This is a genomic window from Pseudomonas sp. GD04019, from assembly GCF_029837695.1.
GTDB lineage: Bacteria > Pseudomonadota > Gammaproteobacteria > Pseudomonadales > Pseudomonadaceae > Aquipseudomonas.
Window position 1 is genome coordinate 55,729 of sequence record NZ_JAOEEA010000010.1, and the last position, 113,443, is coordinate 169,171.

Genomic DNA, 113,443 nt, shown 5'->3' on the forward strand with positions numbered 1-113,443 from the left:
TGGTGCGCTGGCAGGAGTACCGGGTGCGCTCGGGCGACAACCTGCACAGCATCGCCAACCGCTACCACCTGACGGTGAACACCCTGAAGGACGTCAACCAACTGCGCAGCAACAGCCTGCGCGTCGGCCAGGTCCTCAACATTCCTGCCCAGGGCGGCGGCCGCGAGCCGGTCGAGGGCCTGCAGCAGGTGGCCAAGGCACCGGCCAGCCAGCCGCAGCGCTATAAGGTGAAGAGCGGCGACAACCTCTGGCAGATCGCCAATGCCCACGGCGTTTCGCTCAAGGACCTGCAGCGCTGGAACGGCCTGAATGCCCGCAGCAAGCTGAGCCTGGGCCAGGTGCTGGATATCCGTGGCGGCAGCGGCGGCACCGGCAACTCGGTGGCCGCGGCGAAGAACAACGATGCCCGGCAGAACGTGACCTACTACCGGGTCAAGAATGGCGACTCGATGTATCTGATCGCCCAGCGCTTCAAGGTCAACGTCAAGCATTTGCAGAGCTGGAATCCGCGCAGCAACAGCCGCGCGCTGAAGCCGGGGCAGACCCTGACCCTGTACCTCGACTGACAGAAGTCCCACCGCATGAAAAGGCCGCCCCAGGGCGGCCTTTTCGTCAGCGCTTGCTCAACACCTCCAGGCAGCGCCCGGTAAGCTGAGTGAAGCGCTGGAAGGCGACGAACTGCTCGTGCTTGAGCGCTCGCCCGGAAAGCCGGCTGTCGGCATACAGCACCCCGATCTCGCGGGTGCCGGCCAGCAGCGGGGCGATGAAGAACATGCCCTGGCCGAGCATCTGACGCATTGGCAGGGTCACCAGCTCGGCCAGGTTGTAGCTGGCCGGCACCCCCATCCACAGGGCCTCGCGGTTGCGCAGCGCGTAGCTGAAGATATGCGGCTGCTCGGCCTGCTTGGCCGGCAGCTGGAAGTTCGTCAGCCACTGCTCGGTACCCTCGCCCACCGCACGCTTGGCGCGGAAGGCGGTCTGCCCGTCGGCCAGCACCGCCAGCATCGCCCGCTCCAGCCCCGCGCCCTGGTGCAGGCCCTTGAGCAGGGTGTCGAGGATCAGGCCGACGTCGGCCTTCTGGTTGACCATCATGCCCAGGTCCTGCAACGCCTGCTGCATCACCAGCAGGTTCGGCTGCAACAGACGCGCCTTGCGCTCCTGCTGCTGCAGTTTGATCTGCTCCGGATCGGTGTTGGGAATCAACTTGCACAACTGGCTGGCGCCGAAGGTGGCCGCCACCTCGACCGCTTCCTGGGCGCTCTCCAGCACCTGCGTGAGCGCATCTTCGGCGCTGACGCCGGTGAACTCCGCCAGTTGCTCCACCAGCTTCTCCATCTCCGGCGAGTCCCAGCCTTCCAGCGCCGCCTCGCTGATCTTCACACCGAGGCTGATGGCGCGCACCGCCGGGTCGTGCTGGTTGCCGCTGCCATGGGCGAAGGTCGCCAGTTCGCCCAGGTTCCAACTCTTCACCAGGCCCTGGGTGAGCTGGCGGAAAGTGATCCCGAGCACCTGGCGCGCCGCGTCGTCCAGCTCAACTCCGGGCTGCTCCAGGGCGTCGGCCAACTCGTCAGCCTGCTCGCCGCCACAGGCCCAGAAGGCCAGCTCGCCGACCGTGTGCAGCAGCGCGGCGATGAACACCTCTTCCTGATTCTTGGTCAGCACGTAGCCGGCGATGTTGCGCGCCTGCACGGCGGCGTGGAACGAACGCGCCAGAAGCATCTGTAACTGCTCGCGCGGCACCCGGGTGAGCAGGCTGTCGATCAGGCTGACCGACATGCCGATCAGGCGCACGTTGTCGAAACCGATCAGCACGATGGCTCGCGAGATGGTGCGGATGCTTTCCTGTGAGGGGTTGTAGTAGACGCTGTTACCGACCCGCAGCACCTTGGAGGTGAGCGAGGCGTCACGCAGCAGCACGTCGGCCAGCTGCTGTACCGAGGCCTTGTCGGCCTGCGACAGGCGATGCAGGTCCTGCACCACGGCGGCGAGAGCAGGCAATTCGGCCTGATTCAAACGGTCTATCCATGCCTGTAACCCGATACTGCGTTCCGCCAAGGCAGCGACCTCTTTGCAATTTGTTTCAGTGTAATCAAATTGATGGCACACGCCCTGAAAAAGGCACTCTTTTTCCAGCGGATACAAGCTGTTACTGTACCCAGCAGACAAACAAACGATGGCCAGGCGCGGGTTTCAACTCGTTCCTGAACCCATGGTCAGAAAGCCCCATGGACCGGACCCCCGCCCGATGCGACCCTTGCTCTCGCTGATTCTCGGCCTGGCCATGAGCTTTCCCGCCTTCGCAACCCTCAGCGAAAGCCATGGTTACGCCCAGTTCGGCATGCTCAAGTACCCCGCCAGCTTCACCCACTTCGACTGGGTCAACCCCGACGCGCCCAAGGGCGGCACGCTGCGGGTCATGGCCTATGGCACGTTCGACACCCTCAACCCTTATAGTTTCAAGGGCAGTAGCCCGTCGGCGGCGCCCAACTTCCTGCAGTACGGGGTCAGCGAGTTCAACGAACCGCTGATGGTCGGCACCGGTCCCTACGACCCCTCGGGCGACGAGCCAGCCTCCAGCTACGGGCTGATCGCCAAGAGTGTCGAGTACAGCGAGGACCGCAGCTGGGTGGTGTTCAACCTGCGCAAGGAAGCCCGCTTCCATGACGGCCAGCCGATCACTGCCTTCGACGTCGCCTTCACCTACCGCACCCTGGTCAAGGACGGGCACCCGCAGTACCGCACCACGCTGCAGGAAGTGCAGCGGGTCGACATCCTCAACCGCCACCGCATCCGCTTCGTGTTCAAGCGCGCCGGCAACCCGCTGCTGATCCTGCGCCTGGGCGAGCTGCCGGTAATGGCCCAGCACTACTGGAAGAAACGCGACTTCAAGGCCACCAGTTTCGATGTGCCAATGGGCAGCGGCCCCTACCGCATCACCCGGGTGGAGCCAGGGCGGCGCCTGGTGTTCGAGCGGGTCAAGGACTGGTGGGGCGAGAAACTGGCGGTCAACCGCGGCAAGTACAACTTCGACCGGGTCGAGGTAGAGTTCTACCGCGACAGCAGCGTGGCCTTCGAGGCGTTCAAGGCCGGCGAGTTCGACTTCTACATCGAGCACCAGGCGAAGAACTGGGCCAACGCCTACCGCTTCCCCGCCATCGCCCGTGGCGAGGTGATCCGCGCCGAGATCCCGCACCAGATTCCCACCCAGACCCAGGCGCTGTTCATGAACAGTCGCCGCGACATCTTCGCCGCGCGCAAGGTGCGTGAGGCCCTGGGCCTGATGTTCGACTTCGAGTGGACCAACCGCGCCCTGTTCAACAGCGCCTACAAGCGCAGCCCGAGCTACTACCCCAACAGCGAGTTCGCCGCCAGCGGCAAGCCGGAAGGCCAGGAATGGCTGCTACTGTCGCCCTATCGCAAGCAGCTGCAGGCCAAGCTGTTCACCCAATCGTTCGCCCTGTCCGCCACCGATGGCCGCGGCATTCCTCGCGAGACCCTGCGCAAGGCGCTGGGTCTGCTCGCCGAAGCCGGCTGGAAACCTTCCGGCCAGCATCTGGTCAACGCCAAGGGCGAGCGCTTGCGCTTCGAGATCCTGCTGGTCAACCCCAACCTGGAACGCATTCTCCAGCCCTACACCGAGAACCTTGCCAGCATCGGCATTCAGGCCGACCTGCGCACCGTGGACCGTGCCCAGTACAAACAGCGCCTCGACCAGTTCGACTACGACATGATCCTCATGACCCTGCCGCAGAGCCTCAGTCCCGGCCTGGAACAATGGCTGTACTTCCACTCCAGCCAGGCCGGCGTGAAAGGCGGCAAGAACTACGCAGGCGTGCGCCACCCGGTGGTCGACGCCCTGCTCGACAAACTGCTCGCCGCGCAGACCCGCGAGGAGCAGGTGGCCGCCACCAAGGCCCTGGACCGGGTTCTGCTCTGGCAGCACTACAGCATTCCCAACTGGTACATCAATCACCATCGCCTGGCGTACCGTAACCGGTTCGCCTTCGTCACCACCCCGCCCTACACCCTGGGGCTGCGGGCCTGGTGGCTGAAGCCCACGGAGACCGTTCGATGAGCCCTACCCTGCGCACCCTCGGCGCCGCCCTGCTGATGCTGGCCGGCGCGGCCCAGGCCGAACCGCGACACGCCATCACCCTCTACGACGAGCCCCCCAAGTACCCGGCGGACTTCAAGCACTTCGACTACGTCAATCCGGATGCGCCCAAGGGCGGCATCCTGCGTCAACCGGGTACAGGCGGCTTCGACAGCTTCAATCCCTTTATCCCCAAAGGCAACGCGGCGGGCATCGGCCTGATCTATGACAGCCTGACCTACCACTCGCCTGACGAACCCTTCACCGAATACGGCCTGCTCGCCGAGAAGATCGACAAGGCGCCGGACAACAGCTACGTACGCTTCATCCTCAACCCCAAGGCCCGCTTCCACGACGGCACCCCGGTAACCGCGGACGACGTGATCTTTACCTTCAACATCCTGCTGGAGAAGGGCGATCCCATGTACCGCCACTATTACGCCGACGTGGCGCAGGTGGTAGCCGAGGACAAGCTGAAGGTACGCTTCGACTTCAAGCACAAGGACAACCGCGAGCTGCCGTTGATCCTCGGCCAGATCCAGGTGCTGCCCAAGCACTGGTGGGCCACCCGCGACTTTGGCAAGGGCGGCCTGGAGCCGCCGCTGGGTAGCGGCCCCTATCAGATAGGCAAGGTCTCGCCGGGCAGCTCGGTGCGCTTCGAGCGGGTCAAGGACTGGTGGGCCAAGGATCTGCCGGTGAGCCGCGGCCTATACAACTTCGATACTATCCAAGTCGACTACTACCGTGACACCCAGGTGGCGCTGGAGGCCTTCAAGGCCGGCCAGTTCGACGTCAACCTGGAGTACTCGGCCAAGGACTGGAACACCGGCTACGACTGCCCGGCCTTGCGCGACGGCAAGTTCACTATGCAGGCCATCCCCAACCATAACCCGGCCGGCATGCAGGGCTATGTGTTCAATCTGCGCCGGCCCATGTTCCAGGACCGCCGGGTGCGCGAGGCGATCGCCCAGCTGTTCGACTTCGAATGGGCCAGCAAGCAGCTGTTCTACGGCGCCTACAAGCGCACGCACAGCTACTTCGAAAATTCCGAGATGGCCGCCACCGGCCTGCCTTCCGAGGCCGAGCTGAAGCTGCTGGAGCCGCTGCGCGACAAGCTGCCACCGGAGGTCTTCACCCAGGAGTTCAAGCCGCCGGTCAGCGATGGCAGCGGCATCATCCGCGAGCAGAGCCGCCGCGCCTTCCAACTGCTCACCGAGGCGGGCTACCGCATCGAGAACGACAAGATGATCGGCCCGGACGGCAAGCAGTTGGTTTTCGAGTTCCTCAACTTCCAGCCCAACCTGGAGCGGGTGATCCTGCCCTTCAAGCGCAACCTGGCCGAGTTGGGCATCGACCTGCAGATCCGTCGGGTCGATACCTCGCAGTACATCAACCGCCTGCGCTCGCGCGACTTCGACATGACCTCGGCGATCTGGCCGCAGTCCAGCTCCCCCGGCAACGAGCAGCGCGAGTTCTGGCACTCCGCCAGCGCCGACAACCCCGGCAGTCGCAACCTGATGGGCCTGCGTGATCCGGCCATCGACCAACTGGTGGAGGGACTGATCCGCTCCGACTCGCGCGAATCACTGATCACTCATGCCCGCGCCCTGGACCGCGCCCTGCTCTGGGGGCATTACGTGGTACCCAACTACTACGTGGACACCTGGCGCGTGGCCTACTGGCAGCGCTTCGGCCGCCCCAAGGTCGTCCCGCTGTATGACTACGGCCTGATGAGCTGGTGGGAAGAGAAACCGCTGCACGTCGCCCAGCCCAAACCCGCCGTCGAGCAGGAAGCCCAGTAATGCTGGCCTATATCCTTCGCCGCCTGCTGCTGATCATCCCCACCCTGCTCGGTATCCTGCTGATCAACTTCATCATCGTCCAGGCCGCTCCCGGCGGCCCGGTGGAGCAGATGATCGCCAAGCTGGAAGGCTTCGATGCTGCCTCCGGCGGTGCCACCGCACGGGTTTCCGGCGGCGGCGGCGAAGTCGCCGTGGCCGGCTCCAACTATCGCGGCGGCCAGGGCCTGGACCCGGAGCTGGTGGCCGAGATCGAGAAGATGTACGGCTTCGACAAGTCCGCCCCCGAACGCTTCTGGCTGATGATCAGCAATTACGCCCAGTTGAACTTCGGCGAGAGCTTCTTCCGCGATGCCACGGTGATCGAGCTGATCCTGGAGAAGATGCCGGTCTCCATCTCCCTGGGGCTGTGGGGCACGCTGATCACCTACCTGATCTCCATACCCTTAGGGATAGCCAAGGCCACCCGTCACGGCAGCGCCTTCGATATCTGGACCAGCTCGGCGATCATCATCGGCTACGCCATCCCCGCCTTCCTCTTCGCCATCCTCCTGATCGTGCTGTTCGCCGGTGGCAGCTACTGGGACTGGTTCCCCTTGCGTGGGCTGACCTCGGGCAACTTCGACGAACTCAGCCTGGGCGGCAAGATCCTCGACTACTTCTGGCACCTGGCCCTGCCAGTGACGGCCCTGGTGATCGGCAACTTCGCCACCCTCACCCTGTTGACCAAGAACAGCTTCCTCGACGAGATCGGCAAGCAGTACGTGACCACCGCCCGCGCCAAGGGCCTGACCGACAGCCGCGTGCTCTACGGTCACGTATTCCGAAACGCCATGCTGATCGTGGTGGCCGGCTTCCCGGCGGCGGTGCTGGGCATCTTCTTCGCCGGCTCCATGCTGATCGAGGTGATCTTCTCCCTCGACGGCCTCGGACTGCTGGGCTTCGAATCCATCGTCAACCGTGACTATCCGGTAGTGTTCGGCACCCTGTTCATCTTTTCCCTGTTCGGCCTGGTGGCCAAGCTGGTGAGCGACCTGATGTACACCCTGATCGACCCACGCATCGACTTCGAAAGCCGGGAGAACTAAGCATGGCGCTCTCCCCCCTCAATCAACGCCGCCTCGCCCTGTTCAAGTCGCACAAGCGTGGCTGGTGGTCGCTGTGGCTGTTCCTCATCCTGTTCGTGCTCAGCCTGGGCGCCGAGCTGATCGCCAACGACAAACCGCTGGCAGTGCGCTACGACGGCGAATGGTACTTCCCGGTGGTCAAGCGCTACCCGGAGACCACCTTCGGCGGCGAGTTCCCGCTGCAGGCCAACTACAAGAGCCCCTACATCCAGGAGCTGATCACGGCGAAGGATGGCTGGATGCTCTGGCCGCCGATCCCCTTCAGCTACTCCAGCATCAACTACGAACTGCAGGTGCCGGCGCCCGCGCCGCCCTCGGCGCAGAACTGGCTGGGCACCGACGATCAGGGCCGCGATGTACTGGCCCGGGTGATCTACGGCTTCCGCGTATCGGTGCTGTTCGCCCTGGCGCTGACCCTGGCCAGCTCGGTGATCGGCGTATTCGCCGGCGCCCTGCAGGGCTACTACGGCGGCTGGGTCGACCTGGCCGGCCAGCGCTTCCTGGAAGTCTGGTCCGGCCTGCCGGTGCTCTACCTGCTGATCATCCTGGCCAGCTTCGTCCAGCCCAACTTCTGGTGGCTGCTGGGCATCATGCTGCTGTTCTCCTGGATGAGCCTGGTCGACGTGGTACGCGCCGAATTCCTCCGCGGCCGCAACCTGGAATACGTGCGTGCGGCCCGCGCGTTGGGCATGGGCAACGGCGGCATCATGTTCCACCACATCCTGCCCAACGCCATGGTCTCGACCATGACCTATATGCCCTTCATTCTCACGGGCGCCATCGGCACCCTGACCTCGCTGGACTTCCTCGGCTTCGGCCTTCCGGCCGGTGAGCCCTCGCTGGGCGAGCTGGTGGCCCAGGGCAAGGCCAACCTGCAGGCGCCCTGGCTGGGCATCAGCGCCTTCGCCGTGCTGGCCGTGATGCTCAGCCTGCTGGTGTTCATCGGCGAAGCCGCCCGCGATGCCTTCGACCCGAGGAAATGAGATGACCGATTCGAACAACCTCATCGAAGTGCGCGACCTGGCCGTCGAGTTCGTCACCGGCAACCAGGCCGTGCGGGTGATCGAAAGCATCAGCTTCGACATCCGCAAGGGCGAGACCCTGGCCCTGGTCGGCGAGAGTGGCTCGGGCAAGTCGGTCACCGCCCATTCGATCCTGCGCCTGCTGCCCTACCCGCTGGCCCGCCACCCGGCCGGCAGCATCCAGTACGGCGGCCAGGACCTGCTCAAGCTGGCCCCGGACAAGCTGCGCGGCATTCGCGGCAACCGCATCGCCATGGTGTTCCAGGAGCCGATGACCTCGCTCAACCCGCTGCACAGCATCGGCAAGCAGATCGGCGAGGTGCTGGCCTGGCACAAGGGCCTGACCGGCGACGCCGCCCAGGCGCGGATCATCGAGCTGCTGGAGCTGGTCGGCATCCCCGAGCCGGCCAAGCGCCTCAAGGCCTATCCGCACGAATTGTCCGGCGGCCAGCGTCAGCGGGTGATGATCGCCATGGCCCTGGCCAACGAGCCGGAGCTGCTGATCGCCGACGAGCCGACCACCGCGCTGGACGTCACCGTGCAGCTGAAGATCCTCGACCTGCTCAAGGATCTGCAGGCGCGCCTGGGCATGGCCATGCTGCTGATCACCCACGATCTCAACCTGGTGCGGCGAATTGCCCATCGTGTATGTGTCATGCAGCGCGGTTGCATCGTCGAACAGGCGTCGTGTGACGAATTGTTCCGCGCTCCGCAGCATCCCTATACCCGGGAACTGCTCGGCGCCGAGCCCAGCGGCATGCCTGCGGCCAACCCCGCCGGCGCGCCGCTGCTGGAAGTGGACGACCTGCGCGTGTGGTTCCCGATCAAGAAAGGGTTGCTGCGGCGCACGGTGGACCATGTGAAGGCGGTGGACGGTATCGATTTCAGCCTGCTGCAGGGCCAGACCCTGGGCATAGTCGGCGAGAGCGGTTCCGGCAAGTCCACCCTCGGCATGGCGATCCTGCGGCTGCTGAGCAGCCAGGGCGCCATCCGCTTCCAGGGCCAGGCGCTGGATGGGTTGTCGCAACAGGCCGTAAGGCCGCTGCGGCGGCAGATGCAGGTGGTCTTCCAGGACCCCTTCGGCAGTCTCAGCCCACGCATGTGCGTGAGCCAGATCGTCGGCGAGGGCCTGCGTATCCACGGTATCGGCAGCGAAGAGGAGCAGGAACAGGCCGTCATCGACGCGCTCAAGGAGGTAGGGCTGGATCCGGAGACCCGGTTCCGCTATCCCCATGAGTTTTCCGGCGGGCAACGGCAGCGGATTGCCATTGCCCGGGCACTGGTGCTGAAACCGGCGCTGATACTGCTGGACGAGCCCACTTCGGCGCTCGACCGCACGGTACAGCGCCAGGTGGTGGAACTGCTGCGCTCGTTGCAGGCCAAGTACAACCTGACGTACCTGTTCATCAGCCACGACCTGGCGGTGGTCAGGGCCCTGAGCCACCAGCTGATGGTGGTGAAACAGGGCAAGGTGGTTGAACAGGGGCCGGCCGAGCAGGTATTCGCCGCGCCACAGCACCCTTATACCCAGCAGTTGCTGGAGGCCGCGTTCATGGCTCCTGCAACCGCCGACTAACTGAAAGAGGAATGACGCACATGGGTTTTCTCGCCGGTAAGCGCGTACTGATCGTTGGCGTGGCCAGCAAACTGTCGATCGCCTCGGGCATCGCCGCCGCCATGCACCGCGAGGGCGCCGAGCTCGCCTTCACCTACCAGAACGACAAGCTCAAGGGCCGCGTCGAAGAGTTCGCCGCTGGCTGGGGCTCCAACCCCGAGCTGTGCTTCCCCTGCGACGTGGCCAATGACGAGGAGATCGCCAAGGTCTTCGAGGAACTGAGCAAAAAGTGGGATGGCCTGGACTGCATCGTTCACTCCGTCGGCTTCGCCCCTGGCGACCAGTTGGATGGTGACTTCACCGCCGTCACCACCCGCGAAGGCTTCAAGATCGCCCATGACATCAGCGCCTACAGCCTGGTGGCCCTGGCCAAGGCCGGTCGCGAGCTGATGCAGGGCCGCAACGGCAGCATCCTCACCCTCTCCTACCTGGGCGCCGAGCGCACCATGCCCAACTACAACGTGATGGGCATGGCCAAGGCCAGCCTGGAGGCCGGCGTACGTTACCTGGCCGGCAGCCTTGGCCCGGAAGGCACTCGCGTCAACGCCATCTCCGCCGGCCCGATCCGCACCCTGGCCGCCAGCGGTATCAAGAGCTTCCGCAAGATGCTCGCCGCCAACGAGAAGCAGACCCCGCTGCGCCGCAACGTGACCATCGAGGAAGTCGGCAATGCTGGCGCCTTCCTCTGCTCCGACCTGGCCTCGGGCATCAGTGGCGAAATCCTCTATGTCGACGGCGGCTTCAACACCACCGCGATGGGCGCCATCGAAGACTGATGCGATAGCCGGAAACGAAAAAGGCCGCTTTTTCAGCGGCCTTTTTTCTTGGGCGTCTCCCACCACGAGGGCGGGAGATCCTGTAACTCAGAAGCGCTCGATATCGGCCTCTGCCTGCAACTGCTGGCGATAGGCGGCGAAGTCCTGCTGGCCGGTACGCGAGGCCAGGAAGCGACGGTAGCTGACCTTTTCTTCCTCGCTCAGCTCGGCCTTGGCCTGGCCAACGCCGTCGAGACGCAGCACCACGTAGTCACCATTGCTCAGGCTGACACCGGCATAGGTCGGCTTGCCGTCTTCACCCGGCTTGGCCATGCGGAACAGCGCCTGCAGCACAACCGGCTCGACGCCTTCCTGGCTGCGGGTAGCGGCCTGCACCACTTTCCAGTCCTTGCCAGCGTCGCCCTTGCGCAGATCGGCCATCAGCGCCTCGCCGTTAGCCTTGGCCGCTTCACCGGCCTTCTTGCGCGCCAGGGTGTCACGAATACCGGCGGTGACTTCCTCCAGCGGCAGCTGCGCCGGCTTCTTGTGTTCCTTCACGCGCACCACGACCACGGTGTCCGGATCCAACTCGATGGCGCTACTGCTGCGCCCGTCTTCCAACACTTCCGGGCTGAAGGCAGCCTGCACCACCTGCCGGTTGGCGGCGATACCCTCGCCACCCTCACGACCGAAGGCACCGCTGGTCTGCACCTGCAGCTGCAGCTCTTCGGCCGGCTGCGACAGATCGGACGCCTCGTAGCTAGCCTCTTCCAGTTCCTTGGCCACCTCGACGAAGCGCTGCTCGACCTGCTGCGCCTTGACGTCGCGCTCCAGCTTGTCCTTGAGGCTGGCGAAGCTCGGCACCTCAGGCGCCTGCACGTCCAGCAGCTTGACCAGATGCCAGCCGAATGCGCTGCGCACGGGCGCGGATACTTCGTCCTTCTTCAGCGCGTACAGCGCCTTCTCGAACTCGGGGTCGTACACGCCCGGACCGGCGAAGCCCAGATCGCCACCGTTGCTGGCGGAGCCCGGGTCTTGGGAGACTTCCTTGGCCAGCTTGGCGAAGTCCTCGCCCTGCTTCAGGCGTGCGGTCACTTCGTCGAGCTTGGCCTTGGCCTGCTCGTCGCTCAGCTTGTCGTTCACTTCCAGCAAGATGTGCGCGCCACGACGCTGCTCGGCCAGGTTGGCGATTTCTTTCTTGTAGAGCTCCTGCAGTTCTTCGTCGCTGGCCTTGGCCTCGGCGAAGAAGCGCTCCTTCTTCAGCTCGACATACTCGACCACGACCTGCTCGGTGCTCATGAACTGATCGGCGTGCTCGTCGTAGTAAGCCTTGATCTCTTCATCCTTCAGCTCGACGGCCTTGGCATCGGCGGCGATGGTCCGGGTGGCGAAGTCGCGGGTCTGCTTGTCCAGACGCACGAAGGCCTGCAGCTCGGCGTCGGTGACGAAGTTGCTGGCGGCCAGAGTGGCCTGCAGCTGGCTGACCAGCACGTCCTGGCGCAGGCGCTCGCGGAACTGCATGCGACTCATGCCCTGCTGCTGCAGGATCTGGTCGAAGCGTGCCGAATCGAACTTGCCCTCGACCTGGAAGGCCGGGGTCTGCAGGATCAACTGATCCAGCGAGGTCTCGGAGAAGCCCATGCCGGCTTCCTTGGCGCCTTGCAGCAGCAGGGTGCGGTCGATCAGATTATCGAGGGCAGCCTTGCGCAGCAGGTTGTCGTCCAGCAGCGAGGCGTCGAAATCCTTGCCGAATTGCTGGATCAGCTGGCGACGCTGCATTTCCACCGCCGCGTTGAGGCTGTCCAGGCTGATCTCTTCGCCATTGACCTCGGCGGCATTGCGGCTGTTGCTGGTGGACTGGAGGATGGCCTCGAAGCCGGTGAACGCCATCAACATGACGATCAGACCGACGATGGTCTTGGCGATCCAGCCCTGGGAATTGTCCCTGATGTTCTGCAGCATGCTTCCCCCGAAACGGCTGCACTGAACGAACAGCGAATGCAGCGCGGGTATTGAATCCGGATAAAAGAAAGGCGCATCCGAGGATGCGCCTTCTCATAACTGATGGAGCGGATGGGATTCCGCTCCGCACCGAACCGGGCTGACCCGGTACGGCGGGGCAAAGCCCAGAGAGACGCTTAGTTGACGGCGTCTTTCAGAGCTTTACCAGCTTTGAAGCCAGGGATCTTGGCAGCGGCGATCTTGATCGGCTTGCCAGTCTGCGGGTTGCGGCCGGTACGGGCAGCGCGTTCTTTGACAGCGAAAGTACCGAAGCCAACCAGCACCACGGAATCACCAGCCTTCAGAGCGCCAGTGACGGATTCGATCACTGCGTCCAGCGCGCGGCCAGCAACAGCTTTCGGGATATCAGCGGATGCGGCGATGGCATCAATCAGTTCCGACTTGTTCACTCTTAAGTCCCCTTATTTCTGTTGAGTTGTTTCTTAGTTGTTTGGTGTAAGCAAAGCGGGTGCTGAAGGGCCTGCCGACACATAGGAGCCGCTTTATAACAAGGGCTCGAAAATAGTGTCAAGGAAGCCTTCGGCCTAATGCGTGCTGATTCGCTCCTTGGAATCAGTCTCGCGCGTATCATCCTTTGCAACCATCTCGGGAGCCGCATCGGGCAAGGGCTCCGGGGCGTATTGCAGCGCAATTTGCAGGACCTCGTCAATCCATTTAACCGGCTTAATGGTCAGGTCTTGCTTAATATTTTCGGGAATTTCCTTGAGATCGCGAACATTCTCTTCCGGAATGATCACAGTCTTGATTCCACCCCGATGGGCAGCCAGTAATTTCTCCTTGAGACCGCCAATGGCCAGTACCTGACCACGCAGGGTGATCTCCCCAGTCATGGCCACATCGGCGCGCACGGGAATCTGCGTCAAGGCCGAAACCAAGGCCGTGCACAGACCGATACCGGCACTGGGACCGTCCTTGGGCGTGGCACCCTCCGGCATGTGGATATGCACGTCGCGCTTCTCATGGAAATCCAGGGGAATGCCCAGGCTCTTGGCCCGGCTGCGCACCACGGTCAGCGCAGCGGTCATGGACTCGGCCATCACGTCACCCAGCGAGCCGGTCTTGATCAGCTGGCCCTTGCCCGGCACCACGGCAGTTTCGATGGTCAGCAATTCACCACCGACCTGGGTCCAGGCCAGGCCCGTGACCTGGCCGATCTGGTCCTGCTGCTCGGCCAGGCCGTGGCGATAGCGGCGCACGCCGAGGAAGTGCTCCAGCGAGTCCGACGTCACCAAGACCTTGATGCGTTTCTCCTTGGCGTGCTCCTTGACCGCCTTGCGGCAGACCTTGGAAATCTGCCGCTCCAGGCTACGCACGCCCGCCTCGCGAGTGTAGTAGCGAATGATGTCGCGAATCGCGGCATCCTCGAACTCCAGCTCGCCCTTCTTCAGGCCGTTGGCCAGCACCTGCTTGGGTGTCAGGTACTTGATGGCGATATTGACCTTCTCGTCCTCGGTGTAACCCGGCAGACGGATGACTTCCATGCGGTCCAGCAGCGGACCGGGAATATTCATGGAGTTGGCGGTGCAGATGAACATCACGTCCGAGAGGTCGTAATCGACCTCCAGGTAATGGTCGTTGAAGCTGTGGTTCTGCTCCGGATCCAGCACCTCGAGCAGCGCCGAGGCGGGATCGCCACGCATGTCGCTGCCCATCTTGTCGATCTCGTCGAGCAGGAATAGCGGGTTGCGCACGCCGACCTTGGTCAGCTTCTGGATCAGACGACCAGGCATGGAGCCGATGTAGGTACGGCGGTGGCCGCGGATCTCGGCTTCGTCACGCACGCCACCCAGGGCCATGCGCACGAACTTACGATTGGTGGCACGCGCAATGGACTCGGCCAGCGAGGTCTTGCCCACGCCGGGCGGACCGACCAGGCAGAGCACCGGCCCCTTGAGCTTCTTCACCCGCTTCTGCACGGCGAGATACTCAAGGATGCGCTCCTTCACCTCCTCCAGACCGAAGTGATCGGCTTCGAGGATATCCTCGGCCTTGGTCAGATCGAGGCGCACCTTGCTCTCGGCCTTCCACGGCACGTTGGTCAGCCAGTCGATGTAGGAGCGCACCACGGTGGCTTCCGCCGACATCGGCGACATCTGCTTGAGCTTGTTCAGCTCGGCATTGGCCTTGGTCAGCGCCTCTTTGGTAAGGCCGGCGTTATCGATGCGCTTCTTCAGCTCGTCGATCTCGTTGTGGCCTTCGTCGATGTCGCCCAGCTCCTTCTGAATGGCCTTCATCTGCTCATTCAGGTAGTACTCACGCTGGCTGCGCTCCATCTGTTTCTTGACCCGGCCACGGATGCGCTTCTCGACCTGGAGCAGGTCGATCTCGGCATCCAGCAACGCCAACACGTGCTCGACGCGCTCGGCCAGGCTGGTGATCTCGAGGATTTCCTGCTTCTGCTCGATCTTCAGCACCATGTGCGCGGCCATGGTATCGACCAGGCGCGCCGGATCATCGATGCTGTTCAGCGATGACAGCACCTCGGCCGGCACCTTCTTGCCCAGCTGCACGTACTGTTCGAACTGGCTGAGCAGGCTGCGGGTAAAGACTTCCGACTCGCGCTCGGCTGCTTCGCTCTCGTCGAGCAACTGCACCTCGGCGCGGCAATGGCCATCCACCTCGATGAACTTCTGCACGCAGCCGCGCTGCTCACCCTCGACCAGCACCTTGACCGTACCATCCGGCAACTTGAGCAGCTGCAGCACGGTGGCCACGGTGCCCATGCGATACAGCGCCTCTTCGCCTGGATCATCGTCTGCCGGGTTGCGCTGCGCCAGCAGGAGGATCTGCTTGTCGCCGGCCATGGCGGCCTCCAGGGCCTCGATGGACTTCTCGCGACCGACGAACAGCGGGATGACCATGTGCGGATAGACCACGACATCACGCAGCGGCAGGAGAGGCAATTCGATGGTTGTCTTCATGATTTCAGCTCTACGGCGGCCATTCGGCCGTAAACGGACGGGAGTACCCTTGGCCCTAAGATGGGGCCGCCCCTGGGAAAAAACAAGCGAGAAAGGCGGAAAAGCAAAGGGCCCCGTAGGGCCCCTTGTTTCAACGGTTTACAGACGTCAGGCGTCCGGCGCGGCCTTGGCCGGCGGCTCGCTATTCTCGTAGATCAGCAGCGGCTTGGAACTGCCTTCGATCACGCTCTCGTCGATCACCACCTTGCTGACATCGCTCTGCGAGGGGATCTCGTACATGGTGTCGAGCAACACGCCTTCAAGAATCGAACGCAGACCACGGGCACCGGTCTTGCGCTCCAGCGCACGGTGGGCCACAGCCTTCAGCGCGTCGGCACGGAACTCCAAGTCCACGCCCTCCATCTCGAACAGCTTGGCGTACTGCTTGGTCAGTGCGTTCTTCGGCTCGGTGAGAATCTGCATCAGCGCAGCCTCGTCGAGTTCGTCGAGAGTAGCGATAACCGGCAGGCGACCGACGAATTCCGGAATAAGACCGAACTTCACCAGATCATCCGGCTCGACCTCACGCAGCGCCTCGCCGACTTTCTTGCCCAGGTCCGGGCTGCGTACTTCGGCGTTGAAACCGATGCCGCCCTTGGTGGAGCGGGCCTGAATGACCTTCTCCAGACCGGCGAATGCACCACCGCAGATGAACAGGATGTTGCGCGTATCGACCTGCAGGAATTCCTGCTGCGGATGCTTGCGACCACCCTGGGGCGGAACCGAAGCGACGGTACCTTCGATCAGCTTCAGCAGTGCCTGCTGCACGCCCTCGCCCGAGACGTCACGGGTGATGGACGGGTTGTCCGACTTGCGCGAGATCTTGTCGATTTCGTCGATGTAGACAATGCCCATCTGGGCCTTTTCCACATCGTAATCGCACTTCTGCAGCAGCTTCTGGATAATGTTCTCGACGTCCTCACCCACGTAACCGGCTTCGGTCAGGGTGGTAGCGTCGGCAATGGTGAACGGCACGTTGAGCAGACGAGCCAGCGTCTCGGCCAGCAGAGTCTTGCCCGAACCGGTCGGACCGATCAGCAGGATGTTGCTCTTGCCCAGTTCGACATCATCTTTCTTGTCGCGCTGGTTCAGACGCTTGTAATGGTTGTATACGGCAACGGAAAGCACCTTCTTGGCGCGCTCCTGACCGATCACGTACTGATCGAGGATGCCGCTGATTTCCTTGGGCGCGGGCAACTTGTGCGCGCTGCTCTCGGCCTGGGCTTCCTGCACCTCCTCGCGGATGATGTCATTGCACAGGTCGACGCACTCGTCGCAGATAAAGACGGAGGGACCGGCGATCAGCTTGCGCACTTCGTGCTGGCTTTTGCCGCAGAAGGAGCAGTAGAGCAGCTTGCCGTTGTCCTCGCCGTTGCGGGTGTCAGTCATTCGATCGATCCAATACGGTAGGCATGAAACACAAGATGAAGGCAATTGCAGGCATTTTCAACCCTGCAGGACGGCCGGATACCCCGGCCGTTGCGCTGAAACACCGAATCAGACAGCCAGCTGACGCTTGTTCAGAACCTGATCGATAAGGCCATATTTGACCGCTTCGTCGCCGCTCATGAAGTTGTCGCGGTCGGTGTCCTTGGCGATCACGTCGATCGGCTGCTTGCAGTGGTCGGCCAAGATTTTGTTCAGGCGTTCGCGGATAGTGAGGATTTCACGGGCGTGAATCTCGATATCCGAAGCCTGGCCCTGGAAGCCACCCAGCGGCTGGTGAATCATCATGCGCGAGTGCGGTAGGCAGTAACGCTTGCCGGCGGCACCGCCAGCCAGCAGCAGCGCGCCCATGCTGCAGGCCTGACCGATGCAGATGGTGGACACGTCGGGCTTGATGAACTGCATGGTGTCGTAGATCGACATGCCGGCAGTCACCGAACCGCCCGGCGAGTTGATGTACAGGTGGATGTCCTTGTCCGGATTCTCGGCTTCGAGGAACAGCAGCTGGGCCACGACCAGGTTGGCCATGTAGTCCTCGACCTGGCCGACCATGAAGATCACTCGCTCCTTAAGCAGGCGGGAGTAGATGTCATAGGCGCGTTCGCCACGGGCGGACTGCTCGATCACCATCGGCACGAGGCCGCCGGCGGCTTGGATGTCAGGCATGGTGTTCATGAAAGAGTTGTGCGACATGTCTAGCGATCTCTCCCTAATAGTCATGTCTCTAAAGACGCATAAGCCAGCGCGAAGGCTGGCTTATGGTTGTGCTCGAACGAGGCGAGGGATCAGGCTGCTTGCGGGGCTTCCGCCGGCTTGACCGCTTCTTCGTAGGAGACCGCTTTATCGGTCACGCTGGCCTTCTGCAGGACAGTATCTACAACTTGTTCTTCCAGTACAACCGAACGCACTTCGTTCAGCTGCTGGTCGTTCTTGTAGTACCAGGCCACAACCTGCTGCGGCTCCTGATAAGCCGAGGCCATTTCCTCGATCAGCTCGCGAACGCGGGCTTCGTCGGCCTTCAGCTCGCCCTGCTTGACCACTTCGGCGACGATCAGGCCCAGCACCACGCGGCGCTTGGCTTGTTCTTCAAACAGCTCGGCCGGCAGCTGGTCAGGCTTGATGTTGCCACCGAACTGCTGAACGGCCTGCACGCGCAGACGGTTCACTTCGTTGCCGATCAGGGATTTCGGCACTTCGACCGGGTTGGCGGCCAGCAGGCCTTCCATGACCTGGTTCTTCACCTTGGACTTGATGGCCTGACGCAGTTCGCGGTCCATGTTCTTGCGCACTTCGGCGCGGAAGCCTTCCAGGCCGCTTTCCTTGACGCCGAACAGGGCGAAGAAGTCGTCGTTCAGTTCCGGCAGCTGCGGAGCGGAAACGCTGTTGACGGTCACGGTGAACTCGGCGGTCTTACCGGCCAGGTCCAGGTTCTGGTAGTCAGCCGGGAAGGTCGGATTGATTACGCGCTCTTCGCCAGCCTTGACGCCGACCAGGGCATCTTCGAAGCCCGGGATCATGCGGCCGGAGCCCAGCACCAGCGGAGTGCCCTTGGCGCTGCCGCCAGCGAAGGCTTCGCCGTCGATCTTGCCAACGAAGTCGATGTTCAGCTGGTCGCCATTCTCGGCGGCACGCTCGACGGCTTCGAAGCGGGTGTTCTGCTTGCGCAGGATTTCCAGCATGTTGTCGACGTCGGCGTCGGTCACGTCAGCCTGGAGGCGCTCGACGGCGATGCCATCGAACCCAGCCAGCTTGATTTCCGGGAACACTTCGAAAGTGGCGACGTACTCGAGGTCCTTGCCCTTCTCGAAGATCTTCGGCTCGACGGACGGAGCACCAGCCGGATTCAGCTTCTGCTCGACGATGGCTTCGTAGAAGGTGGCCTGGATCAGGTCGCCCAGGGCTTCCTGGCGGGCGCTGTCTTCATAGCGCTGACGGATGACGTTCATCGGCACTTTGCCGGGACGGAAACCAGCCACCTTGGCACGACGGGCAGTCTGTTGCAGACGCTTGGTCACTTCGGTCTCGATGCGCTCGGCAGGCACGCCGATGGTCATGCGGCGCTCAAGAGCGGAGGTGCTTTCAACAGAAACTTGCATGGATATTCCTCGTTGCACAGACATAAGCCGGCGTTCCGGCCCCAGAATCGAAAGGCAAGCATTCTAGTGGCTCGAATAGCAGAAGTCACCTGCACAAAACGAGCAAGAAACGGCGGGGTATATAAGGAGGGATTACAAAGAAAAGATGGTGCGGACGGAGAGACTCGAACTCTCACACCTTTCGGCGCCAGAACCTAAATCTGGTGTGTCTACCAATTTCACCACGTCCGCGTGGTAACACTTGAAACGAAAACGCCAGGCTTTTGGCCTGGCGTTTTCTCGAATATGGGGTGGACGATGGGAATCGAACCCACGACACCAGGAGCCACAATCCTGTGCTCTACCAACTGAGCTACGCCCACCATATTGCGTTGCTTGTGCCTGATTCGCCAATGGCGCACCCGGCAGGACTCGAACCTGCGACCATCCGCTTAGAAGGCGGATGCTCTATCCAGCTGAGCTACGGGCGCTTAATCATCTGCGGAACAGACTTCTAAGCTACAGCTCCAACCGCTTCCGGTCGTTGCCATCTTACCCAGCGGCTGGCTGTGCTCGACAAGCGGGGCGAATCTTATAGAGGCGATCCGGGGGCGTCAACACGAAAATGAAAAAATTCCTGTTGGATAAAGGAGTTACAGGAAAGCACGACGCATGTGCCTTTGCCCCACCGGCCGCCCATGCGAGAATGCGCGACCTTTTTTCCACCCTCCCCTATGGTTAAGCAAGCGTCATGACCGCAAAACTGATCGACGGCAAAACCATCGCCGCCAACCTCCGCAAGGACATCGCCAAACGCGTCGCCGAGCGCCGCCAGCAGGGCCTTCGCGCCCCCGGCCTGGCCGTGATCCTGGTCGGCAGCGACCCTGCCTCCCAGGTCTATGTGTCGCACAAGCGCAAGGACTGCGAGGAAGTCGGCTTCGTTTCCGTGGCCCATGACCTGCCTGCCACCACCACTCAGGGCGAGCTGCTGAGCCTGATCGATCAGCTCAACCGCGACAGCGCTATCGACGGCATTCTGGTACAGCTGCCCCTGCCCGCCCATCTGGACGCCTCGCAGCTGCTCGAACGCATCAACCCGGACAAGGACGTCGACGGCTTCCACCCGTTCAACGTCGGCCGCCTGTCCCAGCGCATGCCGCTGCTGCGCTCCTGCACGCCGAAAGGGATCATGACCCTGCTGGAAAGCACCGGTGTCGACCTGCACGGCCAACACGCCGTGGTCGTGGGCGCCTCCAACATCGTCGGCCGCCCGATGGCCCTCGAACTGCTGCTGGCCGGCTGCACCGTCACCGTTACCCACCGCTTCACCAAGGATCTGGCAGGCCATGTGGCCCAGGCTGACATCGTGGTCGCAGCCGCCGGCAAGACGGGCCTGGTCAAGGGTGACTGGATCAAACCGGGCGCCATCGTCATCGACGTGGGCATCAACCGTCAGGACGACGGCAAGCTGGTCGGCGACGTGGAGTACGACGTGGCCGCCGAGCGCGCCGGCTGGATCACCCCGGTACCGGGCGGTGTCGGCCCGATGACCCGCGCCTGCCTGCTGGAGAACACCCTCTACGCTGCCGATCATCTGCACGCGTAAGCCGTTCCGGCAATGAAAAACGGCGCCCTAAGGCGCCGTTTTCGTTTCCACCTCAGTTCTTACTGAGCTTTCTGCCAGGACTTCACCAGCTCGTCGTAGCTCACGGTCTCGCCTTTCGGCTTCTCGTTCTCCAGCTTCGGCTTGGGTGCGCCCGGCTGGTCCAGCCAGTATTGCGGGTCCTTCTCTTCGTTGAGTTTCGGACCGCAATCACCCTGCACGCCGGAACGCTCGATGCGCGCCATCATGCTGTCCTGGGCCGCCGCCAGACCATCCAGAGCCTCCTGTGGAGTCTTGTCGCCACTCGCCGCCTCGGCGATGAACTGCCACCACAGCTGAGCCAGGCGCGGGTAGTCCGGCACGTTGGTGCCGGTGGGGGTCCACTGCACCCGGGCCGGACTGCGGTAGAACTCGACCAGACCGCCGAGCTTGGGCGCGGCATCGGTCATTGCCTGGGAGTTGATGTCCGACTCGCGAATCGGCGTCAGGCCGACCAGGGTCTTCTTCAGCGAAACGGTCTTGGCGGTGACGAATTGCGCGTACAGCCAAGCCGCCAGGCGCTGTTTCTCCGGAGTCGACTTGAGGAAGGTCCAGGAGCCTGCGTCCTGGTAGCCGAGCTTCATGCCCTCCTCCCAGTACGGGCCCTTGGGCGACGGCGCCATGCGCCACTTCGGCGTGCCATCCTCGTTGACCACGGCCAGCCCCGGCTTGGTCATGTCCGCAGTGAACGCGGTGTACCAGAAGATCTGCTGGGCGATATTGCCCTGGGCAGGCACCGGGCCGGCCTCGGAGAAGGTCATGCCCTGGGCTTCCGGCGGCGCATACTGGCGCATCCAGTCGACGTACTTGGTGGTGGCGTAGACCGCCGCCGGGCCGTTGGTGTCGCCACCGCGAGCGACGCTGGAGCCCACCGGGCGACAGCCCTCGACGCGGATGCCCCACTCGTCCACCGGCACGCCATTGGGCAGGCCCTTGTCGCCGCCGCCGGCCATGGAGAACCAGGCGTCGGTGAAGCGCCAGCCCAGCGACGGGTCCTTCTTGCCGTAGTCCATGTGGCCATAGACACGCTTGCCGTCGATTTCCTTGACATGCTCGGTGAAGAACTGGGCGATGTCCTCGTAGGCCGACCAGTTGACCGGCACACCCAGCTCGTAGCCGTAGATTTCCTTGAACTTGGCCTTCAGCTCGGGCTTCTCGAACCAGTCGGCGCGGAACCAGTAGAGGTTGGCGAACTGCTGGTCGGGCAGCTGGTAGAGCTTCTTGTCCGGCCCGGTGGTGAAGGAAATGCCGATGAAGTCGTTCAGGTCGAGGGTCGGCGAAGTGAAGTCCTTGCCCTCGTTGGCGATCATGTCGCTGATCGCCACTGCCTTGCCATAACGGAAGTGGGTGCCGATCAGGTCCGAGTCGTTGACCCAGCCGTCATAGATGTTCTTGCCGGACTGCATCTGGGTCTGCAGCTTCTCCACCACGTCGCCTTCCTGCATCAGGTCGTGGGTGAGCTTGATCCCGGTGATCTCGCTGAAGGCCTTGGCCAGGACCTTGGCCTCGTATTCATGGGTGGCGATGGTCTCGGAGGCGACATTGATCTCCATGCCGCGGAACGGCTCGGCCGCCTTGATGAACCACTTCAGCTCGGCGAGCTGCTGCTCCTTGGTCAGGGTGGACGGCGAGAACTCGCTGTCGATCCATTTCTTCGCCGCCTCTTCATAGGCATCCGCCCAGGCCGCGCCGCTCAATCCGGACAACGTCAGCAGGGCTGCCAGCGCCATGCTATGTCGGGTCTTGTAGTTGTTGTCGAACATAGACTCCTCCTTGCTTGAATAGAAAAGCGACCGTCCAGCCAGGCAGCCGGTCAGCCCCAACGCATCACCACGAGTAACCACACGACGGACAGCGCCGAGGCTATCCAGGTGCTCCAGTCGGTCACGCCCACTACCAGCAGGTGCAGGTAGGCGCTGCCGAGCAAACCGATGAACAGCCGGTCGCCACGGGTGTTGACGATCGGCAGAAAGCCTCTGCGCTCGACGCAGGGCGAGCGGATTTCCCATACCGTCATGCCCACCAGCAGCAGCGCGATGCCGCCGAAGAAGGCCGCCGTGACCGGAGTCCAGGCCATCCATTCCATAGTCGTTTCTCCTCAGACCCGGCCCAGGGCGAAGCCCTTGGCCACGTGGTTACGGACGAACCAGATCACCAGCATGCCCGGCAGGATGGTCAGCACCCCCGCCGCCGCCAGCACGCCCCAGTCGATGCCGGAGGCCGACACGGTGCGGGTCATCACCGCCACGATCGGCTTGGCGTTCACCGAGGTGAGGGTGCGCGCCAGCAGTAGCTCGACCCAGGAGAACATGAAGCAGAAGAACGCCGTGACACCGATGCCGGGGCCGATCAGCGGGATGAAGATCTTCACGAAGAACTTGGGGAAGCTGTAGCCGTCGATGTAGGCCGTCTCGTCGATCTCCTTCGGCACCCCCGACATGAAGCCCTCGAGGATCCACACCGCCAGCGGCACGTTGAACAGGCAGTGGGCCAGCGCCACGGCGATGTGGGTGTCGAACAGGCCGATGGACGAGTACAGCTGGAAGAACGGCAGGAGGAACACCGCCGGCGGCGCCATGCGGTTGGTCAGCAGCCAGAAGAACAGGTGCTTGTCGCCGAGGAAGCGGTAGCGCGAGAACGCATAGGCCGCCGGCAGCGCCACCAGCAGCGAGATGAGGGTGTTCAGACACACGTAGTACAGCGAGTTGAGGTAGCCGGTGTACCAGCTCGGGTCGGTGAAGATCACCTTGTAGTTGGCCAGGGTGAAGTCCTGCGGCCACAGGGTCAGGCCGCCGAGGATCTCGGTGTTGCTCTTGAACGACATGTTCAGCAGCCAGTAGATCGGCACCAGCAGGAACAGGATGTAGAGCAGCAGCGCCAGGGCTTTGCGAATGGTCATGGGGCGCTCCTCAGCTCTTCTGGTCGTTGTGGGTCATGGCCGTGTAGAACGCCCAGGACACCAGCAGGATGATCAGGAAGTACACCAGCGAGAACGCCGCCGCCGGCCCCAGGTCGAACTGCCCCACCGCCATCTTGGTCAGCGTCTGGCTGAGGAAGGTGGTGGCGTTGCCCGGCCCGCCGCCGGTGAGCACGAACGGCTCGGTGTAGATCATGAAGCTGTCCATGAAGCGCAGCATCACGGCGATCAGCAGCACGCTCTTCATCTTCGGCAGCTGGATGTGGCGGAACACCGCCCAGCTCGAAGCACGGTCGATGCGCGCGGCCTGGTAGTACACGTCGGGGATGGCGCGCAGGCCCGAGTAGCACAGCAGCGCCACCAGCGAGGTCCAGTGCCACACGTCCATCACCAGCACCGTGCCCCAGGCGTCCATGGTGTTGGCCGCGTAGTTGTAGCTGATGCCCAGCTTGCTCAGGGTCCAGCCCAGCAGGCCGATGTCGGCGCGGCCGAAAATCTGCCAGATGGTGCCGATCACGTTCCACGGGATCAGCAGCGGAATGGCCATCACGATCAGGCAGGCCGAAGCCCAGCGGCCCTTGGTCGGCATGCACAGGGCGATGGCGATGCCCAGCGGGATCTCGATCAGCAGCACGCAGGCGGAGAAGATGAACTGGCGCAGCAGCGAGTCGTGCAGGCGCTCGTCCTGCAGCACCTGCTGGTACCACTCGACGCCGACGAAGGTGCGCGTGCTGGCATCGAAGATGTCCTGCACCGAGTAATTGACCACCGTCATCATCGGCAGGATGGCGCTGAACGCCACCAGCAGGAACACCGGCAGCACCAGCCACCAGGCCTTGTTGTTGATCACCTTGTTCATGCCCGCACCTCCACCAGCACGTCGTCGGCGTAGAGCATCAGCCACTGGGACGGGAAGCCGATGTAGGCCACCTTCTGCGGCACCGGCAGGTCCTCCTGCAAGCGTGCCTTGAGCGTCACGCCGTCCAGCTCCAGAGTGAGGATCTTGTAAGTACCCAGGTCCTCGACATGGCGCACTTCGCCGCGCAGGGCATCGACGAAGGGCTCGTCGCTGACATGCACGAACTCCGGGCGGATACCCAGCTTCAGCGGCCGCCCGCCCAGCCCGGCCAGGTGCTGGCTCAGGGCCGGCGCCAGCGGCACACGGGTCTGGCCGAAGCACACGCCGCCGGCGTAGGGCGTGACCTCAATCAGGTTCATTCCCGGGCTACCGATGAAGAAGCCCACAAAGGTATGTTTCGGGCGTTCGAACAGCTCGCGCGGGGTGCCGAACTGGACGATCTGCCCGCCGTACATCACCGCGATCTTGTCAGCGAAGGTCGAGGCCTCCAGCTGATCGTGGGTGACGTAGACCATGGTGATGTTGAACTGCTCGTGGATCTGCTTGAGCTTGCGCCGCAGCTTCCACTTCAGGTGCGGGTCGATCACCGTCAGCGGCTCGTCGAAGAGGATCGCCGACACATCGTCGCGTACCAGGCCGCGGCCCATGGAGACCTTCTGCTTCTCGTCGGCCGTCAGGTTGCGCGCCTTCTTGTGCAGCAGCGGGTGCAGGTCCAGCACCTCGGCGATCTCGTGCACCTTGCTGGTCACGCGGGATTCGGCCAGGCCCTGGTTGCGCAGCGGAAAGGCCAGGTTGTCGAACACCGTCATGGTGTCGTACACCACCGGGAACTGGAAAACCTGGGCGATGTTGCGCTCCTGCGGCGGCAGGTCGTTGACCTCGCGCATGTCGAACAGCACCTTGCCCTCGGACGGGCTGAGCAGCCCGGAAATGATGTTGAGCAGGGTCGACTTGCCGCAGCCGGACGGGCCGAGCAGCGCATAGGCGCCGCCCTGCTCCCAGACATGGGTCATCTCGCGGATGGCGTAGTCGTCCGGCCCGCTCGGTTGGGCGCTGTAACTGTGAGCCAGGTTCTGCAGGCGTATCTCGGCCATGGTGCGCTCCTCAGGACCTGCGAATCGGCGCCAGGACCAGTTGGTCCCGGGTATCGAAAACGAACAGCTTGTGGGTCGGGATGTAGATGCGGATCGGCGCGTCGACGTCGTACTCGTGCACGCCCTGCAGGTGCAGGACCAGGGCGAAGTGCTCGCTGCGCACGTGCAGGAAGGTCTCCGAGCCGCTGATCTCGGCCAGCTCGACGGTCACCGCCAGCTCCAGATCGTCGTCGTTGGAGGGCACCAGGCCGATATGCCCGGGACGCACGCCGAAGCGGTACTGCCCTTCCGCCAGGCCGCGCAGCTCGGCGGTCAGCGGGAAATGCACGAAGTCCTCGAAGCTCACCTCGCCATCGCTGATGCGCCCGTGCATCAGGTTGATCGGCGGCTCGGAGAACAGCTCGGCGGCCAGCACCTGTTGCGGCCGGTGGTAGACCTCGGTGGTCTTGCCGCTCTGGATCACCCGCCCCTCGTGGAGGATGGTGGTGGTGCCGCCCAGGGCTAGCGCCTCGTTGGGCTCGGTGGTGGCGTAGATGGCGATGCTGCGACGGGCGCGAAACAGCTCGCGCATCTCCTGGCGCAGCTCCTCGCGCAGCTTGTAGTCGAGGTTGACCAGCGGCTCGTCGAACAGCACCAGGTCGGCGTCCTTGACCAGCGCGCGGGCCATGGCCGTGCGCTGCTGCTGGCCGCCGGACAGCTCCAGCGGGTAGCGCTTGAGGAACTTGTCGATGCGCAGCATCTGCGCGGTTTCCTGCACCTTGCGCTCGATCTCGGCCTTGGCCACGCCAGCCTGGCGCAGCGGCGAGGCGATGTTCTCGTACACCGTCAGGTTCGGGTAGTTGATGAACTGCTGGTAGACCATCGACACGTTGCGCTGGCGCACCGGCACGCCGGTGACATCGGCTCCATGCATCAGGATGCGACCGCTGCTGGGCTTGTCCAGCCCGGCCATCAGGCGCATCAGCGAGGTCTTGCCGGCGAGCGTGCGGCCCACCAGCACATTGAAGGAGCCCGGCTCGAAGCTCAGGCAGGCATCATCGATGTACACCTGCTGGTCGACCACGCGGCAGACATGTTCCAGCGTTAACGACATGGCGTGTCCTTATGGTTATTTCGCCCGTCGCCGCGAAGCTGCTGTTCGGCGGCGGCACTGCCATAAGGCGACATTCGTGCCAGGGCCGATGTGCGCAAACGAAAATTCGCCATGCCGCTGATTGCAAAGGAATATCCGCAAAACCGTGGAAACTGCTGTGGCAAGTGCTGAACAGTTTTGAACAGCGAAACTTGAACAACTGAACACTTCGCCCTTTGACTTTGAACAGCAATGAACAACACTGGGCGAACGCTCAATCCCTCTCCCGCCCGCGGGAGAAGGTCGGAGCCAGGAGGCGCCCAGCGCCCTCCTGCGCAGGCCCGTCTATTGCAGTAACGGCGACGCCAGCACGGAAGCTGTGACGATAAATACAAGAATCAGGCGAACCCTCATGACTGCTACTGCCCCGGCGCCGAGCCACGACGCCATCGTTCATGACTCCTGGAGCCGCTGCCGCGACTTCGGCCTCTCCCACCAGAGCCAGCCGGCCTTCGGCCAGGCCGCGCCCGGCGAGGTCTCGGCCCTGCTGGAGAGCCAGCATTTCCTGGTGCAGACCACCCACCAGGAGGTACTGCCCTACTACGAGAACATCCTGGCCAACTCCAACTGCCTGATCATGCTGGCCGACAACCAGGGCCAGCTGCTGCAGTCCTGGGGTGACCGCCGCTTCGTCGAGCCGGCCCAGGCCGCTGGCTTCGTCCCCGGCGCGCTGTGGCAGGAACGCTACAGCGGCACCAACGCCATTGGCACGGCACTGGCCTGTGGCCAGGCGGTGCATATCCAGCGCGACGAGCACTACCTCAAGGCCAACCGCTTCATGACCGGCTCGGCCTCGCCGATCTTCGATGCTGCCCGGCAGATGATCGGCGTACTCGACGTATCCAGCGACAGCTACCTGCCACCCGCCCACACCCTGGGCATGGTCAAGATGATGAGCCAGTCGGTGGAAAACCGGCTGATCCTCAACCTGTTCAAGGACGACTACTTCCAGCTCAGCTTCAACACCAGCCTGGACAACCTGGACAGCCAGTGGGCCGGCCTGCTGGTGTTCGACGAGGCCGGGCAGATCGTCTCGGCCAACCGCCGCGCCGACAGCCTGCTCGGCGTCGGCCTGTCACGGGTGAATATCGAGAGCCTGTTCGACGTGCCGCTGCAGCAGCTGCTCAACCAGCCGGAGAACCTGCCCTTCGCTCTGCGCGCCGCCGGCCGTTACCGTTTCCACGGTCTGCTCAAGCGCCCGCGCAAGCCACGCATCCAGCCCCGCGACTTCCGCCCGCAAGCGCCCCAGGTCCAACCACAGACAGGCTTCACCCTGGCCAATATCAACCTCGGCGACCCACGGGTGGACAAGGCCGTACGCCAGGCCGAGAGACTGGTGGAGAAGGACATCCCGATCCTGATCCAGGGCGAGACCGGCGCCGGCAAGGAGGTGTTCGTCAAGGCCCTGCACAACGCCAGCTCGCGCGCCGGCCAGCCGCTAATCGCGGTCAACTGCGCGGCGATTCCCGCCGAGCTGGTGGAGTCGGAACTTTTCGGCTACGAGAAAGGCGCCTTCACCGGCGCCAGCCAGAAAGGCAGCATCGGTCTGATCCGCAAGGCGCACAGAGGCACCCTGTTCCTCGACGAAGTCGGCGACATGCCGCTGGCCGTGCAGGCCCGTCTGCTACGCGTGCTGCAGGAACGCAGCGTGCAGCCGCTGGGCGGCGGCGAGCCCTACCCGGTGGACATCCGCCTGGTCTCGGCGACCAACCGCCCGCTGCGCCAGGACGTGGACGCCGGCCTGTTCCGCGCCGACCTCTACTACCGCATCAGCGGCCTCAACCTGGAGCTGCCGCCGCTGCGCGAGCGCACCGACAAGGCCGCGCTGTTCCAGCGGGTGTGGGAGCACCACCGCGAACCCAGCCAGTGGGCCGGCCTCAGTCGTGAAGTGCTGGCGCTGTTCCAGCGCCACCCCTGGCCCGGCAACCTGCGCCAACTGAGCAGCGTGATGCAGATCGCCCTGGCCATGGCCGACGACCAGCCGATCCGCGTCGAGCACCTGCCGGACGACTTCTTCGCCGACCTGGAGACCGAGGCCGACGCCCCGCCAGCCCGCGAAGCGCTGCCCGAAATCCTCGACCTGGCCAGCCAGTACCAGGCCTGCGGCGGCAACATCTCGCACCTGGCCCGCAGCCTGGGCCTGAGCCGCAATACCCTGTACAAGCGCCTGCGCGAGCAGGGCGTGAAGGTCTGAGTTAGACCGCCACCTGCTGGCGACGCGCGAAAGCACCGAGCTCCGCCGCCGCCAGCGGTCGGGCAAACAGATAGCCCTGGCCCTGGTCGCAGCCCAGCTCGGCCAGCAGCGCGCGGGTCGCCTCGTCCTCGATGCCCTCGGCGGTGGTGTGCAGGCCCAGACTGCGGGCCATCTGCACGATGGCGGTGACGATGGCCTGGTCCTGGGCATTGCCGGTCAGGCCACGGACGAAGGACTGGTCGATCTTCAGCTTGTCGACCTGGAAGCGCTGCAGGTACGACAGGCTGGAATAGCCGGTGCCGAAGTCGTCGATCGACAGCTTCACCCCCAGCTCCTTGAGGCGTCGCAGCTGCGCGGAATCCTGCAGCAGAATCGATTCGGTCAGCTCCAGCTCCAGGCAGGCAGGCGCCAGGCCGAAGCGGTCCAGCGCCGCGCGCACCATGACCTCCAGATTGCCGCGGCGGAACTGCACCGCCGACAGGTTCACCGACACGGCGAAGCGCGGCAGCCCGGCCGCTTGCCAGAGCATGGCCTGGCGACAGGCCTCGCCCAGTACCCACTCGCCGATCTCGACGATCAGCCCGGACTGCTCGGCCACCCGAATGAAACGGTCCGGACCGAGGGTGCCACGCTGCGGGTGCTGCCAGCGCAACAGCGCCTCGGCCGCCAACAGGCGGCCGCCGTGCAGGTCGACGATCGGCTGGTAGTGCAGCACGAACTCGTCGCGGCGTAGCGCCTGGCGCAGGTCGAGCTCCAGGGCCAAGCGCTCGTGGGTATCGGCGTTCATCTGCTCGTCGAAGAAACAGAAGCCGTTACGCCCCGCCGACTTGGCCTGGTACATGGCCAGGTCGGCGTGCTTGAGCAGGGTGTCGAAGTCGTCACCATCGCCGGGGAACAGCGAGATGCCGATGGAGATGGAGGTGACGATCTGCATGCCCTTGAGGGCGAACGGCTGGGCCAGTTTCTGCTGCACCAGCGCGGCCACCGAAGACACCGCCGCCAGGTCCGCCACGTCGGCCAGCACCATGAGGAACTCGTCGCCGCCCTGTCGGCTCACGGTGTCGATATCGCGCACCGTGTCCTTCAGGCGGCGTGCCACCTCCTGCAGCAGCTCGTCGCCGGCGGCGTGGCCAAGGGAGTCGTTGATGGTCTTGAAGTTGTCCAGGTCGAGGAACAGCAGCGCCACCTGCTCGTCGTCACGCCGCGCGCGGCCGATGGCCTGCTCCATGCGGTCGCGAATCAGCAGGCGGTTGGGCAGGTTGGTCAGGGCGTCGTGCTGGGCCAGGTGGGTGAAGCTGGCCTCGGAATCCTTCACCCGCAGGATCTCCTGCTGCAGGCGCAGCAGGGTCTTGCGCAGGTCGTTGGCCAGCAGCCACACCGCCGCCGCACAGGTGAGCAGGATGCAACTGACGTTGACCATGCGCCCGATGCCCAGCGGCAACGGCTCGAAGCTTTGCAGGCCGCTCAGCGCCGCGTAGGTGAGGAAGGCCACCACCGCCAGAATGCTCAGCAGCAGGCCAACGAACAGGCGCAGCGAGGCCACCATGCCGGCCACGATCAGGATCGCCGGAAAGCCCAGCACCGCCGCGCTGTACAGGCCCTGGCTGAACCACAGCGAGGCGCTGACCAGCACGGTCAGCGAACAGAGCACCAGCGCCACCGACAGCTCCACCCTGCCGCGCCGGTTGAGCCTGCGCCCGACCAGCACCAGTGCCAGCGCCGCGGCAACCAGGCCGGTATTCAGCCAGCTGCCCGCGATCATGGTCTGGGCGCCGATCAGCAGCAGAACCACGCACAGTACGTTGGCGATCTGCACCAGGCGCTGCGCCTGCAGACGGCGCTCCAGCGGGTCGCTGCCGGCGTCCGGCTGGCGAGAGGGTTGCGCACGCGTCATAACAACTTCACTTCCATGAGGCGACTGCTGCGTCAATAACGGCGAAGGCAACGCTAGCGAAAGCCAACGCCGCCCGGCAAGCGCGGATAGTATCGCGCCCGGTCGACTTGCGTAGTCTTGTCGGGCGACATGATCTTCTGGTAACCGGCCTCTCGACGCGAACGCCTAGCACGTACACGCCAACCGAGGAGCACAGTACTGGCTCGGTCGGTTCGCGACATTTGACCCGGAGCAAGACCTCATCGCCTCTGCAGAAGCGATTGGGCCTAGAGATGTCATCGCCTGCCCCTGGCTAGCCGTTAGAATGCGGCCACGCGCTCCCCAAGGCGGAGGAGCCTGTTCCGAAATCCGGGACTACCCCGAAGCAGCACTGCGAGCCCCCTTATGAGCGAACTGAAGATCGAAGACCTGCAACTCGGCAGCGGCAAGGCCGCCGTCAAGGGAGCCCTGATCACCACCCAGTACCGCGGCTGGCTGGAGGATGGCAGCGAATTCGACTCATCCTACTCGCGCGGCAAGCCGTTCCAGTGCGTGATCGGCACGCGCCGGGTGATCCAGGGCTGGGACCAGGGCCTGATGGGCATGCAGGTCGGCGGCAAGCGCAAGCTGTGGGTGCCGGCACACCTGGGCTATGGCGAGCGCCAGGTCGGCTCGATCCCGCCGAACTCCAACCTGGTGTTCGAGATCGAGCTTCTGGAAGTGCTAACCCGCGACGACTGATCCTCAGGCCGTGGCCAGACGCCGCCGACGCAGGCTCCAGCCCTGCTGCATGCCGGCCGCCGCCAGCAGGATCGCCGCCACACCCAGCCACTGCAGCGGGCTGAGGCGATGCCCGAAGGCCAGCCAGTCGACGAAGATCGCCGCGATCGGATAGATGAACGACAGCGCCCCGGTCAGCGCCGTCGGCAGCTTCTGGATGGCGCTGTACAGCAGCATGTACATCACCCCGGTATGCAGGATGCCCAGCGCCGCCAAGCTGGCCCAGGCCTGCGGCTGCTCGGGCAGCTGATAACTGGCCAGCGGCGCCAGCATGAGGATGCCGGTGAGCAGCTGAATCAGCGCGATCAGGTGCGGCGGCGTGGCGGAGAGGCGTTTGACGATCAGCGCCGCCACTGCATAGAGCAGTGCCGCGCCCAGGGCCAGGGCGATGCCCAGCAGGTAGTTCTCGCCCGAGGTACCGGTGTCGCCGTGGGCACTGACGATGGCCAGCATGCCGAGGAAGGCCACGCCCAACCAGGCCAGCTTGGCCAGGGTGATGCGCTCGCCGAGGAACAGCGCGGCCAGCCCCACCAGCATGAACGGCTGCACGTTGTACACCGCCGTGCTGATGGCGATGGACGCCTTGGAGTAGGAGGCGAACAGCAGCAGCCAGTTGCCGACGATGGCCACCCCGCTGACCAGCGCCAGGACCAGCACCCGGCGACTCAGCAGCTCGCGGCGCAGCAGGCCGAGCGCGGCGCACACCAGCAGCAACATCGCGCCGCCGATCACGCAGCGCCAGAACACCACGTCGATCACGGCCTGGCCGGAGACCAGAACGAACCAGCCGATGGTGCCGGAAATCAGCATCGCCGCGATCATTTCCAGCGAGCCGCGCTTGAGGGTCTTGTCCATGGTCGGGGTCTCCGGTTGGGGTGCAACTATTATTCGGCTACCCCTACCGACCAATACAGGTCTAATCTAAGGCGAAACTGGAGCACTGCCTTTATTACGAAGGTATTTTTCAGAAATAACCTTATGAGCACGTCATGACCGACGAAATCGACCAGCTTCTGCTGAACGCTCTGATGGAAGACTCGCGCCGCTCGCTCAAGGCGCTGGCGCAGATCAGCGGCCTGTCCTCGCCCAGCGTGGCCGAGCGCCTGCGCCGTCTCGAGGAACGCGGGGTGATCAAGGGCTACACGGTGGAAGTGGACCCACGCCACTTCGGCTACCAGCTGCAGGCCATCGTCCGCGTGCGCCCGCTGCCCGGCAAGCTGCAGGAGGTGGAGCGGCAGATCCAGTCGATCCCCGAGTTCACCGAGTGCGACAAGATCACCGGCGAGGACTGCTTCGTCGCCCGCCTGCACGTGCGCTCCATGGAGCAGCTCGACGAGCTGCTGGACCGCATCAACGCCTATGCCGAAACCAACACCGCCATCGTCAAGAAGACCTCGGTGCCGCGCCGGCTACCACCGATGACCTGAAGGATTTACCCATGCGATTCACAATCACCGCACTGGCCCTGCTGCTGGTTGGCCAGACGGCCATGGCGCAGCCGACCGAGCTGCGCGCCGCCGTCGATGCCGCCGTGCAGCCGGCCATCGAGCAGTACCGGATTCCCGGCCTGGCCGTGGCCATCGTGCACAAGGGCGAGCGGCACTTCTTCAACTACGGCGTCGCCTCCCGCGACAGCGGCCAGGCGGTGAACGAGCACACCCTGTTCGAGCTGGGCTCGGTGAGCAAGCTGTTCAGCGCCACCCTCGGCGCCTACGCCCAGGCCGAGGGCAAGCTGCGCCTGGACGACCAGGCCAGCCAGCATCTGCCGGCGCTGCGCGGCACTGCGTTCGACCAGATCAGCCTGCTCGACCTGGCCACCTACACCCCCGGCGGCCTGCCGCTGCAGTTCCCGGATGCCGTGCACAACGAGCGGCAGATGCTCGACTACTACCGCGCCTGGCAACCCGCCTACCCCGCCGGTAGCCAGCGCCAGTATTCCAACCCCAGCATCGGCCTGTTCGGTCACCTGGCCGCCGCCAGCCTGGGCAAGCCCTTCGACCAGTTGCTGGAGCGCCAACTGTTCCCGCAGCTGGGCATGACGGAGAGTCATGTGCACGTGCCGCAGGGCCAGATGGCGCGCTACGCCTGGGGCTACCGCGACGACCAGGCGATTCGCGTGCAGCCGGGCCCGCTGGATGCCGAGGCCTACGGGGTGAAATCCAGCGCCGCCGATATGCTGCGCTTCGTCGAGGCCAGCCTCGATCCGTCGCAGCTACCGGCACCGCTGCGCCAGGCCATCGCCACCACCCATCAGGGCTACTACCGGGTCGGCGACATGAGCCAGGGCCTGGGCTGGGAGCGCTATGCCTATCCCATCACCCTGCAGCGTCTGCAGGCCGGCAATTCCTCGCAGATGGCGCTGCAGCCACATGCGGTCGAGCGCTTCGCCACGCCACAGCCGGCTGAGGGCGACCTGCTGCTGAACAAGACCGGCTCGACCAATGGCTTCGGCGCCTATGTAGTGCTGTTGCCGGCCCGCGACACCGGCCTGGTGATCCTGGCCAACCGCAACTACCCGAATGCCGAGCGGGTGCGCCTCGCCCTGCAGATCCTCAACACACTGGAGCCCTGAGTCGCTGGCCCATTGCCAGGCTCCAGCCGGGGGCGGAAAGCCCGTATGATGGCCGGCCGCATCTGCTTCCGAGTTGCCATGCTGTCCGCCGTCAAACGCTACCAGGCGCTGTTCTCCGCTGCCCTGGCGCGCTACTTCCCCCGCACCACCGAGTACCTGCGCGCCGAGCGTGAGGCCGCCGCCAGGCTGCGCCAGCCGCAACCGCGCGCCAAGCGCGCCGCCAGCGGCGGCAAGGCCAAGGCCGGTGGGCGCAAGAAGAAGGCCAGCGATGGCCCTGCCCCCGCACCCACCGGCATCTATTCCAGCGCCCGCCTGAAGATCGACGAGAGCCAGATCGCCGCCATGCGCGAACGCGTCGCCGAGGCGGTGGCGGCGGGACTGATCGGTGCGCCGTCCGATGAACAGTGGGCGATGATCCTCTGCCGCGCCCCGCTGGCGCGCATCTTCGCCGGCGCCGGCTCGGGCAAGTCCACCACCCTGCTGCTGCGCGTGGTGTTCATGCTCTGCCACCTGCAGATTCCCGCCGCTAGCCTCACGGTGATCTCCTTCACCAACGCCTCCTGCGCCGAGCTGCGCGGTCAGCTGCTGCGCCTGCTGGCCTTCTGGCAGTTCCCCTTCGACGAGGCGCAGACGCGCCAGTGCGTGCGCACCTTCCACTCGGCCATGGCGCAGCAGGCCAAGGCGCTGCTGGGTGCGCCGAGCTGGTTCGAACAGCTCGGTAGCGGCGCCAGCGAGGAGCCAGACGCTCCTGCCGGTGGCCGCCTGCCACCCGCGCAACAGCGCCTGCTGCGCCAGGCTTACGACGAGCTCTACGCCAGCGATGCCGCCTTCCGCCAGCAAGTGCATGAGCTGCTCGGCGTGGCCATGCCCGAAGCCGTCGGCAAGCCGCCGCAGGAGGGCCTGCGCCTGGCCGGCGAGCTGCGCGCCACGCCCCTGTTCGAGGCGTTCTACCAGCAGGGCTGCTTCGCCGAGAGCCTCGGCCTGCGCCCGGACCGTATCGACGCCGCCACGCTGGACTACGCGCCGCGCGAACGCCTGTTCCTGCAGGCACTCGCCAGCTTCTGGGCGCGCTTCCAGGCGCTGTTGCAGGCGCAGGGCGTCACCACCTTCGATGCCGCCTTCCGCCAGCTCGGCGAGCGCCTGGCCAACGCCGAAGAGCTGCCGACGGAAGCCATCGAACCGCTGCGCCATCTGCTGATCGACGAGTTCCAGGACATCTCGCCGCAGATCGTCCAGTGGCTGCAGGCCGTGCATCGCGCCCTGGCCGGCCGCGGCAAGGCGGTCAGCCTGATGGCCATCGGCGACGACTGGCAGTCGATCTACGGCTGGCGCGGCAGCTCGCCGGAGCTGTTTCTCGACTTCGACCGTCACTTTCCTTGCCGCGGCAAGGCCAAGAGCCAGGTGCTGATGCTGACCAGCAACTTCCGCAGCATCGAGCCGATCCTGCGCGATGCCGAGGCGCTGTTGGCGGGCGTCGCCTGCAAACAGGCCAAGAGCAGCCAGGCGATCAAGACCGCGCAACCGGGCGACCACGGCGTGCGCCGCATCGAGGGCTTCGACCTCAAGCGCCAGCTGCCCGAGCTGCTGCAGGAAATCGCCGCGCAGTGCGCGCATGTCGCCCAGCGCGGCAGCCGCGAGCGCCACCCGGTGCTGCTGCTGGGCCGGCGCAACGATGCGCTGAAGCAGGTGCAGGCCCAGTTGGACCCGAGCCTGCCGGTGCGCGCCTACAGCATCCACCGCGCCAAAGGCCTGCAGGGCGAGGTGGCGATCATCCTCGACGACGGCGGCAGCCCCGAGTCGCATCCACTGCGCAATGCGCTGTATGCCCACTGCGGCCTGTTCCGCAACAGTTACGACCAGGCCATGCGCGACGAGAGCCTGCGCCTGGCCTATGTGGCCGCCACTCGGGGCGTCAGCCGGGTGATCTGGTATTCGGGCAAGCGCTGAACACGCAGGCATGAAAAAGGCCGCCAGAAGGCGGCCTTTTTAGTGGAGCGGAACAGCTTACTCGGCCAGACGCCAGGTGGTGCCGCCCTTGCCGTCTTCCAGCACCACGCCCATGGCGGTGATCTGGTCGCGGATGCGGTCGGACTCGGCCCAGTTCTTGTCGGCACGGGCCTGCAGGCGCGCGGCGATCAGGGCGTCCACCGCGGCGGCGTCGACCTTGCCGGCGGCACCAGCCTGGAGGAAGGCATCCGGCTCCAGCTGCAGCACGCCGAGCACGCCGGCCAGCTGCTTGAGCTGGGCGGCCAGGCCGGCGGCGGCCTGTACGTCCGACTCACGCAGGCGGTTGACCTCGCGGATCATCTCGAACAGCACGGCGCAGGCTTCCGGCGAGTTGAAGTCGTCGTCCATCGCCGCGCCGAAGCGCTCGACGAAGGCTTCGCCACCGGCAGGTGCCGCTTCCGGCAGGCCTTTGAGGCCGTTGTAGAAGCGCTCCAGGGCGCCCTTGGCTTCCTTGAGGCTGTCTTCCGAGTAGTTGATCGGGCTGCGGTAATGGCTGGACACCAGCAGGTAGCGCACCACTTCCGGGTGGTACTTCTCCAGCACCTCGCGGATGGTGAAGAAGTTGCCCAGGCTCTTGGACATCTTCTCGCCGTCCACGCGCACCGCGCCGGCGTGCATCCAGGCCTTGGCGTAGAGCTTGCCGGTGGCCGCCTCGCTCTGCGCGATCTCGTTCTCGTGGTGCGGGAACACCAGGTCCGGGCCGCCGCCGTGGATGTCGAAAGTCTCGCCCAGGCAGCAGGTGGACATCACCGAGCACTCGATGTGCCAGCCCGGACGACCGGCGCCCCAGGGCGAATCCCAGCTCGGCTCGCCCGGCTTGGCGCCTTTCCACAGGACGAAGTCCAGCGGGTCCTGCTTGATTTCGTCGACCTCAATGCGGGCACCGATCTTCAGGTCTTCGATCTTCTTGCGCGACAGCTTGCCGTAGCCGACGAACTTGCCGACGCGGTAGTACACGTCGCCATTGCCCGGAGCGTAGGCGTAACCCTTGTCGATCAGGGTCTGGATCATCTGGTGCATGCCGGCGATATGACCGGTGGCGCGCGGCTCGATGTCCGGGCGCAGCACGGACAGGCGCGCCTCGTCCTCATGCATGGCGGCGATCATGCGCTCCACCAGCGCTTCGAACGGCTCGCCGTTCTCCTGGGCACGCTTGATGATCTTGTCGTCGATGTCGGTGATGTTGCGCACGTAGGTCACGTCATAGCCGCGCTGACGCAGCCAGCGGGTGACCATGTCGAAGGCGACCATCACGCGGGCATGGCCGATATGGCAGAAGTCGTACACGGTCATGCCGCACACGTACATGCGCACCTGGTTGCCTTCCAGCGGCTGGAACGGCTCCTTGACCTTGCTCAGGGTGTTGTAGATGGACAACGCCATGGATCAGGCTCCCCAGGTGTCGCGCAGGGTGACGGTACGGTTGAACACCGGCTTGCCGGGCTGCGAGTCCTTCAGGTCGGCAACGAAGTAGCCTTCGCGTTCGAACTGGAAGCGTTCCTCGGCGCCGGCATTGGCCAGCGACGGCTCGGCGCGGCAGCCGGTGAGCACCACCAGCGAATCCGGGTTGATGTTGTCGAGGAAGCTGCCGCCCTCTTCGTCCTTCTCCGGGTTGGCGGAGCGGAACAGGCGGTCGTACAGCCGCACTTCGCATTCCACGCTCTCGGCGGCCGGCACCCAGTGGATCACGCCCTTGACCTTGCGGCCTTCGGGGTTCTTGCCCAGGGTGTTCTCGTCGTAGGAGCAGCGCAGCTCGACGATGTTGCCGGCGGCGTCTTTGATCGCTTCGTCAGCGCGGATCACGTAGCTGCCGCGCAGGCGCACTTCGCCACCCGGGATCAGGCGCTTGAAGCCGTCCGGCGGGGTTTCCTCGAAGTCGCTGGCGTCGATGAAGATCTCGCGGCTGAACGGCAGCACGCGCACACCCATGTCCTGCTTGGGATGGCGCGGCAGTTCGAGATTCTCGATCTGGCCTTGCGGATAGTTGGTGATCACCACCTTGAGCGGCTTGAGCACGCACATGGCGCGGGCGGCGTTGGCGTCCAGGTCCTCGCGGATGGCGAACTCCAGCATGCCGATATCGACCACGCCGCCGGCGCGGTTGACGCCGATCATGTCGCAGAAGGTACGGATCGAGGCCGGGGTGTAGCCGCGGCGACGATAGCCGGACAGGGTCGACATGCGCGGGTCGTCCCAACCATTGACGTGTTTCTCGTCAACCAGCTGCTTGAGCTTGCGCTTGCTGGTGATGGTGTAGTTCAGGTTGAGGCGAGCGAACTCGTACTGGCGCGGTTGCGCCGGCACCGGCAGTTGCTCGAGGAACCACTCGTACAGCGGGCGATGGTCTTCGAACTCCAGGGTGCAGATGGAGTGGGTGATGCCCTCGATGGCGTCCGACTGGCCATGGGTGAAGTCGTAGCTCGGGTAGATGCACCACTTGTCGCCGGTCTGGTGGTGATGGGCGTGGCGGATGCGGTAGAGGATCGGGTCGCGCAGGTTCATGTTGCGCGAAGTCATGTCGATCTTGGCGCGCAGCGAACGGGCGCCGTCCGGGAACTCGCCGGCCTTCATGCGGGCGAACAGGTCCAGGCTCTCTTCTACCGAGCGCTCGCGGAACGGGCTGTCCTTGCCGGGACTGGTCAGGGTGCCGCGGTACTCGCGCATTTCCTCGGCGTTGAGGTCGCAGACGAAGGCCTTGCCGGCCTTGATCAGCTCGATGGCCCAGGCGTGCAGCTGGTCGAAGTAGTCGGAGGCGTAGCGCTCCTTGCCGGCCCATTGGAAGCCCAGCCACTCGACGTCGCTCTTGATCGCGTCGATGTATTCCTGGTCTTCCTTGGCCGGGTTGGTGTCGTCGAAACGCAGGTTGCACTCGCCGCCGAATTCCTGGGCCAGGCCGAAGTTCAGGCAGATGCTCTTGGCGTGGCCGATGTGCAGGTAGCCGTTGGGCTCCGGCGGGAAGCGGGTGATGATCTTGGCGTGCTTGCCGCTGTCCAGATCGGCCTGAACGACGGGGCGCAGGAAGTTGGCGGCTTTTTCGACGGTGGGCTTGCTCATGATGTCCTTAGCTTCGAGGTGCGCGGCTCGCGGCCCGTGGCGGTTTCGCCCCAGGGTAGGCCGGTCAAGACAAAGCCCGTATGATACCCAACCCGTCAACCCCCTGACAGCCGCAAAGCGACCAGGAGTGGCCTTTTAGAACCTGTTTACGATCTAGCGAGCTAGAGCAAAACGCGGGCGAAACGACCGAAGAAGCGCAGTTTACAAGTGGTAAATGAGCATTCTGAGGGAGTTTCAACCTCGTTTGGCCGACGCGCAGCAGATCGTAAACAGGTTCTTAGCGCGAACGCGCCGCCGCCCTGCCCGCCTAGCCCGAATTCGAGAGCGTATCGCCATGATCAAACTGCACACCAACCACGGCGTCATCACCCTGGAACTGTTCGAAGACAAGGCCCCGGAAACCGCGGCCAACTTCAAGGAATACGTGAAGAGCGGTCACTACGACGGCACCGTGTTCCACCGCGTGATCGGCAACTTCATGATCCAGGGCGGCGGTTTCGAGCCGGGCATGAAGCAGAAGTCCACCCGCGCCCCGATCAAGAACGAGGCCAACAACGGCCTGTCCAACAAGGTCGGCACCGTCGCCATGGCCCGCACCATGGACCCGCACTCCGCCTCCGCGCAGTTCTTCATCAACGTCGCCGACAACGGCTTCCTCGACCACACCGCGCCGACCATGCAGGGCTGGGGCTACGCGGTATTCGCCCAGGTGACCGAGGGCATGGACGTGGTCAACGCCATCAAGGGCGTGGACACCACCATGAAGTCCGGCCACCAGGACGTCCCGGTGGAAGACGTGATCATCGAGAAGGCCGAAATCGTCGAGTGAGTCGATGATCCTGCTGATCTCCGATCTACACCTGGAAGAGGAACGCCCGGACATCACCCGGGCGTTTCTGCATTTCCTGCAGACCCGCGCCCGCCAGGCCGAGGCGCTGTACATCCTCGGCGACTTCTTCGAGGTATGGATCGGCGACGACGGCATGTCGCCCTTCCAGCAAGGCATCGCCCGCGCCCTGCGCGAACTCAGCGATGCCGGTACGCGCATCTTCCTGATGCACGGCAACCGCGATTTCCTGATCGGCCGCGCCTTCTGCCGCGCCGCCGGCTGCACCCTGCTGAAGGACCCGAGCATCGTACGCTTCAACGACGAGCCGGTGCTGCTGATGCACGGCGACAGCCTGTGCACCCTGGACGTGGGCTACATGAAGCTGCGCCGCCTGCTGCGCAACCCGCTCAGCCTGTTCATCCTGCGCAACCTGCCGCTGTCCACCCGCCACAAGCTGGCGCGCAAGCTGCGCAACGAGAGCCGCGCGCAGACCAGCATGAAAGCCCGCGAGATCATCGACGTGACCCCGGACGAAGTGCCGCGACTCATGGCCGAACACGGCGTGCGCACCTTGATCCACGGCCACACCCACCGCCCCGCCGTGCATGAACTGGAAGTGAACGGCCAGCCGGCCCGACGCATCGTTCTCGGCGACTGGGACAAGCAGGGCTGGGCCCTGCAGGTGGACGCCAACGGCCTGCACCAGGCGCCGTTCGCCCTCGACTGAGCGACCGGCGAGAGCCAGCCCACATACCGGCACAGTGCCACTTGACGCACCGGCGGGCGCTACGCAGCATTCGCGCACCGTTCCCGCAGTCAAGGACAGATCATGGATATCTCCAGCGGCCCCAGCTCCAAACTCTCCCTCATCAAGTACGTCGGCATTCCGGTGCTGGTCGCCGCCGTCGGCTTCGTCGGCTTCAACGGCGTGTTCTTCTACAACGAAGCCGGTTTCGCCACCCATGTGCGGACCATCTTCGGCGAAGAGAAGATCGTCGACGACGTGGGCTACGCCACCAAGTGGTTCGGCCGCGCCACCCCGTGGAAGAAGGCCCTCAGCGTGCAGTCGGTGCTCACCGAGGCCCTGGAGATCGACGACAGCAGCGACAACGACTCCCTCGGCGCCACCATCGAGGCCTTCCCCATCGTGTTCCTCGGCAACGTCGACGCCAAGGTCGAGTCCTCGGCGCGCTTCCGCCTGCCCAGTGGCGACCAGTTCCTGAAGATCGCCCAGGAATATCGCAACCCGGAAAACTTCATCAAGACCGCCCTGGTCCCGGCCATCAAGGAAACCCTGCAGGCCACCGCCTCGCTGATGAGCGCCGACGACTTCTACGCCGGCGCGCGCAGCGAGTTCGCCGCCGAGTTCGAGAACCAGCTCAACGACGGCCTGTACCTGATCAAGCGCAAGGAAGTGCGCGGCCCGCGCGGCCACCAGCCGAGCCAGACCGCGATCCTCCAGGCCGGCACCGAGCAGGGCACCTTCGGCGACAACAGCGCCAGCCAGTTCGTCACCGAGAAGGTCATGGACAGCAAGGGCATCCCGGTGCGCAAGCAGCAGCAGTTCCGCAAATACGGCGTGGAAGTGGTCGAGGCGCGCATCACCAACGTCGACCCCAACCCGCAGTACAAGCAGCGCATGGTCAAGGTCCAGCAGGCCCTGGCCGAGCTGGCCGTGGCCCGGCAGAACCGCCTGAAGGAAGAGGAAGAGAAGCTGCTGGTCACCGCCCGCGGCGAGAAGGAAGTGGAAGCCCGCCGCCAGGAAACCCTGCGCGACCAGATCGAGCGCACCACCCAGGCCGAGACCGAGAAGCAGCTGGCGCGCATTAACGCCGAGCGCGAGAAAGGCCGTGCCGAGATCGAGAAGCAGACCGCTGAGCTGCTGCGCGACAAGGCCGCCATCACCGCCGACGCCACCAAGATCACCGCCGACGCCGAAGCCTATGCGCGCAAGGCCGTGATCGAGGCCGACGGCGCCCTGCAGCCCAAGCTCGATGCCCTGGTGGAGATCAACAAGGTGTGGGCCGAGGCCGCCTCCCAGGCACCGGTACCCGGCGTGATGATGGGTGGTGGCGCCAACGGCGCCAGCGCCAGCCGCCAGGACGAGATCGGCCAGCTGATGGGCATTCTCGCCACCAAGGCCGCCCGTGACCTATCGCTGGACATGAAGGTCAAGGAATAAGCCGCACCGCGTCACCCGAACGCCCCGCTCCGCGGGGCGTTTTCGTTTGGCGACACGCTTCGTTGATGCGGGTCAAGGCTCGCCCCGGTACGCCGCGTAGGCTGGTGTGCAACCGGGCAATTGCCCGGACCGTGCGATGGAGGTCGCCATGAACGACATTCTTCTGGTGTGCTACTCGCGTACCGGGAACACCCGGCTGGTCGCCGACGAGCTGGCCCAGCTCACCGGCTGGCCGCTGGGACTGATCCACGACACCAAACCGCGCGCCGGCACCAGCGGCGACTGGCGCTGCATGCTCGACGCCTGGCTGCGCAACCGCCCCGACTACCGCTACGAGGGCCCTGCGCTGGAACGCTTCGAGCACATCGTGCTGCTCACCCCGGTGTGGATGAAGGGCCTGGCCGCGCCGCTGCGCACCTTCCTCGCCGACCACGACCTGTCGCGCCAGCGCATCTCGGTGGTCTGCACCCAGGGCGGCCGCGGCGGCTTCAATGCGGTGGAAGAGATCGCCACCCTGACCCGCCAGGTGCCGTCGCCGGTGCAGATCCTGCTGCAGAGCGAAGTGCTCGGCGGTCTGTCGCCACAACGCCTGGAAGATTTCGTGGTGCAGGTGCTGGCCTCCTCCACCTACCAGCGCGATCGCCAGCGCCCCGTCTGGCTGTCGCCCGTGGCCTCCTGAGAACCAGCATCTCCCGGCTCGCGACCATGCGGCGTAAAGGCGCCCAGGGTCGCCAGCCCGGTCGGCATGCTCGTTGACCGGCCATAAACTCGCGTGCGAGCCCAGCGCGCTTTCCCGGGCGTTTCGCGGGCAACCGGAACCTTGCCTGGCCTAATCCAGAAGACCGTGAACAGGTTCTGCACCAGCGCCTCGCCCTTGGGGCGTTTTCTTTTGCGCACGCCGGTACAAAACCGGCACGACCATGCAAGAGCGCAACGGCGCCCGGCGTGACACTCCATGCTCCTTTCATTCCTCTCTGGAGCATCGCCATGGCCACCGCCTCTGCCGCCGCCGGCAAGACCCTGCTGAATCCGCTCGATCACACCCTGATCATGATCGATCACCAGTCGCAGATGTCCTTCGCCACCAAATCGATCGACGCCGTCACCCTGCGCAACAACGCCGCCCTGGTGTCCAAGGCCGCCAAGGAGTTCGGCGTCGCCACCATCCTCACCACCGTGGCCGAGAAGAGCTTCTCCGGGCCGATCTTCGACGAGATCAAGTCGGTGTTCCCCGAGCACCAGGTGATCGACCGCACCACCATGAACACCTGGGAAGACCCGCGCATCGCCGTGGAGGTGAACAAGTTCGGCAAGAACAAGATCGTTCTCGCCGGCCTGTGGACCTCGGTATGCATCGTCGGCCCGGCCCTGTCGGCGATCGACCAGGGCTTCGAGGTCTACGTCATCGCCGACGCCTGCGGCGACGTCTCCGACGAGGCCCACGAGATGGCCCTGCAGCGCATGATCCAGCTCGGCGCGCGACCCATGACTTCCCTGCAGTACCTGCTCGAACTGCAGCGCGACTGGGCCCGTGGCGAAACCTACGACCAGACCGTGAAGACCTCCATCGAACATGGCGGCGCCTACGGCCTCGGCCTGATCTACGCCAAGACCATGTTCAACGCCTCCGAAGGCCACTGACAGCGGCGCGCCGGGCCTGGAACGGCCCGGTCTCGTCCAGGAGCATCACCATGTCCATCGAAAAAATCCTCTACCGCGCCTATGCCGAGGCCTACGGCGGCCGTGACGGCCGCGCCGTGTCTTCCGACGGCATCCTCGACGTGGCCCTGACCACGCCCAAGGAACTGGGCGGCGCCGGCGGCGAAGGTACCAATCCGGAGCAGCTGTTCGCCGCCGGTTACTCCGCCTGCTTCCTCGGCGCCCTCAAGTTCGTCGGCATGCGCGACAAGCTCAGCGTGCCGGCCGACGCCTCCATCGAAGGTGTGGTCGGCATCGGCGCGGTACCCACCGGCTTCGCCATCGAGGTGGAGCTGCGCATCAGCCTGCCGGGCCTGGCCCGCGAGGCGGCGCAGGAGCTGATCCAGCGCGCGCACATCGTCTGCCCCTACTCCAACGCCACGCGCAACAACATCGACGTCACCCTCACCCTGGTCGACTAAACAGGATTACCACCATGCCTCGTATCGCCTTGCTCAGTGCCCTGATCACCCTGGCCGCCGGCCAAGCCTTCGCCGCCGGCAGCCCCGGCGTGGAACACCAGACCCAGGCCTTCCTCCAGGCCCTGGAAGCCGGCGGTGGCAAGCCGCTGGAAACCCTCAGCCCGCAAGAAGCACATGCTGTACTGGTCGGTGCCCAGGCCTCCGTGAAAGTCGACCTGTCCGGCGTGAGCGTGTCCGAGAAGACCATCCAGGCCGGCGGCCAGTCGATTCCGCTGACCATCGTCCGCCCCGAAGGCGGGAAGGGCGAGCTGCCGGTGTTCATGTTCTTCCACGGCGGCGGCTGGGTGCTCGGCGACTACCCGACCCATGCCCGCCTGATCCGCGACCTGGTGGTGAACTCCGGCGCCGTGGCCGTCTACGTCGGCTACACCCCGTCGCCGGAAGCCAAGTACCCGACCGCCATCGACCAGGCCTACGCCGCCACCCAATGGGTTGGCGAGCATGGCAAGGAGATCCAGGTCGACAGCTCGCGCCTAGCCGTGGCCGGCAACAGCGTCGGCGGCAATATGGCCGCCGTGGTTGCCCTGAAAGCCAAAGAGGCCGGCACACCGAAACTGCGCTTCCAGCTGCTGCTGTGGCCGGTGACCGACGCCAGCTTCGAGACGGCGTCCTACAACCAGTTCGCCCAGGGCCATTTCCTAACCAAGCCGATGATGCAGTGGTTCTGGGACAGCTACACCACCGACCCGAAGCAGCGCGCCGAACGCTTCGCCTCGCCGCTGCGCGCTACTCCGGAGCAGCTGAAAGGCCTGCCACCGACGCTGATCCAGACCGCCGAGTTCGACGTGCTGCGTGACGAGGGCGAGGCCTATGCGCGCAAGCTGGACGCCGCCGGCGTCACCGTCACCGCGGTGCGCTACAACGGCATGATCCATGACTACGGCCTGCTCAACCCGCTGGCCCATGTGCCGGCCGTGCACGCCGCCATGCGCCAGGCCGGCGCCGAACTGAAACAGCACCTGCAATAGTCCAGGGAAGGGCCGACGATGGAAGCGCACAACGCCGAGGAAGTGGTCACCCTGCTCATCCGTCACCGGGTTCGCCAGGGGCAGGATGAGGCTTACGAACACTGGCTGCGCCGCATCGTCAAGGCGGCGCACGGTTATCCCGGCCACCTGGGGGTCGACGTGATCCGCAGCCAGGAAGGTGGGCTACAGCTGTTCACCAGCGTGTTGCGCTTTGCCGGCGCCGCCCAGCTCCAGCACTGGCTGGGCTCGGACGAGCGTCGGCAGCTGCTCGAGGAAGTCAGCCCGCTGCTCGACAGCGACGAGGACCTGGAGCTGCACCCCAGCCGCGAGTTCTGGTTCACCCCCACACCGGTGGGCAACCGGCCGCCGCCGCGCTGGAAGCAGGCCTGCGTCACCTTCGCCGTGATCCTGCCGCTCAGCCTGCTGGTACCGCTGCTGTGGCAGCCGCTGTTCGCCGCCCTGCCCTGGCTGGGCGGCCACCTCGCCAGCAATGTGCTGATCACCCTGACTATCGTCCTGCTGGTGGTCTACCTGTTCATGCCGCGCGTCACCCGCTGGTGCGCCGGCTGGCTCAACCGCTCCTGATCGAGGCCGCCCGCATGTCCGACGATCCCGCCAACAACAGCCGACGCCGCTTCCTGGCGGCGTCCTCGGTCCTCGGCGCCGCCGGCGCGCTGTGGCCCGCCCTGCCGATCTTCGGCGCCGACAAAGGAGGCTCCATGCACCCCGACCTGATCCTGCACAACGGCCGCATCCACACCGTGGACCGTGAGAAACCCAACGCCAGCGCCGTGGCCATTCACCAGGGCCGCTTCGTCGCCGTTGGCAGCGACGCCGAGGTAATGTCGCTACGCGGCAGCGCCACCCAGGTCATCGACCTGCACAAGCGCACGGTGATCCCCGGCCTCAACGACTCACACCTGCACCTGATCCGCGGCGGCCTCAACTACAACCTGGAGCTGCGCTGGGAGGGCGTACCCTCGCTGGCCGACGCCCTGCGCATGCTCAAGGACCAGGCCGACCGCACCCCGACGCCGCAGTGGGTACGGGTGGTCGGCGGCTGGAACGAATTCCAGTTCGCCGAGCGCCGTCTGCCGACCCTCGACGAGATCAACAAGGCCGCGCCGGACACCCCGGTGTTCCTCCTCCATCTGTACGACCGCGCCCTGCTCAACCGCGCGGCGCTGCGCGTGGTCGGCTACGACAAGAACACGCCCAACCCGCCGGGCGGCGAGATCGTCCGCGATGCCAACGGCGAGCCCACCGGCATGCTCATCGCCCGGCCCAACGCGATGATCCTCTACGCCACCCTGGCCAAGGGGCCGAAGCTGCCGCTGGAGTACCAGGTCAACTCCACCCGCCAGTTCATGCGTGAGCTCAACCGCCTGGGCGTGACCAGCGCCATCGACGCCGGCGGCGGCTACCAGAACTACCCGGACGACTACCAGGTGATCGAGCAGCTGGCCAAGGACAAGCAGCTGACCGTACGCATCGCCTACAACCTGTTCACCCAGAAGCCCAAGGAAGAACTCGCCGACTTCCAGAACTGGAGCAAGATCGTCAAACCCGGCCAGGGCGACGACTTCCTGCGCCACAACGGCGCCGGCGAGATGCTGGTGTTCTCCGCCGCCGACTTCGAGGACTTCCTCGAACCGCGCCCGGACCTGCCCGGCACCATGGAAGCCGAACTGGAACCGGTAGTGCGCCACCTGGTGGAACAACGCTGGCCGTTCCGCCTGCACGCCACCTACGACGAATCCATCTCGCGCATGCTCGACGTGTTCGAGAAGGTCGACCGCGACATCCCGTTCAACGGCCTGCCCTGGTTCTTCGACCACGCCGAGACCATCAGCCCGCGCAACATCGAACGCGTGCGGGCGCTGGGTGGCGGCATCGCCATCCAGCACCGCATGGCCTTCCAGGGCGAGTACTTCGTCGACCGCTACGGCGCCAAGGCCGCCGAGGCCACGCCGCCGATCCAGCGCATGCTGGCCGAAGGCGTGTCGGTGGGCGCCGGCACCGACGCCACCCGCGTGGCCAGCTACAACCCCTGGACCTCGCTGTACTGGATGGTCAGCGGCAAGACCGTCGGCGGCCTGGAGCTATACCCCCAGGGCCTGCCACGCGAGACCGCGCTGCAGCTGTTCACCCACGGCAGCGCCTGGTTCTCCAGCGAACAGGGCAAGAAGGGGCAGATCAGGGTCGGCCAGCTGGCGGACCTGACCGCACTGTCGGCGGACTTCTTCAGCGTCGAGGAAGAAGCCATCAAGTGGATCGAATCGGTACTGACCGTGGTTGGCGGCGAGGTGGTGTACTCAGCCGCCGAGTTCGACAAACTCGGCCCGCCACAACTGCCAGTGCTGCCCGACTGGTCGCCGGTGGCCAAGGTGCCCGGCCACTGGAAGCCGGCCGCACCGCTGGTGGCTGCCGTGCACCAGTGCATCGGCAGCTGCGCCGTGCATGCCCACAGCCATGAGCGGGCACGGCAGTCGTCAGTGCCGATCAGCGACTTCCAAGGTTTTTGGGGGGCGTTCGGCTGTTCGTGCTTCAGTTTCTGAGCCGCTAGCGGCGTTGCTACCTAGGTCGACTTCTCAGGGTGCGCAGGGCTGCTAAGCTTGCGGCTCTAACCCTGATGCCAGAGCGGCGCGACCGATGAAAAGCGTGGCGATACTTCTATTTCCCGATGTCCTGCTGCTCGACGTGGCGGGGCCTATCGAGGTGTTTTCCATCGCCAACCGCTACCTGCCGCCAGACGCGCAATACCGCATCAGCACCGTCAGCAGCAGCGATGACCTGCACATACGCGCCTCCAATGGCATTCAACTGCTGGCCGACTACCGCCTGAGCGAGGCGCCCCAGGCGTTCGACCTGCTGCTGGTGCCAGGCGGCCCAGGCGCCTACAACGGCGAACACGGCAAGCTGCTGCCCTGGTTGCGCGACGCCGCCGGCGCCTCCTGTCGCCACGGCTCGATCTGCACCGGGGCATTCATTCTCGGCGAGGCCGGCCTGCTCGATGGCCGCCAGGCCACTACCCACTGGAACTACACCGAGCGCCTGGCGCGCCGCCACCCTTCGGCCTGCATCGGTACCGACCAGATCTTCATCCGCGACGACCGCCTGTTCACCTCTGGCGGCGTGACCGCCGGCATCGACATGGCGCTGGCTATCCTCGCCGAGGATCACGAGCGGCATATCGCGGTGAGCGTGGCCAAAGTGCTGCTGGTGGCGATGAAGCGCCAGGGTGGCCAGGCGCAGTTCAGCCCCATGCTGGCGGAAGTGGCGCGCGAAGCCTCGCCAATCAGCCATGTGCAACAGCACGTGCTGGAGCATCTGGACGGCGAACTCAGCGTGGAAAGCCTGGCCGCCATCGCCGGCATGAGCGCACGAAACTTCGCTCGTGTGTTCGTCCGCGAGACCGGAGTCACACCCATGGAGTTCGTGCAGAACGCGCGCATCGACCGCGCCCGACAGCTGCTGGAAACCAGCGAGCTGCCGCTGAAAACCGTGGCCTTCCGCAGCGGTTTTCGCAGTGTGCGCTGCATGCGCCTGCTGTTTAGCGAACGCCTGGGGCTGACGCCGGCGCAATACCGCCACCAGTTCGGCTAGTCCTGTCCGTTCATAGCCCTCCCTTGGCAGTCGATGTCCCCATAAGCGGGTTTCTGCCGCGCGCCCTCGGCGCGATGATGTTTCCCTGCCATAACGTTGCGCGCCATAGGCGGCCGCGGTCTGCACAGGCTTCGCAGAAGGCCGATGACCACCCGCCAGGAGGAGAAAGGCGCGCCCCACCGGTTACAAGGAGCACGTCGTATGGGCAACGACGGAACACGGGACGAGCGCGGGGCTGAGCGACGGCACGCGAAACAGGGCACAGTCGATGATGGCGATTTCACCGTCACCATCGAGCTCAAGGAGTTCATTTCCCACCGCTCCTGGCGCGGCGGCAGGCTGGTCTATTCGGGAGGCCGCCTCAAGGGCAACATCGGCATCAACTATTCGGGCAACGGGTCGAATTGCCTACCGCCCTCGGCGATCGAGAAGCTGCTGATCGACACCAGCGGCAACTCCACCGAGCGCAATCGCCAATCGCGCACTGAAAGCTTTGACTGCGCCTTTGGCAGTCTGGCAACCACCACCCACGCCGAACAGGTGCCGACAGAAGGCAAACTGATCGACGAGGTGATGCTTGCCCTGTACGCGCAGATCAGCCAACGGCGGCGTCAGCAGTCGGCGAGCCTGGCACCCTGGCAGGAGCGCCGCGCCAAGGAGCTGATCGCCAGCAATCTCGGCGGCGAGCTGTCGATTGCCCGCCTTGCGGCCGAATGCGGCCTGTCGCGCAGCCACTTTTCCCGCGCCTTCCACGGCAGCACCGGTTATTCGCCACAGCAGTGGCGTACGCACTTGCGCATCGAACGAGCCAAGGCCCTGCTGGGCGGCGAAGGTCGTTCCATCGCCGAAGTGGCACTGGACTGTGGCTTCGCCGACCAGGCCCACCTGGCACGGGTGTTCTCGCGCCTGGTCGGCCTGCCGCCGAGCCAATGGCGCCGCGTGCAGCGCAGCTAGGCGTTGCCGAACAGCAGCACCTTGAGTCCGGCGTCCGGGTCGCTGTCGGCGAACTCCGGCGGGTTGGCCAGGCGCTCGACGAAGCGCAGCTGCGGCGCCTCGCGGGCCATCTCGTCGATGAGGAAGGTGGGCGCGATGGCCGGGTCGTTGACGCAGGCCAGCACCCGCCCGCCCGGCGCCAGCAGGTCCGGCAGGCGACGCATGATCTTGGCGTAGTCGCGAGTCAGCACGAAGCTGCCCTTCTGGAAGCTCGGCGGGTCGACGATGATCAGATCAAAGGGGCCGTCCTTGCGCAGCTTGCCCCAGGAATTGAACAAGTCGTGGCCGAGGAAGCTGACCCGCGACAGTTCATGACCATTCAGCCGATGGTTGTCGCGGCCGCGGCTCAGGGCCGGGCGCGACATGTCCAGATTGACCACCTTCTGCGCGCCGCCGGCGATGGCCGCCACCGAGAAGCCGCAGGTGTAGGCGAACAGGTTGAGCACCCGCTGCCCGGCCGCCTGCTCGCGCACCCACTGGCGGCCCAGGCGCATGTCGAGGAACAGGCCGTTGTTCTGCTTGCGGCCGAAATCGAGCAGATAGCGCAGGCTACCCTCTTCGATCTCGCCGCCGTCGATGGCCTCGCCCACCAGGTACTCGGTGGCGCTGTCGGCCGTGTAGCGGTGCTGCAGCAGCAGGTGGCACGCGCCGCTGCGCGCCCAGGCCGGCGTGGCGGCGAACTGCAGCAGCATGTCTTTCAGCCCGGCCAGCGGCTGCGCCTCGGGCTCACGAAACAGCGCCACCAGCAGCACGCCCTGCAGCCAGTCGGCGGTGACATGCTCCAGCCCCGGCCATTGCCGGCAGCGGCCATGGAACAGCCGGCGCGCCTCATCGGGCAGGCAGGCGAAGGCCTGGTCGAGATGCTGTTGCAGGAGGGCGATGGCGGAAGAATTCATGGCAGATGTGCGAAAACGGCTAGGCCGCGCATTCTAAGCCAGGCGGGGTGTTTCTCGCGGGCAAAAAAACGGCCCATCGCCGGGAGACGTGGGCCGTAAAGCACTAAAGGTCGTACGTGGTGCCCCGTCGCCAGCCGATGAGGGATGGCTGCCGACGGAGCGGAACGCGTGGACGGACGACCGGCCGCCTACGCGTGGGGTATTACAGGTGGGCGTCCTGGTATTCCTGCTCGGCTTCGTCGAAGCGCTTGTTCATGGCGGCGGACGGCGCGTTGCCGATGCGGCTGAACAGCACGATGGCCAGAGTGGCGAGGATGAAGCCCGGGATGATTTCGTACAGACCCAGACCGATCCAGTTCTTCCACACCACCACGGTCACCGCACCGACGATCATGCCGGCCAGGGCGCCATTGCGGGTCATGCCCTTCCACAGCACGGAGAGGATCACCACCGGACCGAAGGCCGCACCGAAGCCGGCCCAGGCGTAGGACACCAGGCCCAGTACGCGGTTATCCGGGTTGGAGGCCAGGAGGATGGCGATGATGGCGACCAGCAGCACCATGGCGCGGCCGACCCAGACCAGCTCTTTCTGGCTGGCGCCCTTGCGCAGGAAGGCCTTATAGAAGTCCTCGGTCAGGGCGCTGGAGCACACCAGCAGCTGGCAGCTGAGGGTGGACATCACCGCGGCGAGGATGGCGGACAGCAGGATGCCGGCGATCCACGGGTTGAACAGGATCTTCGCCAGTTCGATGAACACACGCTCCGGGTTCTCGCTGACCGGGCCAGCCAGTTCCGGATGGGCGGAGAAGTAGGCGATGCCGAAGAAGCCCACAGCCACGGCGCCGCCGAGGCAGAGGATCATCCAGGTCATGGAGATGCGGCGGGCGGCCGGGATCGACTTGACCGAATCGGCGGCCATGAAGCGCGCCAGGATGTGCGGCTGACCGAAGTAGCCCAGGCCCCAGGCCATCAGCGAGATCACGCCGATGAAGGTGGCGCCCTTGAGCATGTCGAAGTTGGTGGCGTCTTCCAGCTGGATGGCAGCGAAGGTGCTGTCCATGCCGCCGGTGGCGACCATCACCATCACCGGAGTGAGGATCAGGGCGAAGATCATCAGGGTGGCCTGCACGGTGTCGGTCCAGCTCACTGCCAGGAAACCACCGATGAAGGTGTAGGCGATGGTGGCGGCGGCACCGGCCCACAGGGCGGTCTCGTAGCTCATGCCGAAGGTGCTTTCGAACAGACGGGCACCGGCGACCACGCCCGAGGCGCAGTAAATGGTGAAGAACACCAGGATCACCAGGGCAGAGAAGATGCGCAGGATGCGGCTGTTGTCTTCGAAGCGGTTGGTGAAGTAGTCGGGCAGGGTCAGGGCGTTGCCATTGTGCTCGGTCTGCACGCGCAGACGGCCGGCGACGAACAGCCAGTTGAGGTAGGCGCCGACGACCAGGCCGATGGCGATCCAGCTCTCGGAGATGCCGGCGACGAAGATCGCGCCCGGCAGGCCCATCAGCAGCCAGCCGCTCATGTCGGAGGCGCCGGCAGACAGGGCGGTGACGAAGCTGCCGATGCTGCGGCCACCGAGGATGTAGTCGGACAGGTTCTTGGTACGCAGGTAGGCGACGAGGCCGATCAGGACCATCGCGGCGATGTACACCACGAAGGTGATCAGCATGGGGGTGCTAGCTGTCATGGGACGATGCCCTCTCGCTTGTTGTTATGGCCGCGGGGTTGGCCGCGACTGGGTTGGCAAACGCGCCCGCTCGTGACGGACACTCGATTCCCCGGCCGTTGGGCCGGGGCTGTACAGGTAGACGCCCACCGGCGGCGCCCCATCACGCCACTCCCCTCCCGGAAACGACGACAGGGCCCATTGACCGGGCCCCATGAGGATGCCGACCGACGGCAATAGCGCGGCCTCTACCTTGGGTTTAGTCCATGGCTCCGGCGGCACAAGCGCAACGCGAACGCGCGCATCCGGAGCGGGATGCAGGACTCTAGTGACAGCGGCATGACGGCTTCTTGCGAAAAACTCCGGAGTTTTTGCGAAAAACTCCGGAGCTGACTCAGATCTGGAAGCGCGCGAGCATGCCCTTCATCTTCTGCCCCAGCTGGTGCAAGCCCTGGGCGGCCGCCTCGGCCTGCTTGGAGCTGGACATGTTCTGGCTGCTGGCCTCGCGGATGCTCTCCATGGCCAGCACCAGCTGGTCCATGCCGGCCAGTTGCTGCTGGGCCGACACGGCTATCTCGGCCACCGCCTGGGCGCCCTCGTCGATGTTCAGCGACAGCAGGCGGATCGCCTCGCCGGCCTGGCCGGACTGCTTGACCCCCTCGCTCACCGCGCGGCTGCCCTGCTCCGCCGCCAGCACCGTGCTGCTGGTGGCGCGCTGGATCTCACCGAGAATGCCGCGCACCTGCACCGTGGCCTGCTTGGACTGCTCGGCCAGGCTCTTCACTTCCTGCGCCACCACCGAGAAGCCCTTGCCCTGCTCGCCGGCCTTGGCCGCCTCGATGGAGGCGTTGACCGCGAGCAGGTTGGATTGCTCGGCCAGGTCGTTGACCGTGGCGATGATCTCGCCAATGGTCTGCACCTGCTCGGCCAGGTGGGTGATGTTCTCGCCGACCTGCTCCATCTGCTGCTGGATGCGGCGCATGCCCTCCACCACCTCGTCCACCGCGCGACGGCCGTCCTGCGACACCTGCAACGAGCGCTGCGCCGCCTGCGACACCGACAGCGCACGCTGGCTGGAGAGCAGCGCGGTCTGCTTGATCTCCTCCATGGTGGCGCTGGTTTCGCTGATGGCGGTGGCGGTTTCCGCCGTGCCGCTGGCGATCTGGTAGGCACCGGCGGCGATCTCGCTGGCCGAATCGGTGAGCACACCGATGCCGCTGCGGATATCGCCATTGATCTGGCGCAGGTCCACCAGCATCTGGGCAAAGGCGTTGCCCAGCAGGTCGCCAGGCGACTGTGGCTGCACCTCGATGGTCAGGTTGCCGGCGGCGATCTGCCGCGCCGATTCGGCCATCTGCCGCAGGGCCTGGAGCATGCGCGCGAAGGCCTGGCCGAACTGGTCGCTGGCGGATTGCGGCCGCACCTCCACGGCCAGGTTGCCGGCGGCGATCTGCCGCGCCGACTCGGCCACATGGCGCAGGGCCTGGAGCATGTCGGCAAAGGCATGGCCGAACTGGTCGTCGCGCGACTGCGGCTGCACCTCCACGGCCAGGTTGCCGGCGGCGATTTGCCGCGCCGATTCGGCGGTCTGCCGCAGCGACTGCAGCATGCGCACGATGGCCACCTGCAATGCACCTATCTCGTCCGAGCGCCGGCTGATGGGCAGTTCGACGGCCAGGTTGCCCACGCTAACCCGGTCAGCCACCTCGCTGACCGCACGCAGCGGACGCGCGATGTGCTGGGTAAGAAACAGTGCGGCGGCCACCACCAACAGCACAGAGAGAATGAGGCCGATGAGGATGGCGCTCTGCGAAGTGCTGGCGCTCTCGGCAGCGGCGGTATCCCGCAGCCCCTGCAGGCGCTGTTCCTCCGCGATCAGTTCGGCGACCAGCGCGCGAATGTCGCCCATCAGCTGCTTGCCCTGGTCGGTCAACACGCGCTCGCGAGCCGCCTCGAAGCCTTGCTGGCGGCTCAGTTCGATGGTCTCGCGCAGGGACTGCAGGCGCTGTTCGATCAGCGGCTCGAGCCGGTCCAGACGCTGTTGCTGCTGCAGGTTGTCGGCCGTCAGCTGGCGCAGGTTGCGCTGTTCCCGGTCCAGGCGTGGCAACGCGTCCGCATAGGGCCGCAGGTAGCGGTCGGCGCCGGTGATGAGGAAGCCGCGCTGGCCGGTCTCGGCGTCCTGCACCAGAGACAGCACGGTGTTCAGCTGTGCCACCACCTCATGGGTATGGGCGACCCAGCGCGAGGTCTCCAGCATGTTGAGGGTGTTGCGGTAGGAAATGCCGCCGATGACGACAATGACCAGCAGAATCGCGCAGAAGCTGATCCACAGCTTCGCCCCGATCGAGAACCTCATGTCCCTGCCTCCCCGGCCATCCGCCGGCTCCGTGATGGTGCTCCGCCTTCAGTGATAGCTCAGATTCGCCGACTTGGCCCAGGCAAAGGGTCTATCTCGCGCCACGCACGCAGGCTGGGAAGCGATCAGCGCTCGATGATCTGCCCGCGCATCGGCGCCAGACGCGCCAGCAGGCGGTTCTGCACCGGCACCGCGACACCCTCTGCCTCCATCGCGTCGATCAGGTCCTCGACCAGCGCATTGAAGTCGCCGCGGTCGATGTTCAGGCCCTTGTGGCTCTCCTCCATGCTGTCGCCGGTGTACACGCAGGGGCCGCCGGCCTCGACGCAGATCTGCTCGATCAGCTTGTCGCGCAGGCGCTCGATATCGATGTCGGCGAAGTGATGGGTGATGCGCGGGTTGCGCGCCGCGTTGAGCAGCATGCCCTCGACGATACGGGTGATGCCCTGGTGCTCGCCCAGGCCGCGATACAGGCTGTCGTCCTTGGGTGGCGGCGGGCTGGCGGCGCAGGCGCCGAGCAGCAAGGCCAGGATGATCGACAATCCGCGCATGATCAGAAGCTCCCCTGCAGGGACAGGTAGACCCCGTCCTGATGATCGAGGCCGGCGATCTCACCGAGCCGGGCGTAGGCCAGCACCACGGCCAGGTGCTTGTTGGGGAAATAGCCGACGAACAGGTCGGACCAGTCGCTCTCGCCGGCGAAGCTCAGGTTGTCCGGCTTCTCGCGGTACTCCACGCCCACGGCCCAACGCGGGTTGAGCAGCACGGCGATGGAGCCTTCCTTGAGCAGCGAATGCTCGTCGCGGCGGTCGCCACCGAAGCCCAGCAGGCCCTGCTCGTTGGCCCGGCTGTAGCGCAGGTTGCCGTTGAGCAGCAGGTTATAGCCAAAGGCGGCGCCGAGCAGCAGGCGACTGGCGGCCACGTAGGCCTCGGTGTCCTCGTCGCGCTGGGCGCCGACCAGGCTGGGTACCAGGAAGTCCTTCTGGCGTTTGTGCTCGATGCCCAGGGACACCTGCGGCAAGCGGTCATAGATCAGGTCGCCGAACAGACGCACCTTGAGGCCGAGGATGTCCTGGCTGAGGCTGTTGTCTGGCAGGCTCAGGTCGCGCGCCAGGGTGCCCAGGTCGAAGCGCTGGCGGGCGTAGGACAGCTCGACCCGGTTGCCGTAGGACACGGCCAGGCCGCCGACGTCCAGGCGGTAGTCGCCGGTCTCCACCCGGGTCAGGAAGCCGGTGGCACCCCACTCGCCCTCCTCACCGTAACCGGCCAGCACCGCCCAGGGCACGATGCCGCCGCCGGCCGCGCCGTCGATGCTGGTCGCGCCGCCGGTAGCCAGCAGGCGCCCCTGCTCGGCGCCGGCCAGCGTCGGCAACAGGCCGCAGAGAAAGACGATCAGGCGTGTGCGCATGCTCAGAAGACCTTTGCCAGTGGGGAGCCCTGCCATTGCCGCAACCACTGCTCGAAAGCGGCGGCCGGCATCGGCTTGCCGATCAGATAACCCTGGGCGGTATCGCAGCCCCAGCGCGCCAGGAGTTCCAGCATGGGGGCGAGTTCCACACCCTCGGCCACCACCTTGAGGCCCAGGCTGTGGCTCATCTCGATGGTCGAACGGACGATCACCGCATCCTCGCTGTGTTCGTCCAGCTCGCGGATGAACGACTGGTCGATCTTCAGCTCCTGCACCGGCATGCGCTTGAGCTGGGCCAGGGACGAATAGCCGGTGCCGAAGTCGTCCACCGACAGCTGGATGCCGCAGGCGCGCAGGCGCAGCAGTACATCCAGGGCGCGCTGCTGGTCGCGCATCATGGCGCTCTCGGTGATCTCGAACACCAGTTGCTCGGCTGCCACGCCCTGCTCCACCAGCTGTCGCCGGACCCGTTCGGCCAGCTGCAGATCGCCCAGGTCCTCGGCGGAGATATTCAGCGACACCTGCATGACCAGGCCATGGCCGTTCCATGCGTGGAGCTGGCGCAGCGCCTCGCCGATCACCCAGGTGGTGAGCAGCTGGATGCTGCCGGTGCGCTCGGCCAGCGGGATGAACTCGCCGGGAGACACCATGCCGTAATGCGGGTGGTTCCAGCGCAGCAGGCACTCGGCCCCATGCACCCGGCGCGCGGAAATATCCAGCTTGGGCTGGTAGTAGAGGATCAGCTCGCCGCGCTCGGCGGCGTGGCGCAGATCGCGCACCAGGTTGATCTGCCGCTGGTGGGCGTCGTCGCGGCCTTCCTGGTACAGCTCCAGACGCCCGGACTGCTGGGCGGCGTCCTGCATGGCGATGGCGGCACGGCGCAGCAGGTCGTCCGGGCTGTCGCCATGGGCGGGATAGGCGGCGATGCCGATGCTGCAGTCCAGGGCGACGTCCAGGGTACCGACGCGCATTGGCTTGAGCAGCAACTGGTGCAGACGGTCCGCCGCGGCGATGGCGTTATCGCTGTCGCTGTTCTCCAGCATCAGCAGCATCTCGTCGTTGACCAGCCGCGCCAGGCTGTCGCCGGGGCGCAGGATGGCCTGCAGGCGCCGGCTCAGTTGCTGCAGGGCCAGGTCGGCACCGTCGGCGCCACAGCTGTCGAGGATGGTGCGGAAGTTGCCCACGCCGATATGCAGCAGCGCGGTGGGCCGCACCGCGCTGATCGCGCTGCCCAGCCGCTCCAGGGCCAGGGTGCGGTTGGGCAGGCCGGTCAGGGCATCGTGCAGGGCGTTGTGGGCCAGCTGCCGCTCCCGCTCGGCGATGCCCTCCTGCATGCTGGTGAAGGCCTGGGCCAGGCTGCCCAGCTCGTCGCGGCGCTGCAGGGCGATGGGGCTGAAGTAATCGCCCCGGCCGATGCGCCGCGCCACGCGCGCCAGCTCCTGCACCGGCTGCGCCAGGCTGCGTGCCAGCAGCAACGCGCCGAGCAGGGAACCGAAGAAGGCGGCCAGGGCGATCAGCAGGATGTCGTGATCCAGCGGGGCAAAGGCCTGCTCGGCCTGGTCCAGGGATTTGTGCAGCAGCGCCAGCACCTGATAGTCGCCCGCGCTGGCCAAGTTGCGCCATTCGCCCAGGTAGCGCTGGTCGCCGGCCTGCAGCAGGCGGCTGCCGCTGTCCTGCTTCTGCTGCAGGATCTCCTCGCGCAGGCGGCCGTGCACGCTGGGCGGCAGGGTGCTGATCCAGCCGGTGGCCGCGCCCCGCTCGATGGACACCAGGGTCAGCTCCAGGTGGGTCAGTTCACGCAGCTCCTGGGCGAAGCTTTCGTCGATGTGGAAACCCATCACCACCCGCGCGATCGGCAGCGGCGCGCTGACGGCGGAAGCCACCAGCAGGTAGACCTCGCCTTCCACCGGCAGAAGGAACACCTGGGCGCCCTGCCCGGCCTGCTCGACTACCCGGCCGGCCAGGCGCTCGGCCGCCGCGGCGCCGATGCGCGGGTCGCTGCTGACCTGCAGGCTGCCGTCCAGCGCCAGCAGCAACACGGCGTCGGCATTGATCCGCGCGCCATGGTTGGCCAGCGCCGAGCGAATGGTGTCGCCGTCGCCGCTGGCCACCGCGTCCTTGAAACCGAAGTCGGCCGCCAGCACCTGCACGGCATCGCGCAACTGGCTGCCGCGCAGTTCGATCAGTTGCTCCAGCACCCGGCCGCCGACCTCGAGGTCCTCGCGCAACTGGCTCTGCACCGCCGCGCCGGTGGCGGCCTTGACCGAGAAGTACAGCGCGCCGACCACCACCGAGAGGAGGATGATCAGGACCCCGGCGATGCGCGCCTGAAAGCTATGGCTGAACTTCACTCGCCGCCTTCCTGAAGGCCTCGCCAAAGGCACTGGGCTTGGGCGCAGCGGGTGCCACCGCACCACCAGCCAGCTGCAGCGGGAAGCGCTGGCTCAGCCCGGCCGCCGGCACGTCGAGGCTGCCGGCATTCAGCGGCAGCATGTTCTGCAGCTGCGGGTGCCACAGGGTGACCTGGTAGCTGCCCGCGGGCAGGCCGTCGAGGATCAGCCGGCCTTGGGCATCGCTGACGGCGAACCAGGGATCGTCGGTGACGTAGACGTAGCCGACCATCCAGTCGTGGATATTGCAGCCGAGCACCACCACGCCGGGCTTGTCGAACAGCACCGGCTCGCTGGGCGTGCCCTTGTACAGGCGCAGCTCGAAGCGCTTGGTCGGCGAGAAGGAATAGACGTGGTGGCGGATGTCGTCGCTGTTGGGGAATTTCACCGCGGTGCCGCTGCGCACGGCCAGCACGCTGGGCACGAATTGCTTGTCGCGCTGGTCCATGATCGCCGGCTCGTTGTGCGTCGAGGCGCCCACGCCCTTGAGGCTGAGTACGGCGTTGACCAGCGGCTGGCCCTGGCCGTCCACCAGCTCGGCGGCGAGCCCGGCGGCGCCGACCGGCAAGGCGTTACAGCTGAGGAGCAGGGCCAGGACGGAAAGAGGGCGCTTCATGGGGATGACTTCCACTGCCCGCCGGGACGGACGACTGTGCTTAGGGAGTTCTCGCAGCGTAGCCGACAGCCCGGCCAAGTTCACATCAGGACAGCACGCTGCGGTCGAAGATGAACCCTCCGGCGGCCTGCGGCCGGTGCTCCAGCAGGTTCTGCGGGCGGCCCATCTTCGGCTGGTTCTTCTCGCCGGTATCCGCGATCCAGCCATGCTGCTTCATCTTCTCCAGCCGGCCGCGTAGCGTGGTGTGCTGCACCGCCTGGCCGAGGCTGGCCTGGAATGCGGCCAGCGCCTCGGTCACGGTGAAACGCGGCGCCAACAGGTACAGCGGCAGCGAGGTGTACACCGCCTTGCCGGCCAGGCGCTCGGCGGCCTGGACCACCAGTTGGACGTGGTCGAACGGCAACGGCAGTTCTTCGCCCAGCACCTGGTCCAGGGGGACGAAACGCAGGTCATCGCCCTGCAGCTCGGTGTCCGGCGCCAGCAGCGCCAGGTAGAAGGTCGACAGCGACCAGCCCCGCGGATCACGCACCGCGTTGCCCACGGTGGCCACCTGTTCCAGGTGATGCGGGGCGATGCGCGCCTTGTCCTGCAACGCGCGCTCGGCGGCGGCATCCAGGCTGGCGTCGGCGCAACGGCCGTTGACGAGCACGCCGGGCAGTGCCCATTGCCCCTCGAACGGCGCCTGGCCACGGCGAATCAGCAGCAGCTGCAGCGCGCCCTCTTCCCCCAGGCGCAGCGCCACGATGTCCACCCCGGCCAGCACTTCGGCGGCAGCCATGTTCCTCTCCTTCGAATTCCAGCGACTTATTTCATCTTGACGAATAACTCACAGAATTTCATCCGTCCCGGTAAAAAGCGCTTGCCAACTTATTTCATCAGATGGAATATGTAACCACCTTCACGGCAACAAGGAATGCCAAGATGAAAATCGCCAGCTTCGACGTCGATGCGCAAAAGGGCTTCACTCCCCTGTGCCCGAACGAGCTGCCGGTTCCCGGCGGCGATGCCATAGCCCCTGCCCTCAACCAACTGGCCGAACGCGCTGTCATGCGCCTGGGTAGCAAGGACGCGCACAGCCCGCAGGCCGCCTGGGTCGCGCCGAGCCACGCGGAGATGCTCAAGCCGCTGCCGCTGGCCAATGCCGACCTGTCCTGGGTCAGCCACTGCGTGCCGGGCACGCCGGGCTTCGAGCTGCTCGACGAGTTGCCCGCCCCGCTGGACTACGACTACTTCGTGTGGAAAGGCGTGGAGCCGGACCTGCACCCCTACGGCGCCTGCTACCACGACCTGGCCGAGAAACGCAGCACGGGCGTCATCGAGTTTCTCCGGCACAATGGCGTGAACCGCGTGCTGGTCGGCGGCCTGGCCCTGGACTACTGCGTGAAGACCACCGCCCTGCAATTGCGCCGCGCCGGCTTCCTGGTCGATGTGTACCTGCCGGCCTGCCGGGCGATCGCCGAGGACACCGCCAACAGCGCCTGCGCCGCGATGCGCGCCGCCGGCATCGCCCTGCACGCCAGCCTGGATGAGCTGGATGCGGCACTGAACATGGATGGAGACAACTGAGATGACCGAGAGCGTATTCGCCGAGCGCATCGTGCAGAACCTGCTGGACACCGACTTCTATAAGCTGACGATGATGCAGGCGGTGCTGCACAACTACCCCAACGCCGAGGTGGAGTGGGAGTTCCGCTGCCGCAACGCCGAGGACCTGACGCCCTACCTGGCCGAGATCCGCTACCAGATCGAGCGCCTGGCCGAGCTGGAAGTCACCGCCGACCAGTTGGCCTTCCTCGAACGCATCCCGTTCATGAAGCCGGACTTCATCCGTTTCCTCGGCCTGTTCCGCTTCAACCCGCGCCACGTGCAAACCGCCATCGAGGACGGCCAGCTGTGCATCCGCCTGCGCGGGCCCTGGCTGCACGTGATCCTCTACGAGATCCCGCTCCTTGCCATCATCAGCGAGGTGCGCAACCGCTATCGCTACCGCGAGGTGCTGCTGGAGCAGGCCAGCGAGCGCCTGTACGACAAGTTCGACTGGCTCAAGCGCGAGGCCTCGGCCGATGAGCTGGACGGCTTCCAGGTCGCCGACTTCGGCACCCGCCGGCGCTTCTCCTACCGGGTGCAGGAGCAGATGGTGAAGATCATGAAGCGCGACTTCCCCGGGCGCTTCGTCGGCACCAGCAACGTGCACCTGGCCCGCGAGCTGGACCTCAAGCCCCTCGGCACCATGGCCCACGAGTGGCTGATGGCCCACCAGCAGCTCGGCCCGCGTTTGATCGACAGCCAGAGCGCCGCCCTGGACTGCTGGGTGCGCGAATACCGCGGCCTGCTCGGCATCGCACTGACCGACTGCATCACCATGGATGCCTTCCTGCGCGACTTCGATCTGTACTTCGCCAAGCTGTTCGACGGCCTGCGCCACGACTCCGGCGACCCGCTGCAGTGGGCGGAAAAAGCCATCGCCCACTACGAGAAGCTGGGCATTGACCCCATGAGCAAGACGCTGGTGTTCTCCGACGGCCTCGACTTCGAAAAGTCGCTGCAGCTCTACCGTGCACTTCACGGTCGTATCCACGTAAGCTTCGGCGTCGGCACCAAACTGACCTGCGATATCCCCGGCGTCGAGCCGATGAACATCGTGATCAAAATGACCGCCTGCAACGGCCAGCCCGTCGCCAAGATTTCCGACACACCGGGCAAGACCCAGTGCCGCGACGAGAACTTCGTCAGCTACCTGAAACATGTTTTCCGCGTATGAGGACCCAGCCATGAGCAACCGCCAAGCCGAAATCGCCGCCGCCCTGGACGTGGTACCGCCCTTCGCCGACGAGGCCGCCCTGGTGGCGGAGATCGAGCGGCGCAAGAACTTCATCAAGAACACGCTCAAGAGTTCGGGCCTGAAGGTACTGGTGCTGGGCATCAGCGGTGGCGTCGACTCCACCACCGCCGGGCGCCTGGCCCAGCTGTCGGTCGAGGAGCTACGGGCCGAGACCGGCGATGGCGGTTACCGCTTCATCGCCGTGCGCCTGCCGCACAAGACCCAGCATGACGAGCACGATGCCCAGGACTCGCTGAAATTCGTCGGTGCCGACATCAACGACACGGTCAACATCGCCCCCAGCGTGCTCGGCCTGGGCGAACAGGTCGCAGATCTGCAGAAGCTCGCCGAGCCGCGCCGCGACTTCGTCAACGGCAATATCAAGGCGCGCATCCGCATGGTCGCCCAGTTCGCCATCGCCAACGCCAACAATGGCCTGGTGATCGGCACCGACCACGCCGCCGAGGCGGTGATGGGCTTCTTCACCAAGTTCGGCGACGGTGCGTGCGACCTGGCCCCGCTCTCCGGCCTGGTGAAAGGCCAGGTACGCGCCATCGCCGCGTACCTGGGCGCACCGCAACACCTGGTGCAGAAGACGCCGACCGCCGACCTGGAAGAGCTACGCCCGGGCAAGCCGGACGAAGAAGCCCACGGCGTGAGCTACGCCGAGATCGACGCATTCCTGCACGGTCAGAAGGTCAGTGAAGAGGCCTACGCCACCATCGTGCGCACCTACGACAACACGCGCCACAAGCGCGAATTGCCGCTGGTGCCATAACCCGCGTCCAGCCCGCCTCAGTAGCGGGCTATCGGCGCCGGTGGCGGCTGGTCGGGAATGGTCGGCTCACCCGGGGGCTGCGGCAGGTCGGGCTTGCCGGGCTGATCAGGGATATCCGGATCAGGCTGGCCGGGAATGGCGCCGTTCAGCTGCCAGCCACGCGGGCCTGGCGGGAAGAAGTGAGTCAGTGTCGCGTACATGAGATGCCCTCCTCGGCTAACTCTGAGCGGTAGAGTTCGCCGAGGCGGGAGAAATTCACTGCATTTTCGTGCGTCAGGGTTGCTCGAACAGCACGCTGATCGACACCAGCACCGACTGGTCGGGGTTGTCGCCCAGGTGGTAGTCCGGCGCCGGACCGTAGCCCAGCCAGATCTGCCGGCCGTTCTTCTGCACCAGATCGGAACGCTCGTCCCCCGCCCCCTCCAGTCCCGCCAGGACATCGCTCACCTGCTGCCGCGGCATGCCCAGGCGCAGCCGATCGTCGACCACGAAGCCCTCGGGCTGGCCTTTACTCTCCACGTCCTGCAGCCAGCCGACGAAAAGTTCGTCGGTGAACTGCGCCACCTTCCAGCAACGCACTTCGCGCAGGCGCTCGCCTTCGAACACCAGCAGCAGCGCATTGCCATACAACAGGCCACGTCGCCCCTGCTGCAGCGGCAGTTCGGCAGTCGGCGCGCCGAGGTGTTTGACGAAGGCGGCCGGCGGCGCGCGGGGCGCCAGGCCGAACACCTCGCCATCGGTGCGCAGGCTCAGCTCGGCCTGGGCCAGGGTGGCGGCGCAGTTGAGCAGCAGGCAACCGGCCCATTTCCCTAAATTCATGGTGAATCCCTCCCATTGCAGACGGGCCGCGGTCCGCTGGCCGGCTATGCTGACGCATGCCATCCGCCGCCGCCAAGGACCGCCCCATGTCGCCCATCGACTCGGACAGACACCTGCCTCGCACTCTACTCGACACCTTGATCCGCGCCGGACTCATCGCCGCGCTGGTGGTGTCCTGCTATGAAGTGTTCCACCCCTTCCTCAGCCTGATGCTGTGGTCGGTGATCCTCGCCATCACCCTTTACCCGCTGCACCGCCTGCTCAGGCCGCATCTGGGCAACAGCGACAGCCGAGCCGCCACATTGATCGTGCTGATCGCCATGGCCTTGCTGATGCTGCCGATCTACCTGCTCGGCGCCTCGCTGAGCGACTCGGTGGAGGTGGCGATCGACACAGTGAAAAGCGGCTCGCTGCGCATCCCCTCGCCGCCCGATTCCGTCGCCGGCTGGCCGCTGATCGGCGAGTCGCTGCACGGTTTCTGGGAGCAGGCCTCGTCCGATCTGACCAGCCTGCTGCAACGCCTGGCGCCCTATATCAAGGATGTGACCCTGGTCCTGCTCGGCAAGATCGCCGGGGCCGGCGCCGGCTTCCTGATCTTCATCGCCGCCCTGGTCATCGGCGCCATCATCATGGCCTACGGCGACAACGGCCACCGCAGCGCCCAGCGCATCGCGGCGCGCATCATCGCACCCGAGCGCAGCGGACATTTCGTATCGCTGTGCACCTCGACCATCCGCGCCGTGGCCCAGGGCGTGATCGGCATCGCCTTCGTGCAGATGCTGTTGCTCGGCATCGGTTTCGTGGTCATGGGCGTCCCCGGCGCGGGGCTGCTGGCGATGGGCGTCCTGCTGCTGGGCATCATGCAGCTGCCACTGCCGCTGATCACCCTGCCGGTGATCGCCTTCGTCTTCTACAGCGAAGGGCCGACCCTGGCGACCATCGTCTTCACCATCTACACCATGCTCGCCGGCCTGGTCGACAACGTGCTCAAGCCCCTGCTGCTGGGGCGCGGCGTCGACGTGCCGATGCCGGTGGTACTGATCGGCGCCCTGGGCGGCATGCTCAGCGGCGGCATCATCGGCCTGTTCATCGGCCCGGTGGTGTTGGCGGTGGGCTACAAGTTGTTCTGGCAATGGGTCGATACGCCACCCGTGCAGATCCAGGAGTCGCGGTCGGAAGGCACCTGAGCCAAACCGCGGGCACAAAAAAGCCGGGCGAGCCCGGCTTTTTTCATGGCGGCGCCGATCAGGTCTTCGGCAGGGTCACGCCGGTCTGGCCCTGGTACTTGCCACCACGGTCGGCGTAGGACACTTCGCAAGCCTCGTCGGACTGCAGGAACAGCATCTGCGCCACGCCCTCGTTGGCGTAGATCTTCGCCGGCAGGGTGGTGGTGTTGGAGAACTCCAGGGTCACGTGGCCTTCCCACTCGGGTTCCAGCGGGGTGACGTTGACGATGATGCCGCAGCGCGCGTAGGTGCTCTTGCCCAGGCAGATGGTCAGCACGTCACGCGGGATGCGGAAGTACTCGACGGTGCGGGCGAGGGCGAAGGAGTTCGGCGGAATGATGCACACCGGCCCTTTCACATCGACGAAGCTCTTCTCGTCGAAGTTCTTCGGATCGACGGTGGCCGAGTGGATGTTGGTGAACACCTTGAATTCGTCGGCGCAGCGTACGTCGTAGCCGTAGCTGGAAACGCCGTAGGAGATCAGGCGCTCGTTGCCCTCGGTGCGCACCTGGCGCTCGACGAAAGGCTCGATCATCCCGTGATCCTGGGCCATGCGGCGAATCCACTTGTCCGATTTGATGCTCATGGCGGGAGTCCTGAAAGCAGTGGTTGAAAAATGATCGCGCATCTTACCGGGAGGCAGGGCGCGGTTCAAAGGCCTCCGTCGGAAGCCCGGTAGGAACGGGCTCTGCTCGCGAAGGCTCTACGTGAAAGCTTCGCGAGCAAAGCTCGCACCTATCAGCGACGGTCAGTCGTCGCTGATCTCGATGGTCGGCATGGCCTGCGCGCCAAGCCCGGACTGGGCGATGCGCGCGCCGACGCTGCGAGCCATCTCCTGGTAGATCATGGCGATCTGACTCTCGGTGTCTGCCACCACGGTGGGCTTGCCACCGTCGGCCTGCATGCGGATGGCCATCGACAGCGGCAGCGAGGCCAGCAGGTCGACACCGTACTGACCGGCCAGCTTCTCGCCGCCGCCTTCGCCGAACAGGTGCTCGGCATGGCCACAGTTGGAGCAGATGTGCACGGCCATGTTCTCCACCACGCCGAGCACCGGGATGTTGACCTTGCGGAACATCTCTACCCCCTTCTTGGCGTCCAGCAGGGCCAGGTCCTGCGGGGTGGTGACGATCACGCTGCCTGCCACCGGTACCTTCTGCGCCAGGGTCAGCTGGATATCGCCGGTGCCCGGCGGCATGTCGACGATCAGGTAGTCCAGGTCGTCCCAGGCGGTCTGGGTCACCAGCTGTAGTAGCGCGCCGGAGACCATCGGCCCGCGCCACACCACCGGAGTGTTGTCGTCGGTGAGGAAGGCCATGGACATCACCTGCACCCCGTGGGCTTCCAGCGGCACGAAGAACTTCTGGTCGCGCACCTTGGGACGGGTACCTTCGGCGATGCCGAACATGATGCCCTGGCTGGGGCCGTAGATATCGGCGTCGAGAATGCCGACGCGGGCGCCTTCACGGGCCAGGGCCAGGGCCAGGTTGGCGGCGGTGGTGGACTTGCCCACGCCGCCCTTGCCGGAGGCCACGGCGATGATGTTCTTCACCCCAGCCAGGGCCGGCACCTGCTCCTGGGCCTTGTGCGCGGCAATCGCTACATCGACCTGCACCCGCGCCGACTCCACGCCGTCCAGGCCTTCCAGGGCCATCTGCAGCATCTGCGCCCAGCCGCTCTTGAACAGCCCGGCGGCATAGCCCAGCTCCAGGCGCACGGCGACCTTGCCACCCTGGATGTCGACTTCGCGCAGGCAGCCGGCGCTGACCGGGTCCTGATTCAGATGGGGATCGGTGAACTGACGCAGGCGGGCTTCGACCGCTTCGCGGGTGACGGCGCTCATGGGGCAACTCCGAAAGGCAGAGCAAAACAGGCGGGCATATTACCCCAGGGCCGCGCCCGGTACGGATGAAAAAAAACCGCCGCGCCTATATAGTGGCCGACTTCCCTCGATTCACCTGTACGGCCTGCTCATCATGTCCGAAGCCCGCAAGATTCTCGTCACCAGCGCCCTGCCCTACGCCAACGGCTCGATCCACCTCGGCCACATGCTCGAGTATCTGCAGACCGACATGTGGGTGCGCTTCCAGAAGCTGCGCGGCAACCAGGCCATCTACGTCTGCGCCGACGACGCCCACGGCTCGGCCATCATGCTGCGCGCCGAGAAGGAAGGCATCACCCCGGAACAGCTGATCGACAACGTCCGCGCCGAGCACATGGCCGACTTCGCCGACTTCGGCGTGGACTTCGACAACTACCACTCGACCCACTCGGAAGAGAACCGCGAGCTGTCCGCCGCCATCTACCTGGCGCTGCGCGACAACGGGCACATCGCCACCCGCTCGGTAACCCAGTACTTCGACCCCGAGAAGGGCATGTTCCTCGCCGACCGCTTCATCAAGGGCACCTGCCCGAAATGCGCGGCCGAGGACCAGTACGGCGACAACTGCGAGAAATGCGGCGCCACCTACGAGCCGACCGAGCTGAAGAACCCGCGCTCGGCCATCTCCGGCGCCGTGCCGGTGCTCAAGGACTCCAAGCACTTCTTCTTCAAGCTGCCCGACTTCGAGGCCATGCTGAAGACCTGGACCCGCTCCGGCACCCTGCAGGACGCCGTGGCCAACAAGATCGCCGAATGGCTGGATGGAGGCCTGCAGGAGTGGGACATCTCCCGCGACGCGCCGTACTTCGGCTTCGAGATCCCCGACGAGCCGGGCAAGTACTTCTACGTCTGGCTGGACGCGCCAATCGGCTACATGGCCAGCTTCAAGAACCTGTGCAGCAAGCGCCCGGAGCTGGACTTCGACGCCTTCTGGAACAAGGACTCGACGGCCGAGCTGTACCACTTCATCGGCAAGGACATCGTCAACTTCCACGCCCTGTTCTGGCCGGCGATGCTGGAAGGCGCCGGCTACCGCAAGCCGACCGGCGTCAACGTGCACGGCTACCTGACCGTCAACGGCCAGAAGATGTCCAAGTCGCGCGGCACCTTTATCAAGGCCAGGACCTATCTGGACCACCTGAACCCGGAATACCTGCGCTACTACTACGCCTCCAAGCTCAGCCGCGGCGTGGACGACCTCGACCTGAACCTCGAGGACTTCGTGCAGAAGGTCAACTCCGACCTGGTCGGCAAGGTGGTCAACATCGCCAGCCGCTGCGCCGGCTTCATCCACAAGGGCAACGCGGGCGTGCTGGTCAACGCCAACCCCGAGCCGGAGCTGTGGGCCGCCTTCCAGGCAGCAGCGCCGAGCATCGCCGAAGCCTACGAGGCCCGTGACTTCTCCCGCGCCATGCGCGAGATCATGGCCCTGGCCGACCGCGCCAACGCCTGGATCGCCGACAAGGCGCCGTGGGCTCTGAACAAGGTCGAAGGCAAGCAGGCCGAGGTGCAGGACATCTGCGCCCTGGGCGTCAACCTGTTCCGCCAGCTGGTGATCCTGCTCAAGCCGGTGCTGCCGAAGCTGGCGGCCGACGCCGAGGCCTTCCTCAACGTCGCCCCGCTGACCTGGGACGATCTGGCCACCCCGCTGGCCGACCACCAGCTGAACCCGTTCAACCCGCTGCTGACCCGTATCGAACCCGCGAAGATCGAAGCCATGACCGAAGCCTCCAAGGAAGACCTCGCCGCCGAAGCCACCAAGCCAGCCGGCAATGGCGAGCTGACCAAGGACCCGCTGGCCGCCGAGATCAACTTCGACGCCTTCGCCGCCGTCGACCTGCGTATCGCCCTGATCGAGAAGTGCGAGTTCGTCGAGGGTGCCGACAAGCTGCTGCGCCTGTCGCTGGATATCGGCGACGAGAAGCGCAACGTGTTCTCCGGCATCAAGTCCGCCTACCCGGACCCGAGCAAGCTGGAAGGCCGCCTGACCCTGTACGTGGCCAACCTGGCCCCGCGCAAGATGAAGTTCGGCGTCAGCGAAGGCATGGTGCTGGCCGCCGGCCCCGGCGGCGAGGAAATCTACCTGCTCAGCCCGGACAGCGGCGCCAAGCCAGGCCAGCGCGTCAAGTAAGGCTAGCCTTGTAACAGGCCCGCCACGCCAGTCGCGGGCCTGGAGCAAACACGCATGACCGACTTCCTCTTCGCCCTGATCGGCGCCGCGCTGGTCAGCAACCTGATCCTCGGCCTGCCGCTCGCCGCCGATGCTCTGCGTCATGCCCGCGGGCAGGCCCTGGGGCTCGCCGGAGCACTGCTGATCCTACTGGCCGCGCCCAGCGCCTGGCTGCTGCAACAGGCCCTGCAGGTTGTCGAGCTTAGCTATCTCTACCTGCTGATCGGCCTGCCGCTGCTAGCCGCCCTGAGCTGGCTCAGCCTGGCTCTGCTGTCGCGTCTGCGCCCCTCCCTACTCCTGGACGGCTTGTGGCCACTGCTGCTCGGCAATGGCCTCGGCGCCATGCTGCTGGCGCGTTCGCTGGAGAACTTCTCCGCCGCGCTGGCCCTGGGTATCGGTGGCGGCCTTGGCTTCTGGCTGGTACTGCAACTGATGAGCGACCTGATCGAGCGCATCGAGCAATGCGATGTGCCGGCCGCCTTTCGCGGCACGCCGATCCTGCTGATCGCCGCCGGGCTGATGGGCCTGGCCTTCCTCGGCTTCAACGGCATGGGGGCGGCATGAGCACCGCCAGTGCACGCATCCAGGCCATCGACGCCCTGCTGCCGCAGACCCAGTGCGGCAAGTGTGGCCACCCTGGCTGCAAGCCCTACGCCGCAGGCATCGCCAACGGCGAAGCGATCAACAAGTGCCCGCCGGGCGGCAGCGCCACCATCCACGCCATCGCTCAGCTGCTGCAAGTACCGGAGCTGCCGCTGGAGCTGCCGGAAGTACCGCCGCAGATCGCGCTGATCCGCGAGGCCGAGTGCATCGGCTGCACCAAGTGCATCCAGGCCTGCCCGGTGGATGCCATCGTCGGCGCGGCCAAGCTGATGCACACGGTGATCACCGCCGAGTGCACCGGCTGCGAGCTGTGCGTGGCGCCCTGTCCGGTCGACTGCATCGACATCCTGCCGCTGACCGGCGCGCAAGCGCAGCAACAGCGCGAGCGTGCCGACCAGTTCCGCAGCCGCCACGAGGCCCACCTCGCCCGCCTGGCGCGCAACGACGCCAAGCGCCAGGCCGAGCGCGCGGCGCGGGCGCCTGCAGCCCAGCCCGCGACTCCAGCGCAGCCAGTCGCCAGCAACGACGACCAGTACAAGCGCCTGAAGATCGAAGCCGCCATGGCCAAAGTGGTGCTGGCCAAGGCCGAGAAGCAACTGGCCCAGCGCGGCAACGACGAGCTGCAGCGCCAGGTGGACGAACTGCGCCAGGCCGCCGAGCGCGCCCAGCAGGCGCTGGAGCACGCAACGCCAGCGGCGCCGACCGCCCCCACCGAGGGTATCGCCGCGCTCAAGCAGGCCAAGATCCAGTTCGCCCTGCGTCGCGCCGAACTGGACAAGGCCACGCGCCAGGGCGCGGATGACGCAGCCTTGCAGGCGCTGCGCACCAATCTGGAGGCAGCCGCCCAGGCCCTGCATGCCGCCGAAGAGGCCAGCGGCAAGCCACTGCCCGACCTGGTGCGTACCGACAAGCGACCGGTCGACCTCAAGCTACGCGAGCTAAAGACCGAGCACGCCTACGCCCGCGCCGAGCTACAGCGCCTGGAGCGGCGCCTGACGGCCAACCCCGAAGCGGCATCAGCCGACACCCTGCAGCAGGCCCGCCAGCGCCTGGCGAACGCCGAGCAACAGCTGCATGACTACCAGCAGCCCTGAAATCGCCTTCGACCCACGCCCGAGCATGCAGCGGGTGCTGCTCGCCTGCCTGCCCGGCGCCCTGGCATTGCTCTGGTTCAACGGCTGGGGGCTGCTGATCCAGCTGCTGCTGGCCGCCCTCACCTGCTGTGCCTGCGACCTGCTGGCTCGCAACCTGCGCGGCCAACCCCGCGCCGCCGGGGAGCGCAGCCTGTTCGAGCAGCCGCTGCTGGCCGAAGGCAGTGGCCTGGTCAGCGCCCTGCTGCTGGCTCTGGCCCTGCCCAGCTACGCGCCCTGGTGGCTGACCGTGGCCAGCGCCGCCTTCGCCAGCCTGTTCGGCAAGGCCCTGTTCGGTGGCTTCGGCAACAATCCGTTCAACCCGGCCATGCTCGGCTACGCCTTCGCCCTGGTCGCCTTCCCGGCACAGATGGTGCACTGGCCGGCGCCCGGCGCGGAGCATGGGCTGCTGGGCGCCCTGCAGCAGATCTTCGGCTTCGGCCCCGGCCTGCCGGATGGCTGGAGCCAGGCCACGGTGCTGGACAGCCTGCGCCACAACGACCGCCTGACCATCGACGAGCTGTTCGCCAGCCACCCGGCCTTCGGCGGAGTCGGCGGGCGTGGCGTGGAGTGGGTCAACCTGGCCTTCCTCGCCGGCGGCCTGTTCCTGCTGCAGCAGAAGGTGATCCGCTGGCAGGCGCCGGCCGGACTGCTCGGCGCCCTATTCGTCGCCAGTCTGCTGTGCTGGAACGGCTCGGGCTCGGACTCCAACGGCTCGCCGCTGCTGCACCTGTTCAGCGGCGCCACCATGCTCGGCGCCTTCTTCATCGTCACCGAGCCGGTCAGCGGCCCGGATAGCCCGCGCGGGCGCCTGTACTTCGGCATCGGCGTCGGCCTGCTGACCTATGCCATTCGTACCTGGGGCGGCTACCCGGACGGCCTGGCCTTCGCCGTGCTGCTGATGAACCTGTGCGTGACCCGCCTGGATCGCCTGGGGGCCGCGCGATGAAGCGCATGGCCGCAGTCCTGCTGGTGATCGGCCTGTGTGGCGCCGCCCTGCTCGCCACGCTGCAGCATTTCGCCGCGCCGCGCATCGAACAGCAGCGCCAGGTCGCCGCCGAGCGCGCCCTGCTCGATCTGCTGCCAAGCGGCAGCTACGACAACCGTCCACTGCAACAGCCCATCGCGCTGCCGGCTGGCGGCCTACTGGGCAACGCCCGTAACGAGCAAGGCTACCTGGCCAGCCTCAATGGCCAGCCCAGCGCGGTGCTGTTGCCGGTGACGGGAAAAGGCTACGAGGGGCCGATCCGCCTGTTGGTGGCGATCACTCCGGATGGCCAGCTACTCGCCAGCAAGGTTCTGCAACAGCAGGAAACGCCAGGCCTGGCCGACCTGCCGGCCCCTGAGCGCACCAGCTGGCTGAACGGTTTTACCGGCAAGACAGTGCATGACGACGCTGCAACCTGGACGTTGCGCGCGGACCAGGGCCAGGTCGACCAGATCGCCGGCGCCACCATCACCTCACGCGCCGTCAGCGACGCCCTGCAACGCGCCCTGCGCTTCTTCGACGCCGAACGACAGCGACTGCTGGAGGCGCAACCATGAAACCCGCCCTGCGCCTGCTCGCCTTCGCCCCGCTGCTGGGCTGCACCGATCTGCTGATCAAGGGCATCGCCATCGGCCTGGGCGGCCTGCTGCTGATAGCACTGTGCAACCTGCTGCAGGCGCCGTTGCGCAGGCACTTGCGGGAGCATGGCCGGCTGCTCGCCACGCTGCTGATCGGCGCCGTGCTGGTCGGCGGCCTCGAGCTGCTCCTGCAAACGCTCAGTGCCGAGCTGGCTGCGGCGCTTGCGCTCCATCTGCCGCTGTTGCTGCTGCCCTGCCTGACGCTGGCCCTGGACGAACAGCCGCAGGCAAGAAACGGCCTGCAGCTGGGGCTAGGGTTTGCCCTGTTCGCCGTGCTGCTCGGCAGCCTGCGTGAGGCCCTCGGCCATGGCAGCCTGCTGGCCCACGCCGACTGGCTGCTGGGCCCCGGCTTCTCCGGCTGGCACTGGAGCCCGGTGCTGCCGCTGCTGACGCAGGCCGCCGGCGGCTTTATCCTGCTCGGCCTGCTATTCGCCCTCTTTCGCCATTTCGACCAAGACGACGCCCGATGAACGCCGCCAAGCGCCACGAGATCTTCCGCCGCCTGCACGAAGACAACCCCGAACCCAAGACCGAGCTGGCCTACACCACGCCCTTCGAGCTGCTGATCGCGGTGATCCTCTCCGCCCAGGCCACCGACGTCGGCGTGAACAAGGCCACGGCCAAGCTATACCCGGTGGCCAACACCCCGGAAGCCATCCATGCCCTGGGAATCGAGGGCCTCTCCGAGTACATCAAGACCATCGGCCTGTTCAACAGCAAGGCGAAGAACGTCATCGAGACCTGCCGCATCCTGGTCGAGAAACACGGCAGCCAGGTGCCGGACAACCGCGAGGACCTGGAGGCGCTGCCCGGGGTCGGCCGCAAGACCGCTAACGTGGTGCTCAACACCGCCTTCCGCCAGCCCGCCATGGCCGTGGACACGCATATCTTCCGGGTCAGTAACCGCACCGGCATCGCTCCGGGCAAGAACGTGCTGGAGGTGGAGAAGAAGCTGGTCAAGTTCGTGCCTAAGGAGTTTCTGCTGGACGCGCACCACTGGCTGATCCTGCACGGCCGCTACGTCTGCCAGGCACGCAAGCCGCGTTGCGGCGCCTGCCGCATCGAGGATCTGTGCGAGTATAAAGCCAAGACTTCCGACGATTGAAAAGCCATTGAATCGGGCCTAGTGCCGATTGAAAAAATCTTTTTTACCGGCTCTGGCTTTATCGCTATAAGGTGCGCCATCAGCATTCCGAAAGCTGGAGTGATACATGAGCACTGGCAAAGAAGAACTCGAAGATGACTTCGTCGCCGAAGAGGTGGAAGACAGCCCCGAGCGCACGGTAGAGGTGGCCAAGACCAACCTGACCAAGCGCCGCATCATCGACAACCTGCTCGATGAGCGACGCCTGCAGCGACAGTTGAACGACTATGACTACGACCTTTGAGGTCAGACCCGAAAAGCCCCGCAGTGCGGGGCTTTTTCGTTACTGATTGACTGCCTGCGGCCGGCGGCGCGCGCACTTGTTGGCGTACATGGCCGTGTCTGCCTGCTGCAGCAGGGCGTCCAGGTCACTACCACCGCGCAGGGAAGACTCGGCGAGCCCCACGCTCAGCGACAGCGGCCGTCCGGTATTGCGGCGGAACGCCTCCAGCGCGTGATGCATGCGCAACAGCACCTCCTCGCCGCTGGTGTAGTCGCTGGCCAGCACCACGAACTCGTCCCCGCCCAAACGGGCGACCACATCCGTGCTGCGGAACAACGAACGCAGCAGCTGTGCGGCATCGACGATCATCGCGTCGCCGGCGGCATGACCGAAGCGGTCATTGGCCTGTTTCAGATAATCCAGGTCGGCATACAGCAACAGGCAGCGCCCGCCGCGGCGCCGCGCTGACTCCAGTTCGCGCTCGGCAAGCAGCAGAAAACCTCGGCGGTTACGCAGCCCGGTCAGCTCGTCGGTCAGCGACAGCTGGCGCACCTCGGCGGCCATCCGCTCGCGTTCGCGCACCTCGGCCTGCAGGCGATGGTTGACCTCGACCAGCTGCCCGGTGCGCTCCTCTACCCTGCGCTCCAGCTCGGCGTAGACCTGCACGTTTTCCAGGGCGATCGAGGTGGAATCGGCCAACGCCTGCAGCAGCTCGACCTGCTCGGCCGTGGCGGTATGCGGGCTGGCCCAGTAGTTGCCGATGGCGCCGATCGGATCCAGGGTGCGGATAGGCACCATGACCAGGCTTTTGACGAAGGTTGGACGGTAGGCCTCGTGGGGAATGCGCGGGTCCAGGTAGATATCCGGGATCACCGTGGCCTGGCGATTGAGCATGGCCCAACCGCTGATGCACAGGCTCATCGGAAAGCGCTGCCCCTTCCACAGGGGCGAAATGGCGTCCTCGTCGCGATAGAAACATTGCTGCCCATCGCGCAGAACGAAGGTGGCGCCGTCGGCACCGGTCAGCTCGCGGGCCGCGCGACGGACAATCTCCGCCACCCGATCCACATCCCTCGCCATCGACAGCTCCTGCACAACCCGGATCAGGCGCAGCGCCTGGGGATCAGCCGTCATGGAACACCTCGATGGCCAGGCAAATGGCCACTGCCTTTGTAAGCTTTCACTTACAAAGAATAGCAGCAGTCAATCGTTTCGCTTGGGCGACAGCAGCTCGATCTTGTAGCCATCCGGGTCCTCGACGAAGGCCAGGATGCTGGTGCCGTGTTTCATCGGGCCCGGCTCGCGGGTGATCTTGCCGCCACGCGAGCGGATGTCCTCGCAGGCTTTGTAGACGTCTTCCACTTCCAGAGCGATATGGCCGTAGGCAGTACCCAGCTCGTACTGGTCGACACCCCAGTTGTAGGTCAGCTCGATCACGCTGTTCTCGGCCTCGTTGCCGTAGCCGACGAACGCCAGGGTGAACTGGCCGTCCGAGTAGTCCTTGCGGCGCAGCAGGGTCATGCCCAGCACTTCGATATAGAAGGCGATGGAGCGGTCCATGTCGCCGACACGCAGCATGGTGTGCAGCAGTCTCATCAGGTTTTCCTCATCGTTGCCCTGGTGCGGGCCTATAAAAACAGAACCCCGGCTCATGGCCGGGGTTCGTTTGGCGCAGGGTTTTCAGCTTATCAGAACAGCTTGCGGCCCTTGCCGGCGGCGATACGCATGCGCAGCGCGTTGAGCTTGATGAAGCCCGCTGCGTCCGCCTGGTTGTAGGCGCCGCCATCCTCCTCGAAGGTCGCGATGTTGGCGTCGAACAGCGAGTCGTCGGACTTGCGCCCAACCACGATGACGTTGCCCTTGTACAGCTTCAGGCGCACCACACCGCTCACGCTGGCCTGCGAGGCGTCGATCATCTGCTGCAGCATCAGACGCTCCGGGCTCCACCAGTAGCCGGTGTAGATCAGGCTGGCGTACTTGGGCATCAGCTCGTCTTTCAGGTGGGCCACTTCGCGGTCCAGGGTGATCGACTCGATGGCGCGGTGGGCGCGCAGCATGATGGTGCCGCCGGGGGTCTCGTAGCAGCCGCGGGACTTCATACCGACGTAGCGATTCTCGACGATGTCGAGGCGGCCGATGCCATTCTCGCCGCCGATGCGGTTCAGCTCGGCCAGCACGGTGGCCGGAGACATTTCCTTGCCGTCGATGGCGACGATGTCGCCCTTGCGGTAGGTCAGCTCGATATAGGTCGGGGTGTTCGGCGCCGCTTCCGGAGAAACGGTCCACTTCCACATGTCTTCTTCGTGCTCGGTCCAGGTGTCTTCCAGCACGCCGCCCTCATAGGAGATGTGCAGCAGGTTGGCGTCCATGGAGTACGGCGACTTTTTCTTGCCGTGGCGCTCGATCGGGATGGCGTGCTTCTCGGCGTAGTCCATCAGCTTCTCGCGCGACAGCAGGTCCCACTCGCGCCAGGGGGCGATCACCTTCACGCCCGGCTTCAGCGCGTAGGCGCCCAGCTCGAAGCGCACCTGGTCGTTGCCCTTGCCGGTGGCGCCGTGGGAGATGGCGTCGGCGCCGGTCTCGTTGGCGATCTCGATCAGGCGCTTGGCGATCAGCGGACGGGCGATGGAGGTACCCAGCAGGTACTCGCCTTCGTAGATAGTGTTGGCGCGGAACATCGGGTAGACGAAGTCGCGAACGAATTCTTCGCGCAGGTCGTCGATGTAGATTTCCTTGACGCCCATGGCCTGGGCCTTGGCGCGGGCCGGCTCGACCTCTTCGCCCTGACCGAGGTCGGCGGTGAAGGTCACCACTTCGCAGTTATAGGTGTCTTGCAGCCACTTGAGGATCACCGAGGTGTCCAGGCCACCGGAATAGGCCAGAACTACCTTCTTAACGTCCGCCATGCCAATCAACTCCACGGGGTTGTACGGAAAACCCGCGATTCTACCGGCCGTGCCGGCCGATTTACAGGGGCGCGACAGACACTAACGACAAAGCGACAGTTTTATTTGTGGGCGCGCCGTCAGGATTTCGCCGCGGGTGCCGCCGGAGCCTCTGCGGCGGGCGCCGGCTCGCTGGCCGCAGGCGGGGCGCTCGGCGCGGGCTCGGCTGGGGTTTCCGCTACCGGCTCGCGGGACAAGGTCATGGTCACCCGGCGGTTCTTCGCCCGATTGGCCTCGCCGCTGTTCTTCACCAGCGGATAGCGCTCGCCGTGGAAGCGCACGATGATCTGCTCGGCCGGTATGCCGCGCGACTTGAGGTACTCCTCCACCGCCACGGCACGACGGCGCGAAGTATCGCGATTGGTCAGGCGGTTGCCGGAATTGTCGGAGTGGCCGTCGAGCTGGATGCGGTTGACGGTGGGATCGGCCTTGATGAAGTCGAGGATGATGTCGATCTTGGCCTGGGCCAGCGGCTCCAGCGTGGTGCCGCCGCCGGGGAAGCCCAGCTGGGTCTGGCGGATCTGGTCGAAGTTGACCGGCAGCAGGCCGACCGTGCACTTCAGGTAGTCGTTGTAGGCCTGGTTGAACTTGATCGGCAACAGGCGCACTTCCAGGCTGTCGCCGCCCTGCAGGGTGCGATGGCGCACCAGCGGGCTGCGTCCTTCCATCAGGCCGGTGAGCAGGCGCCCGGCCTGCTCCTGATTGCTGTTGAACGGCACCTCACCGCTGCCGATGCTCAGTGCCCCGAGATTGATGTCGCCGCGGCCGGGCTGCCAGGGCGCGGCGGCCGCCAGCAGGGTGGCGGAACCCGCGCCCAGCCAGCGCTCGCGGGCCCTGAGACGGAACGTGGCCTGCTCGCCGGCACGGCGGACGAACTCGCCTGCACCAAAGTCGGCAATGGGCTGGCTCAGGCGGCATTCGAACTGGTCGCCCTCGACCTTCCACTCCACTTTCTCCATGCGTGTCTGGAAAGTGATGGCCGCCGCCGGCATGCACCAAGGCAGGCTGGCAAGCAGGCTGAGCAGGAAGAAGCTGGGCTGGCGCAAGATCGGCTCCGTGGGGAGATACGGCTTTCAAAGCCCGTATCGGCCACGACAGCGGAAACTTGATAGGCCGTCTGGCCGGCAAAACTGGTAGCATTCGCCCACGTTTTACCTGCCGGGAATCCCCATGTCCGACCGCATTACCCTGCTGCGCCCAGACGACTGGCACATCCATCTGCGCGATGGTGCCGTCCTGCAGCACACCGTCCGCGATGTCGCGCGGACTTTCGCCCGCGCCATCATCATGCCCAACCTGGTACCGCCGGTGCGCAACGCCGACGAGGCCGACGCCTATCGCCAGCGCATCCTGGCCGCCCGCCCGGCCGGCAGCCGCTTCGAGCCGCTGATGGTGCTGTACCTCACCGACAAGACCAGCGCGGAAGACGTGCGCGCCGCCAAGGCCAGCGGCTTCGTGCATGCCGCAAAGCTGTACCCGGCCGGCGCCACCACCAACTCCGACTCTGGCGTGACCAGCATCGACAACATCTTCCACGTGCTGGAAGCCATGGCCGAAGCTGGCCTACCGCTGCTGGTACACGGCGAAGTGACTCGCGCCGAAGTCGACGTGTTTGATCGAGAGAAGCGCTTTATCGACGAGCACCTGACCCGCGTGGTCGAGCGCTTCCCGACGCTTAAGGTGGTGTTCGAGCACATCACCACCGGCGATGCCGCCGCCTTCGTCAAGGCCGCGCCGGCCAATGTCGGCGCCACCATTACCGCGCATCACCTGCTGTACAACCGCAACCACATGCTGGTCGGCGGTATTCGCCCGCACTTCTATTGCCTGCCGATCCTCAAGCGCAACACCCACCAGGAAGCCCTGCTGGATGCCGCCACCAGCGGCAATCCGAAGTTCTTCCTCGGCACCGACTCGGCACCGCACGCCAAGCATGCCAAGGAAGCGGCCTGCGGCTGCGCGGGCTGCTACACCGCGCACGCGGCCATCGAGCTCTATGCCGAGGCATTCGAACAGCGTAATGCGCTGGACAAGCTGGAAGGCTTTGCCAGCCTGCACGGCCCGGACTTCTACGGCCTGCCGCGCAACACCGACCGCATCACCCTGGTGCGCGAGGAATGGACCGGTCCGAGCGAACTGCCGCTGGGTGACAACCTGGTGATCCCGCTGCGCGCCGGCGAGAAACTGCAATGGCGCCTGCTGGAGGATCAAGCGTGAGCGAAGACAACTTCGACGACGAACTCGACGGCAGCCTGCCCTCCGGCCCGCGCCACCCGATGGCCGCGCGCTTTCGTGGCTACCTGCCGGTAGTGGTGGACGTGGAAACTGGCGGTTTCAACTCAGCCACCGACGCCCTGCTGGAGATCGCCGCGACCACCATCGCCATGGACGAGGACGGCTTCCTTTATCCGGACCACACCCACTTCTTCCGCATCGAGCCCTTCGAGGGCGCCAATATCGAGGCGGCAGCACTGGAGTTCACCGGTATCAAGCTGGATCACCCGCTGCGTCAGGCGGTGAGCGAGGAGCACGCACTGGGCGAAATCTTCAAGGGCCTGCGCAAGTCGATCAAGGCCAATGGTTGCAAGCGCGCCATCCTGGTCGGCCATAACAGCAGCTTCGACCTCGGCTTCCTCAACGCCGCCGTGGCCCGCTGCGACCTCAAGCGCAACCCGTTCCACCCCTTCTCCAGCTTCGATACCGCCACCCTGGCCGGCCTCGCCTACGGCCAGACCGTGCTGGCCAAGGCCTGCCAGGCCGCAGGTATCGACTTTGACGGCAAGGAAGCGCACTCCGCGCGCTACGACACCGAAAAAACCGCCGAGCTGTTCTGCGGCATCGTCAACCGCTGGAAGGAAATGGGCGGCTGGGACGACTTCGACCAGTAAATCCCCGCTACAACGAAACCCGGCCCAGGCCGGGTTTTTTTTGGAATGCGAAAGCCAGCCATACGGGAGGAACTGTCGCCAAGTTTTGACAAGCATTCTCATTAACATTAGTATCCGACCCCAAGAGCAACCCCACACCACTTCGAGTCTGTCCATGTACGTTTGCCTCTGCCAGGGTGTTACCGACGGTCAAATCCGCGAAGCCATCTACGAAGGCTGCTGCAGCTATCGTGACGTGCGCGAGAGCCTCGGCGTGGGTACGCAGTGCGGCAAGTGCGCCTGCCTGGCCAAGGAAGTGGTGCGCGACACCCTGAGCGAAGTACAGAGCAGCCAGGCCGCCCTCGCCTGCCAAGCCAGCTTCGTCGCCGCCTGATCCTGCAAATACGAAAAAGCCGGACCTCGAGTCCGGCTTTTTTATGCCCGCAAGATGACGATCAGGCCTGCGGCACACCGCTATGAAAGCGGAACTCCTGGTCCGGCGACTCGATCAGCTCGCGCTCGGCCTCGCGCACCCGCTCGATCACCCGCACCACGTCGGCCTCCTCGCCGTACTGGTAGGCCAGCTTGAGATAGCCCTGGAAGTGCCGCGCCTCGGATTTCAGCAGGCCGCCGTAGAACTTGCCCAGTTCCTCGTCCAGATGCGGCACCAGCGCCTCGAAGCGCTCGCAACTGCGCGCCTCGATAAACGCGCCCACCACGAGGGTGTCGACCAGCTTCTGCGGCTCGTGGTTGCGCACCAGCTTGCGCAGGCCAGAGGCATAGCGCGACGCCGACACCGGGCGCAGCTCGATGCGCCGCTTCTTCATGATGCGCAGCACCTGCTCGTGATGCACCAGTTCCTCGCGGGCCAGGCGCGACATGAAGTTGATCAGGTCCAGTTCCTGGCCATATTTGGCCATCAGCGCCATGGCCGTGGAGGCCGCCTTGTACTCGTTGTTCTTATGGTCGATCAGCAGCGTCTCCTGATCGGCCAGGGCCGCCTGCACCCAGGCAGCGGGGGTGGGACAGGCAAGAAACTGATGGATTTCAGGCAGATTCACGGCGAACGATCCAGAGGTAACGGCAACGGCCAGTTGGCACCGGCAGCAAGGGCGGGCCATTATACGGATGAAGGCGCGCGGGGCCAGCCGGGCCGTGATGCAGGTCAAGACCGCCGCCAGCGGCCGCCTCTATAGTGGGCTGCATCAAAGCACTTCAAGCACAGGGAGACGCTCATGCAAGCCATACGCAGCATTCTGGTGGTGATGGACCCGCAGCAATCCGAGGGCCTGGCACTCAAGCGCGCCAAGCTGATCGCCGGCGTGACCCAGTCGCACCTGCACCTGCTGGTCTGCGACAAGAAGGGCGAGCACGGCGCCTACCTCGCCGAGCAGCAGGCCAGCCTGCAACAGGAAGGCTACAGCGCCACCATTCAGCAGGCCTGGCACGACGGCCTCTACCAGACCATCGTCGCCGTGCAGCAGGCCGAAGGCTGCGGCCTGGTGATCAAGCAGCACGTGCCGGACAACCCGCTGAAGAAGGCCCTGCTCACCCCCGAGGACTGGAAGCTGCTGCGCTACTGCCCGAGTCCGGTGCTGATGGTCAAGACCAGCACGCCCTGGACCGGCGGCATCATTCTCGCCGCGGTCGACGTTGGCAACGGCGACTCCGAGCATCGCACCCTGCACTCCGGCATTGTCAGCAACGGCTATGACATCGCGCACCTGGCCAATGGCAGCCTGCATGTGATCAGCGCCCACCCCTCGCCGATGCTCTCCGCGGCCGACCCGACCTTCCAGCTCAAGGAAACCATCGAGGCGCGCTACCGCGAGCAGTGCAAGGCCTTCCAGGCCGAGTACGACGTCAGCAACGAGCGCCTGCATGTGGAGGAAGGCCCGGCCGACGTGCTTATCCCCTATACCGCTCAGAAGCTCGGCGCGGTGGTCACCGTGATCGGCACCGTGGCCCGCACCGGCCTCTCCGGTGCTCTGATCGGCAATACCGCGGAAGTGGTGCTGGACGCCCTGGAGAGCGATGTACTGGTGCTCAAGCCGGACGACATCATCGCCCACCTGGAAGAGCTGGTCGCCCAGCGCTGATCCACAGCCAGCGGTTAGCCTGGAGGCAATCCAGGGGCGGAATCGCCTACTTCCCGGATTGCATCCGGGCTACGACGCTCAGCGCTGATCCGGCGCACCAACGAAAAAGCCGCCCAAGGGCGGCTTTTTTTATTGATCGGCAATTGTCAGACGCGGCTTTCCACGCCCTCGCGCAGGAAGCGCGGTGCGATGTAACGCTCGTAGTGCGCCTCGGAGAGCAGGAAGAACTCGCGGTCGATAGCCTCACGCAACACCGGCAGCTCCCAGTCGCGGAACTCCGGCAACAGGGCCAGGCCGTAGGCGTCCAGGCGACTGATCAGGCGCGAGGCGCGGGCGATCAGCTGGTAGGCCCAGCAATACTCCGACTGCTCGGGCACGAAGCGCACCTGGTGCTGTTCCAGCTGCGCGCGCAGGCGCCCGGAATCGAACACCTCCACCTTGCCCTGCATCACCTGCACCAGCAGCACTTCGAGGCGCTTCCACACCGCACGCTTCTCGTCGTCGCCGTAGGCGTTCCAGTTCACCACCTCGTGATGGAAGCGCTTGCAGCCGCGGCACACCAGGTCGCCGTAGACGGTGGAGCAGAGGCCGACGCAGGGCGTCTTGATGCGTTGATTGGACATATGAGGCAGGTGCGGCACGGCAAAAACAGGCCGGTCATGATAGCGGCTCACCCTGGCAGGGTCATCATGACCAACCAGACCTTTTTCGACTTTCCAGACAAACGACGGACAGTAACCCAAGAGGCCGATTGGATCGGGGTTTGCGCTTAACTTTGGCGTCCCGTTCCAGTAGAATCGGACCGCCTTTTTAGGCGCCGATGTCCGTCAGAAGCTGTTTTCAAAGCGTCACGAGCACAGTTGATCCGCCAGGAACGTCGTTGGCGCCGGGTTCAGTGAACCCTGCGCCAGCCCTCATCATTCCCGCTCCTGCGGCGTAAAACTTTGAAAGCAGCTTCTAGTATGAGGCTATCGACACACCGGCCAGTGCACTCACAAAGTGCAGCGGCGCGGCGTGCGATGGCTTTAGGATGAGCGTTGCGGGCCGCCGCGACTACTGATGAGGGTAATAACTGTGCTTGAAGCCTATCGCAAACACGTAGAAGAGCGTGCCGCCCAAGGGATCGTTCCCCAGCCGCTGAACGCCGAGCAAACCGCAGGCCTGGTCGAGCTGCTGAAGAATCCCCCGGCTGGCGAAGAAGCCTTCCTCGTCGACCTGATCACCAACCGTGTTCCGCCAGGCGTGGACGAAGCCGCCTACGTCAAGGCCGGTTTCCTCTCCGCCGTGGCCAAGGGCGAAGCCAGCTCCCCGCTGATCAGCAAGCAACGCGCCGTTGAGCTGCTGGGCACCATGCAGGGCGGCTACAACATCGCCACCATGGTCGAGCTGCTGGACAACGCCGAGCTGGCCGAAGTCGCCGCCGAGCAACTCAAGCACACCCTGCTGATGTTCGACGCCTTCCACGACGTCGCCGAGCGTGCCAAGAAAGGCAATGCCAACGCCAAGGCCGTAATGCAGTCCTGGGCCGACGGCGAGTGGTTCGTCAACCGCCCTGCCGTTCCGGAAAAAGTCACCCTGACCGTGTTCAAGGTCACCGGCGAAACCAACACCGACGACCTGTCGCCGGCCCCGGACGCCTGGTCCCGCCCGGATATCCCGCTGCACGCCCTGGCCATGCTGAAAATGGCTCGCGACGGCATCAACCCGGACGCCCCCGGCTCCGTGGGCCCGATCAAGCAGATGGAAGCCCTGAAAGCCAAAGGCTTCCCGGTTGCCTACGTCGGTGACGTAGTCGGTACCGGCTCCTCCCGTAAGTCCGCCACCAACTCGGTGCTGTGGTTCTTCGGCGATGACATCCCGAACGTGCCGAACAAGCGCGCCGGTGGTTTCTGCTTCGGCACCAAGATCGCCCCGATCTTCTACAACACCATGGAAGACGCCGGCGCCCTGCCGATCGAATTCGACTGCACCAACCTGGCCATGGGCGACGTCATCGACGTGTATCCGTACAAAGGCGAAGTGCGCCGTAACGGCAGCGATGAGCTGGTCACCAGCTTCCAGCTGAAGACCGACGTGCTGCTGGACGAAGTCCGCGCCGGCGGCCGTATCCCGCTGATCGTTGGCCGCGGCCTGACCGAGAAGGCCCGCGCCGAGCTGGGTCTGACTCCGTCCACCCTGTTCAAGAAGCCGGTCGCTCCGGCCGACAGCGGCAAGGGCTTCACCCTGGCCCAGAAGATGGTCGGTCGCGCCTGCGGCCTGCAGGAAGGCCAAGGCGTACGCCCGGGCACCTACTGCGAGCCGAAGATGACCACCGTCGGCTCCCAGGACACCACCGGCCCGATGACCCGCGACGAGCTGAAGGACCTGGCTTGCCTGGGCTTCTCCGCCGACCTGGTGATGCAGTCCTTCTGCCACACCGCAGCCTATCCGAAGCCGATCGACGTCAACACCCACCACACCCTGCCGGACTTCATCATGACCCGCGGCGGCGTATCCCTGCGTCCGGGTGACGGCATCATCCACAGCTGGCTGAACCGCATGCTGCTGCCGGACACCGTCGGTACCGGTGGTGACTCGCACACCCGCTTCCCGATGGGCATCTCCTTCCCGGCCGGTTCCGGCCTGGTGGCCTTCGCCGCCGCCACCGGCGTCATGCCGCTGGACATGCCGGAGTCCGTACTGGTGCGCTTCAAGGGCAAGCTGCAGCCGGGCATCACTCTGCGTGACCTGGTCCATGCCATCCCCTACTACGCCATCCAGCAGGGCCTGCTGACCGTCGAGAAGAAGGGCAAGATCAACGCCTTCTCCGGCCGCATCCTCGAGATCGAAGGTCTGGACGAGCTGACCGTTGAACAGGCCTTCGAGCTGTCCGACGCCTCGGCCGAGCGCTCCGCCGCCGGTTGCACCATCAAGCTGCCGGAAAAGGCCATCGCCGAGTACCTGCGTTCCAACATCACCATGCTGCGCTGGATGATCGGCGAAGGCTACGGCGATGCCCGTACCCTGGAGCGTCGCGCTCAAGCGATGGAAGCCTGGCTGGCCAACCCGCAACTGCTGGAAGCCGACAAGGACGCCGAATACGCCGAGATCATCGAAATCGATCTGGCCGACGTCAAGGAGCCGGTGCTGTGCGCGCCGAACGACCCGGACGACGCCCGCCTGCTGTCCACCGTCGCCGGTGAGAAGATCGACGAAGTGTTCATCGGTTCGTGCATGACCAACATCGGTCACTTCCGCGCTGCCGGCAAGCTGCTGGACAAGGTCAAGGGCGGCATTCCGACCCGTCTGTGGCTGGCTCCGCCGACCAAGATGGACGCCCACCAGCTGACCGAGGAAGGCTACTACGGCATTTACGGCAAGGCCGGTGCGCGCATGGAAATGCCGGGCTGCTCGCTGTGCATGGGTAACCAGGCGCGCGTACAGACCGGTTCGACCGTGGTGTCCACCTCGACCCGTAACTTCCCGAACCGCCTGGGCGACGCCACCAACGTGTACCTGGCCTCTGCCGAACTGGCAGCGGTCGCCTCGATCACCGGCAAGCTGCCGACCGTCGAGGAGTACATGGAGTACGCGAAGAACATCGACAGCATGGCTGCCGACGTCTATCGCTACCTGAGCTTCGATCAGATCGCCGAGTTCCGCGAAGCCGCTGCCAACGCCAAGATCCCGGCCGTACAGATCTAAGCGTTACTGCAACAAAAAGCCCCGCCTAGTGCGGGGCTTTTTTTATGGAGCGAAACCGCGGGTGCCGTGGTCGGATTTTCTGAAGCCCTTCGCGGGCACCCTTTCATAAGGAGTTCACCATGAAACCCTGGATTCTTGCTCTGCTCTGCGTGTTCGGCCTAACCGGCTGCGCCACCGACTACATCATCGCCACCACCGACGGCCAGATGCTCAGTTCCGAGGACAAGCCGGAGATCGACGATGAAACCGGCCTGATCACCTACGAGGACGCCGAAGGCAACGAGCAGCAGATCCCGCAGAGTTCGGTGAAACAGATCATCGAACGCTGACCAGACCGGCCCGCTTCGGCGGGCCGCGACCTTTTGTGCACTTGCCAGACGGAACGCAACGGGAATAGCGTGACGGTACCTGCCTCACTAGGAGTACCTCATGAAACATTGGCTTCTCGCATTCTTCTGTCTTGCCGCGCTGACCGGCTGCGCCAGCGAATACCTGCTGGTTACCACGGACGGCCAGATCCTCACCAGCGATGGCAAACCCGAACTGGACGACGACACCGGCATGTACGAGTTCGAAGACAGCGAAGGTCGCAAGCAACACATCCCGCAGAACCAGATCAAGCAGATGATGGAGCGCTGAAAGCGTCCCATCCGCTGCGCCCGTCGTGCTGGCATATGGCTTGCTAAGTCCTATGCAGCAGAGCCTCCTTCAACGGCGGAGTGGCTCACAGACAATGGCGTCGCTTCCGGCCATTCGCTGATGGCAGAAGCGGCGCCTTTTTGTTCAACGGCGGAACAAAGACATGACTGATAGCAACAACACCCGCAGCGACGCCCTGGCCTGGGTCGCCGGCAGTGATGCCCCGGAAAAAAGTGCACTGAACCTGGGCTTCATGGCCTTGACCGATTCCGCATCGCTGATCGTCGCAGCCACCCAGGGCTTCGCCCAGCCCTACGGCCTGACCCTCAACCTGCAACGCCAGACCTCCTGGGCCGGCCTGCGCGACCGCCTGCTGAGCGGCGAGCTGGACGCCGCCCAGGCCCTGTATGGTCAGGTCTACGGCATCCACCTGGGTCTCGGCGGCAGCGCCACCGAGATGGCCATCCTCATGGGGCTGTGCCAGAACGGCCAGGCGCTCAATTTGTCGCAGCCGCTCAAGCAGGCCGGTGTGACCAGCGGCGAGGCACTGGCCGCACGCGTGCGCCAAGGTGGTGCAAAGCTGACCTTCGCCCAGACCTTCCCCACCGGCACCCACGCCATGTGGCTGTACTACTGGCTGGCCGCCCAAGGCATCCATCCGCTGGAGGACGTCAACACCGTGGTGGTACCGCCTTCACAGATGGTCGCCCACCTGCGCGCCGCGCGTATCGACGGTTTCTGCGCCGGCGGCCCCTGGGGTGCACTGGCGTTAGAAGAGGACCAGGGCTTCACCCTGGCCACCAGCCAGAACATCTGGGCCGACCATCCGGAGAAGGTGCTCGGCGTCACCCGCGAATTCGTCGAGCAGTACCCCAACACCGCACGCGCCCTGACCATGGCCGTACTGGAGGCCAGCCGCTTCATCGACGAGAGCGAAGAGAACAAGCGCAGCACCGCGCAGCTGATCAGCAGCAGCGAATACGTCGACGCACCGCTGTCGGCCATCCAGCCGCGCTTCCTCGGCCAGTACGAGGACGGCCTCGGCCACGCCTGGCTGGACGCTCACCCGTTGCGCTTCTTCGCCGACGGCGCGGTGAACATGCCCTGGCTGTCAGACGGCATCTGGTTCCTCACCCAGTTCCGCCGCTGGGGCCTGCTCAAGGACGACCCCGACTACCTCGCCCTGGCAAGGCAGATCCACCAGTTGGACATCTACCGCAGCGCCGCCGAAGCCCTGGGCATCCCGGTGCCGGAAATGCCCATGCGCCGCTCCACCCTGCTCGACGGCAGCGTCTGGGATGGCAGTGACCCGGCCGGCTATGCCCGCTCGTTCGCCATCCATGCGCGCGCCGACAGCGCCGCCGCCATCGCCCTGTAACGGACCGAGACACACGCACGATGCTACGCATACTCCTGATCAACGATACCCCGAAGAAGGTCGGCCGCCTGAAGAGCGCCCTGATCGAGGCCGGTTTCGAGGTGATCGACGAATCCGGGCTGACCATCGACCTGCCCGAGCGGGTCGAGGCGGTACGCCCCGATGTCGTGCTGATCGACACCGAATCCCCGGGCCGCGACGTGATGGAACAGGTGGTACTGGTGACTCGCGACCAGCCACGGCCGATCGTCATGTTCACCGACGAGCACGACCCGCAGGTGATGCGCCAGGCCATCCAGTCCGGCGTCAGCGCCTACATAGTCGAGGGCATCCAGGCCGACCGCCTGCAGCCGATCCTTGATGTGGCCATGGCCCGTTTCGAGAGCGACCAAGCCCTGCGCGCCCAGCTGCAAGCCCGCGACGAGCAGCTGGCCGAGCGCAAGCGCATCGAACTGGCCAAGGGCCTGCTAATGAAGATGAAAAGCTGCAACGAGGAAGACGCCTACACCCTGATGCGCCGGCAGGCCATGAGTCGCCAGCAGAAGCTGATCCAGGTGGCCGAGCAGATCATCGCCATGCACGACATGTTGGGGAACTGAACCACCAAGCGTGGCGACTGTACTGCCTGCGAAGGCCACTGTATCGGCTCACTCCAGCATCACCATGGCACTGTAACGCTCAACTCGGCCAGCGCCTGTATCTGCCGGCCCGTTGTGCCACTCGGCTAGGGTAGATCCATCTTTCCCTGCCGAGTACGCACCATGAAGGAACGCCAGTTGCTGGCCGAGGCCGACCGCCGCGCCCTCGCCTATTTCGACGGCAGCGCTCAGCGCAGGGTGTACCCGGACGATGACGCCATCGCCGCCCTCAGCGCCTTCGAGCAACCGCTGCCGGAGTCCGGCCAGGATGCCCAACGGGTACTGCAGCAGCTCGACGAACTGGGCTCACCGGCCACGGTGACCAGCAATGGCCCGCGCTACTTCGGCTTCGTCATCGGTGCCACCCTGCCGGCCGCCGCGGCCGCCGAACGCATGGTGCTGGCATGGGACCAATGCGCCTCATCCTTCGACAACTCGCCCATTGCCGATCGCCTGGAAAAGGTCGCCGGCCGCTGGGTGTGCCAGGCCCTGGGCCTGCCGAGCGATAGCGCCGTGGGCTTCGGCACCAGCGCCACCGCCTGCACCCTGGCCTGCCTCTCCGCCGCACGCCACACCTTGCTGGCTCGCCAGGGCTGGGACTTCGACGCCGATGGCCTGATGGGCGCCCCGGAAATCCGCGTGGTGCTCTCCGAGACCGCGCATATCACGGTGAAGAAGGCCCTGCGCGTGCTCGGCTTCGGCATGAACCGCCTGCACTATGCGCCGGTAGACGAGCACGGCCGCATCGACCCGGCACGCCTGCCGGCGCTGGACGAGCGCACCCTGCTGATCCTGCAGGCCGGCGAGGTCAACACCGGCGAGTTCGACCGCTTCGCCGAGCTGATCCCCAAGGCCCGTGCCGCCGGCGCCTGGGTGCATGTGGACGGCGCCTTCGGCCTGTGGGCCCGGGCCTCCTCGAAGGCCGAGCTGGCCGAGGGCGTGGAACTGGCCGATAGCTGGACGACCGACGGCCACAAATGGCTGAACACGCCCTACGACAGCGCCATGGCCATCTGCCGCGACGCCGATGCCCTGGCCGCGGCGATGAACAGCGATGCCGCCTATGCCACGGCGAGCAAGGACGCACAGAAGAACCTGACTTTGGAATTCTCCCGCCGCGCCCGTGGCATAGCCATCTGGGCGGCGCTGGCCAGCCTCGGCCGCGATGGCCTGCGCGAGCTGATCGACCGCCATATCCGCCAGGCCGGCGAGCTGGCGGAAACCCTGCGCGATGGCGGCTACCAGGTACTCAACCGGGTGGTGCTCAACCAGGTGCTGGTACGCGGCGACTCGGATGAGCAGACGGCCGCCATCCGCGAGGCGGCGCAGAACTCCGGCGAGGTCTGGTTCGGCCCGACCGTCTGGCAGGGGCGCCCGGCTTTTCGCCTGAGCCTCAGCTCCTGGCGCACCGAGGATCGGCATGTCCACGCCCTGGCGGAACTGCTGTTGCGTCTGAAACGCCAGCTCTGAGCCGCTCGCCGCAGCGCAAAAGCGCTGCCCTATCAGCTAGGCGTGGCCCCAGGAAGAACCGACTGCACCGCTCATTTGCCCGTGAACTGCTCTGGACAGCGGCGGACCCGCCCCTTATCTTCGCCCCAGGCCACACGCATGTGGCCTGCGTCGCTCGGACGGTTCCGGGCGCTTACGTACTCCGAGGAAAGCATGGCTGACAATGCCAAGCGCCGCTTTGCGCGCATCGATCGTCTCCCCCCCTACGTTTTCAATATCACCGCCGAACTGAAGATGGCCGCCCGCCGCCGTGGCGAGGACATCATCGACTTCAGCATGGGCAACCCCGATGGCGCCACGCCGCCGCACATCGTCGAGAAGCTGGTGCAGGTCGCCCAGCGCGAAGACACCCACGGCTACTCCACTTCCCGCGGCATCCCGCGCCTGCGCCGCGCCATCTCGCGTTGGTACAAGGATCGTTATGAGGTCGAGATCGACCCGGAAAGCGAAGCCATCGTCACCATCGGCTCCAAGGAAGGCCTGGCGCACCTGATGCTGGCCACCCTGGACCATGGCGACACCGTGCTGGTGCCCAACCCCAGCTACCCGATCCACATCTACGGCGCGGTGATCGCCGGCGCCCAGGTGCGTTCGGTACCGCTGGTGCCCGGTGTGGACTTCTTCGCCGAGCTGGAGCGGGCCATTCGCGAGGCCATCCCCAAGCCGAAGATGATGATCCTCGGCTTCCCCTCCAACCCCACCGCCCAGTGCGTGGAGCTGGACTTCTTCGAGCGCGTGGTGGCCCTGGCCAAGCAGTACGACGTGCTGGTGATCCACGACCTGGCCTACGCCGACATCGTCTACGACGGCTGGAAGGCCCCCTCGATCATGCAGGTGGAAGGTGCCAAGGACATCGCCGTGGAGTTCTTCACCCTGTCCAAGAGCTACAACATGGCCGGCTGGCGCATCGGCTTCATGGTCGGCAACCCGGAGCTAGTCAGCGCCCTGGCGCGGATCAAGAGCTACCACGACTACGGCACCTTCACTCCGCTGCAGGTGGCGGCCATCGCCGCCCTGGAAGGCGACCAGCAGTGCGTGCGCGACATCGCCGAACAATACCGCCAGCGCCGCAACATGCTGGTCAAGGGCCTGCATGAGGCGGGCTGGATGGTGGAGAAGCCCAAGGCCTCCATGTACATCTGGGCCAAGATTCCCGAGCCCTATGCCCACCTGGGTTCGCTGGAGTTCGCCAAGAAGCTGCTGCTGGAGGCCAAGGTCTGCGTATCGCCGGGCTTGGGCTTCGGTGACTACGGCGACGACCATGTGCGCTTCGCCCTGATCGAGAACCAGGACCGCACCCGCCAGGCCATTCGCGGCATCAAGGCGATGTTCCGTGCCGACGGCCTGCTGCAGCCGCCAGCGGCCAAGTCGCGCAAGGCCCAGGTCGATTGAGCCCAGTGCGATGAAAAAAAGGCCTCGGCGGAGATTTCCGCTGGGGCCTTTTCGTATCAGCCGCTTTCCATCAGCCGGAGTAATCCAGTGCGGTCCAGGCACGCCCCAGACCGCTGGCGATCATGCAGCCCGGCCGCTCCAATGCTTCATCACTGCTCTGCGCCAGGCGGGTCACCTCGCCCTCGCCATCGCGCTCGGTCAGCCATTGCAGGCGCCCGCAATTGGGCGTGTCGATCACGTAACTGGCGGCGATCAGCGAGTTTTGCCCCGGCAGGCGAACCACATCGAGCACCCTGCCCGCCTCCTCCACCCGCTTGCCGTCGCGCACCAGCACGGCCCAGGCCTCGCCGCCCTCGATCACCAGATAGGCGCCATTGGCCCTGGGTTGCTCCAGCTGCGGCTGGGCACAGCCCGCCAGCAAGGCCAACAGCAGAATTGTCATCAGCTTGTGGTGCATATAGGCAGCTCCTGTTCCGGCTTCGGTCTCGATGATCTCGACGGCGCTTGAGCTGTACTATTATCCAGCAGTGTTTATTTGTACAGTATTTTTCGTTTACTCTTTCGCGGCCACGGACCCAAGGAGATCGACCATGCTGGACGTACTGCAGCTGAAGAACAAAGTGAACCAGATGCCCCTGGAGAGCATCCGCGCCACGGTAGACGAGCTGCGCCTGGAGGGCCTGGTCACCGGCAGCAAGACGCCCTTCAAGCGCGTGCACTTCAACACCTGCTTCGCCGAGATCGAGGCCCTGCTGCAGCGCGCCGGCTATCACCGCCAGGTGGATGTGGTGGGCTACCAGGGCCAGGCCTATGCGCTGTTCGACCCCGGCCGCTGGGAGGCGGTGGAAGTGCTGCGCTGGCTCAAGGAATACGTCGAGGAGGCTCAGCGCCAGCGCGTCTGAAACAACGCGCCACCGAACCAAAAGCGCTCATGATCGTGCGGGCACGGCCCCCGCACGGTGCAGTTCCGCCCTATTCGCAAGCCTCGGCCGAAGTTCTTCGCCACGCCCGCCACCTCGGCTAAGTCGCTGATTCGCAAACACTCTCTCCTCGCTGGAACAGCCTGAATCGCTATCCGTGGCGCTCACGCGGACGGGCTCTGGGAAAACCTGGCAAGGCCCTTGCAAAACTCCTCGCAGATTCCAGCGCAGCACACCAACGGCGGTGAGCCGTGGATCACGGACAACGGCGTCCCTCAGGGCTCCTCCCCCATCGGGAGCTCTGGCGGACGCCGTTTCTATTTGCCCATGCAAGGAATACCCCCATGAGTGATCGTGATTCGAACAAGCCCGTCGATAGCAGCCGCCGCAACTTCCTCAAGCAGTCCATCGCCGTTGCCGGCACCGTCGGCGGCATCGCCGCCCTCGGCCTGTCCGCCCCCGGCTTCCTGCGCAGCGCGGCCTATGCTGCCGGCTCCGATGCGCCGGAAAAGGCCGCACTGAAGATCGGTTTCATCCCGCTGACCGACTGCGCCTCGGTGGTGGTCGCCGCCACCCAGGGCTTCGCCGCCAAGTACGGCCTGACCATCACCCCGAGCAAGGAGGCCTCCTGGGCCGGCGTACGCGACAAGCTCAACACCGGTGAGTTGGATGCCTCCCACGTGCTCTACGGCATGATGTACAGCTCGCAACTCGGCGTCGCCGGCCCGCAGAAAGACATGGCGGTGCTCATGGGCCTGAACCAGAACGGCCAGGCCATCACCCTCTCCAAGCAGCTCAAGGAAGCCGGCGTCACCACCGGCGAGCAACTGGCCGCGCATATCAAGAAGGGCGGCAATCCGCTGACCTTCGCCCAGACCTTCCCCACCGGCACCCACGCCATGTGGCTGTACTACTGGCTGGCCAGCCACGGCATCAACCCCTTCACCGACGCCAAGACCATCACCGTACCGCCACCGCAGATGGTCGCCAACATGCGCGTCGGTAACATGGACGGCTTCTGCGTCGGCGAGCCCTGGGGCGCGCGGGCGATCTTCGACAAGATCGGCTTCACCGCCACCACCACCCAGCAGATCTGGGCCGACCATCCGGAGAAGGTGCTGGGATGCTCCCGCGAGTTCGTCGAGCAGAACCCCAACACCGCCCGTGCCCTGGTCATGGCCATCCTCGACGCCAGCCGCTTCATCGAGGCCAGCGCCGAGAACAAGAAGGCCACCGCCAAGCTGATTGCCGGCAAGGCCTACGTCAACGCGCCGGCCGAGGTGATCGAGCAGCGCTTCCTCGGCCACTACGAGGACGGCCTCGGCAACAGCTGGCAGGACCAGCACGCCATGGCCTTCTGCAAGAACGGCAGCGTGAACTTCCCCTACCACTCCGACGCCATGTGGTTCCTCACCCAGTTCAAGCGCTGGGGCCTGATCAAGGACGACCCGGACTACGCCGGCCTGGCCGCCAAGGTCAACCAGACCAAGCTCTACACCGAGGCCGCCAGTGCCCTGGGCATCGCCGTGCCAAGCAGTCCGCTGCGCAGCAGCACGCTGATCGACGGCAAGGTCTGGGACGGCAGCAACCCGGCCGCCTACGCCGCGTCATTCGCGATCAAAGCCTGAGTTCGGAGGTGAGCATGAACGCGCCACTGAAAACACCGCTACAAGTCGCTCCCAGTGTGGCTCCGCGTCAGGCTTTGCCTGGCGCGGAGGCGCTCGCCAGCCTGGTCAAGGCGGTGATTCCCCCACTGCTCGGCATCGCCCTGTTCATCGGCGTGTGGGCGCTGATCGCCGCGCGCAGCGAGGGCCTGCCGGGCCCGCTGTCGACCTGGCACTCGGCCGTCGAACTGTTCGCCGATCCGTTCTACGACAACGGTCCCAACGACATGGGCATCGGCTGGAACATCCTGCATTCGCTCGGTCGCGTCGGCGTCGGCTTCGGCCTGGCGGCGCTGATCGGCATTCCGCTGGGCTTCGCCATCGGCCGCTTCGCCTTCCTCGCCGGCATGCTGTCGCCGATCATCAGCCTGCTGCGCCCGGTGTCGCCGCTGGCCTGGCTGCCGATCGGCCTGCTGGTGTTCGAGGCCGCTGGGCCTGCCTCGATCTGGGTGATCTTCATCAGCTCGATCTGGCCGATCATCCTCAACACCGCGGCCGGCGTGGCCAGCGTGCCGCAGGACTATCTGAACGTCGCCCGCGTGCTCAAGCTCTCGGAGTTCAAGGTGCTGACCCGCATCCTGTTCCCCGCCGTGCTGCCGCATCTGATGACCGGCATCCGCCTGGCCATCGGCGTGGCCTGGCTGGTAATCGTCGCCGCCGAGATGCTCACCGGCGGCACCGGCCTGGGCTTCTGGGTGTGGGACGAGTGGAACAACCTCAACGTCGAACACATCCTCATCGCCATCATCATCGTCGGCCTGGTCGGCCTGGCCCTGGAGCAGGCGCTGCTCCTGCTGGCCAAGCGCTTCGACTACGCGAGCTAAGGAGACCGCCATGGACAAGTTCGTCGAGCTGACCGGCGTCAGCAAACACTTCGATACCAAGAAGGGCCGCTTCCAGGCCCTGACCGACGTCAACCTGAGCATCGCCAAGGGCGAGTTCGTCTCGCTGATCGGCCACTCCGGCTGCGGCAAATCCACCGTGCTCAACCTGATCGCCGGTCTGCTGGAGGCCAGCGAGGGCGGGCTGATCTGCAACGGTCGCGAGATCGACGGCCCCGGCCCGGAGCGCGCCGTGGTATTCCAGAACCACAGCCTGCTGCCCTGGATGACCTGCTTCGGCAACGTCCACCTGGCGGTGGAGCGGGTGTTCGGTAGCAAGGAGAGCAAGGCCCAGCTCAAGGAACGCACGGCCGCCGCGCTGCACATGGTCGGCCTCGACCATGCCACGCACAAGCACCCCAGCGAGATCTCCGGCGGCATGAAGCAGCGCGTGGGCATCGCCCGCGCGCTGGCCATGGAGCCCAAGGTGCTGCTGATGGACGAGCCGTTCGGCGCGCTGGACGCACTGACCCGCGCCCACCTGCAGGACGAGTTGCTGCGCATCGTCGGCCAGACCCACAGCACGGTGGTGATGGTGACCCACGACGTGGACGAGGCGGTGCTGCTGTCGGACCGCATCGTGATGATGACCAACGGCCCGGCGGCAACCATAGGCGATATCGTCCAGGTCGAGCTGGATCGTCCACGCGACCGCCTGGCCCTGGCCAACGACGCCCGTTACCACGAGTACCGCACGGCGGTGCTGGAATTCCTCTACCAGCGCCAGCAACGCCCCGCCGCCTGAACCAGACAGCTCGACAACGCCCGGCCCTGTGCCGGGCTTTGTCGTTTTCTCCTCTTCTCCAAAGAAGCGACAGAGCCTAGTCTGGGTCCGATAACAACAACTAGAGGAACCACCATGCTCTACAGCCTGTATATCGCCGCCATCCTGGCGCTGCTGCTGATCGGCCTGTCGCTCAACATCTCGCGCCTGCGCATGCGCCACCAGGTGGCCTTCGGCGACGGCGGCAAGCCGGACCTGATCAAGGCCGTGCGCGCCCACGGCAACAGCCTGGAGCAGTCGATGCTGTTCATCGTGCTGCTGTATCTCGGCGAGGCGACCGGCCAGATCGGCGGGCCGCTGACCGCCGCCCTCGGCTTCGCCTTCATCATGCTGCGCCTGCTCTACTGCACCGGCCTGTTCGCCCGCATCCTGCTGTTGCGCCAGGCCAGCCACGCGCTGACCATGCTGGTGCTGCTGGCGGTCACCCTGCTTCTGCTGATTCCGCACTGAAGCGCTGCAAGCGCCGCAGCCAACTATCGACGCAGTCGACCACGCTTTGCGGCGCCTTCAGCCAGGCGCTGTGCGGGTTCTCCTCGGGCGGCCGTGGCGAGGCCAACTGCTCGATATGCGGCTGCGCCTGGATCAACTCGGCCAGCCCCAGGGTGGAGGCCGGCGGAGCGAACTGGTCGCCCTCCATCTGGATGTACAACGAAGCCACCCGGCTGCGCGGCGCCGGGGCCAGCGGCAGTCCCAGGTGGCGGTAGTGACCGCTGAAGGCCACCCAGCCCCAGTCCTGCATCAGCGAACGCGCCTCGTGGCCGCCGAATCCCAGGCGGCGCCCCGGTAGGTAGCCGAGCACAGTGACGATCAGGCCGAAAAACAGCGCCACGCTGGGCGTGAGCAGCTTGCCTAGGCCGCTCCAGTGGCGATAGTGGATATTGCCGCAGGCCACGCCCACCACCGGTACCGGACTGTCCGGATGGGCCGCGGCGTACAGCGTGGCGATGTGTCCACCCAGGCTATGACCGAGCAACACCGGCGCGGCCTGGGGGAAGTGGCGCCGGGCCAGGACGATCAGCTTGGGTAGAAACTCTTCCACCAGCTGCCGATAGCCGTAATCGAAGCGACGATTGGGCCGCGGCTGGCTCTCGCCCTGCCCCGGCCAGTCGGCCACCAGCACGTTGTAGCCAGCCGCCACCAGGCGCTGGGCCAGGCCCTCATACTTGCGCGCGGTAACGCCCAGCGCCGGCAGCACTACCAGGGTATGGGCTGCTGCGGAAGTGGCGGAATAAAGGGTGACCGGGCAATGGAACTTGCCATCGGCGAACTGCACGGCATCGACCATGGCGTTTCTCCTGCGTGTATTGCGGCGAATCTAGAGCAACTGCTCTAGAAACTCCATAAGCCAAATCGCAGGCAAAAAGAAGCCGCGAGATCGCGGCGGGGAGAGGTTAGCCAGAAGCAGCACCTGAATTAGGGTCGATGTTGCACCTCTTGTGTGACAGGCGTGTGACTGGGTAGCGGCGGCAGATCGTGCGGCGCCTGCAGGCGCTCCTGCAGGCGTTCGACGAACAGGCCGGCGTCTGCCCGGGAACGGAACGGCACATCGCAAGCGCCCAGCTTGACGATCCAGCCGCGGTTGGCGGCCTCGGTCACGGTGATATCCATGGTGTCCCCTCTTCAGAAATGAGTCAGGCCAGGCGAGCTTAGGCCCGCCGCTCTTGCGCGCAAAAGTTCGAATTCGTCTATCCACATAACTGATCGAGCTGAATCGCCAAGGCGCAGCGGCGGCTCTGCCATGCACCTTTTCCGGCCACAAGCGCAGCGGCGTGCGAACCGCATTCAAGCAGCGCCAGGTTGCCGCCATGTGACAGCCGGCGCTATGGTGGTGCCTCCAACCTCAAGGAGAAGCTCATGCCCTGGTACGCCTGGCTGATCATCATCCTGGCCCTCGGCTCCATCCTCGGTAGCTTGCTGTTGCTGCGCGACAGCGCGCGCAAGCTGCCGCTGACCGAGGAACAGCTCAAGCGCATTCACGAACGCAACGCGGAAATGGATGCCAAGGACGCCCAGGACCGCTGATTCCCTGCCGACAAGGACGTTGCATGCCGCCGTTGCACCTGCGTTTGCTCCTGCCCATGCTGGCACTCGGCATGGGCATCGCCCTGGGCTTTATCGAGCCGCTGGGTGTGGCGCTGAGCGCCGTCTTCATCGCCTGGGTGCTGTTCGCTGAAACGTATTTGCCACGCTGGCTGTGGTGGAGCGGCGGATTGCTCGGTGGCATCGCCCTGGCGGCGCATCTGCTGCCCGGTTTCCAGCCGATGCCACTGTGGCCGCCACTCCAACTCAGCGAGGATGCCCCGCCCTATGCCCTGCGCCTGTCCTGGGACAAGCTGCTGCTCGGTTTGACCTTGCTGGCCTGGTGGCTGGGCCAGCCATCCCGGCCGGCCGTAGGTCCGCGCCTGGCGCTGCTGGCCGGCCTGATCACGCTCCTCGCCGTGCCGTTGGCCGCCCTGGCGCTCGGGCTGGTCGGCTGGCAGCCGAAATGGCCGCAGCAGCTCTGGCTATGGTTGGCAGTGAATCTGGGAGTGGCGGTGTTGGCGGAGGAGCTGTTGTTTCGCGCCTGGCTGCAACCGGCACTGGTGGCGCGCCTGGGCACCTTTGGCGGGCTGATCGCTACCGCCCTGCTGTTCGGCGCCGCGCACCTGCCGTTCAGTCCAGTGTTCGCCCTGGTGGCGCTGCTGGCCGGCCTCGGCTACGGCCTGGTCTTCCACTACAGCGGCCGGCTATGGCCGGCCGTGGCGCTGCATGGAGCGGTCAATCTGACGCATGTGCTGTTGCTGAGCTACCCGCTACGTTCGGCCTGACGTCGATGCCGTAGGGCGCGAAAATCTGCTGCAGCTGGCCGTTGTCGCGCAGGATCTGCATGGTCGTACGGAAGTCTTCGGCACTGATCGGTGCCCGCGGGCTGAGGATCGCGTAGTGGCGGTAGCGCTGGTCTTCCCAGTCCGAAATCAGCAACTGCTGTTGCAGCTGCGGCTGCTCGCGCAGGCGTGCACCGAGCCAGGAACGGGTGATGGGCGCCACATCGGCACGCCCGCGCAGCACCAGGTTGAGGTTGCTCTCGTGGGAGTAGGTGAGCACCGCGTTGAAGTTCTGCTCCAGCCACTTCGGATCGTTGTTGAAGCCGGCGAAACCATAGTGGTAGCCGTTGAACAGGGCCATGCGCTTGCCCATCAGCTTGTCGAAGTAGCGCTGGTCGCGACCCGGCTCGGCGCGGGCCACCAATATCTCGGCATCCTCCAGGCCCAGGTCGACGCGCGTGCCGGAGATGCCCTGCCAGTTCCAGTCGGGGTTTTCGAAGATGGCGACATGGAAGCGCGCCTGACGGAAGTCGTCGAAGCGGCGATTGAGCGAGGTGGCGCGCAAGGCGAAGCGATGTTCGCTCTGGGCTTTGTTGAGGGCGTCGACCAACTCACCGAGCAGACCGTTATGCGGATTCGACTCGGGCTTGATCACGTAGGGTGGGAAATGTACTGCGGCGATCAATACCTCGTCCGCCGCACCGACGCCTGTGCTGAACAGCGCTGCCAACACCAGCAAAGCGCCTGGCAATCCCTGTCGACGCCGATACATATTGACCTCATAGACAACCGAGCTGAGCGAAGACTAGCCCAGGGCCACCACGGCGTAAATGGAGAAAAATCCGTGGCCCGCCGGCTCAGCGTGGCATCGGGTCGGCGCGTTCGTCGCCAGCCTCTGCCGCCGCCATCACGAAATAGCGCTGGAGCAGCTCGCCGAGCTTGCCGCTGCGCTGCAACTGGCCGAGCAGGCTCTCCAGGCGCACCCCATCGATAGGGCCCTGAGGACGCAGCAACGCATGGTGGCGGTAAACCTGATCGGTACGCTCGGACACCAGCAACTGCCGTCCTTCCTGCGGATGCTCGCGCTGGTAGATACGCAGGTAGGAACGGGTCACCACGCTGATATCCACCCGGTCATGCAGCAGCATCAGCAGGTTGCTGTCGTGGGAATAGGTGAGTACCGCATTGAAGGTACGGGTCAGGTATTCCTGGTCGGCGTTGTAGCCGGCGAAGCCATAGTGATAGCCGTTGTACAGGGCCACGCGCTTGTCGCCGAGGCTGTCGAAGAAGCTCTGATCGCGGCCGTGCTGGTTGCGCGCCACGTAGACCTCGGCATCGGCGATCTGCAGGTCGAGCTTGTCCACGGGTGTGTTCTGCCAGCCCCAGTCCGGCGACTCGAACAGGATCAGGTCGTAGCGCGCCTGGGTCAGGTCGCGATAGCGGCGGGTCACCGAGGTCGGCACCAGGTCGAAGCGGTAGTCGCTCTGCGCGCTATTCAACGCGGCCAGCAGCTCGGGCACCAGGCCCTCGGGCGCGGCGCTTTCCGGCTTCACGATATAGGGCGGGAAGTGATACGCGCCGACACGCACAGGCTGCTCGGCGACGGCAGGGAATGCGCAGAGAACCAGAGTGATCAGCAGCGAACGGAGGAGCACTGGCAACGCGGTTACCTCGAAGGGGAAAGCCAGGTGTCCGGCTCATCCTTGTAGCCGCGACTGGCCATGGGCCAGTGCTGCTAGCAGCTTAGCCTATTAGTCAGCTTTTCTTGAAGACCAGGGCCAGCGCTTCTTCGGCCAGCTGGTCCAGGGTGATCTTGCCATCCGGGCGGAACCAGGTGGTGGTCCAGCTCAGCGCACCGGTGAGGAAACGGCGCAGCACGAACGGATCGGCGTTGAAGTAGCCGGCATCGCGGGCATCGCTGAGCACATCGAGCCAGATCTGCTCGTAGGTGTCGCGCAGGCTGAGGATGTAGGCCTGGCTCTCCTCGGACAGCGAGCGCCATTCGTAGACCAGCACGCCCATGGCCTCGCCGGTGCCGCCCATGATCGACTGCAACTCGCAACGGATCAGGCCCAGCACCCGCTCGCGCGTGTCCGACGATTCGGCCAGTGCGGCGCGCATCAGCGCGGTGTTGTAGACGATGGTTTCCTCCATCACCGCCTTGAGGATCTCGTCCTTGCTCTTGAAGTGGTGAAAGATGCTGCCGGACTGGATACCGACGGCGCTGGCCAGATCGCGCACCGTGGTGCGCTCGTAGCCCTTGCTGCGGAACAGGTGGGCGGCGGTCTGCAGCAGCTTGCCGCGGGCGCTTTCCGGATCGGTCAGCTCGGCGCGGGCCACCAGCTCCTGCATCACTTTTCGGGCTTTCTGTTCGTCCAGACTCATTGCATCCCCACGTGGTAACTCACTGCGTCGCGCATTGTACGCAAGCTGGCGAATTTAGGGCCTGCCAGGCGACCAAGCAAGCGCTCGGGATAAAAGTTGCCAAAAGACTTTTCAACCAAGCGCTTGCTTGGTAGTGTTCGCCTCATCTTTTCGCTGCCGCGAGAGCTTCGTCATGAGCAAGACCATCCGCATCGGTTGTGCCTCCGCGTTCTGGGGCGACACCTCCACCGCCGCCGCTCAACTGGTACGCAGTACCGAGCTGGACTACCTGGTGTTCGACTACCTGGCCGAGATCACCATGTCGATCATGGCCGGGGCGAAGATGAAGAAGCCGGACGAGGGCTACGCCACCGACTTCGTCGAGGTGCTCGCCCCGCTGCTCGGTGAGATCGCGCAGAAGAAGATTCGCGTGATCAGCAACGCCGGCGGGGTCAACCCGAGCGCCTGCGCCGCCGCCCTGAGCAACGCCTGCGCCAAGGCCGGCATCGATCTGAAGATCGCCGTGCTGCACGGCGACAACCTGCAACCCAAGCTCGGCGAACTGGCCAAGGCCGGCACCGTGGAAATGTTCAGCGGCGCGCCGCTGCCGCCCATGTGCGTGTCGGTCAACGCCTACCTCGGCGCGCCAGGCATAGTCGAAGCGCTGAAGCTCGGCGCCGATATCGTCATCACCGGCCGTGTGGTCGACAGCGCCGTGGTCAGCGCCGCCCTGGTGCATGAATTCGGCTGGGCCTGGAACGACTACGACAAGCTGGCCCAGGCCGCCCTCGCCGGCCACATCATCGAATGCGGCGCGCAGTGCACCGGCGGCAACTTCACCGACTGGCGCGATGTGCCGGACTACGAGCACATCGGTTTCCCGGTCATCGAAGTGCAGGCCGACGCCAGCTTCGTGGTGAGCAAGCCCGAAGGCAGCGGCGGCCTGGTCAGCGTGCTGTCGGTGGGCGAGCAGATGCTCTACGAGATCGGCGACCCGCGCGCCTATCTGCTGCCCGACGTGGTCTGCGACCTCACCCAGGTACAGCTCGAGCAGGTCGGCGCCAACCGCGTCCAGCTCAAGGGCGCCCGCGGCCTGGCGCCGACCGGCCAGTACAAGGTCAGCGCCACCCACCCGGACGGTTTCCGCTGCACCGCCAGCTGCCTGATCGCCGGCATCGACGCCGTGGCCAAGGCCGAGCGCGTCAGCCAGGCGATCATCAGGAAGACCGAGGAAATCTTCGCCGAGCGCGGCTGGGGCCCCTACCGCGAAGTGAACATCGAGTTGCTCGGCGCCGAGGCCACTTATGGGCCCCACGGCCAGCGCAAGGACACCCGCGAGGTGGTGATCAAGCTCGGCGTGCGCCACGCGAAGAAAGAAGCCCTGATCCTGTTCTCCCGCGAGATCGCCCAGGCCGCCACCGGCATGGCGCCGGGCCTGACCGGTATCGTTGGCGGGCGCCCCACCGTGTACCCGGTGATCCGCCTGTTCAGCTTCCTGGTCGACAAGTCCGCCTGCGAACTGGCCGTCGAGATCAACGGCGAGCGCAGCGCGGTCGCCCTGCCCCGCATCGACGCCTTCGACCCGGCGCAGATCGCCGACGAGATCGCCGTGCCCGCCCCCGCCGGCCAGGCCGACGCCAGCGTGCCGCTGGTCAAGCTCGCCGTGGCCCGCTCCGGCGACAAGGGCAACCACAGCAATATCGGCGTGATGGCGCGCAAGCCCGAATACCTGCCATGGATCGCCGAGGCGCTGGGCAAGGAAGCCGTGGTCGACTGGATGAGCCACGTGCTCGACCCGCAGATCGGCCGCGTCGAGCGCTGGTACCTGCCGGGCAGCCACAGCCTCAACTTCCTGCTGGAGAACGCCTTGGGTGGCGGCGGCGTGGCCAGCCTGCGCATCGATCCGCAGGGCAAGGCCTTCGCCCAGCAGTTGCTGGAATTCCCGGTGCCGGTGCCGCAGGCACTGGTGAACGAACTGCAGGACTGATCCGTGGGAGCGGCCTTGGCCGCGATGAGCCAGCGCAAAAAGCATCGCGGCCAAGGCCGCTCCCACAAAACAGATTGCACGCTGGGTGACGGCCAAGGCCGCTCCCACAACGACCGACGAGGACGATAACAACAATGGCATACGACTCAGTCTTCAAGCCCGGCCTGTTCACCGGCCAGACCATCCTGGTCACCGGCGGCGGCAGCGGCATCGGTCGCTGCGTGGCCCACGAGCTGGCATTCCTGGGTGCCCATGTGGTGCTGGTCGGGCGCAAGCTGGAGAAGCTGGAAAGCACCTGCGGCGAGATCATCGAAGACGGCGGCAGCGCCAGCTTCGCGGTCTGCGATATCCGTGAGGAAGAAGCGGTCAAGGCCATGGTCAAGGCGGTGATCGCCGAGCGCGGACCGATCCATCACCTGGTCAACAACGCCGGCGGCCAGTTCCCCGCGCCGCTGGTGTCGATCAACCAGAAAGGCTTCGAGACCGTGGTGCGCACCAACCTGGTCGGCGGCTTCCTGATCGCCCGCGAGGTGTTCAGCCAAAGCATGAGCAAGACCGGCGGCAGCATCGTCAACATGCTCGCCGACATGTGGGGCGGCATGCCCGGCATGGGCCACTCCGGCGCTGCCCGCGCCGGCATGGAGAACTTCACCAAGACCGCCGCCTACGAATGGGGCCACGCCGGTGTGCGGGTCAACGCCGTGGCACCGGGCTGGATCGCCTCCAGCGGCATGGACACCTACCCCGAGTCGATGAAGAACATGATCCGCTCGCTCAAGGATCATGTGCCGCTGCAGCGCATCGGCACCGAGTCGGAGGTGGCCGCGGCCATCGTCTTCCTGCTCTCCCCCGGGGCCAACTTCATCAGCGGCAACACCATCCGCATCGACGGCGCCGCCAGCCAGGGCACCCGTGCCTGGACCCTGGGCAAGGCGAAGAACAGCGAGTCCTACAACGGCTTCCACCGGGCCTATGTGCCCGATGTACTGAAGGATTAATCCGATGCCCGTCATTCAGTCCGAACTCGACGTCCACGGCGACGCCTTCGCGCAGAACCGCGAGGCCATGCTGGCCGCCATCGCCAGCTTCCGCGAAGTGGAACAGAAGGTCCTCGACAAGGCGGCCGAGGCTAAGGCCAAGTTCGAGAAGCGCGGCCAGCTGCTGCCGCGCGAACGCCTCAACCTGCTGCTCGACGCTGGCGCCCCGTTCCTCGAACTCTGCTCCCTGGCCGGCTACAAGCTGCACGATGACAAGGATGGGACTCAAGCGGGGGGCGGCATCATCGCCGGTATCGGCTATGTGGCCGGCGTGCGCTGCCTGGTGATCGCCAACAACAGCGCGATCAAGGGCGGCACCATTTCCCCCACAGGCCTGCGCAAGTCCCTGCGCCTGCAGCAGGTGGCCAGCGAGAACAAGCTGCCCATCGTCACCCTGGCCGAGAGCGGCGGCGCCAACCTGACCTACGCCGCCGACATCTTCGTCGAGGGCGCGCGCGCCTTCGCCAACCAGGCGCGCCTGTCCGCGGCCGGCATTCCGCAGATCACCGTGGTTCACGGCTCTTCCACCGCCGGCGGCGCCTATCAGCCGGGTCTTTCCGACTACGTGGTGGTGGTGCGCGGCAAGGCCAAGATGTTCCTCGCCGGCCCGCCCCTGCTGAAGGCCGCCACCGGCGAGATCGCCACCGACGAGGAACTGGGCGGCGCCGAGATGCACGCCCAGGTCGCCGGCACCGCCGAGTACCTGGCCGAGAACGACGCCGACGGCGTACGCCTGGCCCGCGAGATCGTCAGCCTGCTGCCATGGAACGCGCAGCTGCCGACGCGCCCGGCCAAGGCTTACAGCGAGCCGCTGTACCCGGCCGAAGAGCTGCTCGGCATCGTCCCGGCGGACGCCAAGAAGCCCTATGACGTGCGCGAGATCATCGCCCGTATCGCCGATGGCTCGGCCTTCCTCGACTTCAAGAACGAGTTCGACAGCCAGACCGTCTGCGGCCACCTGGCCATCGAAGGCCAGCCCTGCGGCTTCATCGGCAACAACGGGCCGATCACCCCACGCGGCGCGGCCAAGGCCGCCCAGTTCATCCAGCTGTGCGAGCAGAGCAACACGCCGATCCTGTTCTTCCACAACACCACCGGTTTCATGGTCGGTACCGAGTCCGAGCAGAATGGCGTGATCAAGCACGGCTCCAAGCTGATCCAGGCCGTGGCCAACGCCACGGTGCCGAAGCTGACCATAGTCGTCGGCGGCTCCTACGGCGCCGGCAACTACGCCATGTGCGGTCGCGGCCTCGATCCACGCTTTATCTTCGCCTGGCCCAACAGCAAGACCGCCGTGATGGGCGGCGCCCAGGCCGGCAAGGTGCTGCGCATCGTCACCGAGGACAAGCACCGCAAGGAAGGCAAAGAGGCCGACCCGAAGATGCTCGACATGCTGGAAATGGCCACCGCGCAGAAGCTCGACAGCCAGTCCACCGCGCTGTACGGCACCGCCAGCCTGTGGGACGACGGCCTGATCGACCCGCGTGACACGCGCAAGCTGCTCGGCTTCCTGCTGGACATTTGTGCAGAGGCGCAAATGCGGCCACTCAAATCCAATTCCTTCGGCGTCGCCCGCCTTTAGTCCCCTCTCCCTCCGGGAGAGGGTTAGGGTGAGGGGCCGTCCCCAACACCCTCACCCCAGCCCTCTCCCAAGGGGAGAGGGAGTCAGAACGAGGAGAACAAGAAAAATGATCTTTACCCAGGAACACGAAGAACTTCGCCGCACCGTCCGCAACTTCGTCGACAAGGAAATCAACCCGCACGTCGACGAATGGGAAAAGGCCGGCAAATTCCCCATGCACGAGATTTTCAAGAAGGCCGGCGACCTCGGCCTGCTGGGCATCTCCAAGCCGGAGAAATTCGGCGGCATGGGTCTGGACTACAGCTACTCGGTGGTCGCCGCCGAAGAGTTCGGCACCATCCACTGCGGCGGTATTCCGATGGCCATCGGCGTGCAGACCGACATGTGCACCCCAGCCCTGGCCCGTTTCGGCTCCGATGAGCTGCGCGAGGAGTTCCTGCGTCCGGCCATCGCCGGCGACATGGTCGGCTGCATCGGCGTGTCCGAAGTCGGCGCCGGCTCCGACGTGGCTGGTCTGAAGACCACCGCGCGCAAGGATGGCGACGATTACGTGATCAACGGCAGCAAGATGTGGATTACGAACTCTCCGAGTGCCGACTTCATCTGCCTGCTGGCCAACACCAGCGACGACAAGCCGCACGTCAACAAGTCGCTGATCGTGGTGCCGATGAACACCCCGGGCATCACCCTCAGCCCGCACCTGGACAAGCTCGGCATGCGCAGCTCGGAGACCGCCCAGGTGTTCTTCGACAACGTGCGCGTACCGCAGCGCAACCGCATCGGCCACGAAGGCGCCGGTTTCATGATGCAGATGCTGCAGTTCCAGGAAGAACGCATGTTCGGCGCGGCCAACATGATCAAGGGCCTGGAGTACTGCGTCGACAGCACCATCGAGTACTGCAAGCAGCGCCACACCTTCGGCACCCCGCTGATCGACAACCAGGTCATCCACTTCCGCATGGCCGAGCTGCAGAGCGAGATCGAGGCGCTGCGCGCCCTCGTCTACCACGCCACCGAGCTGTACGTGAAAGGCAAGGATGTCACCAAGCTCGCCTCCATGGCCAAGCTCAAGGCCGGCCGCCTGGGCCGCGAAGTCACCGACAGCTGCCTGCAGTACTGGGGCGGCATGGGCTTCATGTGGGACAACCCGGTATCGCGCGCCTACCGCGACGTACGCCTGGTCTCCATCGGCGGCGGCGCCGACGAAATCATGCTGGGCATCATCTGCAAGCTGATGGGCATCCTGCCCGGCAAGAAGAAGGGTTGATCCGTAGGGTGGATGTCGCTCTTTCCATCCACCAAGACGCCGCACGGTGGATCGGTAAAGCGTGATCCACCCTACGACCTGCGGCGCAGAGCACCGCACAGCGCATTCCCACGCAGAGCGTGGGAACGATCACGAGGAGCCTGTGATGGCTGAACTACCGAACACCGAAACCCTGCTGCTGGAGCTGGTCGAGGGTGTGCTTTACGTCACCCTCAACCGCCCGGACAGTCGCAACGCCATGAGCCTGGCGATGGTCGAGGAACTGCGCGCCGTGCTGCGCGCGGTGCGTGCCGACCAAGGCGTGCGCGCCCTGGTACTGCGCGGCGCCGACGGCCACTTCTGCGCCGGCGGCGATATCAAGGACATGGCCGGAGCCAGAGCCAAAGGCGGCGACGCCTACCGCGAGCTGAACCGCGCCTTCGGCAGCCTGCTGGAAGAAGCCCAATGCGCGCCGCAGGTACTGGTCGCCGTGCTGGAAGGTGCAGTGCTCGGCGGTGGCTTCGGCCTTGCCTGCGTCTCCGATATGGCCATCGCCCACCAGGGCGCGAAGTTCGGTCTGCCGGAAACCAGCCTGGGGATTCTGCCGGCGCAGATCGCCCCGTTCGTGGTCAAGCGCATCGGCCTGACCCAGGCTCGTCGCCTGGCGCTGACCGCCGCGCGTTTCGACGGTGCCGAGGCCCTACGCCTGGGCCTGGTGCATTTCAGTGAGGCAGATGACCAGGCCGTGGTCGACCGCCTCGCCGAGTGCCTGCAGCAGGTCCGCCAATGCGCCCCGGGTGCCAACGCGGCGACCAAGGCGCTGCTGCTGGCCACCGAGACGGAACACCTCGGCAGCCTGCTCGACCACGCCGCCGGCCAGTTCGCCGAGGCGGTAGTAAGCGGAGAAGGCGTGGAAGGCACCATGGCCTTTGTGCAGAAGCGCAAACCGAAGTGGGCTGAGTAAGCCGACGACACGCACAGACTACCCCCTCTCCCTCCGGGAGAGGGCTGGGGTGAGGGAACCACAAGCAGCTCAGAGCAGCCTGAAACACCCTCACCCCTAGCCCCTCTCCCAGAGGGAGAGGGGAATAGATCGTAGGGTGGATGTCGCTTTCTACATCCACCAAGAACACCGCCCGGTGGAACGTCGAACGGCGATCCCCCCAACACAGACCACAGCGGTTTGAACGGCAGGAGTAGAACAACAACATGCCCGCATTCAACAAGATTCTGATCGCCAACCGCGGCGAAATCGCCTGCCGGGTGATGCGCACCGCCCAGGACCTCGGCTACCGCACCGTGGCGGTATTTTCCGAGGCCGACGCCGGTGCCCGCCATGTGCAACTGGCCGACGAAGCCGTGTGCATCGGCCCGGCCCAGGTCAACCAGTCGTACCTGGTGATCGACAACATCATCGCCGCGGCGCAGAAGACCGGCGCCGACGCCATCCACCCCGGCTACGGCTTCCTCTCCGAGAACGCCGACTTCGCCCGCGCCTGCGAAGCCGCCGGCATCGTGTTCATCGGCCCGACCGTGGAAGCCATCCACCTGATGGGCAGCAAGCGCCTGTCGAAGATCGCCATGCTCGAGGCCGGCGTGCCGTGCATTCCCGGCTACGAAGGCGCCGCCCAGGACGACGAAACCCTGGCTCGCGAAGCCGAGCGCATCGGCTACCCACTGATGATCAAGGCCAGCGCCGGCGGCGGTGGTCGCGGCATGCGCCTGGTGCATGAATCATCCGAACTGGCCGCGCAGATCCGTACCGCCCGCTCCGAGGCGCAGAACGCCTTCGGCTCCGGCGAGCTGATTCTCGAGCGCGCCGTGATCCGCCCGCGCCATGTGGAAATCCAGGTATTCGGCGACCAGCACGGCAACATCGTTTATCTGGGTGAACGCGACTGCTCGGTGCAGCGCCGCCACCAGAAAGTGGTCGAGGAAGCGCCCTGCCCGGTGATGACGCCCGCGCTGCGCCAGGCCATGGGCGAGGCGGCGGTGAAGGCGGCGGCTTCGGTCAACTACGTCGGCGCCGGCACCGTGGAATTCCTTCTCGATCAGAGCGGCGAATTCTTCTTCCTGGAAATGAATACCCGCCTGCAGGTCGAACACCCGGTCACCGAACTGATCACCGGCCAGGACCTGGTCGCCTGGCAGATTCGCGCGGCCGAAGGCCAGCCGCTGCCGCTCAAGCAGGACGAAATCCGCCTCACCGGCCACGCCATGGAAGTGCGCCTGTACGCCGAGGACTCGGCGCACAACTTCCTACCGCAAACCGGCCAGGTGCTGCGCTGGGAACCGGCGCTGCGCGACGGCGTGCGCATCGACCATGGCCTGGTCGAAGGCCAGGCCGTCACCCCGTTCTACGACCCGATGCTGGCCAAGGTCATCGCTTTTGGGGCCACCCGCGACGAGGCGCGGCGCAAGCTGGTACGCGCCGTCGAGGACTGCGTGCTGCTCGGCGTCAACGGCAACCAGCGCTTCCTCGCCAACCTGCTGGCACATCCCGAGTTCGCCGCCGGCAACGCCACCACCGCCTTTATCGGCGAGCACTTCGCCAATGATCCGAGCCTGGCGCCACAAGCGCCGGCTGCCAGCGAGCTGGCTACCGCCGTCGCCCTGCTCTACCAGGCCAGTGCCTGCGCCAGCGCGCATCAGTCGGGTCTCTCCGGCTGGCGTAACAGCAGCGGCGCGCCGTGGAGCTTCGTGCTCAAGCAGGGCGAGCAGAAACACTCGGTCGAGCTACAGGTAGTCGAGTCCGGCGAACAGCCGCTGCTGCGCGCCCAGGTCGGCGCGCAAAGCGTCGAGCTACGCCTGCTGGCCAGCGACGGCCGCTGGGCCACCCTGCAGCTGGACGGCATCCGCCAGCGCCGCGCCTATCATCTGGCCGGCGAGCAGGTATGGCTGTATGGCCACAACGGCAACCTGGAGCTGGTCGATGTCACCCACGCGCCCGCCGGCGGGCAGAACGCCGCCAGCTCCGGCACGGTCAAGGCGCCGATGGATGGCGCCATCGTCGAGGTGCTGGTCAGCGAAGGTCAGCAGGTCAGCAAGGGCCAACTGCTGGTAGTGCTGGAAGCGATGAAGATGGAGCACCCGCTCAAGGCCGGCATCGACGGCGTGATCCGCCGCGTGCAGGTCAGCCAGGGCGATCAGGTGAAGAATCGTCAGTTACTGGTGGAGGTCGAGGCCGCAGAGGCCTGAGCCCCCTCACCCTACGCGGGCCGCCACAACCCTCTCCCAAAGGGAGAGGGAGTTATCCGTGCTCGACCTGAACACCGTACACAACCAACCTCACCAGACAGCCCCCTCTCCCTCCGGGAGAGGGCCGGGGTGAGGGAATACCAGGCCCGACCAGATCAAGAAGAGGTACCGCATGTCCCTGCAAGGCAAAACCCTGTTCATCACCGGTGCCAGCCGTGGCATCGGCCGCGAGATCGCCCTCAAGGCCGCCGCCCAGGGCGCCAATATCGTTATCGCCGCGAAGAGCGCCGAGGCCCACACCAAGCTGCCCGGCACCATCCACTCGGTGGCCGCCGAGGTCGAAGCCGCCGGCGGCAAGGCCCTGTCCCTGCAACTGGACGTGCGTGACGAGGAAGCGGTGAAAGCCGCCATGGCCCAGGCCGCTGCGCACTTCGGCGGCATCGACGCGCTGATCAACAACGCCGGCGCCATCCGCCTCAAGGGCGTCGAGCACCTGGAGCCCAAGCGCTTCGACCTGATGTACCAGATCAACAGCCGCGCGGTGATGGTCTGCAGCCAGGCCGCCCTGCCCTATCTGAAACAGAGCAAGGGACACATCCTCAGCCTGTCGCCGCCGCTCAACCTCGATCCCAAGTGGTTCGCCAACTACGGCCCCTACACCACCACCAAGTACGGCATGAGCATGCTGACCCTGGGCATGCACGAGGAATTCAGGAAGTACGGCATCAGCGTCAATTCGCTGTGGCCGAAGACCGTGATTGCCACCGCCGCCATCGAATTCGAGGCCGGTGGCCCGGTCGTGATGAAGGCCGCACGCCTGCCGGCAATCATGGCCGACGCTGCCTGCGCCATCCTGTCCAGCAGCGAACGCACGATCAGCGGGCGCCTGCTGATCGACGAGGAAATCCTCCGCGAACAGGGCCAGGAAGACTTCGAGCGGTACCGCTACGATCCGGCCGGCAAGCTGATGACCGATCTATTCGTCGACTGATCCCGTGTTGACGCGCGCCAGTCATCCATCCCCTTGGGCTGGCGCGCCTTTTTAGTTGCGGAATTCGATCTGCAGCTCCGCGCCCTCCACCGAGTCCAGGTAGTCGTTTTCGCGCTCGTTGGTGATAAGCCGGCCATTGATTTGATAGGGCCCCGGCTGATCCTGTTTCTCGACAAAGAGCGGCGGCAGCAGCCCCTGCTCCGGTTGTTGCTCCTGGGGGGCGGGCTCGAGCGTGTCCACCAGCTCCTTCGGCAGCCGCAGGTCGAGCTTTTCCGGCAGGGGCTCCAGCTTGGGCTGCTTGGTAGACGCCTTTTCGGCGACCTTGGGGACGACTCGGGCGGCGGCCGGGGCCTTGTCTGGGGGAGCCGCGCGCACCACCGCCTCGGCTGTTTCCCGCTCTGGCTTGGGCAAGGCTACGGGCAGTTTCTCGGGCACCAGTTTGTTGGTGACCACAGGCGCAGGATCGGCAGGCTTAGCGGGTTGCGCCTTGGCAGGAGCGGTCTCGGTCTTGGGCGGCTCCGGGACTGGTACCGGCGGCTTGTGTGGCTCATCGCAGGCCACCAGCAGGCCGAGGACCAAGGGCAGCGCCATCGCACGAAAAACTTTCATGGTGGGCAGGTTTCGCAAGATGATGCCCTATGCTCGCCCCTCCCCCCGCTTCTGGCAAGCCGGAGAATTTACTCGATGTTGCGCCAGGCCTGCAGCGCAACGGCATCCAGCGCCTGCCACTGGCCGGCGCGAACCAGCTCAGCGGGCGGCAACCAGAGTGCGCCGCGGGCCTGCAATTGCGTCCCGCACGGCGGCAACAGGTTGCTCAGCGGCAGACTACGCACCTGCCATTCAGTGGCCGCATCCTCGTGTTCCCAGTCGCTAGGCAACACCCGCCATTCGATCACCCCGTCCGCGAAGCGCAGGAACTGCGGCATGCAGCCGATATGGCTGCCGGTGCTGCGCAGGTTGCGCTCCCGGGTGTCGAGCAACAGCAGCTGCCATTGGTCGGTATTGACTCGCTCCGCCACCTGCATGCGCGGGATATGCCGGGTCAGCGCCAGGTAACGGCCATCGGCGGACCAGATCAGCGACGGCCCCAGATCGGCGACGGCCAGCCCCGAAGCGGTGAGCAGGCAGCCGCCACCGCGCGGATGGCGCTCGCGCAGGTAATGGTCGCGGTACTCGCTCTGGGCGCCGAACAGCCAGGCCGCATCGCCGCCCCCTGGCGCCGGCAGCACGAAATCGCCGTCGGCATTGGCCACCTGCGGGCACTCGACCAGGCGCCAGTTCGGCAAGGCTTCCAGCGCTTCCTGACCAACGCGCAGCTCCAGACGCTGGTAGTAGAGGCGCGAGTCCTCCTCCCGCTCGATAAAACGCGCTGCCCGCAGCGCCGCCGGCGCGGCTCGGTCGAAGCGGCGCAGCGGAGTGTCGCCCTCGTCGCGAGCGAGACGACCACGCACCTGGGCCAGGCTGAGTACGCCAGCGCGAAAATCCAGCAAGCGCGCCACCAGCGGTTGCCCGGCGAACTCCAGCAGGCGCCGCCGCTGCATATCCACCACGCAGACGCGGTGCGGCACGGCAGGCGCCTCGGCGAAGGCCACCAGGGCCAGATAGCGACCGCAGTCGGAAACGCGGTGATCGAGCAGCCACTGGTCTTCCAGCACCCAGTCGCCGATACGACAGGCGTAGGCGCCCAGCCGTCCATCCGAACTGTCGCGCAGCCATTCGAAGCGTGGGCGATCCCCACCGAGCAACGGCTCGCCGAGCACGGCGCCTTCGCCACGGCGCCCCTCGCCCATCAGCGGCAGCACGCGGACCAGACCGGTACCGCACTGCTCGCCGGCCAGCAGGCGGCCCTCGGCGTCGTGGCCTATACAGGTTTCCACATCGCTGTAGTAGTCGTGCAACTCATAGCCGAAGCGCAGATGGTCGAGCTGTGGCGTGTTCATCCGCCCGGCCAGCGTCAGCGTCTGTTCGGTCAGCTCACGCGGCCCCTCCCAAGACAGGCCGGGCTCGTCGTCCGCGGCGGCCCAGGGCTCGGGCAGCTGCCGCCAGCCCTGCCCGGCCTGCCACAGCCAGAGCGGCCGTGACCAATGTGGCGTCGATTGCAACGCGGCGGCATGGCACACCAGCGCCTGGCCATCGGCACGCCACACCGGCACCGCCTCGGCGGCGATCAGCAGGTCGCTGGGCTCGCCGTCGATCTCCAGGCGCAAGGTCGGATAGCGCAACGGCGCCAGAGGATCGTCCAACTCGCGCAGGCGCTCCGGCAGATGGGCGATGCCGCGCAGGCGGTGATCGCCTGCGGGCGCGGGAAAATCCTTGTCGACGTGCGGCAACGACCAGCCCGGCTCCAGCCACAGATCGGCTACGGCGACCAGCTCGACCATCTCGCTCTGGCGCAGCAGATCGGCCAGTGCCATGCGATAACCCTGGTTACCTACCAGCGGGCTGTGCCGACCGCTGATGGCCTCGTCGCTGAACTCGTCGATCTCCCAGAATTCGCCAACTTCGGCGCTGCGGTACACCCGTCGCTCCTGGCGATCGAGGATCAGCAGGCCCCAGGTGTCGCGGCTGGGCAGCGGCGCAGCGAAGTAGCGGCCGCTGCTGGAGAAGCGCGCCGAGGCGCCTATGCCTTCCAGCAGCACACCATCGGGGAACAGGTAGTTGCCGTAAGTCGGCCCGCCCATGGCGATCTCGCCCCAGGCGAAGGTGCGGACGACCTCGCCCTCCGGGGTCAGCAGGTCATCACCGCCCCAGGCGCTGGCACCACGCACGGCGGCCGCCTCGGTGGCTTCCGGCTTGGCCTTGGCCAGACCCAGGCGCCTCTCCAGCGTCGAGGCCAGCCCCAGACCGACGAACAGCAGCACGATGCCCGCGGTGATGCCCCACCAGGTGGGCGCCCAGTGGATGATGGAGAAACCGAAGCCGATGGCGCCGGCCGTCACCAGCCCGTTGCACAAGCGTGCCGGGCGCCTCCAGGCGAGGCGCACAGCGCCCCAGGTGAACAGCGCCGCCAGCAGCACCAGCCCCAGAGCCAGCAAGGGATGCAGCACGGTTAGCGCCGCGATGGGCGCGACCAGCTTGAACAGCTCCCAGACCAGTTTGAACAGCAGGCGGGAAAGCGGCTCGTCCGGGTTCGGGTCGGCGGAATGCACAGCGCGGCTCCTTGCGCGTGAAAGGAGCCGCAGTGTAGCCGGACGCGTTCGCCGCTAGCGCGAACTGTCCGGCTTTTCCAACTCTGCCTGCAGGCGCTTCAGCTCGGCGTCCAGGTCCCGCTGCGGAAA

Annotated in this window: 105 protein-coding genes and 3 tRNA genes (2 of these 108 running past the window's edge); 61 read left to right on the plus strand and 47 right to left on the minus strand. The window is 65.5% G+C overall.

Features of this window, described 5'->3' with window-relative positions; genetic code table 11:
* A protein-coding gene (locus N7607_RS16470; protein WP_279865996.1) for a LysM peptidoglycan-binding domain-containing protein crosses the window boundary here: on the plus strand, positions 1–566 show its end. Its footprint begins 1,015 nt before the window's first position; only the last 566 of its 1,581 coding nucleotides appear in the window; the start codon falls outside the window, past its left edge; it ends in the stop codon at positions 564–566.
* Between the two features lie 46 nt (positions 567–612).
* On the opposite strand, the gene N7607_RS16475 is transcribed toward N7607_RS16470, so the two are convergent.
* Positions 613–2,055 (minus strand): HDOD domain-containing protein, encoded by a 1,443-nt coding sequence (locus tag N7607_RS16475; RefSeq protein ID WP_279865997.1) that lies wholly within the window; start codon positions 2,053–2,055, stop codon positions 613–615.
* Between the two features lie 190 nt (positions 2,056–2,245).
* Here N7607_RS16475 and N7607_RS16480 point away from each other — a divergent pair, with 190 nt between their 5' ends.
* From N7607_RS16480 to fabI, 6 genes are read left to right on the plus strand one after another with little or no spacing between them, the layout of a single operon-like run.
* A complete protein-coding gene (locus N7607_RS16480; RefSeq protein WP_279865998.1) occupies positions 2,246–4,075 on the plus strand; it encodes an extracellular solute-binding protein in 1,830 nt (609 codons plus the stop codon).
* Between the two features lie 35 nt (positions 4,076–4,110).
* The gene (locus N7607_RS16485; RefSeq protein WP_279866126.1) at positions 4,111–5,895 is read left to right on the plus strand and encodes an extracellular solute-binding protein; all 1,785 of its coding nucleotides are present in this window, start codon (positions 4,111–4,113) and stop codon (positions 5,893–5,895) included.
* Positions 5,895–6,980 (plus strand): microcin C ABC transporter permease YejB, encoded by a 1,086-nt coding sequence (locus tag N7607_RS16490; protein WP_279865999.1) that lies wholly within the window; start codon positions 5,895–5,897, stop codon positions 6,978–6,980. The genes N7607_RS16485 and N7607_RS16490 overlap by 1 nt, the downstream gene beginning before the upstream one ends.
* A 2-nt stretch (positions 6,981–6,982) precedes the next feature.
* Positions 6,983–8,002, plus strand: coding sequence for an ABC transporter permease (locus N7607_RS16495; protein ID WP_279866000.1), 1,020 nt, complete (start codon positions 6,983–6,985; stop codon positions 8,000–8,002).
* A gap of 1 nt (position 8,003) precedes the next feature.
* Positions 8,004–9,617, plus strand: a complete 1,614-nt coding sequence (locus N7607_RS16500; RefSeq protein ID WP_279866002.1) for an ABC transporter ATP-binding protein — start codon at positions 8,004–8,006, stop codon at positions 9,615–9,617.
* A gap of 20 nt (positions 9,618–9,637) precedes the next feature.
* The gene (gene fabI, locus N7607_RS16505) at positions 9,638–10,432 is read left to right on the plus strand and encodes an enoyl-ACP reductase FabI (RefSeq protein WP_279866003.1); all 795 of its coding nucleotides are present in this window, start codon (positions 9,638–9,640) and stop codon (positions 10,430–10,432) included.
* An 87-nt stretch (positions 10,433–10,519) separates the two neighbouring features.
* Here fabI and N7607_RS16510 read toward each other — a convergent pair whose 3' ends face one another.
* From N7607_RS16510 to N7607_RS16550, 9 genes are all read right to left on the minus strand, one after another.
* Positions 10,520–12,373: a SurA N-terminal domain-containing protein gene (locus N7607_RS16510; RefSeq protein WP_279866004.1), complete on the minus strand. Its 1,854-nt coding sequence runs from the start codon at positions 12,371–12,373 to the stop codon at positions 10,520–10,522.
* Between the two features lie 176 nt (positions 12,374–12,549).
* Positions 12,550–12,822 carry a nucleoid-associated protein HU-beta gene (hupB, locus tag N7607_RS16515; protein ID WP_003087931.1) on the minus strand — a complete coding sequence of 91 codons (273 nt, stop codon included), beginning with the start codon at positions 12,820–12,822 and terminating at the stop codon, positions 12,550–12,552.
* A gap of 135 nt (positions 12,823–12,957) precedes the next feature.
* The gene (gene lon / locus N7607_RS16520) at positions 12,958–15,354 is read right to left on the minus strand and encodes an endopeptidase La (RefSeq protein ID WP_279866005.1); all 2,397 of its coding nucleotides are present in this window, start codon (positions 15,352–15,354) and stop codon (positions 12,958–12,960) included.
* A 147-nt stretch (positions 15,355–15,501) separates the two neighbouring features.
* Positions 15,502–16,782: an ATP-dependent Clp protease ATP-binding subunit ClpX gene (gene clpX / locus N7607_RS16525; RefSeq protein ID WP_043306865.1), complete on the minus strand. Its 1,281-nt coding sequence runs from the start codon at positions 16,780–16,782 to the stop codon at positions 15,502–15,504.
* A 108-nt stretch (positions 16,783–16,890) separates the two neighbouring features.
* Positions 16,891–17,532 (minus strand): ATP-dependent Clp endopeptidase proteolytic subunit ClpP, encoded by a 642-nt coding sequence (clpP, locus tag N7607_RS16530; RefSeq protein ID WP_137972667.1) that lies wholly within the window; start codon positions 17,530–17,532, stop codon positions 16,891–16,893.
* 92 nt (positions 17,533–17,624) lie between these two features.
* A complete protein-coding gene (gene tig, locus N7607_RS16535) occupies positions 17,625–18,935 on the minus strand; it encodes a trigger factor (protein ID WP_279866006.1) in 1,311 nt (436 codons plus the stop codon).
* Between the two features lie 146 nt (positions 18,936–19,081).
* Positions 19,082–19,166, minus strand: a tRNA-Leu gene (locus tag N7607_RS16540).
* 55 nt (positions 19,167–19,221) lie between these two features.
* A tRNA-His gene (locus tag N7607_RS16545) sits at positions 19,222–19,297 on the minus strand.
* A gap of 31 nt (positions 19,298–19,328) precedes the next feature.
* Positions 19,329–19,405, minus strand: a tRNA-Arg gene (locus N7607_RS16550).
* A 260-nt stretch (positions 19,406–19,665) separates the two neighbouring features.
* Here N7607_RS16550 and folD point away from each other — a divergent pair.
* Positions 19,666–20,520 carry a bifunctional methylenetetrahydrofolate dehydrogenase/methenyltetrahydrofolate cyclohydrolase FolD gene (folD, locus tag N7607_RS16555; protein WP_279866007.1) on the plus strand — a complete coding sequence of 285 codons (855 nt, stop codon included), beginning with the start codon at positions 19,666–19,668 and terminating at the stop codon, positions 20,518–20,520.
* A 59-nt stretch (positions 20,521–20,579) separates the two neighbouring features.
* On the opposite strand, the gene N7607_RS16560 is transcribed toward folD, so the two are convergent.
* From N7607_RS16560 to N7607_RS16585, 6 genes are read right to left on the minus strand one after another with little or no spacing between them, the layout of a single operon-like run.
* The gene (locus N7607_RS16560) at positions 20,580–22,319 is read right to left on the minus strand and encodes an ABC transporter substrate-binding protein (protein WP_279866008.1); all 1,740 of its coding nucleotides are present in this window, start codon (positions 22,317–22,319) and stop codon (positions 20,580–20,582) included.
* A gap of 50 nt (positions 22,320–22,369) precedes the next feature.
* Positions 22,370–22,642 (minus strand): DUF2160 domain-containing protein, encoded by a 273-nt coding sequence (locus N7607_RS16565; RefSeq protein ID WP_279866009.1) that lies wholly within the window; start codon positions 22,640–22,642, stop codon positions 22,370–22,372.
* Positions 22,643–22,654: 12 nt separating this feature from the next.
* Positions 22,655–23,455, minus strand: a complete 801-nt coding sequence (locus tag N7607_RS16570; protein ID WP_137972663.1) for a carbohydrate ABC transporter permease — start codon at positions 23,453–23,455, stop codon at positions 22,655–22,657.
* Between the two features lie 10 nt (positions 23,456–23,465).
* Positions 23,466–24,332, minus strand: a complete 867-nt coding sequence (locus tag N7607_RS16575; protein ID WP_279866010.1) for a sugar ABC transporter permease — start codon at positions 24,330–24,332, stop codon at positions 23,466–23,468.
* Positions 24,329–25,426, minus strand: a complete 1,098-nt coding sequence (locus N7607_RS16580; RefSeq protein WP_279866011.1) for an ABC transporter ATP-binding protein — start codon at positions 25,424–25,426, stop codon at positions 24,329–24,331. Before N7607_RS16580 ends, N7607_RS16575 begins: the two co-directional genes overlap by 4 nt.
* Positions 25,427–25,436: 10 nt before the next feature.
* Positions 25,437–26,519 carry an ABC transporter ATP-binding protein gene (locus N7607_RS16585; RefSeq protein ID WP_279866012.1) on the minus strand — a complete coding sequence of 361 codons (1,083 nt, stop codon included), beginning with the start codon at positions 26,517–26,519 and terminating at the stop codon, positions 25,437–25,439.
* Positions 26,520–26,910: 391 nt separating this feature from the next.
* On the opposite strand from N7607_RS16585, the gene N7607_RS16590 reads away from it, so the two are divergent.
* Entirely contained in the window at positions 26,911–28,752 is a 1,842-nt protein-coding gene (locus tag N7607_RS16590) for a sigma-54-dependent Fis family transcriptional regulator (RefSeq protein WP_279866013.1), read from the plus strand.
* Between the two features lies 1 nt (position 28,753).
* Here the strand turns inward: N7607_RS16590 and N7607_RS16595 are convergent, their stop codons facing one another.
* A complete protein-coding gene (locus N7607_RS16595) occupies positions 28,754–30,646 on the minus strand; it encodes an EAL domain-containing protein (protein WP_279866014.1) in 1,893 nt (630 codons plus the stop codon).
* A 384-nt stretch (positions 30,647–31,030) separates the two neighbouring features.
* Between N7607_RS16595 and N7607_RS16600 the strand changes: the two genes are divergently transcribed.
* Complete coding sequence (locus N7607_RS16600; protein ID WP_279866015.1) at positions 31,031–31,366, plus strand: FKBP-type peptidyl-prolyl cis-trans isomerase; 336 nt, start codon at positions 31,031–31,033, stop codon at positions 31,364–31,366.
* A gap of 3 nt (positions 31,367–31,369) precedes the next feature.
* Here N7607_RS16600 and N7607_RS16605 read toward each other — a convergent pair whose 3' ends face one another.
* Positions 31,370–32,260 carry a DMT family transporter gene (locus N7607_RS16605; RefSeq protein WP_279866016.1) on the minus strand — a complete coding sequence of 297 codons (891 nt, stop codon included), beginning with the start codon at positions 32,258–32,260 and terminating at the stop codon, positions 31,370–31,372.
* A gap of 134 nt (positions 32,261–32,394) precedes the next feature.
* On the opposite strand from N7607_RS16605, the gene N7607_RS16610 reads away from it, so the two are divergent.
* The 3 genes from N7607_RS16610 (at position 32,395) to N7607_RS16620 (ending at position 35,924) form a co-directional block, all read left to right on the plus strand.
* Complete coding sequence (locus N7607_RS16610; RefSeq protein WP_279866017.1) at positions 32,395–32,832, plus strand: Lrp/AsnC family transcriptional regulator; 438 nt, start codon at positions 32,395–32,397, stop codon at positions 32,830–32,832.
* An 11-nt stretch (positions 32,833–32,843) separates the two neighbouring features.
* On the plus strand, positions 32,844–33,977 hold the full coding sequence (gene ampC / locus N7607_RS16615) for a class C beta-lactamase (protein ID WP_279866018.1): 1,134 nt from the start codon (positions 32,844–32,846) through the stop codon (positions 33,975–33,977).
* Between the two features lie 78 nt (positions 33,978–34,055).
* Positions 34,056–35,924, plus strand: a complete 1,869-nt coding sequence (locus N7607_RS16620; protein WP_279866020.1) for a UvrD-helicase domain-containing protein — start codon at positions 34,056–34,058, stop codon at positions 35,922–35,924.
* Between the two features lie 57 nt (positions 35,925–35,981).
* On the opposite strand, the gene cysS is transcribed toward N7607_RS16620, so the two are convergent.
* Positions 35,982–37,367, minus strand: a complete 1,386-nt coding sequence (gene cysS, locus N7607_RS16625; protein WP_279866021.1) for a cysteine--tRNA ligase — start codon at positions 37,365–37,367, stop codon at positions 35,982–35,984.
* Between the two features lie 3 nt (positions 37,368–37,370).
* Positions 37,371–39,038 (minus strand): glutamine--tRNA ligase/YqeY domain fusion protein, encoded by a 1,668-nt coding sequence (locus N7607_RS16630; protein ID WP_279866022.1) that lies wholly within the window; start codon positions 39,036–39,038, stop codon positions 37,371–37,373.
* 334 nt (positions 39,039–39,372) lie between these two features.
* Here N7607_RS16630 and N7607_RS16635 point away from each other — a divergent pair, with 334 nt between their 5' ends.
* From N7607_RS16635 to N7607_RS16685, 11 genes are all read left to right on the plus strand, one after another.
* Positions 39,373–39,867: a peptidylprolyl isomerase gene (locus tag N7607_RS16635; RefSeq protein WP_279866023.1), complete on the plus strand. Its 495-nt coding sequence runs from the start codon at positions 39,373–39,375 to the stop codon at positions 39,865–39,867.
* Between the two features lie 4 nt (positions 39,868–39,871).
* A complete protein-coding gene (lpxH, locus tag N7607_RS16640; RefSeq protein ID WP_279866024.1) occupies positions 39,872–40,594 on the plus strand; it encodes a UDP-2,3-diacylglucosamine diphosphatase in 723 nt (240 codons plus the stop codon).
* A 102-nt stretch (positions 40,595–40,696) separates the two neighbouring features.
* Positions 40,697–42,049 (plus strand): SPFH domain-containing protein, encoded by a 1,353-nt coding sequence (locus tag N7607_RS16645; protein WP_279866025.1) that lies wholly within the window; start codon positions 40,697–40,699, stop codon positions 42,047–42,049.
* A 148-nt stretch (positions 42,050–42,197) separates the two neighbouring features.
* The gene (locus tag N7607_RS16650; protein ID WP_279866026.1) at positions 42,198–42,728 is read left to right on the plus strand and encodes a hypothetical protein; all 531 of its coding nucleotides are present in this window, start codon (positions 42,198–42,200) and stop codon (positions 42,726–42,728) included.
* 308 nt (positions 42,729–43,036) lie between these two features.
* Positions 43,037–43,690 (plus strand): hydrolase, encoded by a 654-nt coding sequence (locus tag N7607_RS16655; protein WP_279866028.1) that lies wholly within the window; start codon positions 43,037–43,039, stop codon positions 43,688–43,690.
* Between the two features lie 50 nt (positions 43,691–43,740).
* A complete protein-coding gene (locus tag N7607_RS16660; RefSeq protein ID WP_279866029.1) occupies positions 43,741–44,169 on the plus strand; it encodes an organic hydroperoxide resistance protein in 429 nt (142 codons plus the stop codon).
* A gap of 14 nt (positions 44,170–44,183) precedes the next feature.
* A complete protein-coding gene (locus tag N7607_RS16665) occupies positions 44,184–45,197 on the plus strand; it encodes an alpha/beta hydrolase (RefSeq protein ID WP_279866030.1) in 1,014 nt (337 codons plus the stop codon).
* 18 nt (positions 45,198–45,215) lie between these two features.
* Positions 45,216–45,782 carry an antibiotic biosynthesis monooxygenase gene (locus tag N7607_RS16670; protein WP_279866031.1) on the plus strand — a complete coding sequence of 189 codons (567 nt, stop codon included), beginning with the start codon at positions 45,216–45,218 and terminating at the stop codon, positions 45,780–45,782.
* Between the two features lie 134 nt (positions 45,783–45,916).
* Positions 45,917–47,755 (plus strand): amidohydrolase, encoded by a 1,839-nt coding sequence (locus N7607_RS16675; RefSeq protein ID WP_279866127.1) that lies wholly within the window; start codon positions 45,917–45,919, stop codon positions 47,753–47,755.
* Positions 47,756–47,849: 94 nt separating this feature from the next.
* Positions 47,850–48,803, plus strand: a complete 954-nt coding sequence (locus tag N7607_RS16680; protein ID WP_279866032.1) for a GlxA family transcriptional regulator — start codon at positions 47,850–47,852, stop codon at positions 48,801–48,803.
* A gap of 201 nt (positions 48,804–49,004) precedes the next feature.
* On the plus strand, positions 49,005–49,757 hold the full coding sequence (locus N7607_RS16685; RefSeq protein ID WP_279866034.1) for an AraC family transcriptional regulator: 753 nt from the start codon (positions 49,005–49,007) through the stop codon (positions 49,755–49,757).
* On the opposite strand, the gene N7607_RS16690 is transcribed toward N7607_RS16685, so the two are convergent.
* The 8 genes from N7607_RS16690 to N7607_RS16725 all read right to left on the minus strand — a co-directional run bounded on the left by N7607_RS16690 (position 49,754) and on the right by N7607_RS16725 (position 59,912).
* A complete protein-coding gene (locus tag N7607_RS16690) occupies positions 49,754–50,692 on the minus strand; it encodes a class I SAM-dependent methyltransferase (RefSeq protein ID WP_279866035.1) in 939 nt (312 codons plus the stop codon). The genes N7607_RS16685 and N7607_RS16690 overlap by 4 nt on opposite strands.
* A 202-nt stretch (positions 50,693–50,894) precedes the next feature.
* The gene (putP, locus tag N7607_RS16695) at positions 50,895–52,385 is read right to left on the minus strand and encodes a sodium/proline symporter PutP (RefSeq protein WP_279866036.1); all 1,491 of its coding nucleotides are present in this window, start codon (positions 52,383–52,385) and stop codon (positions 50,895–50,897) included.
* Between the two features lie 373 nt (positions 52,386–52,758).
* Positions 52,759–54,720: a CHASE3 domain-containing protein gene (locus N7607_RS16700; RefSeq protein WP_279866037.1), complete on the minus strand. Its 1,962-nt coding sequence runs from the start codon at positions 54,718–54,720 to the stop codon at positions 52,759–52,761.
* 125 nt (positions 54,721–54,845) lie between these two features.
* A complete protein-coding gene (locus N7607_RS16705; RefSeq protein WP_279866038.1) occupies positions 54,846–55,271 on the minus strand; it encodes a group 1 truncated hemoglobin in 426 nt (141 codons plus the stop codon).
* A 2-nt stretch (positions 55,272–55,273) separates the two neighbouring features.
* Positions 55,274–56,128, minus strand: coding sequence for a DUF3034 family protein (locus tag N7607_RS16710; protein ID WP_279866039.1), 855 nt, complete (start codon positions 56,126–56,128; stop codon positions 55,274–55,276).
* Positions 56,129–56,130: 2 nt separating this feature from the next.
* Positions 56,131–58,479: an EAL domain-containing protein gene (locus N7607_RS16715; protein WP_279866040.1), complete on the minus strand. Its 2,349-nt coding sequence runs from the start codon at positions 58,477–58,479 to the stop codon at positions 56,131–56,133.
* Positions 58,463–59,134 carry a methylamine utilization protein gene (locus N7607_RS16720; RefSeq protein WP_279866041.1) on the minus strand — a complete coding sequence of 224 codons (672 nt, stop codon included), beginning with the start codon at positions 59,132–59,134 and terminating at the stop codon, positions 58,463–58,465. Before N7607_RS16720 ends, N7607_RS16715 begins: the two co-directional genes overlap by 17 nt.
* Positions 59,135–59,219: 85 nt before the next feature.
* Positions 59,220–59,912, minus strand: a complete 693-nt coding sequence (locus N7607_RS16725) for an NUDIX hydrolase (RefSeq protein ID WP_279866042.1) — start codon at positions 59,910–59,912, stop codon at positions 59,220–59,222.
* 143 nt (positions 59,913–60,055) lie between these two features.
* On the opposite strand from N7607_RS16725, the gene N7607_RS16730 reads away from it, so the two are divergent.
* The 3 genes from N7607_RS16730 to nadE are packed head-to-tail and all read left to right on the plus strand — an operon-like array spanning position 60,056 to position 62,733.
* Positions 60,056–60,700: a nicotinamidase gene (locus N7607_RS16730; protein WP_279866043.1), complete on the plus strand. Its 645-nt coding sequence runs from the start codon at positions 60,056–60,058 to the stop codon at positions 60,698–60,700.
* Position 60,701: 1 nt separating this feature from the next.
* A complete protein-coding gene (gene pncB, locus N7607_RS16735; RefSeq protein WP_279866044.1) occupies positions 60,702–61,895 on the plus strand; it encodes a nicotinate phosphoribosyltransferase in 1,194 nt (397 codons plus the stop codon).
* Positions 61,896–61,905: 10 nt separating this feature from the next.
* On the plus strand, positions 61,906–62,733 hold the full coding sequence (nadE, locus tag N7607_RS16740; RefSeq protein WP_279866045.1) for an ammonia-dependent NAD(+) synthetase: 828 nt from the start codon (positions 61,906–61,908) through the stop codon (positions 62,731–62,733).
* A 17-nt stretch (positions 62,734–62,750) separates the two neighbouring features.
* Here nadE and N7607_RS16745 read toward each other — a convergent pair whose 3' ends face one another.
* Both N7607_RS16745 and N7607_RS16750 read right to left on the minus strand, forming a co-directional pair.
* Positions 62,751–62,933, minus strand: coding sequence for a hypothetical protein (locus N7607_RS16745; protein WP_279866046.1), 183 nt, complete (start codon positions 62,931–62,933; stop codon positions 62,751–62,753).
* 73 nt (positions 62,934–63,006) lie between these two features.
* The gene (locus N7607_RS16750) at positions 63,007–63,552 is read right to left on the minus strand and encodes a hypothetical protein (RefSeq protein ID WP_279866047.1); all 546 of its coding nucleotides are present in this window, start codon (positions 63,550–63,552) and stop codon (positions 63,007–63,009) included.
* Between the two features lie 86 nt (positions 63,553–63,638).
* On the opposite strand from N7607_RS16750, the gene N7607_RS16755 reads away from it, so the two are divergent.
* Positions 63,639–64,739 (plus strand): AI-2E family transporter, encoded by a 1,101-nt coding sequence (locus tag N7607_RS16755; RefSeq protein WP_279866049.1) that lies wholly within the window; start codon positions 63,639–63,641, stop codon positions 64,737–64,739.
* 58 nt (positions 64,740–64,797) lie between these two features.
* Here the strand turns inward: N7607_RS16755 and dcd are convergent, their stop codons facing one another.
* On the minus strand, positions 64,798–65,364 hold the full coding sequence (dcd, locus tag N7607_RS16760) for a dCTP deaminase (RefSeq protein ID WP_279866050.1): 567 nt from the start codon (positions 65,362–65,364) through the stop codon (positions 64,798–64,800).
* A gap of 162 nt (positions 65,365–65,526) precedes the next feature.
* Complete coding sequence (apbC, locus tag N7607_RS16765) at positions 65,527–66,621, minus strand: iron-sulfur cluster carrier protein ApbC (RefSeq protein WP_279866051.1); 1,095 nt, start codon at positions 66,619–66,621, stop codon at positions 65,527–65,529.
* Between the two features lie 133 nt (positions 66,622–66,754).
* On the opposite strand from apbC, the gene metG reads away from it, so the two are divergent.
* From metG to N7607_RS16805, 8 genes are all read left to right on the plus strand, one after another.
* A complete protein-coding gene (gene metG / locus N7607_RS16770; protein ID WP_279866052.1) occupies positions 66,755–68,791 on the plus strand; it encodes a methionine--tRNA ligase in 2,037 nt (678 codons plus the stop codon).
* A gap of 54 nt (positions 68,792–68,845) precedes the next feature.
* Positions 68,846–69,394, plus strand: coding sequence for an Rnf-Nqr domain containing protein (locus N7607_RS16775; protein WP_279866053.1), 549 nt, complete (start codon positions 68,846–68,848; stop codon positions 69,392–69,394).
* The gene (locus N7607_RS16780; protein WP_279866054.1) at positions 69,391–70,527 is read left to right on the plus strand and encodes an RnfABCDGE type electron transport complex subunit B; all 1,137 of its coding nucleotides are present in this window, start codon (positions 69,391–69,393) and stop codon (positions 70,525–70,527) included. The genes N7607_RS16775 and N7607_RS16780 overlap by 4 nt, the downstream gene beginning before the upstream one ends.
* Positions 70,508–71,512, plus strand: coding sequence for an RnfABCDGE type electron transport complex subunit D (locus N7607_RS16785; protein WP_279866055.1), 1,005 nt, complete (start codon positions 70,508–70,510; stop codon positions 71,510–71,512). The genes N7607_RS16780 and N7607_RS16785 overlap by 20 nt, the downstream gene beginning before the upstream one ends.
* Before the next feature lie 5 nt (positions 71,513–71,517).
* Complete coding sequence (locus N7607_RS16790) at positions 71,518–72,108, plus strand: RnfABCDGE type electron transport complex subunit G (protein WP_347881175.1); 591 nt, start codon at positions 71,518–71,520, stop codon at positions 72,106–72,108.
* On the plus strand, positions 72,105–72,659 hold the full coding sequence (locus tag N7607_RS16795; RefSeq protein WP_279866057.1) for an Rnf-Nqr domain containing protein: 555 nt from the start codon (positions 72,105–72,107) through the stop codon (positions 72,657–72,659). The genes N7607_RS16790 and N7607_RS16795 overlap by 4 nt, the downstream gene beginning before the upstream one ends.
* Entirely contained in the window at positions 72,656–73,294 is a 639-nt protein-coding gene (gene nth / locus N7607_RS16800) for an endonuclease III (protein WP_279866058.1), read from the plus strand. The genes N7607_RS16795 and nth overlap by 4 nt, the downstream gene beginning before the upstream one ends.
* Before the next feature lie 106 nt (positions 73,295–73,400).
* Complete coding sequence (locus N7607_RS16805) at positions 73,401–73,577, plus strand: hypothetical protein (protein ID WP_279866059.1); 177 nt, start codon at positions 73,401–73,403, stop codon at positions 73,575–73,577.
* Positions 73,578–73,616: 39 nt separating this feature from the next.
* Here N7607_RS16805 and N7607_RS16810 read toward each other — a convergent pair whose 3' ends face one another.
* From N7607_RS16810 to N7607_RS16825, 4 genes are all read right to left on the minus strand, one after another.
* Positions 73,617–74,690 (minus strand): sensor domain-containing diguanylate cyclase, encoded by a 1,074-nt coding sequence (locus tag N7607_RS16810; protein WP_279866060.1) that lies wholly within the window; start codon positions 74,688–74,690, stop codon positions 73,617–73,619.
* A 69-nt stretch (positions 74,691–74,759) separates the two neighbouring features.
* Positions 74,760–75,152 (minus strand): lactoylglutathione lyase, encoded by a 393-nt coding sequence (gloA, locus tag N7607_RS16815; protein WP_279866061.1) that lies wholly within the window; start codon positions 75,150–75,152, stop codon positions 74,760–74,762.
* A 92-nt stretch (positions 75,153–75,244) separates the two neighbouring features.
* On the minus strand, positions 75,245–76,462 hold the full coding sequence (locus N7607_RS16820) for an argininosuccinate synthase (protein WP_279866062.1): 1,218 nt from the start codon (positions 76,460–76,462) through the stop codon (positions 75,245–75,247).
* A gap of 119 nt (positions 76,463–76,581) precedes the next feature.
* Positions 76,582–77,493 (minus strand): OmpA family protein, encoded by a 912-nt coding sequence (locus N7607_RS16825; RefSeq protein ID WP_279866128.1) that lies wholly within the window; start codon positions 77,491–77,493, stop codon positions 76,582–76,584.
* 178 nt (positions 77,494–77,671) lie between these two features.
* Here N7607_RS16825 and pyrC point away from each other — a divergent pair, with 178 nt between their 5' ends.
* The 3 genes from pyrC to N7607_RS16840 all read left to right on the plus strand — a co-directional run bounded on the left by pyrC (position 77,672) and on the right by N7607_RS16840 (position 79,762).
* A complete protein-coding gene (gene pyrC / locus N7607_RS16830; protein WP_279866063.1) occupies positions 77,672–78,718 on the plus strand; it encodes a dihydroorotase in 1,047 nt (348 codons plus the stop codon).
* Positions 78,715–79,389, plus strand: a complete 675-nt coding sequence (gene rnt, locus N7607_RS16835; protein ID WP_279866064.1) for a ribonuclease T — start codon at positions 78,715–78,717, stop codon at positions 79,387–79,389. Before pyrC ends, rnt begins: the two co-directional genes overlap by 4 nt.
* A gap of 154 nt (positions 79,390–79,543) precedes the next feature.
* Positions 79,544–79,762, plus strand: a complete 219-nt coding sequence (locus N7607_RS16840; RefSeq protein ID WP_279866065.1) for a bacterioferritin-associated ferredoxin — start codon at positions 79,544–79,546, stop codon at positions 79,760–79,762.
* Between the two features lie 61 nt (positions 79,763–79,823).
* On the opposite strand, the gene miaE is transcribed toward N7607_RS16840, so the two are convergent.
* Positions 79,824–80,429 carry a tRNA isopentenyl-2-thiomethyl-A-37 hydroxylase MiaE gene (miaE, locus tag N7607_RS16845; protein WP_279866066.1) on the minus strand — a complete coding sequence of 202 codons (606 nt, stop codon included), beginning with the start codon at positions 80,427–80,429 and terminating at the stop codon, positions 79,824–79,826.
* 174 nt (positions 80,430–80,603) lie between these two features.
* Between miaE and N7607_RS16850 the strand changes: the two genes are divergently transcribed.
* A complete protein-coding gene (locus N7607_RS16850) occupies positions 80,604–81,467 on the plus strand; it encodes a universal stress protein (RefSeq protein WP_279866067.1) in 864 nt (287 codons plus the stop codon).
* A 146-nt stretch (positions 81,468–81,613) separates the two neighbouring features.
* Here N7607_RS16850 and N7607_RS16855 read toward each other — a convergent pair whose 3' ends face one another.
* The gene (locus N7607_RS16855) at positions 81,614–82,090 is read right to left on the minus strand and encodes a DUF1289 domain-containing protein (RefSeq protein WP_279866068.1); all 477 of its coding nucleotides are present in this window, start codon (positions 82,088–82,090) and stop codon (positions 81,614–81,616) included.
* Between the two features lie 451 nt (positions 82,091–82,541).
* Between N7607_RS16855 and acnB the strand changes: the two genes are divergently transcribed.
* The 7 genes from acnB (at position 82,542) to alaC (ending at position 90,707) form a co-directional block, all read left to right on the plus strand.
* On the plus strand, positions 82,542–85,151 hold the full coding sequence (gene acnB, locus N7607_RS16860) for a bifunctional aconitate hydratase 2/2-methylisocitrate dehydratase (RefSeq protein ID WP_279866069.1): 2,610 nt from the start codon (positions 82,542–82,544) through the stop codon (positions 85,149–85,151).
* A gap of 119 nt (positions 85,152–85,270) precedes the next feature.
* Complete coding sequence (locus N7607_RS16865; RefSeq protein WP_137972613.1) at positions 85,271–85,480, plus strand: YgdI/YgdR family lipoprotein; 210 nt, start codon at positions 85,271–85,273, stop codon at positions 85,478–85,480.
* A gap of 100 nt (positions 85,481–85,580) precedes the next feature.
* A complete protein-coding gene (locus N7607_RS16870; protein ID WP_279866070.1) occupies positions 85,581–85,790 on the plus strand; it encodes a YgdI/YgdR family lipoprotein in 210 nt (69 codons plus the stop codon).
* A 163-nt stretch (positions 85,791–85,953) separates the two neighbouring features.
* The gene (locus N7607_RS16875; protein ID WP_279866071.1) at positions 85,954–87,168 is read left to right on the plus strand and encodes a CmpA/NrtA family ABC transporter substrate-binding protein; all 1,215 of its coding nucleotides are present in this window, start codon (positions 85,954–85,956) and stop codon (positions 87,166–87,168) included.
* A gap of 20 nt (positions 87,169–87,188) precedes the next feature.
* A complete protein-coding gene (locus tag N7607_RS16880; protein ID WP_137972610.1) occupies positions 87,189–87,767 on the plus strand; it encodes an ANTAR domain-containing response regulator in 579 nt (192 codons plus the stop codon).
* Between the two features lie 162 nt (positions 87,768–87,929).
* Positions 87,930–89,276: a pyridoxal-dependent decarboxylase gene (locus N7607_RS16885; RefSeq protein ID WP_279866073.1), complete on the plus strand. Its 1,347-nt coding sequence runs from the start codon at positions 87,930–87,932 to the stop codon at positions 89,274–89,276.
* Between the two features lie 192 nt (positions 89,277–89,468).
* Complete coding sequence (gene alaC, locus N7607_RS16890) at positions 89,469–90,707, plus strand: alanine transaminase (protein ID WP_279866075.1); 1,239 nt, start codon at positions 89,469–89,471, stop codon at positions 90,705–90,707.
* 70 nt (positions 90,708–90,777) lie between these two features.
* Here the strand turns inward: alaC and N7607_RS16895 are convergent, their stop codons facing one another.
* On the minus strand, positions 90,778–91,164 hold the full coding sequence (locus tag N7607_RS16895; RefSeq protein ID WP_279866076.1) for a hypothetical protein: 387 nt from the start codon (positions 91,162–91,164) through the stop codon (positions 90,778–90,780).
* Between the two features lie 133 nt (positions 91,165–91,297).
* Between N7607_RS16895 and N7607_RS16900 the strand changes: the two genes are divergently transcribed.
* The 5 genes from N7607_RS16900 to N7607_RS16920 all read left to right on the plus strand — a co-directional run bounded on the left by N7607_RS16900 (position 91,298) and on the right by N7607_RS16920 (position 95,406).
* On the plus strand, positions 91,298–91,609 hold the full coding sequence (locus N7607_RS16900; protein WP_061904031.1) for a hypothetical protein: 312 nt from the start codon (positions 91,298–91,300) through the stop codon (positions 91,607–91,609).
* Between the two features lie 362 nt (positions 91,610–91,971).
* Positions 91,972–93,255: a CmpA/NrtA family ABC transporter substrate-binding protein gene (locus tag N7607_RS16905; RefSeq protein ID WP_279866079.1), complete on the plus strand. Its 1,284-nt coding sequence runs from the start codon at positions 91,972–91,974 to the stop codon at positions 93,253–93,255.
* A 14-nt stretch (positions 93,256–93,269) separates the two neighbouring features.
* A complete protein-coding gene (gene ntrB / locus N7607_RS16910) occupies positions 93,270–94,115 on the plus strand; it encodes a nitrate ABC transporter permease (RefSeq protein ID WP_279866081.1) in 846 nt (281 codons plus the stop codon).
* Between the two features lie 10 nt (positions 94,116–94,125).
* A complete protein-coding gene (locus N7607_RS16915) occupies positions 94,126–94,917 on the plus strand; it encodes an ABC transporter ATP-binding protein (protein WP_279866082.1) in 792 nt (263 codons plus the stop codon).
* A gap of 114 nt (positions 94,918–95,031) precedes the next feature.
* A complete protein-coding gene (locus tag N7607_RS16920) occupies positions 95,032–95,406 on the plus strand; it encodes an MAPEG family protein (protein WP_279866083.1) in 375 nt (124 codons plus the stop codon).
* Here the strand turns inward: N7607_RS16920 and N7607_RS16925 are convergent.
* Positions 95,378–96,241, minus strand: a complete 864-nt coding sequence (locus tag N7607_RS16925; protein WP_279866085.1) for an alpha/beta fold hydrolase — start codon at positions 96,239–96,241, stop codon at positions 95,378–95,380. The two genes, N7607_RS16920 and N7607_RS16925, sit on opposite strands and share 29 nt — an antisense overlap.
* Before the next feature lie 128 nt (positions 96,242–96,369).
* Positions 96,370–96,564, minus strand: coding sequence for a hypothetical protein (locus N7607_RS16930; RefSeq protein ID WP_279866087.1), 195 nt, complete (start codon positions 96,562–96,564; stop codon positions 96,370–96,372).
* 246 nt (positions 96,565–96,810) lie between these two features.
* Between N7607_RS16930 and N7607_RS16935 the strand changes: the two genes are divergently transcribed.
* Positions 96,811–96,978, plus strand: a complete 168-nt coding sequence (locus N7607_RS16935) for a DUF2897 family protein (RefSeq protein ID WP_137972600.1) — start codon at positions 96,811–96,813, stop codon at positions 96,976–96,978.
* Positions 96,979–97,001: 23 nt separating this feature from the next.
* Complete coding sequence (locus N7607_RS16940) at positions 97,002–97,763, plus strand: CPBP family intramembrane metalloprotease (protein WP_279866088.1); 762 nt, start codon at positions 97,002–97,004, stop codon at positions 97,761–97,763.
* Here the strand turns inward: N7607_RS16940 and N7607_RS16945 are convergent.
* From N7607_RS16945 to N7607_RS16955, 3 genes are all read right to left on the minus strand, one after another.
* Positions 97,714–98,493, minus strand: coding sequence for an amino acid ABC transporter substrate-binding protein (locus tag N7607_RS16945; RefSeq protein WP_279866089.1), 780 nt, complete (start codon positions 98,491–98,493; stop codon positions 97,714–97,716). The two genes, N7607_RS16940 and N7607_RS16945, sit on opposite strands and share 50 nt — an antisense overlap.
* A 124-nt stretch (positions 98,494–98,617) precedes the next feature.
* Positions 98,618–99,415, minus strand: a complete 798-nt coding sequence (locus tag N7607_RS16950) for a transporter substrate-binding domain-containing protein (RefSeq protein ID WP_347881176.1) — start codon at positions 99,413–99,415, stop codon at positions 98,618–98,620.
* 100 nt (positions 99,416–99,515) lie between these two features.
* On the minus strand, positions 99,516–100,139 hold the full coding sequence (locus N7607_RS16955; RefSeq protein ID WP_279866129.1) for a TetR/AcrR family transcriptional regulator: 624 nt from the start codon (positions 100,137–100,139) through the stop codon (positions 99,516–99,518).
* Between the two features lie 178 nt (positions 100,140–100,317).
* On the opposite strand from N7607_RS16955, the gene N7607_RS16960 reads away from it, so the two are divergent.
* The 7 genes from N7607_RS16960 to N7607_RS16990 all read left to right on the plus strand — a co-directional run bounded on the left by N7607_RS16960 (position 100,318) and on the right by N7607_RS16990 (position 110,165).
* Positions 100,318–102,111, plus strand: coding sequence for a DUF1446 domain-containing protein (locus N7607_RS16960; protein ID WP_279866092.1), 1,794 nt, complete (start codon positions 100,318–100,320; stop codon positions 102,109–102,111).
* Between the two features lie 134 nt (positions 102,112–102,245).
* Positions 102,246–103,109 carry an SDR family oxidoreductase gene (locus N7607_RS16965; protein ID WP_279866093.1) on the plus strand — a complete coding sequence of 288 codons (864 nt, stop codon included), beginning with the start codon at positions 102,246–102,248 and terminating at the stop codon, positions 103,107–103,109.
* Positions 103,110–103,113: 4 nt separating this feature from the next.
* Entirely contained in the window at positions 103,114–104,730 is a 1,617-nt protein-coding gene (atuC, locus tag N7607_RS16970; RefSeq protein WP_279866094.1) for a geranyl-CoA carboxylase subunit beta, read from the plus strand.
* Positions 104,731–104,836: 106 nt separating this feature from the next.
* A complete protein-coding gene (atuD, locus tag N7607_RS16975) occupies positions 104,837–105,997 on the plus strand; it encodes a citronellyl-CoA dehydrogenase (protein ID WP_279866095.1) in 1,161 nt (386 codons plus the stop codon).
* A 145-nt stretch (positions 105,998–106,142) separates the two neighbouring features.
* Positions 106,143–106,940: an enoyl-CoA hydratase-related protein gene (locus N7607_RS16980; protein ID WP_279866096.1), complete on the plus strand. Its 798-nt coding sequence runs from the start codon at positions 106,143–106,145 to the stop codon at positions 106,938–106,940.
* A gap of 245 nt (positions 106,941–107,185) precedes the next feature.
* On the plus strand, positions 107,186–109,174 hold the full coding sequence (locus N7607_RS16985; RefSeq protein WP_279866097.1) for an acetyl/propionyl/methylcrotonyl-CoA carboxylase subunit alpha: 1,989 nt from the start codon (positions 107,186–107,188) through the stop codon (positions 109,172–109,174).
* Positions 109,175–109,346: 172 nt separating this feature from the next.
* The gene (locus tag N7607_RS16990; RefSeq protein WP_279866098.1) at positions 109,347–110,165 is read left to right on the plus strand and encodes an NAD(P)-dependent oxidoreductase; all 819 of its coding nucleotides are present in this window, start codon (positions 109,347–109,349) and stop codon (positions 110,163–110,165) included.
* 51 nt (positions 110,166–110,216) lie between these two features.
* On the opposite strand, the gene N7607_RS16995 is transcribed toward N7607_RS16990, so the two are convergent.
* The 3 genes from N7607_RS16995 to N7607_RS17005 form a co-directional block, all read right to left on the minus strand.
* The gene (locus N7607_RS16995; RefSeq protein ID WP_279866099.1) at positions 110,217–110,774 is read right to left on the minus strand and encodes a hypothetical protein; all 558 of its coding nucleotides are present in this window, start codon (positions 110,772–110,774) and stop codon (positions 110,217–110,219) included.
* A 68-nt stretch (positions 110,775–110,842) separates the two neighbouring features.
* Entirely contained in the window at positions 110,843–113,314 is a 2,472-nt protein-coding gene (locus N7607_RS17000) for a hypothetical protein (RefSeq protein WP_279866100.1), read from the minus strand.
* Positions 113,315–113,368: 54 nt separating this feature from the next.
* Positions 113,369–113,443: the end of a hypothetical protein gene (locus N7607_RS17005; protein WP_279866101.1), read on the minus strand. It continues 813 nt past the right edge of the window; only the last 75 of its 888 coding nucleotides appear in the window; the start codon falls outside the window, past its right edge; the stop codon is at positions 113,369–113,371.

Excerpts from the sequence above, each read along its gene's own strand:
- N7607_RS16775 (WP_279866053.1), top strand. The coding sequence starts at position 68,846 with ATGACCGACTTCCTCTTCGCCCTGATCGGCGCCGCGCTGGTCAGCAAC.
- atuC (WP_279866094.1), top strand. The coding sequence starts at position 103,114 with ATGCCCGTCATTCAGTCCGAACTCGACGTCCACGGCGACGCCTTCGCG.
- N7607_RS16670 (WP_279866031.1), top strand. The coding sequence starts at position 45,216 with ATGGAAGCGCACAACGCCGAGGAAGTGGTCACCCTGCTCATCCGTCAC.
- N7607_RS16655 (WP_279866028.1), top strand. The coding sequence starts at position 43,037 with ATGGCCACCGCCTCTGCCGCCGCCGGCAAGACCCTGCTGAATCCGCTC.
- N7607_RS16870 (WP_279866070.1), top strand. The coding sequence starts at position 85,581 with ATGAAACATTGGCTTCTCGCATTCTTCTGTCTTGCCGCGCTGACCGGC.
- N7607_RS16605 (WP_279866016.1), bottom strand. The coding sequence starts at position 32,260 with ATGGACAAGACCCTCAAGCGCGGCTCGCTGGAAATGATCGCGGCGATG.
- N7607_RS16690 (WP_279866035.1), bottom strand. The coding sequence starts at position 50,692 with ATGAATTCTTCCGCCATCGCCCTCCTGCAACAGCATCTCGACCAGGCC.
- N7607_RS16580 (WP_279866011.1), bottom strand. The coding sequence starts at position 25,426 with ATGGCCGAGATACGCCTGCAGAACCTGGCTCACAGTTACAGCGCCCAA.
- N7607_RS16660 (WP_279866029.1), top strand. The coding sequence starts at position 43,741 with ATGTCCATCGAAAAAATCCTCTACCGCGCCTATGCCGAGGCCTACGGC.
- N7607_RS16480 (WP_279865998.1), top strand. The coding sequence starts at position 2,246 with ATGCGACCCTTGCTCTCGCTGATTCTCGGCCTGGCCATGAGCTTTCCC.
- N7607_RS16685 (WP_279866034.1), top strand. The coding sequence starts at position 49,005 with ATGGGCAACGACGGAACACGGGACGAGCGCGGGGCTGAGCGACGGCAC.
- N7607_RS16885 (WP_279866073.1), top strand. The coding sequence starts at position 87,930 with ATGAAGGAACGCCAGTTGCTGGCCGAGGCCGACCGCCGCGCCCTCGCC.
- lpxH (WP_279866024.1), top strand. The coding sequence starts at position 39,872 with ATGATCCTGCTGATCTCCGATCTACACCTGGAAGAGGAACGCCCGGAC.
- N7607_RS16965 (WP_279866093.1), top strand. The coding sequence starts at position 102,246 with ATGGCATACGACTCAGTCTTCAAGCCCGGCCTGTTCACCGGCCAGACC.
- dcd (WP_279866050.1), bottom strand. The coding sequence starts at position 65,364 with ATGAGCATCAAATCGGACAAGTGGATTCGCCGCATGGCCCAGGATCAC.
- N7607_RS16750 (WP_279866047.1), bottom strand. The coding sequence starts at position 63,552 with ATGAATTTAGGGAAATGGGCCGGTTGCCTGCTGCTCAACTGCGCCGCC.
- N7607_RS16585 (WP_279866012.1), bottom strand. The coding sequence starts at position 26,519 with ATGTCGTTAACGCTGGAACATGTCTGCCGCGTGGTCGACCAGCAGGTG.
- N7607_RS16930 (WP_279866087.1), bottom strand. The coding sequence starts at position 96,564 with ATGGATATCACCGTGACCGAGGCCGCCAACCGCGGCTGGATCGTCAAG.
- N7607_RS16875 (WP_279866071.1), top strand. The coding sequence starts at position 85,954 with ATGACTGATAGCAACAACACCCGCAGCGACGCCCTGGCCTGGGTCGCC.
- N7607_RS16785 (WP_279866055.1), top strand. The coding sequence starts at position 70,508 with ATGACTACCAGCAGCCCTGAAATCGCCTTCGACCCACGCCCGAGCATG.
- lon (WP_279866005.1), bottom strand. The coding sequence starts at position 15,354 with ATGAAGACAACCATCGAATTGCCTCTCCTGCCGCTGCGTGATGTCGTG.
- apbC (WP_279866051.1), bottom strand. The coding sequence starts at position 66,621 with ATGAGCGCCGTCACCCGCGAAGCGGTCGAAGCCCGCCTGCGTCAGTTC.
- N7607_RS16610 (WP_279866017.1), top strand. The coding sequence starts at position 32,395 with ATGACCGACGAAATCGACCAGCTTCTGCTGAACGCTCTGATGGAAGAC.
- N7607_RS16620 (WP_279866020.1), top strand. The coding sequence starts at position 34,056 with ATGCTGTCCGCCGTCAAACGCTACCAGGCGCTGTTCTCCGCTGCCCTG.
- N7607_RS16595 (WP_279866014.1), bottom strand. The coding sequence starts at position 30,646 with ATGACGCGTGCGCAACCCTCTCGCCAGCCGGACGCCGGCAGCGACCCG.
- N7607_RS16900 (WP_061904031.1), top strand. The coding sequence starts at position 91,298 with ATGCTGGACGTACTGCAGCTGAAGAACAAAGTGAACCAGATGCCCCTG.
- pyrC (WP_279866063.1), top strand. The coding sequence starts at position 77,672 with ATGTCCGACCGCATTACCCTGCTGCGCCCAGACGACTGGCACATCCAT.
- N7607_RS16935 (WP_137972600.1), top strand. The coding sequence starts at position 96,811 with ATGCCCTGGTACGCCTGGCTGATCATCATCCTGGCCCTCGGCTCCATC.
- N7607_RS16940 (WP_279866088.1), top strand. The coding sequence starts at position 97,002 with ATGCCGCCGTTGCACCTGCGTTTGCTCCTGCCCATGCTGGCACTCGGC.
- N7607_RS16990 (WP_279866098.1), top strand. The coding sequence starts at position 109,347 with ATGTCCCTGCAAGGCAAAACCCTGTTCATCACCGGTGCCAGCCGTGGC.
- N7607_RS16895 (WP_279866076.1), bottom strand. The coding sequence starts at position 91,164 with ATGCACCACAAGCTGATGACAATTCTGCTGTTGGCCTTGCTGGCGGGC.
- fabI (WP_279866003.1), top strand. The coding sequence starts at position 9,638 with ATGGGTTTTCTCGCCGGTAAGCGCGTACTGATCGTTGGCGTGGCCAGC.
- N7607_RS16665 (WP_279866030.1), top strand. The coding sequence starts at position 44,184 with ATGCCTCGTATCGCCTTGCTCAGTGCCCTGATCACCCTGGCCGCCGGC.
- nadE (WP_279866045.1), top strand. The coding sequence starts at position 61,906 with ATGAGCAACCGCCAAGCCGAAATCGCCGCCGCCCTGGACGTGGTACCG.
- N7607_RS16960 (WP_279866092.1), top strand. The coding sequence starts at position 100,318 with ATGAGCAAGACCATCCGCATCGGTTGTGCCTCCGCGTTCTGGGGCGAC.
- N7607_RS16880 (WP_137972610.1), top strand. The coding sequence starts at position 87,189 with ATGCTACGCATACTCCTGATCAACGATACCCCGAAGAAGGTCGGCCGC.
- cysS (WP_279866021.1), bottom strand. The coding sequence starts at position 37,367 with ATGGCGTTGTCCATCTACAACACCCTGAGCAAGGTCAAGGAGCCGTTC.
- N7607_RS16485 (WP_279866126.1), top strand. The coding sequence starts at position 4,111 with ATGCTGGCCGGCGCGGCCCAGGCCGAACCGCGACACGCCATCACCCTC.
- N7607_RS16915 (WP_279866082.1), top strand. The coding sequence starts at position 94,126 with ATGGACAAGTTCGTCGAGCTGACCGGCGTCAGCAAACACTTCGATACC.
- N7607_RS16565 (WP_279866009.1), bottom strand. The coding sequence starts at position 22,642 with ATGGAATGGATGGCCTGGACTCCGGTCACGGCGGCCTTCTTCGGCGGC.
- N7607_RS16980 (WP_279866096.1), top strand. The coding sequence starts at position 106,143 with ATGGCTGAACTACCGAACACCGAAACCCTGCTGCTGGAGCTGGTCGAG.
- N7607_RS16995 (WP_279866099.1), bottom strand. The coding sequence starts at position 110,774 with ATGAAAGTTTTTCGTGCGATGGCGCTGCCCTTGGTCCTCGGCCTGCTG.
- N7607_RS16590 (WP_279866013.1), top strand. The coding sequence starts at position 26,911 with ATGACTGCTACTGCCCCGGCGCCGAGCCACGACGCCATCGTTCATGAC.
- N7607_RS16600 (WP_279866015.1), top strand. The coding sequence starts at position 31,031 with ATGAGCGAACTGAAGATCGAAGACCTGCAACTCGGCAGCGGCAAGGCC.
- N7607_RS16500 (WP_279866002.1), top strand. The coding sequence starts at position 8,004 with ATGACCGATTCGAACAACCTCATCGAAGTGCGCGACCTGGCCGTCGAG.
- N7607_RS16710 (WP_279866039.1), bottom strand. The coding sequence starts at position 56,128 with ATGCGCACACGCCTGATCGTCTTTCTCTGCGGCCTGTTGCCGACGCTG.
- tig (WP_279866006.1), bottom strand. The coding sequence starts at position 18,935 with ATGCAAGTTTCTGTTGAAAGCACCTCCGCTCTTGAGCGCCGCATGACC.
- N7607_RS16725 (WP_279866042.1), bottom strand. The coding sequence starts at position 59,912 with ATGGCTGCCGCCGAAGTGCTGGCCGGGGTGGACATCGTGGCGCTGCGC.
- N7607_RS16855 (WP_279866068.1), bottom strand. The coding sequence starts at position 82,090 with ATGTCCAATCAACGCATCAAGACGCCCTGCGTCGGCCTCTGCTCCACC.
- N7607_RS16730 (WP_279866043.1), top strand. The coding sequence starts at position 60,056 with ATGAAAATCGCCAGCTTCGACGTCGATGCGCAAAAGGGCTTCACTCCC.
- N7607_RS16745 (WP_279866046.1), bottom strand. The coding sequence starts at position 62,933 with ATGTACGCGACACTGACTCACTTCTTCCCGCCAGGCCCGCGTGGCTGG.
- N7607_RS16840 (WP_279866065.1), top strand. The coding sequence starts at position 79,544 with ATGTACGTTTGCCTCTGCCAGGGTGTTACCGACGGTCAAATCCGCGAA.
- N7607_RS16820 (WP_279866062.1), bottom strand. The coding sequence starts at position 76,462 with ATGGCGGACGTTAAGAAGGTAGTTCTGGCCTATTCCGGTGGCCTGGAC.
- N7607_RS16635 (WP_279866023.1), top strand. The coding sequence starts at position 39,373 with ATGATCAAACTGCACACCAACCACGGCGTCATCACCCTGGAACTGTTC.
- N7607_RS16560 (WP_279866008.1), bottom strand. The coding sequence starts at position 22,319 with ATGTTCGACAACAACTACAAGACCCGACATAGCATGGCGCTGGCAGCC.
- clpX (WP_043306865.1), bottom strand. The coding sequence starts at position 16,782 with ATGACTGACACCCGCAACGGCGAGGACAACGGCAAGCTGCTCTACTGC.
- N7607_RS16850 (WP_279866067.1), top strand. The coding sequence starts at position 80,604 with ATGCAAGCCATACGCAGCATTCTGGTGGTGATGGACCCGCAGCAATCC.
- N7607_RS16675 (WP_279866127.1), top strand. The coding sequence starts at position 45,917 with ATGCACCCCGACCTGATCCTGCACAACGGCCGCATCCACACCGTGGAC.
- N7607_RS16905 (WP_279866079.1), top strand. The coding sequence starts at position 91,972 with ATGAGTGATCGTGATTCGAACAAGCCCGTCGATAGCAGCCGCCGCAAC.
- N7607_RS16575 (WP_279866010.1), bottom strand. The coding sequence starts at position 24,332 with ATGAACAAGGTGATCAACAACAAGGCCTGGTGGCTGGTGCTGCCGGTG.
- N7607_RS16780 (WP_279866054.1), top strand. The coding sequence starts at position 69,391 with ATGAGCACCGCCAGTGCACGCATCCAGGCCATCGACGCCCTGCTGCCG.
- ampC (WP_279866018.1), top strand. The coding sequence starts at position 32,844 with ATGCGATTCACAATCACCGCACTGGCCCTGCTGCTGGTTGGCCAGACG.
- N7607_RS16790 (WP_347881175.1), top strand. The coding sequence starts at position 71,518 with ATGGCCGCAGTCCTGCTGGTGATCGGCCTGTGTGGCGCCGCCCTGCTC.
- N7607_RS16825 (WP_279866128.1), bottom strand. The coding sequence starts at position 77,493 with ATGCCGGCGGCGGCCATCACTTTCCAGACACGCATGGAGAAAGTGGAG.
- N7607_RS16795 (WP_279866057.1), top strand. The coding sequence starts at position 72,105 with ATGAAACCCGCCCTGCGCCTGCTCGCCTTCGCCCCGCTGCTGGGCTGC.
- N7607_RS16755 (WP_279866049.1), top strand. The coding sequence starts at position 63,639 with ATGTCGCCCATCGACTCGGACAGACACCTGCCTCGCACTCTACTCGAC.
- nth (WP_279866058.1), top strand. The coding sequence starts at position 72,656 with ATGAACGCCGCCAAGCGCCACGAGATCTTCCGCCGCCTGCACGAAGAC.
- N7607_RS16705 (WP_279866038.1), bottom strand. The coding sequence starts at position 55,271 with ATGCGCGGATTGTCGATCATCCTGGCCTTGCTGCTCGGCGCCTGCGCC.
- N7607_RS16510 (WP_279866004.1), bottom strand. The coding sequence starts at position 12,373 with ATGCTGCAGAACATCAGGGACAATTCCCAGGGCTGGATCGCCAAGACC.
- N7607_RS16810 (WP_279866060.1), bottom strand. The coding sequence starts at position 74,690 with ATGACGGCTGATCCCCAGGCGCTGCGCCTGATCCGGGTTGTGCAGGAG.
- N7607_RS16925 (WP_279866085.1), bottom strand. The coding sequence starts at position 96,241 with ATGGTCGATGCCGTGCAGTTCGCCGATGGCAAGTTCCATTGCCCGGTC.
- N7607_RS16920 (WP_279866083.1), top strand. The coding sequence starts at position 95,032 with ATGCTCTACAGCCTGTATATCGCCGCCATCCTGGCGCTGCTGCTGATC.
- N7607_RS16650 (WP_279866026.1), top strand. The coding sequence starts at position 42,198 with ATGAACGACATTCTTCTGGTGTGCTACTCGCGTACCGGGAACACCCGG.
- N7607_RS16805 (WP_279866059.1), top strand. The coding sequence starts at position 73,401 with ATGAGCACTGGCAAAGAAGAACTCGAAGATGACTTCGTCGCCGAAGAG.
- ntrB (WP_279866081.1), top strand. The coding sequence starts at position 93,270 with ATGAACGCGCCACTGAAAACACCGCTACAAGTCGCTCCCAGTGTGGCT.
- N7607_RS16720 (WP_279866041.1), bottom strand. The coding sequence starts at position 59,134 with ATGAAGCGCCCTCTTTCCGTCCTGGCCCTGCTCCTCAGCTGTAACGCC.
- atuD (WP_279866095.1), top strand. The coding sequence starts at position 104,837 with ATGATCTTTACCCAGGAACACGAAGAACTTCGCCGCACCGTCCGCAAC.
- folD (WP_279866007.1), top strand. The coding sequence starts at position 19,666 with ATGACCGCAAAACTGATCGACGGCAAAACCATCGCCGCCAACCTCCGC.
- N7607_RS16700 (WP_279866037.1), bottom strand. The coding sequence starts at position 54,720 with ATGAGGTTCTCGATCGGGGCGAAGCTGTGGATCAGCTTCTGCGCGATT.
- N7607_RS16495 (WP_279866000.1), top strand. The coding sequence starts at position 6,983 with ATGGCGCTCTCCCCCCTCAATCAACGCCGCCTCGCCCTGTTCAAGTCG.
- N7607_RS16630 (WP_279866022.1), bottom strand. The coding sequence starts at position 39,038 with ATGAGCAAGCCCACCGTCGAAAAAGCCGCCAACTTCCTGCGCCCCGTC.
- clpP (WP_137972667.1), bottom strand. The coding sequence starts at position 17,532 with ATGTCGCACAACTCTTTCATGAACACCATGCCTGACATCCAAGCCGCC.
- N7607_RS16865 (WP_137972613.1), top strand. The coding sequence starts at position 85,271 with ATGAAACCCTGGATTCTTGCTCTGCTCTGCGTGTTCGGCCTAACCGGC.
- gloA (WP_279866061.1), bottom strand. The coding sequence starts at position 75,152 with ATGAGACTGCTGCACACCATGCTGCGTGTCGGCGACATGGACCGCTCC.
- pncB (WP_279866044.1), top strand. The coding sequence starts at position 60,702 with ATGACCGAGAGCGTATTCGCCGAGCGCATCGTGCAGAACCTGCTGGAC.
- metG (WP_279866052.1), top strand. The coding sequence starts at position 66,755 with ATGTCCGAAGCCCGCAAGATTCTCGTCACCAGCGCCCTGCCCTACGCC.
- N7607_RS16645 (WP_279866025.1), top strand. The coding sequence starts at position 40,697 with ATGGATATCTCCAGCGGCCCCAGCTCCAAACTCTCCCTCATCAAGTAC.
- N7607_RS16680 (WP_279866032.1), top strand. The coding sequence starts at position 47,850 with ATGAAAAGCGTGGCGATACTTCTATTTCCCGATGTCCTGCTGCTCGAC.
- N7607_RS16490 (WP_279865999.1), top strand. The coding sequence starts at position 5,895 with ATGCTGGCCTATATCCTTCGCCGCCTGCTGCTGATCATCCCCACCCTG.
- N7607_RS16570 (WP_137972663.1), bottom strand. The coding sequence starts at position 23,455 with ATGACCATTCGCAAAGCCCTGGCGCTGCTGCTCTACATCCTGTTCCTG.
- N7607_RS16985 (WP_279866097.1), top strand. The coding sequence starts at position 107,186 with ATGCCCGCATTCAACAAGATTCTGATCGCCAACCGCGGCGAAATCGCC.
- putP (WP_279866036.1), bottom strand. The coding sequence starts at position 52,385 with ATGACAGCTAGCACCCCCATGCTGATCACCTTCGTGGTGTACATCGCC.
- alaC (WP_279866075.1), top strand. The coding sequence starts at position 89,469 with ATGGCTGACAATGCCAAGCGCCGCTTTGCGCGCATCGATCGTCTCCCC.